This window comes from Agrobacterium tumefaciens (assembly GCF_005221385.1).
GTDB classification, from domain to species: Bacteria; Pseudomonadota; Alphaproteobacteria; order Rhizobiales; family Rhizobiaceae; genus Agrobacterium; species Agrobacterium tomkonis.
On the sequence record NZ_CP039904.1, the window covers coordinates 860,249 to 974,461 of the forward strand.

Annotated in this window: 110 protein-coding genes and 1 tRNA gene (2 of these 111 only partly in view); 40 read left to right on the plus strand and 71 right to left on the minus strand. The window is 59.7% G+C overall.

From position 1 onward, the window contains the following. The 3 genes in view from CFBP6623_RS19135 to CFBP6623_RS19145 are tightly spaced (each overlapping or abutting the next) and all read right to left on the minus strand, a layout consistent with a single transcriptional unit that may run on beyond the window. Positions 1-51 carry the beginning of an efflux RND transporter permease subunit gene (locus CFBP6623_RS19135; RefSeq protein ID WP_046799964.1) on the minus strand. 3,021 nt of this gene lie to the left of the window's left edge, so only the first 51 of its 3,072 coding nucleotides appear in the window; the start codon lies at positions 49-51; its stop codon lies beyond the left edge, outside the window. Then, positions 48-1,133, minus strand: coding sequence for an efflux RND transporter periplasmic adaptor subunit (locus tag CFBP6623_RS19140; protein ID WP_046799965.1), 1,086 nt, complete (start codon positions 1,131-1,133; stop codon positions 48-50). The genes CFBP6623_RS19135 and CFBP6623_RS19140 overlap by 4 nt, the downstream gene beginning before the upstream one ends. Further along, on the minus strand, positions 1,133-2,209 hold the full coding sequence (locus CFBP6623_RS19145) for an efflux RND transporter periplasmic adaptor subunit (protein WP_046799966.1): 1,077 nt from the start codon (positions 2,207-2,209) through the stop codon (positions 1,133-1,135). Before CFBP6623_RS19145 ends, CFBP6623_RS19140 begins: the two co-directional genes overlap by 1 nt. A 294-nt stretch (positions 2,210-2,503) precedes the next feature. Between CFBP6623_RS19145 and CFBP6623_RS19150 the strand changes: the two genes are divergently transcribed. Next, the gene (locus CFBP6623_RS19150) at positions 2,504-3,118 is read left to right on the plus strand and encodes a TetR/AcrR family transcriptional regulator (protein ID WP_046799967.1); all 615 of its coding nucleotides are present in this window, start codon (positions 2,504-2,506) and stop codon (positions 3,116-3,118) included. An 18-nt stretch (positions 3,119-3,136) separates the two neighbouring features. Here the strand turns inward: CFBP6623_RS19150 and CFBP6623_RS19155 are convergent, their stop codons facing one another. The 23 genes from CFBP6623_RS19155 to CFBP6623_RS19265 form a co-directional block, all read right to left on the minus strand. After that, on the minus strand, positions 3,137-4,591 hold the full coding sequence (locus CFBP6623_RS19155) for an NAD-dependent succinate-semialdehyde dehydrogenase (protein WP_046799968.1): 1,455 nt from the start codon (positions 4,589-4,591) through the stop codon (positions 3,137-3,139). An 11-nt stretch (positions 4,592-4,602) separates the two neighbouring features. Next, positions 4,603-5,685 carry an ABC transporter ATP-binding protein gene (locus CFBP6623_RS19160; protein WP_046799969.1) on the minus strand — a complete coding sequence of 361 codons (1,083 nt, stop codon included), beginning with the start codon at positions 5,683-5,685 and terminating at the stop codon, positions 4,603-4,605. After that, on the minus strand, positions 5,682-6,482 hold the full coding sequence (locus CFBP6623_RS19165; protein ID WP_046799970.1) for an ABC transporter permease: 801 nt from the start codon (positions 6,480-6,482) through the stop codon (positions 5,682-5,684). Before CFBP6623_RS19165 ends, CFBP6623_RS19160 begins: the two co-directional genes overlap by 4 nt. Position 6,483: 1 nt before the next feature. Then, the gene (locus CFBP6623_RS19170) at positions 6,484-7,311 is read right to left on the minus strand and encodes an ABC transporter permease (RefSeq protein ID WP_046800038.1); all 828 of its coding nucleotides are present in this window, start codon (positions 7,309-7,311) and stop codon (positions 6,484-6,486) included. A 108-nt stretch (positions 7,312-7,419) separates the two neighbouring features. Beyond that, positions 7,420-8,430 carry an ABC transporter substrate-binding protein gene (locus tag CFBP6623_RS19175; RefSeq protein ID WP_046799971.1) on the minus strand — a complete coding sequence of 337 codons (1,011 nt, stop codon included), beginning with the start codon at positions 8,428-8,430 and terminating at the stop codon, positions 7,420-7,422. A gap of 57 nt (positions 8,431-8,487) precedes the next feature. Next, positions 8,488-8,802 (minus strand): NIPSNAP family protein, encoded by a 315-nt coding sequence (locus tag CFBP6623_RS19180; RefSeq protein ID WP_046799972.1) that lies wholly within the window; start codon positions 8,800-8,802, stop codon positions 8,488-8,490. Positions 8,803-8,806: 4 nt separating this feature from the next. Then, a complete protein-coding gene (locus CFBP6623_RS19185; RefSeq protein WP_046800039.1) occupies positions 8,807-10,273 on the minus strand; it encodes an aldehyde dehydrogenase in 1,467 nt (488 codons plus the stop codon). Positions 10,274-10,277: 4 nt separating this feature from the next. Continuing rightward, the gene (locus CFBP6623_RS19190; RefSeq protein WP_046799973.1) at positions 10,278-11,318 is read right to left on the minus strand and encodes an LLM class flavin-dependent oxidoreductase; all 1,041 of its coding nucleotides are present in this window, start codon (positions 11,316-11,318) and stop codon (positions 10,278-10,280) included. Continuing rightward, the gene (locus CFBP6623_RS19195; protein WP_046799974.1) at positions 11,315-12,253 is read right to left on the minus strand and encodes a flavin reductase family protein; all 939 of its coding nucleotides are present in this window, start codon (positions 12,251-12,253) and stop codon (positions 11,315-11,317) included. Before CFBP6623_RS19195 ends, CFBP6623_RS19190 begins: the two co-directional genes overlap by 4 nt. After that, the gene (locus tag CFBP6623_RS19200) at positions 12,250-13,095 is read right to left on the minus strand and encodes an alpha/beta fold hydrolase (protein ID WP_080842856.1); all 846 of its coding nucleotides are present in this window, start codon (positions 13,093-13,095) and stop codon (positions 12,250-12,252) included. Before CFBP6623_RS19200 ends, CFBP6623_RS19195 begins: the two co-directional genes overlap by 4 nt. 10 nt (positions 13,096-13,105) lie before the next feature. Beyond that, complete coding sequence (locus CFBP6623_RS19205; protein WP_046799976.1) at positions 13,106-13,708, minus strand: amino acid synthesis family protein; 603 nt, start codon at positions 13,706-13,708, stop codon at positions 13,106-13,108. Positions 13,709-13,825: 117 nt separating this feature from the next. Beyond that, positions 13,826-15,004, minus strand: a complete 1,179-nt coding sequence (locus tag CFBP6623_RS19210; protein WP_046799977.1) for an iron-containing alcohol dehydrogenase — start codon at positions 15,002-15,004, stop codon at positions 13,826-13,828. Positions 15,005-15,102: 98 nt separating this feature from the next. Next, entirely contained in the window at positions 15,103-15,834 is a 732-nt protein-coding gene (locus tag CFBP6623_RS19215; RefSeq protein ID WP_080843233.1) for an amino acid ABC transporter ATP-binding protein, read from the minus strand. Between the two features lie 29 nt (positions 15,835-15,863). Then, positions 15,864-16,553 carry an amino acid ABC transporter permease gene (locus CFBP6623_RS19220; protein WP_046799979.1) on the minus strand — a complete coding sequence of 230 codons (690 nt, stop codon included), beginning with the start codon at positions 16,551-16,553 and terminating at the stop codon, positions 15,864-15,866. Positions 16,554-16,628: 75 nt separating this feature from the next. Beyond that, positions 16,629-17,489 (minus strand): transporter substrate-binding domain-containing protein, encoded by an 861-nt coding sequence (locus CFBP6623_RS19225; RefSeq protein ID WP_052760237.1) that lies wholly within the window; start codon positions 17,487-17,489, stop codon positions 16,629-16,631. 183 nt (positions 17,490-17,672) lie between these two features. Further along, entirely contained in the window at positions 17,673-18,368 is a 696-nt protein-coding gene (locus CFBP6623_RS19230; RefSeq protein ID WP_046799980.1) for a GntR family transcriptional regulator, read from the minus strand. A 157-nt stretch (positions 18,369-18,525) separates the two neighbouring features. Next, positions 18,526-19,410, minus strand: a complete 885-nt coding sequence (purU, locus tag CFBP6623_RS19235) for a formyltetrahydrofolate deformylase (protein ID WP_046799981.1) — start codon at positions 19,408-19,410, stop codon at positions 18,526-18,528. An 89-nt stretch (positions 19,411-19,499) separates the two neighbouring features. Next, positions 19,500-20,807, minus strand: coding sequence for a type III glutamate--ammonia ligase (glnT, locus tag CFBP6623_RS19240; RefSeq protein ID WP_046799982.1), 1,308 nt, complete (start codon positions 20,805-20,807; stop codon positions 19,500-19,502). A gap of 85 nt (positions 20,808-20,892) precedes the next feature. Beyond that, positions 20,893-22,221 (minus strand): FMN-binding glutamate synthase family protein, encoded by a 1,329-nt coding sequence (locus tag CFBP6623_RS19245; protein ID WP_046799983.1) that lies wholly within the window; start codon positions 22,219-22,221, stop codon positions 20,893-20,895. A 16-nt stretch (positions 22,222-22,237) separates the two neighbouring features. Further along, positions 22,238-22,924, minus strand: a complete 687-nt coding sequence (locus tag CFBP6623_RS19250; RefSeq protein ID WP_046799984.1) for a GXGXG domain-containing protein — start codon at positions 22,922-22,924, stop codon at positions 22,238-22,240. A 38-nt stretch (positions 22,925-22,962) separates the two neighbouring features. Further along, positions 22,963-23,868, minus strand: a complete 906-nt coding sequence (locus CFBP6623_RS19255) for a class II glutamine amidotransferase (protein ID WP_080842857.1) — start codon at positions 23,866-23,868, stop codon at positions 22,963-22,965. Between the two features lie 96 nt (positions 23,869-23,964). Further along, the gene (locus tag CFBP6623_RS19260) at positions 23,965-24,645 is read right to left on the minus strand and encodes a helix-turn-helix domain-containing protein (RefSeq protein ID WP_046799986.1); all 681 of its coding nucleotides are present in this window, start codon (positions 24,643-24,645) and stop codon (positions 23,965-23,967) included. A 29-nt stretch (positions 24,646-24,674) separates the two neighbouring features. Then, complete coding sequence (locus CFBP6623_RS19265; RefSeq protein ID WP_046799987.1) at positions 24,675-25,655, minus strand: GlxA family transcriptional regulator; 981 nt, start codon at positions 25,653-25,655, stop codon at positions 24,675-24,677. A gap of 90 nt (positions 25,656-25,745) precedes the next feature. Between CFBP6623_RS19265 and CFBP6623_RS19270 the strand changes: the two genes are divergently transcribed. The 4 genes from CFBP6623_RS19270 (at position 25,746) to soxG (ending at position 30,851) form a co-directional block, all read left to right on the plus strand. Continuing rightward, complete coding sequence (locus CFBP6623_RS19270) at positions 25,746-26,996, plus strand: sarcosine oxidase subunit beta family protein (RefSeq protein WP_046799988.1); 1,251 nt, start codon at positions 25,746-25,748, stop codon at positions 26,994-26,996. Between the two features lie 78 nt (positions 26,997-27,074). Next, positions 27,075-27,350, plus strand: coding sequence for a sarcosine oxidase subunit delta (locus CFBP6623_RS19275; RefSeq protein WP_046799989.1), 276 nt, complete (start codon positions 27,075-27,077; stop codon positions 27,348-27,350). Further along, a complete protein-coding gene (locus CFBP6623_RS19280) occupies positions 27,347-30,310 on the plus strand; it encodes a sarcosine oxidase subunit alpha (protein WP_062653034.1) in 2,964 nt (987 codons plus the stop codon). Before CFBP6623_RS19275 ends, CFBP6623_RS19280 begins: the two co-directional genes overlap by 4 nt. Beyond that, positions 30,303-30,851 carry a sarcosine oxidase subunit gamma family protein gene (gene soxG / locus CFBP6623_RS19285; RefSeq protein ID WP_046799991.1) on the plus strand — a complete coding sequence of 183 codons (549 nt, stop codon included), beginning with the start codon at positions 30,303-30,305 and terminating at the stop codon, positions 30,849-30,851. The genes CFBP6623_RS19280 and soxG overlap by 8 nt, the downstream gene beginning before the upstream one ends. Before the next feature lie 9 nt (positions 30,852-30,860). On the opposite strand, the gene CFBP6623_RS19290 is transcribed toward soxG, so the two are convergent. Continuing rightward, positions 30,861-31,901: a LacI family DNA-binding transcriptional regulator gene (locus CFBP6623_RS19290; RefSeq protein ID WP_046799992.1), complete on the minus strand. Its 1,041-nt coding sequence runs from the start codon at positions 31,899-31,901 to the stop codon at positions 30,861-30,863. Positions 31,902-32,049: 148 nt separating this feature from the next. Between CFBP6623_RS19290 and CFBP6623_RS19295 the strand changes: the two genes are divergently transcribed. The 8 genes from CFBP6623_RS19295 to CFBP6623_RS19330 all read left to right on the plus strand — a co-directional run bounded on the left by CFBP6623_RS19295 (position 32,050) and on the right by CFBP6623_RS19330 (position 40,519). Next, positions 32,050-33,015 (plus strand): substrate-binding domain-containing protein, encoded by a 966-nt coding sequence (locus CFBP6623_RS19295; RefSeq protein WP_046799993.1) that lies wholly within the window; start codon positions 32,050-32,052, stop codon positions 33,013-33,015. A 103-nt stretch (positions 33,016-33,118) separates the two neighbouring features. Continuing rightward, entirely contained in the window at positions 33,119-34,123 is a 1,005-nt protein-coding gene (locus CFBP6623_RS19300; protein WP_046800041.1) for an ABC transporter permease, read from the plus strand. A gap of 9 nt (positions 34,124-34,132) precedes the next feature. Then, positions 34,133-34,954: an ATP-binding cassette domain-containing protein gene (locus CFBP6623_RS19305; protein ID WP_052819391.1), complete on the plus strand. Its 822-nt coding sequence runs from the start codon at positions 34,133-34,135 to the stop codon at positions 34,952-34,954. Between the two features lie 24 nt (positions 34,955-34,978). Next, positions 34,979-35,881 carry a sugar phosphate isomerase/epimerase family protein gene (locus CFBP6623_RS19310; protein ID WP_046799995.1) on the plus strand — a complete coding sequence of 301 codons (903 nt, stop codon included), beginning with the start codon at positions 34,979-34,981 and terminating at the stop codon, positions 35,879-35,881. A gap of 82 nt (positions 35,882-35,963) precedes the next feature. Next, positions 35,964-37,136: a Gfo/Idh/MocA family protein gene (locus CFBP6623_RS19315; RefSeq protein ID WP_046799996.1), complete on the plus strand. Its 1,173-nt coding sequence runs from the start codon at positions 35,964-35,966 to the stop codon at positions 37,134-37,136. 83 nt (positions 37,137-37,219) lie between these two features. Then, positions 37,220-38,161, plus strand: a complete 942-nt coding sequence (locus tag CFBP6623_RS19320) for a sugar phosphate isomerase/epimerase family protein (RefSeq protein WP_046799997.1) — start codon at positions 37,220-37,222, stop codon at positions 38,159-38,161. A gap of 56 nt (positions 38,162-38,217) precedes the next feature. Then, positions 38,218-39,147 (plus strand): sugar phosphate isomerase/epimerase family protein, encoded by a 930-nt coding sequence (locus CFBP6623_RS19325; protein ID WP_046799998.1) that lies wholly within the window; start codon positions 38,218-38,220, stop codon positions 39,145-39,147. Between the two features lie 268 nt (positions 39,148-39,415). Then, positions 39,416-40,519: an agmatine deiminase family protein gene (locus CFBP6623_RS19330; protein WP_046800042.1), complete on the plus strand. Its 1,104-nt coding sequence runs from the start codon at positions 39,416-39,418 to the stop codon at positions 40,517-40,519. A 133-nt stretch (positions 40,520-40,652) separates the two neighbouring features. Here CFBP6623_RS19330 and CFBP6623_RS19335 read toward each other — a convergent pair whose 3' ends face one another. The 7 genes from CFBP6623_RS19335 to CFBP6623_RS19365 form a co-directional block, all read right to left on the minus strand. Next, positions 40,653-41,015, minus strand: coding sequence for a hypothetical protein (locus CFBP6623_RS19335; RefSeq protein WP_046799999.1), 363 nt, complete (start codon positions 41,013-41,015; stop codon positions 40,653-40,655). 345 nt (positions 41,016-41,360) lie between these two features. After that, positions 41,361-41,450, minus strand: a tRNA-Ser gene (locus CFBP6623_RS19340). A gap of 198 nt (positions 41,451-41,648) precedes the next feature. Next, entirely contained in the window at positions 41,649-42,530 is an 882-nt protein-coding gene (locus CFBP6623_RS19345) for a dihydrodipicolinate synthase family protein (protein ID WP_046800006.1), read from the minus strand. Beyond that, positions 42,527-44,170 carry an ABC transporter ATP-binding protein gene (locus CFBP6623_RS19350; RefSeq protein WP_046800007.1) on the minus strand — a complete coding sequence of 548 codons (1,644 nt, stop codon included), beginning with the start codon at positions 44,168-44,170 and terminating at the stop codon, positions 42,527-42,529. Before CFBP6623_RS19350 ends, CFBP6623_RS19345 begins: the two co-directional genes overlap by 4 nt. Further along, positions 44,163-45,086, minus strand: coding sequence for an ABC transporter permease (locus CFBP6623_RS19355; RefSeq protein WP_046800008.1), 924 nt, complete (start codon positions 45,084-45,086; stop codon positions 44,163-44,165). Before CFBP6623_RS19355 ends, CFBP6623_RS19350 begins: the two co-directional genes overlap by 8 nt. Positions 45,087-45,101: 15 nt before the next feature. Then, entirely contained in the window at positions 45,102-46,016 is a 915-nt protein-coding gene (locus CFBP6623_RS19360; protein ID WP_046800009.1) for an ABC transporter permease, read from the minus strand. Positions 46,017-46,089: 73 nt separating this feature from the next. Then, the gene (locus CFBP6623_RS19365) at positions 46,090-47,598 is read right to left on the minus strand and encodes an ABC transporter substrate-binding protein (protein ID WP_046800045.1); all 1,509 of its coding nucleotides are present in this window, start codon (positions 47,596-47,598) and stop codon (positions 46,090-46,092) included. Between the two features lie 322 nt (positions 47,599-47,920). Here CFBP6623_RS19365 and CFBP6623_RS19370 point away from each other — a divergent pair, with 322 nt between their 5' ends. The 3 genes from CFBP6623_RS19370 to CFBP6623_RS19380 are packed head-to-tail and all read left to right on the plus strand — an operon-like array spanning position 47,921 to position 51,194. Then, complete coding sequence (locus CFBP6623_RS19370) at positions 47,921-49,117, plus strand: sialidase family protein (protein ID WP_046798989.1); 1,197 nt, start codon at positions 47,921-47,923, stop codon at positions 49,115-49,117. Further along, a complete protein-coding gene (gene pdxA / locus CFBP6623_RS19375) occupies positions 49,114-50,070 on the plus strand; it encodes a 4-hydroxythreonine-4-phosphate dehydrogenase PdxA (RefSeq protein WP_046798990.1) in 957 nt (318 codons plus the stop codon). The genes CFBP6623_RS19370 and pdxA overlap by 4 nt, the downstream gene beginning before the upstream one ends. A gap of 5 nt (positions 50,071-50,075) precedes the next feature. Beyond that, complete coding sequence (locus tag CFBP6623_RS19380) at positions 50,076-51,194, plus strand: iron-containing alcohol dehydrogenase (protein ID WP_080842859.1); 1,119 nt, start codon at positions 50,076-50,078, stop codon at positions 51,192-51,194. Between the two features lie 34 nt (positions 51,195-51,228). Here CFBP6623_RS19380 and CFBP6623_RS19385 read toward each other — a convergent pair whose 3' ends face one another. The 4 genes from CFBP6623_RS19385 to CFBP6623_RS19400 form a co-directional block, all read right to left on the minus strand. Further along, a complete protein-coding gene (locus CFBP6623_RS19385) occupies positions 51,229-51,936 on the minus strand; it encodes a FadR/GntR family transcriptional regulator (protein WP_046798992.1) in 708 nt (235 codons plus the stop codon). 4 nt (positions 51,937-51,940) lie between these two features. Further along, positions 51,941-52,981: a four-carbon acid sugar kinase family protein gene (locus tag CFBP6623_RS19390; protein ID WP_046799407.1), complete on the minus strand. Its 1,041-nt coding sequence runs from the start codon at positions 52,979-52,981 to the stop codon at positions 51,941-51,943. A gap of 237 nt (positions 52,982-53,218) precedes the next feature. Next, positions 53,219-55,462 (minus strand): polysaccharide deacetylase family protein, encoded by a 2,244-nt coding sequence (locus CFBP6623_RS19395; RefSeq protein ID WP_046798993.1) that lies wholly within the window; start codon positions 55,460-55,462, stop codon positions 53,219-53,221. 171 nt (positions 55,463-55,633) lie between these two features. Then, positions 55,634-56,023 (minus strand): acyl-CoA thioesterase, encoded by a 390-nt coding sequence (locus tag CFBP6623_RS19400; protein WP_046798994.1) that lies wholly within the window; start codon positions 56,021-56,023, stop codon positions 55,634-55,636. 172 nt (positions 56,024-56,195) lie between these two features. Here CFBP6623_RS19400 and CFBP6623_RS19405 point away from each other — a divergent pair, with 172 nt between their 5' ends. Beyond that, positions 56,196-56,390, plus strand: a complete 195-nt coding sequence (locus CFBP6623_RS19405; RefSeq protein ID WP_046799408.1) for a hypothetical protein — start codon at positions 56,196-56,198, stop codon at positions 56,388-56,390. A 39-nt stretch (positions 56,391-56,429) separates the two neighbouring features. Here CFBP6623_RS19405 and CFBP6623_RS19410 read toward each other — a convergent pair whose 3' ends face one another. Both CFBP6623_RS19410 and CFBP6623_RS26910 read right to left on the minus strand, forming a co-directional pair. Beyond that, complete coding sequence (locus tag CFBP6623_RS19410) at positions 56,430-58,238, minus strand: ABC transporter ATP-binding protein/permease (protein WP_046798995.1); 1,809 nt, start codon at positions 58,236-58,238, stop codon at positions 56,430-56,432. After that, entirely contained in the window at positions 58,223-58,459 is a 237-nt protein-coding gene (locus tag CFBP6623_RS26910) for a hypothetical protein (protein ID WP_046798996.1), read from the minus strand. Before CFBP6623_RS26910 ends, CFBP6623_RS19410 begins: the two co-directional genes overlap by 16 nt. Before the next feature lie 72 nt (positions 58,460-58,531). Between CFBP6623_RS26910 and CFBP6623_RS19420 the strand changes: the two genes are divergently transcribed. The 6 genes from CFBP6623_RS19420 (at position 58,532) to CFBP6623_RS19445 (ending at position 69,413) form a co-directional block, all read left to right on the plus strand. Beyond that, a complete protein-coding gene (locus tag CFBP6623_RS19420; RefSeq protein ID WP_062653033.1) occupies positions 58,532-61,858 on the plus strand; it encodes a DUF2126 domain-containing protein in 3,327 nt (1,108 codons plus the stop codon). Position 61,859: 1 nt separating this feature from the next. Further along, positions 61,860-64,265, plus strand: coding sequence for a circularly permuted type 2 ATP-grasp protein (locus CFBP6623_RS19425; RefSeq protein ID WP_046798998.1), 2,406 nt, complete (start codon positions 61,860-61,862; stop codon positions 64,263-64,265). A 4-nt stretch (positions 64,266-64,269) separates the two neighbouring features. Beyond that, positions 64,270-65,151: a transglutaminase family protein gene (locus CFBP6623_RS19430; RefSeq protein WP_046798999.1), complete on the plus strand. Its 882-nt coding sequence runs from the start codon at positions 64,270-64,272 to the stop codon at positions 65,149-65,151. 166 nt (positions 65,152-65,317) lie between these two features. Beyond that, positions 65,318-66,556, plus strand: a complete 1,239-nt coding sequence (locus tag CFBP6623_RS19435; RefSeq protein ID WP_046799000.1) for a vWA domain-containing protein — start codon at positions 65,318-65,320, stop codon at positions 66,554-66,556. A gap of 160 nt (positions 66,557-66,716) precedes the next feature. After that, on the plus strand, positions 66,717-68,339 hold the full coding sequence (locus CFBP6623_RS19440) for an ABC-F family ATP-binding cassette domain-containing protein (protein ID WP_046799001.1): 1,623 nt from the start codon (positions 66,717-66,719) through the stop codon (positions 68,337-68,339). 63 nt (positions 68,340-68,402) lie between these two features. After that, the gene (locus tag CFBP6623_RS19445; RefSeq protein WP_046799002.1) at positions 68,403-69,413 is read left to right on the plus strand and encodes a 2-hydroxyacid dehydrogenase; all 1,011 of its coding nucleotides are present in this window, start codon (positions 68,403-68,405) and stop codon (positions 69,411-69,413) included. Between the two features lie 168 nt (positions 69,414-69,581). Here CFBP6623_RS19445 and CFBP6623_RS27025 read toward each other — a convergent pair whose 3' ends face one another. Beyond that, positions 69,582-69,728 (minus strand): hypothetical protein, encoded by a 147-nt coding sequence (locus tag CFBP6623_RS27025; protein ID WP_210238633.1) that lies wholly within the window; start codon positions 69,726-69,728, stop codon positions 69,582-69,584. Here CFBP6623_RS27025 and CFBP6623_RS19450 point away from each other — a divergent pair. Next, positions 69,699-70,847 carry an alpha-hydroxy acid oxidase gene (locus CFBP6623_RS19450; RefSeq protein WP_046799003.1) on the plus strand — a complete coding sequence of 383 codons (1,149 nt, stop codon included), beginning with the start codon at positions 69,699-69,701 and terminating at the stop codon, positions 70,845-70,847. The two genes, CFBP6623_RS27025 and CFBP6623_RS19450, sit on opposite strands and share 30 nt — an antisense overlap. Before the next feature lie 27 nt (positions 70,848-70,874). On the opposite strand, the gene CFBP6623_RS19455 is transcribed toward CFBP6623_RS19450, so the two are convergent. Then, positions 70,875-71,219, minus strand: coding sequence for a hypothetical protein (locus CFBP6623_RS19455; RefSeq protein WP_046799004.1), 345 nt, complete (start codon positions 71,217-71,219; stop codon positions 70,875-70,877). A 229-nt stretch (positions 71,220-71,448) separates the two neighbouring features. Between CFBP6623_RS19455 and CFBP6623_RS19460 the strand changes: the two genes are divergently transcribed. Beyond that, positions 71,449-72,390 (plus strand): MarR family winged helix-turn-helix transcriptional regulator, encoded by a 942-nt coding sequence (locus CFBP6623_RS19460; protein WP_080842861.1) that lies wholly within the window; start codon positions 71,449-71,451, stop codon positions 72,388-72,390. Positions 72,391-72,427: 37 nt separating this feature from the next. Here the strand turns inward: CFBP6623_RS19460 and CFBP6623_RS19465 are convergent, their stop codons facing one another. Beyond that, positions 72,428-72,865, minus strand: a complete 438-nt coding sequence (locus tag CFBP6623_RS19465) for an Lrp/AsnC family transcriptional regulator (RefSeq protein ID WP_046799006.1) — start codon at positions 72,863-72,865, stop codon at positions 72,428-72,430. 130 nt (positions 72,866-72,995) lie between these two features. Between CFBP6623_RS19465 and CFBP6623_RS19470 the strand changes: the two genes are divergently transcribed. The 6 genes from CFBP6623_RS19470 (at position 72,996) to CFBP6623_RS19495 (ending at position 78,328) form a co-directional block, all read left to right on the plus strand. After that, a complete protein-coding gene (locus CFBP6623_RS19470; RefSeq protein ID WP_046799409.1) occupies positions 72,996-74,045 on the plus strand; it encodes an ornithine cyclodeaminase in 1,050 nt (349 codons plus the stop codon). An 11-nt stretch (positions 74,046-74,056) separates the two neighbouring features. Then, positions 74,057-74,980, plus strand: coding sequence for a citrulline utilization hydrolase CtlX (gene ctlX, locus CFBP6623_RS19475; protein WP_046799410.1), 924 nt, complete (start codon positions 74,057-74,059; stop codon positions 74,978-74,980). A 405-nt stretch (positions 74,981-75,385) separates the two neighbouring features. Beyond that, positions 75,386-76,162, plus strand: coding sequence for an ABC transporter substrate-binding protein (locus CFBP6623_RS19480; protein WP_046799007.1), 777 nt, complete (start codon positions 75,386-75,388; stop codon positions 76,160-76,162). Between the two features lie 81 nt (positions 76,163-76,243). Then, positions 76,244-76,891, plus strand: a complete 648-nt coding sequence (locus CFBP6623_RS19485) for an amino acid ABC transporter permease (RefSeq protein ID WP_046799008.1) — start codon at positions 76,244-76,246, stop codon at positions 76,889-76,891. A gap of 10 nt (positions 76,892-76,901) precedes the next feature. Then, positions 76,902-77,555 carry an amino acid ABC transporter permease gene (locus CFBP6623_RS19490; protein WP_046799009.1) on the plus strand — a complete coding sequence of 218 codons (654 nt, stop codon included), beginning with the start codon at positions 76,902-76,904 and terminating at the stop codon, positions 77,553-77,555. Further along, the gene (locus CFBP6623_RS19495) at positions 77,552-78,328 is read left to right on the plus strand and encodes an amino acid ABC transporter ATP-binding protein (RefSeq protein WP_046799010.1); all 777 of its coding nucleotides are present in this window, start codon (positions 77,552-77,554) and stop codon (positions 78,326-78,328) included. Before CFBP6623_RS19490 ends, CFBP6623_RS19495 begins: the two co-directional genes overlap by 4 nt. 69 nt (positions 78,329-78,397) lie before the next feature. On the opposite strand, the gene CFBP6623_RS19500 is transcribed toward CFBP6623_RS19495, so the two are convergent. From CFBP6623_RS19500 to CFBP6623_RS19570, 15 genes are all read right to left on the minus strand, one after another. Beyond that, entirely contained in the window at positions 78,398-79,429 is a 1,032-nt protein-coding gene (locus CFBP6623_RS19500) for an L-idonate 5-dehydrogenase (protein ID WP_046799011.1), read from the minus strand. A gap of 65 nt (positions 79,430-79,494) precedes the next feature. After that, positions 79,495-80,169 (minus strand): 4-carboxy-4-hydroxy-2-oxoadipate aldolase/oxaloacetate decarboxylase, encoded by a 675-nt coding sequence (locus tag CFBP6623_RS19505; RefSeq protein ID WP_046799012.1) that lies wholly within the window; start codon positions 80,167-80,169, stop codon positions 79,495-79,497. A gap of 92 nt (positions 80,170-80,261) precedes the next feature. Further along, positions 80,262-81,098 carry an ABC transporter substrate-binding protein gene (locus tag CFBP6623_RS19510; RefSeq protein ID WP_046799013.1) on the minus strand — a complete coding sequence of 279 codons (837 nt, stop codon included), beginning with the start codon at positions 81,096-81,098 and terminating at the stop codon, positions 80,262-80,264. A gap of 95 nt (positions 81,099-81,193) precedes the next feature. Then, complete coding sequence (locus CFBP6623_RS19515) at positions 81,194-81,961, minus strand: amino acid ABC transporter ATP-binding protein (RefSeq protein WP_046799014.1); 768 nt, start codon at positions 81,959-81,961, stop codon at positions 81,194-81,196. Next, positions 81,958-82,719, minus strand: a complete 762-nt coding sequence (locus tag CFBP6623_RS19520; RefSeq protein WP_046799015.1) for an amino acid ABC transporter permease — start codon at positions 82,717-82,719, stop codon at positions 81,958-81,960. The genes CFBP6623_RS19515 and CFBP6623_RS19520 overlap by 4 nt, the downstream gene beginning before the upstream one ends. Continuing rightward, positions 82,716-83,423: an amino acid ABC transporter permease gene (locus CFBP6623_RS19525; protein ID WP_046799016.1), complete on the minus strand. Its 708-nt coding sequence runs from the start codon at positions 83,421-83,423 to the stop codon at positions 82,716-82,718. Before CFBP6623_RS19525 ends, CFBP6623_RS19520 begins: the two co-directional genes overlap by 4 nt. Next, a complete protein-coding gene (locus CFBP6623_RS19530) occupies positions 83,420-84,208 on the minus strand; it encodes an SDR family oxidoreductase (RefSeq protein WP_046799017.1) in 789 nt (262 codons plus the stop codon). Before CFBP6623_RS19530 ends, CFBP6623_RS19525 begins: the two co-directional genes overlap by 4 nt. A 173-nt stretch (positions 84,209-84,381) precedes the next feature. Next, positions 84,382-85,317: a 2-hydroxyacid dehydrogenase gene (locus CFBP6623_RS19535; RefSeq protein ID WP_046799018.1), complete on the minus strand. Its 936-nt coding sequence runs from the start codon at positions 85,315-85,317 to the stop codon at positions 84,382-84,384. A gap of 9 nt (positions 85,318-85,326) precedes the next feature. Next, on the minus strand, positions 85,327-86,082 hold the full coding sequence (locus CFBP6623_RS19540) for an SDR family oxidoreductase (protein WP_046799019.1): 756 nt from the start codon (positions 86,080-86,082) through the stop codon (positions 85,327-85,329). Then, positions 86,079-87,065: a D-erythronate dehydrogenase gene (gene denD / locus CFBP6623_RS19545; RefSeq protein WP_046799020.1), complete on the minus strand. Its 987-nt coding sequence runs from the start codon at positions 87,063-87,065 to the stop codon at positions 86,079-86,081. The genes CFBP6623_RS19540 and denD overlap by 4 nt, the downstream gene beginning before the upstream one ends. A 42-nt stretch (positions 87,066-87,107) precedes the next feature. Further along, positions 87,108-88,619, minus strand: coding sequence for a tripartite tricarboxylate transporter permease (locus tag CFBP6623_RS19550; protein ID WP_046799021.1), 1,512 nt, complete (start codon positions 88,617-88,619; stop codon positions 87,108-87,110). After that, positions 88,616-89,068, minus strand: a complete 453-nt coding sequence (locus CFBP6623_RS19555) for a tripartite tricarboxylate transporter TctB family protein (protein WP_046799022.1) — start codon at positions 89,066-89,068, stop codon at positions 88,616-88,618. Before CFBP6623_RS19555 ends, CFBP6623_RS19550 begins: the two co-directional genes overlap by 4 nt. Before the next feature lie 72 nt (positions 89,069-89,140). After that, positions 89,141-89,809, minus strand: a complete 669-nt coding sequence (locus CFBP6623_RS19560) for a 4-carboxy-4-hydroxy-2-oxoadipate aldolase/oxaloacetate decarboxylase (protein ID WP_046799023.1) — start codon at positions 89,807-89,809, stop codon at positions 89,141-89,143. A gap of 97 nt (positions 89,810-89,906) precedes the next feature. After that, positions 89,907-90,860: a tripartite tricarboxylate transporter substrate binding protein gene (locus CFBP6623_RS19565; RefSeq protein ID WP_046799024.1), complete on the minus strand. Its 954-nt coding sequence runs from the start codon at positions 90,858-90,860 to the stop codon at positions 89,907-89,909. Between the two features lie 94 nt (positions 90,861-90,954). Further along, a complete protein-coding gene (locus CFBP6623_RS19570; protein WP_080842862.1) occupies positions 90,955-91,842 on the minus strand; it encodes a LysR family transcriptional regulator in 888 nt (295 codons plus the stop codon). A 198-nt stretch (positions 91,843-92,040) separates the two neighbouring features. Between CFBP6623_RS19570 and CFBP6623_RS19575 the strand changes: the two genes are divergently transcribed. Then, positions 92,041-92,970 carry a DMT family transporter gene (locus tag CFBP6623_RS19575; RefSeq protein ID WP_062653031.1) on the plus strand — a complete coding sequence of 310 codons (930 nt, stop codon included), beginning with the start codon at positions 92,041-92,043 and terminating at the stop codon, positions 92,968-92,970. Here the strand turns inward: CFBP6623_RS19575 and CFBP6623_RS19580 are convergent. Beyond that, positions 92,939-93,865, minus strand: a complete 927-nt coding sequence (locus CFBP6623_RS19580; protein ID WP_062653029.1) for a DMT family transporter — start codon at positions 93,863-93,865, stop codon at positions 92,939-92,941. The two genes, CFBP6623_RS19575 and CFBP6623_RS19580, sit on opposite strands and share 32 nt — an antisense overlap. Positions 93,866-94,059: 194 nt before the next feature. Here CFBP6623_RS19580 and accB point away from each other — a divergent pair, with 194 nt between their 5' ends. From accB to CFBP6623_RS19610, 6 genes are read left to right on the plus strand one after another with little or no spacing between them, the layout of a single operon-like run. After that, on the plus strand, positions 94,060-94,524 hold the full coding sequence (accB, locus tag CFBP6623_RS19585; RefSeq protein WP_046799027.1) for an acetyl-CoA carboxylase biotin carboxyl carrier protein: 465 nt from the start codon (positions 94,060-94,062) through the stop codon (positions 94,522-94,524). Then, the gene (accC, locus tag CFBP6623_RS19590) at positions 94,521-95,912 is read left to right on the plus strand and encodes an acetyl-CoA carboxylase biotin carboxylase subunit (protein WP_046799028.1); all 1,392 of its coding nucleotides are present in this window, start codon (positions 94,521-94,523) and stop codon (positions 95,910-95,912) included. Before accB ends, accC begins: the two co-directional genes overlap by 4 nt. Beyond that, on the plus strand, positions 95,909-96,349 hold the full coding sequence (locus CFBP6623_RS19595; protein ID WP_046799029.1) for an acetyl-CoA carboxylase biotin carboxyl carrier protein: 441 nt from the start codon (positions 95,909-95,911) through the stop codon (positions 96,347-96,349). The genes accC and CFBP6623_RS19595 overlap by 4 nt, the downstream gene beginning before the upstream one ends. Then, positions 96,346-97,059: a 5-oxoprolinase subunit PxpB gene (gene pxpB, locus CFBP6623_RS19600; protein ID WP_046799030.1), complete on the plus strand. Its 714-nt coding sequence runs from the start codon at positions 96,346-96,348 to the stop codon at positions 97,057-97,059. The genes CFBP6623_RS19595 and pxpB overlap by 4 nt, the downstream gene beginning before the upstream one ends. Then, a complete protein-coding gene (locus CFBP6623_RS19605; RefSeq protein WP_046799031.1) occupies positions 97,056-98,054 on the plus strand; it encodes a biotin-dependent carboxyltransferase family protein in 999 nt (332 codons plus the stop codon). Before pxpB ends, CFBP6623_RS19605 begins: the two co-directional genes overlap by 4 nt. A 25-nt stretch (positions 98,055-98,079) precedes the next feature. Continuing rightward, positions 98,080-98,847 (plus strand): 5-oxoprolinase subunit PxpA, encoded by a 768-nt coding sequence (locus CFBP6623_RS19610; protein ID WP_046799032.1) that lies wholly within the window; start codon positions 98,080-98,082, stop codon positions 98,845-98,847. Between the two features lie 155 nt (positions 98,848-99,002). On the opposite strand, the gene CFBP6623_RS19615 is transcribed toward CFBP6623_RS19610, so the two are convergent. From CFBP6623_RS19615 to CFBP6623_RS19630, 4 genes are read right to left on the minus strand one after another with little or no spacing between them, the layout of a single operon-like run. Beyond that, complete coding sequence (locus CFBP6623_RS19615; protein ID WP_046799033.1) at positions 99,003-100,106, minus strand: ABC transporter ATP-binding protein; 1,104 nt, start codon at positions 100,104-100,106, stop codon at positions 99,003-99,005. Between the two features lie 9 nt (positions 100,107-100,115). Next, positions 100,116-101,192 carry an ABC transporter substrate-binding protein gene (locus CFBP6623_RS19620; RefSeq protein ID WP_046799034.1) on the minus strand — a complete coding sequence of 359 codons (1,077 nt, stop codon included), beginning with the start codon at positions 101,190-101,192 and terminating at the stop codon, positions 100,116-100,118. Positions 101,193-101,217: 25 nt separating this feature from the next. Then, positions 101,218-102,021, minus strand: coding sequence for an ABC transporter permease (locus CFBP6623_RS19625; protein ID WP_003519698.1), 804 nt, complete (start codon positions 102,019-102,021; stop codon positions 101,218-101,220). Next, positions 102,018-102,950, minus strand: a complete 933-nt coding sequence (locus tag CFBP6623_RS19630; RefSeq protein WP_046799035.1) for an ABC transporter permease — start codon at positions 102,948-102,950, stop codon at positions 102,018-102,020. Before CFBP6623_RS19630 ends, CFBP6623_RS19625 begins: the two co-directional genes overlap by 4 nt. Before the next feature lie 431 nt (positions 102,951-103,381). Here CFBP6623_RS19630 and CFBP6623_RS19635 point away from each other — a divergent pair, with 431 nt between their 5' ends. Together CFBP6623_RS19635 and CFBP6623_RS19640 are read left to right on the plus strand one after the other, a co-directional pair. Then, positions 103,382-104,584: a pyridoxal phosphate-dependent aminotransferase gene (locus tag CFBP6623_RS19635; RefSeq protein WP_046799036.1), complete on the plus strand. Its 1,203-nt coding sequence runs from the start codon at positions 103,382-103,384 to the stop codon at positions 104,582-104,584. Between the two features lie 10 nt (positions 104,585-104,594). Beyond that, positions 104,595-105,287: an SDR family NAD(P)-dependent oxidoreductase gene (locus tag CFBP6623_RS19640; RefSeq protein WP_046799037.1), complete on the plus strand. Its 693-nt coding sequence runs from the start codon at positions 104,595-104,597 to the stop codon at positions 105,285-105,287. A gap of 63 nt (positions 105,288-105,350) precedes the next feature. Here the strand turns inward: CFBP6623_RS19640 and CFBP6623_RS19645 are convergent, their stop codons facing one another. From CFBP6623_RS19645 to CFBP6623_RS19680, 8 genes are all read right to left on the minus strand, one after another. After that, positions 105,351-106,256, minus strand: coding sequence for a LysR substrate-binding domain-containing protein (locus CFBP6623_RS19645; RefSeq protein ID WP_046799038.1), 906 nt, complete (start codon positions 106,254-106,256; stop codon positions 105,351-105,353). Positions 106,257-106,529: 273 nt separating this feature from the next. Then, positions 106,530-108,029: an FGGY-family carbohydrate kinase gene (locus tag CFBP6623_RS19650; RefSeq protein WP_046799039.1), complete on the minus strand. Its 1,500-nt coding sequence runs from the start codon at positions 108,027-108,029 to the stop codon at positions 106,530-106,532. Beyond that, positions 108,022-108,864 (minus strand): class I fructose-bisphosphate aldolase, encoded by an 843-nt coding sequence (locus tag CFBP6623_RS19655; RefSeq protein WP_046799411.1) that lies wholly within the window; start codon positions 108,862-108,864, stop codon positions 108,022-108,024. Before CFBP6623_RS19655 ends, CFBP6623_RS19650 begins: the two co-directional genes overlap by 8 nt. Positions 108,865-108,866: 2 nt before the next feature. Next, complete coding sequence (locus CFBP6623_RS19660) at positions 108,867-110,591, minus strand: glycerol-3-phosphate dehydrogenase/oxidase (RefSeq protein ID WP_046799040.1); 1,725 nt, start codon at positions 110,589-110,591, stop codon at positions 108,867-108,869. Between the two features lie 121 nt (positions 110,592-110,712). Continuing rightward, positions 110,713-111,711: an aldo/keto reductase gene (locus tag CFBP6623_RS19665; RefSeq protein ID WP_046799041.1), complete on the minus strand. Its 999-nt coding sequence runs from the start codon at positions 111,709-111,711 to the stop codon at positions 110,713-110,715. After that, positions 111,708-112,682, minus strand: coding sequence for a sugar-binding transcriptional regulator (locus tag CFBP6623_RS19670; protein ID WP_046799042.1), 975 nt, complete (start codon positions 112,680-112,682; stop codon positions 111,708-111,710). Before CFBP6623_RS19670 ends, CFBP6623_RS19665 begins: the two co-directional genes overlap by 4 nt. Before the next feature lie 52 nt (positions 112,683-112,734). Beyond that, positions 112,735-113,736, minus strand: coding sequence for an ABC transporter permease (locus CFBP6623_RS19675; RefSeq protein ID WP_046799043.1), 1,002 nt, complete (start codon positions 113,734-113,736; stop codon positions 112,735-112,737). A 12-nt stretch (positions 113,737-113,748) separates the two neighbouring features. Then, positions 113,749-114,213 carry the 3' end of a sugar ABC transporter ATP-binding protein gene (locus tag CFBP6623_RS19680; protein ID WP_046799044.1) on the minus strand. Its footprint extends 1,056 nt past the window's final position, so 465 of the gene's 1,521 nt are visible here — the last part of the coding sequence; its start codon lies off the right edge, out of view — the gene reads right to left on this strand; its stop codon occupies positions 113,749-113,751.

Below are 114,213 nucleotides of genomic sequence, written 5' to 3' on the forward strand. Positions count from 1 at the left end.
GACGAGCGAACGGTGTTCGAGCGCCCAGTCGGAAAGATTGAATTTCTTCACTGACGGACCTCCTGATCGATCCTGATGGCCTGCCCATCCTTAAGCTTGTGAACGCCGGCGCTGGCAACACGCTCGCCGGGTTTGACGCCTCCGGTAATGCGCACGCTGCCGCCGTCAACCGGCTCGCCCGCTATCGTAACCGGGCGTAGCGTCACCGTTGCCGTATCGGCATTGACGATCCAGACGCCCCATCCATTATCTGTTTTCAGCAAGGCTGATGCCGGAAGCGCAATCTGCGGTTCTGATGCGGCAAGCACCGAGGCCGTGACGACGGAGCCCAGCCGGAAGGCAGCGGGCGCATCCTGCAGGCTGATTTTCGTGCGGCGCGTGCGCGTCGCCGTTTCGGCCTCAGGCGCGATTTCGCGCACCACACCGGTGGTGCGGATTTTCGGATCGAGCTGCAGGGCGATCTCGAAGGTCGAGCCGATTTCCAGCCGCTGCGCCGCAAATTGCGGAACATCCACCACCACATCGCGCACTTCCGGGCGGGCGATAGTCACAACTGTCTGACCGGCCGAAACGACCTGGCCGATTTCGCCCGAAGTGGCGGTTACCACCCCGTCAAATTCCGCGCGCAGCTGCGCATAACCCAGCTGCTCTTCGGCCTTGTCCAGATTTGCCCGAGCCTTGGCAACGGCGGCATTGGCGGTACGGGTGGCCTGCTCGGCCTCTTCAAGTGCTGCTTCCGTGCCGCTGCGGGCCTCGGCCAGCACGCGCTGGCGCTGTTCGGTCGTCACCGCATTGGCGAGCTGCGCTTCGGCATTGGAAAGATCGGACTGCGCGCTTTTCACCGACAGTTCGAGCGCCAGCGGATCGATCGAAGCAACCACATCACCCTTCTTGACCAAATCGGCCACATCGACGTTGCGGGCGATGATTCGGCCGAGAACGCGAAAACCGAGATCGGTCTGGATGCGCGATTCCACCGTGCCGGTGAGCCGCAGCGCATCGGCAGATTTTTCTTCCACCACAACGGAGAGTACCGGGCGCGGTGCCTCCGCTGCAGCTTCCTGCTTTTCCTGGCAGGACGAGACCGCGATTGCCGCAATGAGCAAAAACAAGCTTCTGTTTATCCTGAACATTATTGTGCCTGCCCCTTTTCATAGGCGACCTTTTCACCGGTTCGCAGAAATTTGGTCCCGACGGTGACGACGATATCGCCGGGGTTGAGCCCGTCCGCGACGACAAATTGGCCGGTCTCGTAGTCGGCGACCTCGATCCGTCGTATGGCGATTTCCGAAGATTGCGGATCGACAACCCAGACGGCGGGAAGACCGTTCTGCGACGTCATCGCCGACCATGGAAGTTCGATGGCATCGACCTGTTTGAAGCGGAAATGGCCGGATACGGGCGCGCCGAGCGGCATGGTCAGATCGCCGTTGAGGCCAACCTTGACCCTGATCGTCCCATTATCCGGATCGATCGTCGGGGAAATCTCCCGCACCGGCGCCGCAACCGTACGGGACGGATCCGACAGGAGGCTGACATTGACGAGATTGTCGATATCGCGCTCGAGGAACAGCGATTCGTAGACGTCGAAAACCGCATCGCGTGGCCCGTCATGCGCCAGCGTGAAGACGAGTTGAGCGGCCTGCGCCACCTGGCCAACCTCGACATTACGCGCCGTGATCACGCCATCCGCATCGGCTCTGAGTTCGGTATAGGAAAGCGCATCGCGGGCCGTATCGAGTTGCGCCTGCGCCGATCTCACCGCGCCCTGCGTGGTGAGCAGGGTTTCCTGGGCCTTGTCGACAACAGAGCGCGAGGTCACCTGTGTCTTGAAGAGGCTCTGCTGACGGTCGAACGTCAGTTGCGCCTGCGTCTGCTGCGCTTCGGCCGATTGCAGGTTGGCAAGCGCCACATCAATGTCGGCCTTCTGCTCTTCGGGATCGATGCGGGCGAGCAATTGCCCGGTCGTCACCCGCGCTCCCACATCCACCAGCCGCTCGGTGATCTTGCCGCTGACCCGGAAGGACAGGTCCGTCTGAACCCTTGCCCTCACTTCGCCGGTGATGACGCTGCCACGATCGACCGGCTTTTTCACCGCCGCGACCACGTCGACGGTCCGCAGCGGCTTTTCGGCCGGCCGCTCTTCATTGCTGCAGGACGACAGGGCAAAAACACTGCCAACCGCAAGCGCGATAAGAATGGTTTTCATGGTGACCTCTTGATCTTTGCCCCATCCTATAATATTTGACTGACTGAATAGTCAATGAAATTCTTATGCCGTCGATCCGGAAACCGTTCGGCGCCGGAATCCCGGATGGTGATCGAAGATTTGCCCGGAGCGTTCTTGGGAGACACCGGGAATAGGCTGACAGAATGAACCACGCACCACCTGCAAAAATCGATTCCGGTTTTCGTACCGGTGCGATAGGCAGGCCACCTATTACGTCCGCCGCTCACGACGGATAGAAGGGCACGCGCCGAAAATACCTGAGGAGCCGGGGTCATGACGAAAACAAAACTGACACGTGCAGAACAGAAGATACAACGTCCGTTGCAAATTCTCGATGCCGCATTTGAGGAATTCACCAAAAGGGGGTTTACGGCAACGCGGGTCGAAGACATTGCCGACCGGGTGGGGGTGACGAAGGGGACGGTCTATGTCTATTTCGAAACCAAGGAAGCCCTTTTTGCGGCAATGATCGAGCATGTCGGCAAGCCTTTTCAGGAGGCTTTCAAAGCCTATGCCCGTACCTCCGACGATCCCGTCGAGGAGCTTCGCCTGCTGCTCGAATTCCTGTTCGAAAACCTTGTCGATGACAGGCGGATGCGGGAACTGTTCCGCTTCGTCGTTGCGGAGGGCGCGAAGTTCCCTGATCTCATCGACCACCACCATGATGTCCTGATGGCGCCGGTGCTGGGGCGCATCAATATGATCCTCGATGAGGGCGTGGCGAAAAAAAGGTTCAGGGCCAATCCGCCCGAACTCGCCAAGGTCGTCATGTCACCCATGGTCGGAACATTGGTTTTCCGGCTGATTTTCGACGATCGGCGCAGTCTGGACAGGCAGGCCGTTCTGAAAGTTCATCTCGACCTGCTCATGCGCGGACTGCTGGCGTAACCCCCCGTCATCCTGCTTTCAGCCGATGCCACCAATGCAGACATATTTGAGTTCGGTATATTCTTCGATGCCATGGCGAGATCCTTCCCGCCCGAGCCCCGACATCTTGACCCCGCCGAACGGCGCCTCGGCCGTGGAAATCGCCCCCGTATTGACGCCAACCATGCCGTATTCCAGCGCCTCGGCAACCCGGAAGACTCGCGAGAGATCACACGCATAAAAATAGGAGGCAAGGCCGAAATCGGTATTGTTAGCCTGTGCGATCACATCCGCTTCATCCTCGAAACGGAAGAGCGGGGCAAGCGGCCCGAAGGTTTCCTCCCGCGCCACCTGCATGCTGGCATCGACGTTACGCAGGATCGTCGGCTCAAAAAAATTGCCGCCCAACACGTGTTTTTTGCCGCCTGTGGCGATCTCGGCGCCTTTCGAAAGCGCATCGGCAATATGTGCTTCCACCTTGGCAATGGCGTTGCCATCAATAAGTGGACCGAGAATGCTTGCCTCGTCCAGCCCGTTGCCAACGTTCAACTGCGCGACGGCTCGCGCGAATTTTTCAGCGAAGGCGTCATACACGCCGCCCTGCACATAAAGTCGGTTGGCGCAGACGCAGGTCTGGCCATTGTTGCGAAACTTGGCGATCAGTGCCCCTTCCACGGCTGCATCGAGATCCGCATCGTCAAAAACGATGAAGGGCGCATTGCCGCCGAGTTCCAGACCCAGCTTCTTGATCGTCGGCGCGCATTGCCGGTAGAGATGTTCTCCCGTGCGCGTCGAGCCGGTGAAGGTCAGAAGGCGGATATCCGGACTTGCCGTCATCACGCCGCCGATTTCCGCGGCAGGTCCTGTCAAGATACTGAAAAGTTCGAGCGGCAGGCCCGCGCGCTGGGCGAGGATGGCAAGAGCGATAGCTGAAAAAGGCGTCTGCGGCGCGGGTTTCAGCACCACCGCGCAACCCGCGGCCAAGGCCGGACCGACTTTACGGGTAATCATGGCATTGGGAAAATTCCACGGCGTGATGGCCGCGACCACGCCGACCGGCTGGCGCAGAACCAGAATGCGCTTATCCGGCTGATGGCCGGGCACGGTCTCGCCATTGATACGGCGTGCCTCTTCCGCGAACCATTCGATGAAGCTTGCACCATAGGCAATTTCGCCTTTGGCCTCAGTGAGTGGCTTTCCCTGTTCCAGCGTCAGGATCATGCCGAGATCGTCACGGTTTTCCATGACCAACCGGTGCCACGCCTTCAGGATGGTCGCACGCTCACCAGCCGTGCGGCGCGCCCATGCCTTCTGGGCAATCACGGCGGCAGCGATTGCTTCCTGTGTTTCCGTTGCCCCGAGTTCAGGAACCTGGCCGACGACCTCCCCCGTCGCGGGGTTGCGGATCGTCGCCGTTTCACGACCATCGCAGCCGATCCAGCGGCCGGCCACGGGCACTTTTTCACCCAGGAGTGTGGGATCATTCAGATGCATGAGCCAATCCCTCAACAGAAAACCTGAGCCGACGCCGGATCGAAGGCAAGATGCACGAGATCGCCTCGGTTGAGACCGGAAATCGCGTCGTGGCCAAAGGGCAGCCGCACGGCAAGCGGTTCACCCGAACCGGTATGGGCAACCACGTGGACGTTGTTGCCAAGGAAGGTGATGTCGCTGACCGTTGCCTGAAAACCTGTTGAGGAACCCGGCCGGTTGCGGCTGAGCTGCAGGCGCTCGGGGCGCAGCATCAGCGCCGCCTTCTTGCCCGGTGCGGCCTCGCCATGCATCGGAATATGATCGAAGACGATATCCCGGCCCAGCGACACCGTCGCCTTGCCACCCGATGCGCCAAGGAGATCGCAGGCGATAAAATCGCTGTCGCCGATGAATTCGGCCACGAAGCGGGTGGCAGGATGGGCATAAAGCTCCGGCCCCGTGCCAATCTGGTCGATCACCCCCTTTGAAAACACGGCGATCCGGTCGGAAAGGCGCAAGGCCTCTTCCTGATCGTGGGTGACGTAAAGGATCGTCACTTCCGTCTGCTGGTGGATGCGGCGGATCTCGAACTGGATTTCTTCGCGCAGCTTCTTGTCGAGCGCCGACAGAGGCTCGTCCATCAGAAGTACCGGCGGATCATAGGCTAGTGCCCGCGCAAGAGCCACGCGCTGCTGCTGGCCGCCCGACATTTGCGCGGGCTTCCTGTCCTCGAAACCTTCGAGGCGTACCAGCCGCAGCATTTCTTTCACCTTGGCATCAATTTCCGCCTTGCTCTTGCGGCGGACTTTCAGCGGAAAGGCGATGTTTTCCCCGACCGACAGATGCGGAAACAGGGTGTAGCGCTGGAAGACCATGCCGATATTGCGCTTGTGCGACGGCGTCGACAACAGGCTTTCACCGTTCAGCAGGATGTCGCCCGCGGTCGGCTGCTCGAAGCCGGCCAGAATATAAAGCGTCGTGCTCTTGCCCGAGCCGGATGGCCCGAGAAATGTCATGAACTCACCCGGCTGCACGTCGAGATTGACATCCTGAACGGCGACGACCGGTCCGTATTGTTTGCGGATACCGCGAATTTGCAAGAGCGGTTTGGTCATGTTTTCAGTCCTTTTCGCACAGCCGCGACAAGCAGCATGAGAATGATGGTCACCGCAATGAGAAGCGTGGAGGCGGCGGCGATGACAGGCGTCAGATCCTGACGCAGCGTCGCCCAGATTTTCACCGGCAGCGTCTGCAATGTCGGGCTTGCCATGAAGATTGCCAGCACCACCTCATCCCAGGAGGTCAGGAAGGAGAAGATCGCCGCCGAAAACAGGCCGTGGCTGATGGCGGGCAGCGTGATGCGAATTTTTGCCTGTAACGGAGTTGCGCCGCACAGCACCGCCGCATCCTCTATCGACTTGTCGAAACCCTCCAGCGCACCGGTCAGCGCCAGAATGGAGAAGGGCAGCGCCACGACGAGATGGGCGATGACGAAACCGGCCGTCGTGCCTGCAAGACCGAATTTCAGGAAAAAGGCGTAAAGCGCCACCGCCAGCACCACGACTGGCAGAATCATCGGCGTCATGAATAGCGCGCGCAGAGTGCCGCGCCCGATGAAACGGCCACGCACCAGCCCGAAGGAGGCGACAAGACCGATGAGCACGGACAGAACGGTTACCATCAGCGCGATGCGCAGGCTCGTCCAGGCGGCATCCAGCCATCTAGGGTCAGCGAAGAAATCCGCATACCATTTCAGCGTCCAGCCGGGCGGCGGAAAAATCAGCCATTGCGACGAACCGAAGGACAAAGCGGCGATAAAGATGATCGGGAGGATCAGAAATGCCGAGGTTAGCACGGTGATGAGCAGGAGCAGCCATTTCCAGAGGCCGAGGCTGTTATAGTTCAAAAGCATGTCAGCGCCCCCCTGCCCCGGCCGCGCCGAAGAATTTGAGCTGCACGGCGTAGAGAGTGAGCGTCACCACCAGAAGCACCAGCGCGGCAGCCCCGCCCATGCCCCAGTTGACGAGCGACTGCACGAATTGCGCGATGAGTTCGGCCAGCATCATGTTCGCCGTACCGCCGAGCAGCGCGGGAGTGACGAAGTAACCGAGCGACATGACGAAGACCATCAGCGCGCCGGAGATCATGCCCGGCGCGGCAAGCGGAATAAGAATGCGGATTAGCGCCTGCAAACGCGTTGCCCCACACAGCGCCGCGGCCTGCAGAATGGCCGGGTCGATCTTGCGGATGACGCCGTAAAGCGGAATGATGATGAAGGGCAGCATGATATAGGTCATGCCGATGGTAACCCCGGTGAGATTGTTGACCAGCGGCAAAGGCTGATCGATGATGCCAAGGCCCATCAGCGTCTTGTTCACCACACCCGTGCGCTGCAACAGCACCATCCAGGCATAGGTGCGCGCCAGCAGGTTGGTCCACATCGACAGCAGCAGAATAGCGAAAACGATGGAGGCAAGCCGCGCCGGCATGATGGCAAGCGCCCAGGCAACGGGAAAGCCGATCACCAGCGACACCACCGTTACCAGCGCCGATACCACGAAGGTATTGAAGAAAATCTTCAGATAGGTGGAGCTGCCCAGCAGTGCCGCATAGTTGCCAAAGCCGAAGACGGGTTCGGTAACGCTGCGCGACAAGAGGATCAGAACCGGAACGACGAAGAACAGGACAAGCAGAACCAGCGCCGGCAGGGTGGCGGCAAAATTGCCGGGCCGGAAGGGCATTCGCGCCCTTGCCTTCGTGCTGACTGTTTCATCGGTTAGCGAGACCATGCCCAAACCTCCCCGGACGTGGAAAATTGCGCGGGCGTTTTCGCTGCCCGCGCCGTTATCTTATTTCGCCTGCCAGGCGTACCAGCGCTCGCCGATTTCATCGCGATGCTGTGCCCAGTAGCTCATATCGGCGTCGACCTGGCTTGCGGTTTGCTGATCCGGCAGGGTTTTCGCCGTTTCCGGATCCATCAGCTTGGCGGATTCGATATTAACAGGGGCGTAACCCGTCGCGGTCGCCATATCCGCCTGCGCCTGCGCAGAGGTGGCGAGTGCGATGAATTTCATAGCCGCATCCCTGTTCTTCGTTCCCTTGGGCACGACGAGGGAATCCGCTGCGGTGATATTCTGTTCCCAGGAGGTCGCCACCTTCACGCCGCTTTTCTCAAGCGCCGTCATGCGGCCGTTCCAGACGCTGCCAAAGGGCGCTTCCGCCGATGCTATCAGCTGCTGCGACTGTGCGCCGCCCGACCACCAGATGATATCGGATTTGATCGTATCGAGTTTCTTGAAAGCGCGGTCGAGGTCAAGCGGATAAAGCTTGTCGGCGGCCACACCGTCGGCCAGAAGGGCAGCTTCGATCACGCCCGGTGCGGACCATTTGTAGAAGGTGCGCTTGCCGGGAAACTTTGCCGTGTCGAACAGATCGGCCCAGCTTTTGGGGCAGGCGGCAACGGCATCGACATTGCAGCCGATGACGAAGGAATAATAAAAGCTGCCGACGGAATAATCCGTCACGAAACGTGGGTCGAGTTTGGTCTTGTCGATGACGGAAAAGTCGAGCTTCTCCAGCAGACCTTTCGGTCCGGCCTGCGCGGCATAGTCGCCTTCGACATCGACCACATCCCATGTCACGCCGTTTGCCTCGACCATGGCCTTCAGCTTGCCATAGTCGGTCGGGCCATCCTGAAGCACATTGATGCCGCTCGACACCATGAATTTTTCGGCCCAGGCCGCCTTCTGGGCGTCCTGCGTGGTTCCTCCCCAGCTGGAAAAGACCAGATCATTCGCCTGTGCGGCTGTGCCGAGGGCGAAAAGTGCTGCGCATGTCGTCAATACCAGTTTCGATCTCATGTTCCCTTACTCCGTTTTAGAGCTTGTCGTTGGCATGCACGTCGCGGCCGGCAGCTTTCACCTCAGTGGTGAAAACCGCGCCGGCTTCATGATCTTGTTTTCGGCGACTTCAATGAGGTCACGGATTTTAGGCAGAAACGATAACCAGCGCGGATCGGCCATCAGCTTTGCGCGCCGCTCCTCGCGGTCATCCAGACTGGAAAATGCCCAAATATGGACGATCTCGTTGATTGGGCCGATCTCCGAAAAGAAGTAACCCACCAGTTCGCCGAGGTGGCTTTTCTGGATTTCGATGCCCTCTTCCTCCACGACCTTGAGATAGGCCGGAATGGCGCCGTTCTTCAGCCTGTAGGTTCGTATCTCGTAAAACATCGGCTCACCGCATCACGAAAGGGTCGGGAATCGGGTCGTCAGAGGTGCGCAGCCATATGGTCTTGGTGCGCGTGTAATCGAGCGCCGCCGCAAGCCCGCCTTCGCGTCCATCGCCCGAGAGGCCAAAGCCACCGAAAGGCGCGATCGGCGAGACGGCGCGATAGGTGTTTACCCAGACGATGCCCGCGCGGATCGCCTTCATCAGCCTGTGCGCGCGCGTCAGGTTCTGCGTGAAGACGCCGGAGGCAAGGCCATAGACCGTGTCATTGGCCAGCGCGATGGCTTCCGCTTCGGTTTCGAACGAAACAACCGAAAGAACGGGGCCGAAGAATTCCTTTTCCATGGAGGGCGAACGGATGCCGTCGCAATCAAGAATGGTCGGCCGATAGAAATAGCCGTCACCATCCAAAGGCTCACCACCGGTAACCACCTTCGCACCGGCATCCACCGAAGCAGAAACCAGTGAGACAATGTGCTGGCGCTGGCGCTCGGTCGCCAATGGCCCCACTTCCGTCGCCATATCCAGCGGCGAACCGATGCGGATCGCCTCGGCCTTCGCCGCCAGAATCTGGAGGAAACGGTCCTTGACGCTTCTTTCGATAATCAGCCGCGAGCCGGCGACGCAGCTCTGGCCGGTTGCGGCAAAAATGCCTGCCACCTGCGCATTGGCGGCGCTCTCGAGATCTGCATCAGCGAAAACGAGGATCGGCGACTTGCCGCCGAGTTCCAGCGATGTCGAGGCAAGGTTTTCAGCCGAATTGCGGACGATGTGACGCGCCGTTTCCGGCCCGCCGGTAAAGGCGATATGAGCCACCTTCGGATGGGTGGTGAGCGCGGTGCCGCAGGAGGCACCGAAACCGGTAACGATATTGACGACGCCAGCTGGAAAACCGGCCTCATGCACCAGCCGGGCAAATTCCAGCAGCGGTGCCGGACCATCTTCCGAGGCCTTGACGATGATGGTGCAGCCCGCGGCTAGCGCCGGACCGATCTTGACGGCGGCGAGAAACAGCTGGCTGTTCCAAGGCACGATGGCCGCCACCACGCCAACGGGTTCACGCCGCAGCCAGACATCCATATCCGGCTTATCGATCGGCAGATAAGCGCCCTCGATCTTGTCGGCAAGCCCGGCATAATAGCGATAATAGTCCGCAACATAGGCAATCTGCGCGGAGGTTTCGCGGATGATCTTGCCGGTATCGCGGGTTTCGAGTTCGGCAAGCGTCTTTGCATTTTCCGCAACCAGATCGGCCAACCGGTAGAGCAGCTTGCCGCGCTGTGTCGCCGTCAGTTTCGACCAGGCCACATCTTCGTAAAGTGCCCGGTGCGCGGCATCGACCGCACGGCCGATATCCGCTTCCCGGCTTTCCGGCATTTCCGCCCACGCCGTGCCGGTTGCCGGATCAAGGCTTGAAAAGCTGGCCTCGCCATCTTCGAAACGTCCGTCGATATAGCACTGAAAACGGCGCATCATCTTACTCCGCAAAAGCCGGCATGACATCGGAAAGGAAACGCTCCAGCGAGGCCTTCTTCCGCTCGAAGCTCATGCCAGTGTCGATCCAGAAGGAATATTCGTCGTAACCCATGGCCTCATAGGCTTTAAGCCGGGTAATGACTTCATCGGCATTGCCGACGACATTGTTCTTGCGCATGACGTCGCCGGAAAGCATGGCGTTTGCCGCGATATCCTCTGGCGCAATGCGCTCGATGAGGCCCTGATGAACAGGCTTTTCGTTTTTGAACCACGCGAAGAAATAATTGTAATAGACACTCATCTCATGCGCCGCCTGGGCGATATCGGCTTCATCGGAACCGACATAGGTGTGGCGAAGCAGCATGATTTTCGGCCGCTGTTTTTCCGGGTTCTTGGCGCAGGCATCGTTGAAGCGGCCCATCAGGGTTTCCACCTCGTCATCGCCCTGCCAGAGTGGCGTCACCTGCACGTTGCAATCATTGGCGACAGCGAATTCATGCGAATTCGGATCGCGCGCCGCTACCCAGATTGGCGGGAAGGGCTGCTGCAATGGCTTGGGAGCAGAGGTCGTGGCCGGAAATTTGTAGAACTCACCGTCATGCGCATAGTCCCCCGCCCACACACCTTTGACGGCCGGGATCAGCTCGCGCATGCGCTGGCCGGCGCCCCAGGCATCGAGGCCCGGAAGCAGCCGCTCATATTCAAACGAGTACGCGCCTCGGGCAATGCCGATATCGAGACGGCCGTCGCAGATGAGGTCGGTCATCGCCGCTTCGCCGGCAAGCTTGATCGGATGCCAGAAGGGCGCAATCACCGTGCCCGTCCCGAGACGCGCCGTCTTGGTGCGCCGCGCCAGATCGGCAATCGTCACGAAGGGGTTCGGGGCAATGGTGAAATCCATGCCGTGATGTTCGCCGGTCCAGATGGCATGCATGCCGCCACGATCGGCGATCTCGCAAAGGGTGACGAGCTCCTCATAGAGCGTCTTGTGATCCTGCGATGCGTCCAGCCGTTCCATATGGACGAAGAGCGAAAATTTCATGGGTTTGCCCCCTTCATGGAAATGGGATGCACCTTGCCGGCGGTCTCGTTGCCGACATAGACACCAAAATTGCCAATGGAACTTTCCAGCGCGAAACGATTGACGATATCCGCCGTCGCGGCGGAATCGAATTTTGTAGAGCCAAGCGCACTCGGCAACAGGAAGCGCCCCTGACGCGGCGCATCATCACCCTCGGCAAGTGCGTGGTAGACGATGTGCTGGCGTCCATCCGTCTTGTTTTCATAAACGGAGTAGAGAAAGCCGGTCCTGACGGAGAGGCCCGTCAGTTCCTCAAGGCGCGACGTCAACGCCGCAACGGGATCACCGCCTGCGACAACGCAGCCGGGCAGCGACAGCACATCATCGCCAACGAGGTAAATCTCTCCGCGCCGTTCCAGCACCGCGCCAACGGTAATTTCGCCCTCGGCTGCCGCCGAGACCGCCTTGGCGGCCAGCATAGGCGTGAAATAACCGCCCCGCGCATAACCGAGACCGTTCAGACCGCTATTGTCGAAAGCACCGATGCGCCCGAGCAGGATGACATGATCACCCGCCTCGATAACCTCCTGCATCGTGCATTCGAACCAGGCCGCGACATCGGCGAAGACAGGTGATCCCTGCGGTGCATCCGACCATTCCGCGGCAGCGAAACGATCCTCCACCGGGCGGGCGAAGGTGTTGGAGAGGTCCTTCTGGTTTTCCGACAGAATATTAACGGCAAAATTTTTCGCACCGGTCATCGTCGCGAAATTGCGCGAGGTGCGGGCAAGGCAGATCAAAAGCAGCGGCGGATCGAGCGAAACGGAAGTGAAGGAATTTGCGGTAAAGCCAACGGGCTTTCCCGCGTCATCCCGCGTGGTCACGATCGTTACTCCCGTCACGAAAGCGCCGAATGCGTCGCGCAAAGCGCGCGGGTCAAGGGTTGCAACAGTCATTGCGGCTCCTCCTCAATAGCCAGCCATTCGGCCATCAGTGCATTGACAGTTTCAGGGGCGGTCAGATTGACCATATGCCGGTGCGCCTCAACGATGCGAGCGTAACCGCGTGGCGTGATCGCCGCCATCTGCTCGGCCATCAGCGGCGTCGAATTCGGATCGTCGGAACCGGTCAGGAAGAGCGCGGGGCAAGCGACCGAAGGCCAGCGATCCGCATAGGTCTCATCCCCGCCCGCAAAGGCCGTGTAGGCAACTGCGTAACCTTCCGGGTCGACCATTTCCAGCCAGCCGCGTGTCAGTTCCCGCGCATGCTGACTCTTGGCGTCATCGCCGAACCAGCGCAGCAGTGGACCTTCCTTGTCCACGCCCTCGGTGCGAATTGCCGCCGCACGGGCAAGCACCGCTGCCTTTGCCACCGGATCACGGCGATAGACGCCGTTCAGGTAACCGACGCGCGCAATGCGATCTCCGAAGGTTGCTGCCGCTCCGCCGGAAATCAATGCGCCCATGGAATGGCCGGCAACATTGGCGCGTGCAATCCGCATATCGTCAAGAAAACGGCCGAACCAGCCGACAAAATCCGTAAGCGTGCTGCCTGCAGCCAAGCACGCGCTACCGCCATGGCCCGGCATATCGACCGCGATAACGCGGTGTGTTCTGGAAAAAACTTCGATCTGCGGTTCCCAAGCTTCAAGCCGCATGCCGACGCCGTGGATGAGGATCAGGTCCTCACCCGCACCGGCCTCGAAGTAAGCCGCCCCGCCCTCGGTCGTCTTGCGAGGGAGCGCGGCAGCACCTGCCTTTGCAACATTGACCCGTGAGGTGGTGGCGGCCTCCTGCATTACATCACCCTCAAACGCCGGCCGGGTTGGCAACATCCTGACCGAGATCCTGCAGATCCTGGTAACGGTCGCCAATGCGGTGGTGGGGCCGGCCGCCAACCGAAGCGCCGAGTGCGACGACGATCTCATCGGCGGCCGGGGCATCGGGAATGGCGGTCTGAATGGTCAGATAATGCGAACGGCGGCCTTCATCATTCTTGTCCATCAGCGGGATCATGATCGGTGCATTGCCCGGACCACGGGTGTTGCAGAAGGCCAGGTAAGATTTCGCGCCAACCGCCTGGCGATAGTGATTGCCGAACCGCAGCGTGTGAATGAGCGCGGACGCATGCTCGATCTCACCGTCGAGACCGACAACCGCTGCCTTGCCATAGGCCTCCACCGCCTCGCCCGAGCCGACGGCATCGAGGATCATCTTCGTCAGCAACTCACCGAGCACCGGCGCGCCCGCATGGATTTCCGGCTTCAGGTTTTCCACGAAGCCTTTGCCTGCCCAGGGGTTTTTCACGACCGCAATCGCGCTGAACAGCTTCAAGGGCGTAGCGGCAGTCTTGCCTCCCTCAATCAACGTCGTTTCGACCTGCAGCAAGGTCTTGCGGATCTGGATGGACATGGGCGTTTTCTCCGTAAATATGATGTCTTATGGTATGCCATAATACATTGCTGTCAAGGGCCGGGTGATTTTCGTTTGAAAAATCGAAAATCTTGAAATTTAACAACGTGTTACGACTTAAAATTCCGCGATGCGTCCGTCATAGGCAAGCTCATACAGACGCGTCATTTCGGCAACTGTGGGCACCCGGGGGTTATTTGCCGGCGTGCCGGAAGCGAGGCCCTGGCGCACCATTTCAGGCAACAGTTCGAGATAGCGGCTCCTGTCGATGCCGAACTCTTGCGGGGTCGGCACCTTCAGCCGCCTGTTCAGGCCGATGAAGGCCTCCACCAGCTTCGTGCCGGCAATCTGGTCGCTATCCGCCGCGCTGGCACAACCCAGCGCGCGGGCGGCGGCGGCATAATGCGGCAAAGCGGAATTCAGCGAAAACTGCGTGACCAGTGGCAGCACCATCGCATTCGACATGCCATGTGGCACATGGAAAAAAGCACCGACCGGCCGGCTGAGACCATGGATCAGCGCAGTCGATGTATTGGAGACGGCAAGCCCGGCATGGGTTGCGCCCAGCATCATCGCTTCACGCGCATCCCGGTCATCAGGATTATTAGCCACCTTCTCAAGATTTGCCCCAATCAGCTTCAGCGCGGAAAGCGCCAGCGCTTCGGAATGGGCATTGCCGTTGCGGTTGACCAGCGCCTCCAGCGCATGGGTCAGCGCATCGATGCCAGTATCGACGGTGACGCGGTAAGGGCAGCTCAGCGTCAGCTCGTAATCGATGATGGCGGCGACCGGCAAAGCTGCGGTACCGAGGATCAGCATTTTTTCGCTCGCGACCGTATCGGTGACGACGGCGGCGCGTGTCACTTCCGATCCGGTGCCAGCGGTGGTGGGGATAGCAATCACCGGCATGACGGCGAAATCCACGATCCGCGGCACCTTCAGTGCACGCAAGTCTTCACCGCTGGTCGCGACGATGGCGCCTGCCTTTGCGGTATCCATGGCGCTACCACCGCCGAGGGCGACAAGACCATCATGACGACCTTGGGAAATGCGCTTCACCAAAGCAGTGATCGATATGTCCGTGGGGTCCTCAACGACCTCGGAGAAAATGGCGCCGTCTATGCCTTCGCCTGGAAGCGCCTGCAAAAGCGCATCGGCATGGCCGAGCTTCTGCATCACGGGGTCACAGACGAGCAGAGGACGATTAACCCCGAGCGATTTCAGCATGGCAGGCAATCGGAAGCGGCTGCCGCCGCCGATCAACATTTCGCGGGGCATCAGGACACGGTTTATCATTGCAGTTCTCCGCCACTCTCATTCTGCGTTGTTCGGAACGGCCGAAGGCCATGTGGCCTGAAGCGGAATATGGTTATCCCGCTCAGGCAGACATGAGCCTAGTGCGCCAGGATTTTCGACAGGAACGAGCGGGCGCGCTCCGTCTTCGGATGGGTGAAGAAGCTGTCGCCCTCACCGATCTCAACGATCTCGCCGCCATCCATGAAGACGATGCGGTCCGCCACCTTGCGGGCAAAACCCATCTCGTGGGTTACCACCATCATCGTCATGCCCTCCTGCGCCAGCGAAACCATGACGTCGAGCACCTCGTTGATCATTTCCGGATCGAGCGCCGATGTCGGCTCATCGAACAGCATGGCGACCGGGTCCATCGCCAGCGCGCGGGCAATGGCAACGCGCTGCTGCTGGCCACCCGACAATTGGCCGGGATATTTCTTGGCATGCGCCGTCAACCCCACCCGTTCGAGAAGGGCATTTGCCTTGGCAAGCGCTTCCGCCGGTGAACGGCCCAGAACCTTCTCCTGCCCGATGCAGAGATTTTCAAGGATCGTCATATGCGGGAAAAGTTCGAAATGCTGAAACACCATGCCCACCTTGGAGCGCAGTTTCGGCATATCGGTCTTCGGATCTGTCACCTCCACGCCGTTGACCGTGATGACGCCGTTGCCGATCGTCTCCAGCGCATTGACGCATTTGATCAGCGTCGATTTGCCGGAACCGGAAGGCCCGCAGATCACGACAACTTCGCCCTTGGCGACATTCAGGCTGCAATTGGTCAGAACCTGAAAATTCGGGCCGTACCATTTGTTGACGGATTGTAGTTCGATCATGCTGATTGCTTGCGACATCGGACCGTTCCTTAATGCACGTCAGTTGACATGGGGCCATAGGCCTTGCCGAACCGCTTTTCGATCCGGCGCTGGATAAGTTCCCAGGCGGTCGTCATGGCGAGGTAATAAAGGGCTGCGACCATAAAGAGCTCAAGAACCAGGAACTTTTCCTGAATGAGTACCTGCGTGCGGCGCAGAAGCTCTTCCATGGAAATGATCGAGGCGATCGACGTCGTTTTGAGCACGCCGTTGACGGAGTTGCCAAGCGGCGGAATGATGATGCGGAAGGCCTGAGGCGCAACGATGTAACGCATCACCTGCGCCTCAGTCATCCCGATGGCACGGGCCGCGTTGATCTGGCCCTTTGGAACGGCGGCGATGCCTGCCCGGACGATTTCCGACAGATAGGCTGCTTCGCAGAGCGACAGGCCGATCAGCGTTGATTGCAGAACCGTCAGCTTGATGCCGATCTGCGGCAGACCGGTATAGATGATGATGAGCTGCACCAGAAGCGGCGTGCCGCGAAAGATCCAGGTGTAGAAATAGGCCGGCCCGGACAGGAACCGGTATTTCGACATGCGCATCACCGCGATGACAAAGCCCAGTGCAAGACCCGCCGTCATGGCAAAAACCGTGAGGCCGAGCGTCACCAGCGCGCCCTCGAACAGATAATAATTCGTCAGATATTCGAAGAAACCTTCCCAGTTCCAACCCTTCACGTCTTTCTCCAATTCATGCGGGAACGGTCGCGGCGAGAGCTTTCCCGCCGCGATGACTGTTCAGATGGATGGAATTCAGCCTTCCGGGCCGAGAACGGCGAGATCGCCCGGCGCAATGCTGACGCCATAACCGCCCATCAGCTTCTCCAGCGCGCCATCGGCCTTCATCTCCTTCAGAGCGGCTGAAACGGCGTCGGCGACGTCCTTGTTGCCGAAGGAAAGCGAGCCGGGTGTAGGATACATGCCGGAAAGCGCATGGGTGAATTCGCCGCGGTCCTGATATTGTTTGGCAACCGGATCGATCGATACCGCCGCCTGCACCTGGCCGGCGCGCAACGCCTGATAAACCGTCGCGTAGTTGTCGAACAGGTTGATGGTCATTGGCGCCAGACCGCGCTTCTTGAAGTCTTCGTTCAGTTCTTTGATCTTGCGCTCGGCATAACCGCCAATATCGGTGCTGACGGCCTTGCCGGCGAGATCATCGACCTTGGTGATAGGCTGGGACGCGCCGACCGCCGTGGAAATGCTGATGGCGAGGTTTTCATAGGGGATCATGAACAGGATCTTGCGCCGCTCTGCCGTCACGAACAGGCCGGCATTGATCATGTCCCAGCGGCCACCCTGCAGGCCCGGCACCATGGTCGCATATTCGGTGCTGATATATTCCGGCTTCAGGCAAAGCCGTTTGGCGATCTCATAGCCCAGTTCGATGCGCAGTCCCTTCAATACGCCCTGCTGATCGGCATAGGCCATGGGCGGCAGGGTCGGGCTGGTGGCCATCACCAGGTGGCCGGGCTTGATGAGATGATCGTCGGATATTTTCGGCGTGCAGTCCTGAGCGACGGCGGCACCGGCAAAAAGAGTGATGGCAACGCCCGCCGTAAAGGTTTTGGCGCGCACGGCTGTGCATTTCCGGGAAATCGGATTCCAGTTCATATTAAGCTCCGCTCTTTATATTATTTATTATGGCATACCATCACACCAAACGGTTTGCCCTGTCAAGAAGCGGTCGAGGATTTTTCTAAAATATTGAAAAATAACGATAAAATCAAAAAAGCATAAGCTTGCGGCTCCCGGCAGGGCAACCGCAAGAATAAGACGATAGAGTGCCGAAAACCGTCAGTCGGCGGCTTTCTGCGCCGTGAGAACAGCTTCGGCGATGGCGCAAGCACTCGTGACGTGATCGAGCGCGGCTTTGTAGGCGGCATCCCCGTCACCCTTTCGGATCGCCTCAACAATCTTTTCCATCTGCGCCGGACCGTCGGTGTCCCGGCTTTTCGTCTTGATGGTCATGGAGCGCAGGTGGTTGATCCGAACCGTCAGCAGATTGACGACGCCCCAGGCGACATGCCGGTCGATCTTGCTGAACAGCGTCTGGTAAAAGGACGAAGTATGCGCCAGCACGCCTGGCATATCCTTCGCAACATAACTTTCGCGGATGTGCTTCAGCGAAACTTCCAGCGCCTCGACGATGGCGGGATCGCGACGTTCGGCGCAAAGGCGCGCCGCCATTCCCTCCAGCGCACCGCGAATTTCGTAGATTTGCTTCGCCTCATCGAGATCGAGCAGCGCGACCATCGGACCCTTGTTCGGCAGGTTCGCCACCAGCCCTTCGGATTCCAGATGCCGCAGAACCTCGCGCACGATGGTGCGGGAAACACCGAGCTGGGCACAGAGATCACGCTCCACGAGACGGTCTCCCGGACGGAAGTACCCGTTCACGATGGCGTCCCGCACCTTGTCGAGCGCGAGTTCCCTCAGCGTCTTCGTCGGACGTTCAACGCGAATGGCAGTTCCCTGCAAAGCACCGGTCATGGTATCACCTCGTCTGGCACATCCCGCCTGCGCTCGCCGCACGCAGAAGCGGGTTCTGGCTCTTGATATTATGGCGTACCAACTTATTTAGCCGCGCATCATGTTTATGGCAACAGCAGACGTGCGGCAGGACCGCCTGCCGTAGCGCCAGAAAACCTTATCCCATTCTTTCCGAGGCATAGGAGCCGGGACCGGGAGGAAACACCACGGTTCGACTGCCGTTGATGAAGGTGCGATGGTGGATATGCGCGTGAATGGCGCGCGCCAGCACCTGCGCTTCCACATCGCGGCCAAGCGACACGTAGTCTTCCGCACTCTGGGCGTGGGTGATGCGCACGATATCCTGCTCGATGATCGGGCCTTCGTCCAGATCCGCAGTCACATAGTGCGCAGTCGCACCGATCAGCTTCACGCCGCGCTGATAAGCCTGCTTGTAGGGGTTGGCGCCCTTGAAGGATGGCAGGAAGGAGTGGTGGATATTGATGATCTTTCCCGACATCGCCTCGCACATTCTATCCGAAAGCACCTGCATGTAACGGGCGAGCACGATGAGTTCCGTTCCGGTGCTTTCGGCGATATCCATGATCCGGGCTTCGGCCTGCGGCTTGTTTTCCTTGGTCACCGGAATGTGGTGGAAGGGAATGTCGTGGTTGACGACGACCTTCTGGTAATCGAAGTGATTGGAGACGACGCCAACAATATCGATCGGCAGAGCCCCGATGCGCCAGCGGTACAGCAGGTCATTCAGGCAGTGGCCGAAGCGCGAGACCATCAGCAGAACCTTCATCCGCTCGGACTGGTCGTGCAACGCCACCTCCATGCCGAATTTTTCGGAGATCGGCGCAAGCCCGGCCATGAGCGCATCGCGCTTTGCCCCCTCTTCGGAGATAAATCCCACACGCATGAAGAAGCGGCCCGTACCCAGATCGTCGAACTGCGAGCTGTCGACGATGTTGCAGCCTTTGTCGGCCAGAAAGCCGGAAAGGGCGGCGACGATGCCACGGGTGGACTTGCATGTTACGGTCAGGACGAAATTCGTCATCTGGCGTTCTCTCTGTCATCAATAAGGGAAAAACCCGCGCTGTTTGACGAGCGCGGGAAGGGCCGCAAGGGCGGCGGGGAAAACCGAACTCAGACGTCGAGCGTGGTCTGATGCTCCCAGGCGGTGAACTGCGCGCAATAGCTGTTCCACTCACCCTGCTTGAGCTTGAGATAGGCTTTGGAGAATTCGACGCCCAGCGCCTGCTGCAATTCCGCATCCTTCTCATATTCGCGCAGCGCATCGAGAAGATTGAGCGGCAGCTTCGGGGCATCCGTGACCTTGTGACCCTCGCGATACATGTCGATATCGTAGTGCGGACCGGGATCGGCCTTGGAGCGGACACCGGAGAGGCCGGCGGCGATGATGATGGCCTGCAGCAGATAGGGGTTCACCGCGCCATCCGGCAGGCGCAGTTCGAACCGCCCCGGCCCCGGTACGCGCACCATATGGGTGCGGTTATTCCCGGTCCATGTCACCGTATTCGGCGCCCAGGTAGCGCCCGAAATGGTGCGCGGTGCGTTGATGCGCTTGTAGGAATTGACCGTCGGATTGGTAACCGCTGCAAGAGCCGACGCATGTTTCATGATACCGCCAAGAAACGTCTTGCCTTTGGCGGAAAGCCCAAAAGGCATTGCCTTGTCGGCAAAGGCGTTGACCTTGCCTTCAAGGTCCCAGACTGAAATATGGGCATGGCAGCCATTGCCGGTCAGCCCCTTGAACGGTTTCGGCATGAAGGTGGCGCGCAGCCCATGCTTTTCAGCAACCGATTTGACCATGAACTTGAAGAAGGAATGTTTGTCGGCGGTCTGCAGCGCATCGTCATATTCCCAGTTCATCTCGAACTGGCCATTCGCATCCTCATGGTCGTTCTGGTAGGGTTTCCAGCCCAGCTCCAACATGTAATCGCAAATCTCGGCGATCACATCGTAACGGCGCATCACCGCCTGCTGGTCGTAGCACGGCTTTTCCGCCGTGTCGTATTCGTCGGAGATTTTCGCGCCATCCGGCGAGATCAGGAAAAATTCCGGCTCGACACCGGTCTTGACCCTTAACCCCTCGCCCGCTGCTTCCGCGATGAGTTTTTTCAGGACCACACGCGGCGCCTGTTCCACCGGCTGGTCTTCCATGACGCAATCGGCGGCGACCCAGGCGACATCCTTTTTCCAGGGCAGCTGGATGACCGACGAAGCATCGGGTACGGCGAAAAGATCAGGATGGGCCGGCGTCAGATCGAACCAGGTGGCGAAACCGGCAAAACCTGCGCCGCCCTTCTGCATATCGGCGATCGCTTCTGCCGGAACCAGCTTGGCGCGCTGGCCGCCGAAGAGATCGGTATAGCTGATCATGAAATATTTGATGCCCTTTTCGGCAGCAAATTTGGAGAGGTCCAGTGTCACGTCATTCCCCTTTTTTTGGTATCAGACACTTCATCGAAAAAAGACGGACACATCCTCCCAAATGCGTCCGTCCGATCTTTTTGTTTTAAAAGCTGCCTTTCCCCGGGAACCAGTTTGTTCCCGCCAGCGGAACCTGCGCCATTGCCGCAGCCTCCATCGTCAGCGCCACCAGATCTTCCGGCTCCAGATTGTGGAGATGGTTCTTGCCGCAGGCGCGCGCGATGGTCTGCGCCTCCAGCGTCATGACCTTCAGATAATTGGCAAGGCGGCGGCCGGCGGCGACGGGATCGAGACGCGCGGCAAGCTCCGGGTCCTGCGTGGTGATGCCGGCGGGGTCTTTGCCCTCATGCCAGTCATCATAAGCGCCTGCTGTTGTGCCGAGCTTCTGATATTCTGCTTCCCAATGCGGATCATTATCGCCGAGCGCCACCAGCGCCGCCGTTCCAATCGCAACCGCATCGGCGCCGAGCGCCAGCGCCTTGGCGACGTCAGCACCCGAACGAATGCCGCCGGAGACGATCAGCTGCACCTTGCGATGCATGCCGAGATCCTGAAGCGCCTGCACGGCGGGGCGAATGCAGGCAAGCGTGGGCATGCCAACATTTTCGATGAAGACATCCTGCGTGGCGGCCGTGCCGCCCTGCATGCCATCAAGCACCACCACATCGGCACCGGCCTTCACCGCCAGCGCCGTGTCGTAATAGGGCCGCGCGCCGCCGACCTTGATATAGATCGGCTTTTCCCAGTCGGTGATTTCGCGCAGTTCGAGGATCTTGATTTCCAGATCGTCCGGACCGGTCCAATCAGGATGACGGCAGGCGGAACGCTGGTCGATGCCTTTCGGCAGATTGCGCATATTGGCGACGCGATCGGAAATCTTCTGGCCAAGCAACATGCCGCCGCCGCCCGGTTTCGCACCCTGGCCGACCACGACCTCGATGGCGTCCGCACGGCGCAGGTCTTTCGGGTTCATGCCATAACGCGAGGGCAGATACTGGTAAACCAGCGTCTGGCTGTGACCGCGCTCCTCATCCGTCATGCCGCCATCGCCCGTCGTGGTGGAGGTGCCGGCGATGGTCGCGCCACGGCCGAGCGCCTCCTTGGCGTTGCCGGAAAGCGCACCGAAGCTCATGCCGGCAATGGTGATCGGCGTTTTCAGCGTGATCGGCTTTTTGGCAAAGCGCGTGCCGAGTGTCACGGTCGTATCGCATTTCTCGCGATAGCCTTCGAGCGGATAACGCGAGATGGACGCGCCGAGAAACAGGAGGTCGTCGAAATGCGGCACCTTGCGCTTGGTGCCCGCACCGCGAATATCGTAGATGCCGGTCGCAGCCGCGCGGCGGATTTCCGCCAGCGTATGGTCGTCGAATGTTGCGGATTTGCGCGGCGGGGTGAAAGGGTTGTGATAGCTCATCGGAAAATCCCTCGCCTCAATACGCGTCGGCGTTGTCGATGTTGAAATTGTAGAGCGTGCGGGCCGAGCCGTAGCGCTTGAATTCACTGGGACTGACATCGGTGACGCCGGCCTTTTCCAGAAGTTCGGCAAGCTTCTCCAGATGTTCAGGCCGCATTTCCTTCTCGATGCAATCGGCACCCAGGCTCTTCACGGAACCGCGCACGAAAAGCTTCGCTTCATAAAGGGAATCGCCCAGCGCATCGCCCGCATCGCCGCAGACGACGAGATGGCCGGACTGGCCCATGAAGGCGGACATGTGGCCGATATTGCCCTTCACGACGATATCGATGCCCTTCATGGAAATGCCGCAGCGGGAAGCGGCATTGCCCCTGATGACCAGAAGCCCGCCGCGACCGGTCGCGCCGGCATATTGCGAGGCGTCGCCCTCGATGACGACCGTGCCGGACATCATGTTCTCAGCGACACCCGGCCCGGCCGAGCCGTGCACGGTGACGGTGCCGCCATCATTCATGCCGGCGCAATAATAACCAACCGAACCGTGGACATCGACCGTCACAGGACTGTCGATACCCACCGCGACGGCATGGTGGCCGCGCGGATTGATGACTTCGAATTCGGTGTCGTTCGCGCCCGAGGAAAGGCCGTGGAGCGCCTTGTTGAGTTCACGCAATGGCGTGTGAGAGAGATCGAAAACTGGCATGGATTATGACTTTCGCAATATACGCCGATGAACGGGTCTCAGACGGCCTTTTCATGGTCCCAGAAATAGACGGTCGCCGGTTCAGGCTCCCAGACACGGGCATTTTCGATGCCGGGCAGATTGACCAGCGCGCGATATTCGGAGCCGAAAGCGACATATTGATCGGTCTCGGCCATGACAGCCGGCTTGCAGGCGATGGGATCACGCACCACGCCGAAACCGGATTTGGTACCGACGACGAAGGTGAAGAAACCGTCGAGATCATCCAGCGCACCCTCGAGCGCCTCGCCTAAATCCTTGCCCTTGGCCATCTCAGCCGTGAGATAGGCAGCGGCGACTTCCGAGTCGTTCTGGGTCTCGAACGTCATGCCCTCGCGCACCAGTTCGCGGCGCAGATTATTGTGGTTGGAGAGCGAGCCATTATGCACCAGGCACTGGTCGGCGCCGGTGGAGAAGGGATGCGCACCAAGCGTCGTCACCGCCGATTCCGTCGCCATGCGGGTATGGCCGATGCCGTGGGTGCCCGCCATGGAGCGCACGTCGAAACGGGTGACGACATCCTTCGGAAGACCGGTTTCCTTGTAGATTTCGACGCTGTCGCCGGAACCCATCACGCGCACATTCGGACGAATTGCGGAAAGAGCCGGACGTATACCATCCAGCTTCTCGGCGGGAATATCGAGAACAGCATGAGTGCTTTTCACCGTGATCACGGCATCGACGCCGCTTTCCTTCAGCGCTTCGGCGAGGCCGGAAAAATCGGCAGCCGGATCGGCCGACTGTATGGTCACTTTCGCCCGGCCATCGACAACACTTCCGTAGATCGCGATGCCGGCGGAATCCGGGCCGCGATCGGTCATCGTGACCAGCATATCCGAAAGCAGCTGACCCAGCTGCGGTTCAAGGCTTTTATCTTTCAGGAATAGTCCAACAATGCCGCACATCGACAGGCACCTCCATTCGTTTCTGAATGAAGGGCTAACATATGGAATTCCATTTCGTCAACTATCAGGAATATTTTTTTCTTCTAAGGCAAACTATCAATCATTGCCCAGCCGCCTTTGCGGGTAGGAAATGATCGACAGATAACGGGCGGGAAGCTTCACCAATTCCTCCGGCCCGTGCGGCGCATCGGCGTCAAAAAACAGGCTGTCGCCCGCCTGCATGGTGAAAAGCTGCTCGCCGTGGCGATAAACCACCTCGCCTTCCAGCATGTAGAGAAACTCCATGCCCTCATGCTGGAAGGTCGGAAATACATCGGAGTCTTTGGTAAGCGTGATGAGATAGGGTTCGACGGTAACGCCGCTGGTATTGTTGTCGATATGGCCGAGCAGGCTGTATTGATGACCGGCGCGAGTGCCTCTGCGGTCAATGTTCACGCCCTGCCCTGCCTTGACGAAGGTGGCGCTGCGCGGTTCCTCGAAACCGCGGAAGAAGGCCGTGATCGGCACCCCCAGCGCCTTGGAGAGCGTCTGCAACGTGGTGAGCGACGGGGAGATATTGCCGTTTTCGATCTTGGAGAGCATGCCCACGGAAACGCCGGTGGCCGATGCGAGATCGGTGACCGTGATGCCGAGTTTCTTGCGATAGGCGCGCACCTCATGGCCGATCGCCATTTCCAGATTGTTGACCCTCGGCTCACGAACGGCATGCGGATCCTGCGACAGGAACTGCGCTTGTTCGGTCTTGGGGGTGTCCTTCGCCATGGGGTTCTCCGGCATTATCGTATTTTCTCTTCCTTACAGGAAAACTATTTTAATTCGGAGGAAATCTTTATCCGCAGTGCATTCGGTGTGTGACCAAAGCGAGCCTTGAAGCTTCCTGAAAAATGCCCCGCACTGGAGAAGCCTGTCGCGAAGGCAACTTCCGCGATGGAAAGAGGACTTTGCTCCAGAAGTCGCCGGGCGTGATCGAGGCGGATCGCGCGATATGTTTCCAGAAACGTCGTTTTCAGATGGGTTGCGAAAAGCCGGTCGAGGTGACGCGCGCTGGTTCCTGCCAGCTTCGCCACGGTTTGCCGGTCGAGCGGGCTTTCAATGGTGGTTTCCATTTTTTCCAGCACGGTCAGTAGAGCCGGATGGTTGGTGCCATGGCGTTCCGCCGAGGAGCCACGCTGCGGCGCGCCGGGTTCGGCCACCGCCGTGTGCAGATACCAGTCACTGACGCGCCTTGCGAAATGAGCACCCATTCTCTGCGAGATCATCGCATGCATCATGTCGAGGGGGGCAACGCCGCCGGCGCAGGTGATGCGGTCTCCATCGAAAACAAACCGCGCCTGTCGAGGCGTGAGATGGCCAAAGGCCTCTTTCAGCACCGGCGCATGCTCCCAGTGAATCGTGAAATCGCGGTTTTCCAGCAATCCCGCCGCTGCCAGCACATAGGCGCCGCTGGAAATGCCCCCGATCCTGACACCCTGCCGCGCCAGCCGCCGTAACGTCCCGTAGGAATTTTCCGCAACGGTCCAGTCCTGCGGTCCGCCGCCCGCGCAGACGAAAATCGTGTGGCATCGATCCCCTCCGGCGGCAAGTGCCTCGCAGCCAACAATGATGCCGGACGAACTCCTGACGGCTTCCCCGTCGAAAGACAGGGGAACCACGTCGTAAAGATCGGTTCCGGCGATCAGATTGGCGGCCCGTAGCGGCTCCGCCGCCGAGGCGTAGGACATCAACGCAAAATTCGGAACCAGGATGAAACCAATGCGCTGGGCGTTCTTCTGCTCGATTGTCGTCATGTCTCTTTTTTAAATCATAATGTCCCTAATCTGCAATGATCTTTCGAACGACGTCGATAAGCTTGCACGATATCGTTCGAGGTACGCCAGATGCGCTATTCCGCCTTTTCCATTTTCAAGAACGGCCTTTTTGGCAACAAAGCGTGGAAGCCCGCATGGCGGGATGTGTCACCGAAACCGCATTATGACGTCATCATCGTTGGCGGCGGCGGGCATGGGCTGGCGACGGCCTATTACCTTGCCAATGAATTTGGCGTCACCAATATCGCAGTGCTGGAAAAAAACTACATCGGCTCCGGCAATGTCGGCCGCAACACCACAATCATCCGCTCCAATTACCTGCTGCCGGGCAACAACCCATTCTACGAGCTCTCGATGAAGCTGTGGGAAGGGCTGGAGCAGGATTTCAATTTCAACGCCATGGTTTCCCAGCGCGGCGTGCTGAACCTCTTCCATTCGGATGCGCAGCGCGATGCCTATACAAGGCGCGGCAATGCCATGCGGCTGCACGGTGTCGATGCTGAACTTCTGGATCGCGGCTCGGTCAAGGCAATGCTGCCGTTTCTCGATTTCGACAATGCCCGCTTTCCAGTTCAGGGCGGGTTGCTGCAAAGGCGCGGCGGCACCGTGCGGCATGATGCCGTGGCCTGGGGTTATGCACGCGGTGCAGACAGCCGAGGCGTCGATATTATCCAGGGCTGCGAAGTGACGGGCATTCGCCGCGAAAACGGCAGTGTCGTGGGTGTCGAGACCAACAGGGGTTTCATCGGCTGCGGCAAGCTGGCGCTGGCGGCAGCGGGCAACTCATCGCAGGTGGCCGCCATGGCCGGGTTGAAACTGCCGATCGAAAGCCATGTGCTGCAGGCTTTCGTCTCGGAAGGCCTGAAACCCTTCATCGATGGCGTCGTCACCTTTGGCGCAGGCCATTTTTACGTTTCGCAATCGGACAAGGGCGGCCTCGTCTTCGGTGGCGATATAGACGGCTACAATTCCTATGCCCAGCGCGGCAATCTGGCGACGGTCGAACATGTGGCGGAAGCTGGCAAGGCGATGATACCGGCACTCTCCCGCGTCCGGGTTCTGCGCTCCTGGGGCGGCATCATGGATATGTCGATGGACGGTTCGCCGATCATCGACCAGACCCCGATCGACAATCTCTACCTGAATGCCGGCTGGTGTTACGGCGGCTTCAAGGCGACGCCCGCTTCCGGTTTCTGCTTCGCCCATCTTCTCGCACGCGGCACACCGCAGGAAACGGCGACCGCATTTCGGCTGGATCGTTTCCGGCGTGGATACCTCATCGATGAAAAGGGCCAGGGCGCCCAGCCCAACCTTCACTAAATCTGTAGCGGGATTTCAGGCGAAAAACCGCTCACACTTTTCGCCATCCCGCTATCTGGCGGATCAAGGACATCTGAAATGGCAAGTCTCGTGCCCTGCCCGCATTGCGGGCCAAGACCCAAGGAAGAATTCACCATCAAGGGCGCAGCCCTTCAAAGGCCCGCCGCCGATGCCGGCGCGGAGGAATGGTTCGATTATGTCTATCTGCGCGACAATCCGCGCGGCGCCTATGAGGAATATTGGCACCACACATCCGGCTGTCGCCGCTGGCTGGTCGTCGCCCGCGATACCGCCACCCATGAGATATCCGCCTGCCGCGACGCCGCCGACAAGACGAAAGTGACAAACGCATGAGCGCTAACCGCCTGAAGACCGGCGGTCTGATCGACCGTTCCAAACCGCTTTCCTTCACCTTCGACGGCAAGCCGATGTCAGGCTTTGAGGGCGACAGCCTCGCCTCTGCCCTGCTCGCCAATGGTCAGCAACTCGTCGGGCGCAGTTTCAAATATCACCGCCCGCGCGGCATATTGACGGCGGGTGCCGCCGAGCCGAACGCCCTGATGACCATCGGCAGCGGTGGCCGTACCGAACCGAACACGCGCGCCACCATGCAGGAGCTTTATGCCGGGCTGGAAGCGAGAAGCCAGAACCGCTGGCCCTCACTCGATTTCGATATCGGCGCATTGACCGGCCTTCTTTCGCCCTTCCTCGGCGCGGGTTTCTATTACAAGACCTTCATGTGGCCCGCCGCCTTCTGGGAAAAAATCTACGAGCCCTTCATCCGCAAAGCCGCCGGTCTCGGCAAGGCGAGTTACGAGGCGGATCCGGATACCTATGACAAATGCTGGGCGCATTGCGATCTGCTGGTGATCGGTTCCGGCGCGGCGGGGCTGGCCGCTGCCCTTGCCGCAGGACGTCATGGTGCGCGCGTCATCATTGTCGATGAACATTCCATGGCAGGCGGCGGGCTCCTTTCCGAAACCGCGATCATCGGCGGCAAGAGCGCTGCCGATTTCGCGGCGCAATGTGTCGCCGAACTCGAAGCCTTGCCGAATGTGACGGTGCTGACGCGCACCACTGCCTTCGGCTGGTACGACGGCAATGTCTTCGGCGCGCTTGAGCGTGTGCAAAAACATGTGACCCACCCGCAAGCGCATGTGCCGGTGGAGCGCCTGTGGCGCATCGTCGCCAAGCGTGCGCTGCTCGCCGCCGGCACGGAAGAACGGCCGCTGGTCTTCGGGGGCAATGATATTCCCGGTGTGATGATGGCCGGCGCCATGCGCAGTTATCTCAACCGTTATGCCGTAAGCCCCGGCACGGCGACGGCGATTTTCACCACCAACGACAGCGGTTATGCGCTCGCCCGCGATCTGGAAGCACAGGGTGTCACCCTCGCCGCCATCATCGATAGTCGCGAGCAGGGTAATCCGGGCTACGAAGGCAAGGCGCGTGTTATCAAAGGTGGAGTCGTCTCGAATGCAAAAGGCGGCAAGGCGCTGTCCGCCATAGAGATTTATGCCAATGGCCGCACGGAGAGCATGAATATCGATGCGCTGGCCATGTCGGGCGGTTTCAGCCCCATCATCCATCTTGCCTGCCATCGCGGTGGAAAACCGGTCTGGTCAGAAGACAATGTTGCCTTCCTTGCACCCGCCAGTCTCAAGGGGCTCGAACTCGCCGGAGCGGTGTCCGCGATAAACGGCATCGCCGCCTGCCTTGAGGATGGCGCGCGAAAGGGCGCGGCGCTTGCGCAGGATCTCGGTTTTGCAGCGACCACACCGACATTCGGCGTCGTGGAAAACGATGTCGTCGCCCGGCCCGCAAAGGCGCTCTGGTCCATCCCCGGCATCAAGGCCAAAGCCTTTGTCGATTACCAGAATGATGTCCATCGCAAGGATCTTGGCCTTGCCGTCAACGAAGGTTACGGCCATGTCGAACTGGCCAAGCGTTATACGACAAACGGCATGGCGACCGATCAAGGCAAGCTTTCCAACGTCAATGCCATCGGGCTGCTGGCCGAGGCGCGCGGCGTTTCCCCGGCAGATGTCGGCACCACCACCTTCCGGCCGTTCTACACACCCGTCTCCTTTGGCGCACTGACGGGAGCCTATCACGGTCAGCATTTCCAGCCTGTGCGCAAATCGCCGCTGCATGGCTGGGCCGAAAAGAATGGGGCCATCTTCGTTGAAACCGGGCTCTGGTATCGCTCCTCCTGGTTTCCCCGCAGCGGCGAAAACGGCTGGCGGGAAAGCGTTGACCGCGAAGTTCTGAATGTGCGGAAAAATGCCGGCCTCTGCGATGTATCGATGCTCGGCAAAATCGAGATTTGCGGCAAGGACGCCGCCGAATTCCTCAACCGGGTTTATTGCAACGCTTTCCTGAAACTGCCGGTCGGCAAGGCGCGATATGGCCTGATGCTGCGTGAAGATGGCATGATCTATGATGACGGCACCACCAGCCGGCTGGAGGAAAACCGTTTCTTCATGACGACCACCACGGCCTATGCGGCAGGTGTCATGAACCATCTGGAATTCTGCGCCCAGGCACTCTGGCCGGATCTCGACGTGCGGCTTGCCTCCGTCACCGACCAATGGGCGCAGATGGCGATTGCCGGGCCGAAGGCGCGTACCATTCTGCAAAGAATCCTCGATGAGGATATTTCCGATGAGGCCTTCCCCTTTCTTGCGGCCAAAGAAATCTCGCTGTTTGGCGGGCAATTGCACGGGCGCCTGTTCCGGATTTCCTTCTCCGGCGAACTGGCCTACGAGCTCGCCGTCCCCGCCGGTTACGGTGAAAGCGTTGCCGATGCGCTGATGGAGGCGGGCAAGTCCGAGAACATCATGCCTTATGGCGTTGAGGCGCTCGGTGTGCTGCGCATCGAAAAGGGCCACGTCACCCATAACGAGATCAATGGCACGGTGGTGCCCGCCGATCTCGGCTTTGCCAAAATGGTCTCTGCCACCAAGGCCGATTTCATTGGCCGGCGGATGCTGGAGCGCGAGGGGCTTTCCGCCGCCGACCGTCCGAGCCTCGTCGGCGTCGTGCCGCTTGATAAAAACCAGTCCTTCCGCACCGGCTCGCATATTCTTGCGAAGGATGCAGCGGCAACGCTGGAGAACGATCAGGGCTATGTGACCTCAAGCGCGTTCTCACCCCATCTCGGTTCCACCATCGGCCTCGCCCTCGTCAAGAATGGCCCCGCGCGGCATGGCGAGGAAGTCGTGGTCTGGAACGGTCTGCGCAATGAATTCACCGCCGCGCGCCTGTGCAATCCGGTTTTCTTCGACCCTGAGAACGAGAAGCTCCATGTCTGATTTCAAGCCTGATTTCAAATCTGGTTTCCGGCCGACCCTGCGCCCGGTGCTGGGCAAAAAGGGAGCAATTGCTTCCACCACCATCAAGCTCTCTCCCCTGGCGGAAGGCGCAATCATCCATGTGCTGGCCGCGCCCGGTGCAGCGGATATGGAAGTCCGCCTGTCCAGTCTCGCAAAAGGCGATGTGCGGGCGGTCTCTCCCGGCCAGTGGTTCATCGTCGGCGAACAGCCGCTGTCTCACGCGGACATGAAGACGTTTCTTGCGGCGCTTGAACCGCAGGCAACGGGTGTGGACCAGAGCCAGGGGCGCGTACGAATCCGAGTCGAAGGCAGAATGGCCGAGCGGGTGCTGGCAAAAGGAACGGCGGTCGATCTTTCCATCGCCGCTTTTCCGGTGGGACGCTCCGCCACGACGCTGATCGGCCATATCGCCGCCCATCTCACCCGGCTTGACGGGCAGGTGTTCGAAGTCATCGTTTTGCGCGGTTTTGCCGAAAGCCTGTGGGACGATCTTGCCCGGATGAGCCTCGAATTCCAGTGATCCTATCGGCTATGTCCAGATGCTCTCGGGCGTCAGGATTTCAAACGGAACGATCCGCTGTTCGACGGAGGATGTGTCCCCATTCTCGACGCGCCGTAACATCACATCGATCAATTGCTGCGGCATCCTGTCGAGGGGAAGCGGCAGCGAGGCGGTAATCAGCCCTTCGTTCAGGCCCTTGCGCGTTTCCGGGCCGATATCGTTGCAGACGATCTTTATGCTGCGCTGCCTTTCCACCGGCAGTTCCCGAAGCGCCCTAAGAACGCCGGATATGCCACCGCCATTGACATAGATCCCCCGGAGGCCGGGTTCAGCAGCGATCATGTCGCGGATGATCACATAGGCATTTTCAGGCTCTTCGAAAGTTAGCAGCGTTTCCGCCACCTGCAATTCAGGCGTGTTCTCGCGCATGTAGGAGCGGAAGCTGGCATCCGAAACATCCTGACACTGATAACGGTTGCTGCCGATCAGCGGCACGACCACACCCTCGCCCTTCACCGTCTGGCTGAGGAACCATGCCGCCGTGCGGCCCCGTTTCCAGCTGTCGGTGCCGACGAAACCCGCGCGGCTCGCCGCCGATAGATCGGACACGTAGGTTACCACGGGAACGCCCCTGCCCCGCAACTCGTCGATTGCCTGGCTGACGAGCGGATGATCGGCCGTCACCACCGCAATGGCGCTGCAGGTTTTGCCCATCTTCAGGAGATTGGCGGAAACGGCCTCGGGCGAAAGATCGTCCTCGAAAACCACATCCGGCTCGATAACGCTGTCCGGCCTCTGACGTGCCGCCGCGACGATCCCTTCCGCCCACAACCGGTAGAGCGGCCGATGGGATTGCTGCAGCAGGAAACCAAGCCTGTAGTGGGGCATGGCCTCACGACGCCGGTCCTTGATGGTGCCGAGACCATAAAAACCGATCTCCTCTGCAGCCTTGAGAATCTGGTCGATCGTATCCTGACGCACGGCGGTCGAACCGTGCAGCAGCCGGTTGACCGTGGAGATGCTGACGCCGGCGGCTTTCGCAAGATCGGTAATGGTGGGTCGGTTCATGGCGCCTCACAATTGTATCATCGATGAATGACACGGAATGATATGAAATGCAACATTAAATGAAATATAAATTCCATTCTCAGGAAAATGAAAGATATAAATCATCTTGTCATTTTGGCCCATCGGGAGAATGGGCAGGGAGGAAACAATGGCATATTTCAAGAAATTTCTTATAGCGGGCGCGGCATCGCTGGTGATGGCATGCGGCGCGTCTGCGGCCAACATCGCCGTTGTCGGCGGTAAAAACGATGATGCGTTCTGGAACCTCATCAAAAAGGGCGTGGATGACGCGCGCCTCGTGGTCGAGGCGAATGGCGGCAAGGTCAATTACCTGCGTCTGCAGACCTATGACAATTTCGCGCCTGATGTCGTGCAGCTCATCCAGACCGCCGTCAGCCAGAAGGTCGATGGTCTCGTCATTCCGAACTGGGTGCCGGAAGGCGAGGACCCGGCGATCCGCGAAGCCATCAAGTCCGGCATCAAGGTCATTCTCATGAATGCCGGCGGCCATGAAAAGGCGAAGGAACTCGGTGCGATCAACTATGTCGGCTCCGATGAATATCTGGCGGGCGTCGCCGGTGGCGAATATTTCGCCAAGCAGGGCAAGAAGAACGTCATCTGCGTCAACACCGTCCCGGGCGCCGCCAATCTCGAAGCCAGATGCAAGGGTGTTCTGGACGGCATCACCAAGGCCGGCGGCAGCGGCAAGCAGCTGCCGCTGCCCGCCACCAGCTTTGGCGATGCCACCGCTGTCGCCGAGGCGATCAAGGCGACGCTGCTTCAGGACAGCAAGATTGACGGCGTCCTCACCATTTCGGCGGGTGACGCGGATTCAGCCGCCATTGGCGTGATGCAGGCCGGCAAAACCGAAACGGCCCTGCTCGGGACCTTCGACCTCAACCAGTCCGGCCTCGACCGCATCAAGGACGGGACACAGGGTTTTGCAATCGACCAGCAGCCCTATCTGCAATCGCTGCTGGCGGTGACGCTTCTGGCCTCAGCCATCGATTTCGGAACCGATCTGCCGACCGCGCCGGTGCTGACCGGCCCCAACATCGTCGACAAATCCAACATCCAGGCCACGCTTGCCGGCGTCGCCAAGGGTGCGCGCTGAGCGATGATCCGCGCCCGATCCCGACACCCGGCAATGCCGGCGTTCGGGATCGGCAGGCAAGGGCATCCCCGCAAAACCCAGGGTCAATAGTGGAGTGAACGACGTGAAAAATCTCTCTTTGGGCGACCTTCTGCGTCGCCCGGAATCAGGTGCCTTTCTTGGCCTTGTTTTCGTTCTTGCCTTCTTTGTTGTCTTCGGCAGCATCGAATTCCTGAAACCGGCCGGCGCCGCAAGCTGGCTGAATGTCGCCGCCAATCTCGGCATCGTCGCAATTCCCGTCGGGTTGCTGATGATTTCCGGCGAGCTGGATATTTCCATCGGCGCGATGATCCCGGCCGGTGCGCTGACGGTCGCCATCATCACCGGTTATTATGGCATGCCGATCTGGCTTGGCATCATCGGCGCGCTTGGCCTTGGAGTGCTCGTCGGGCTGATCAACGGCTTTCTGGTCATAAGAACCGTGGTGCCATCCTTAATCGTCACACTCGGCACGCTCTTTGCGGTGCAGGGGCTGATCCTCGGCTTTTCCGTGCTGCTGACCGGAACGACCAGCGTGGCGCTCAGCCCCGCCCAATCCGGCCCCATCGCCAAATTCCTGTTCGGACAGTTTATCGGCGGCAGTTTTCAGGTGAGTATCATCTGGTGGCTGCTGCTGACGGCGATCTATATCTTCTACGTCCATTATTCACCCTTCGGAAACTGGATTTTCGCCATGGGCGGCGACCGCGTGAGCGCCCGCAACGCCGGTATTCCCACTGACAAGCTGACGGTGACGCTTTTTGTCCTTTCCTCCGTCAGCGCCTCCTTCGTCGGTGTCTGTCAGGCGATCCTCTTCAATGTCGCCCAGGTTTCGGCCGGCATGACCTTCATCTTCAACTCCATCATCGCGGTCGTCGTGGGCGGGGTGCTGCTGACCGGCGGCTTCGGTTCGGTGATCGGCATATTTCTCGGCACCATCACCTTCGCCATCGTCAATCAGGGCATTTATTTCACCGCCTTTGACCGCAACTGGTCGAGCCTCATCATCGGCGTCATGCTGCTTCTGGCAGTGCTGATGAACAACACCTTCCGTGTCATGGCGCTCACCTATTCGCCGAAGAAGAAGTGAGGCAAGACGATGTCGACACCCATTCTCGAACTCAGAAACGTCAACAAATCCTTCGGCCCCATCGATGTTCTTCACGATATCTCGCTGAAGGTGCGCGCCGGCGAGGTGCTCTGCCTGCTGGGAGACAATGGCGCTGGAAAATCCACGCTGATCAAGACGCTGGCCGGCGTCTACCAGCCCAGTTCCGGCGAAGTGCTGATGGATGGAAAGCCGGTCGATTTCGACGGGCCGCGCGATGCGCAGCGCATGGGCATTTCCACAGTACACCAGTTCGGCGGGACCTTTCCGCTGATGAGCATTGGTCGCTCTTTCTTCATCGGCGCGGAACCGACCAAGGGTTTCTGGCCTTTCCGGATCTACGACCGCAAGAGAGCAAACGAAATCGCCGTCAAGGCGGTGCAGGAGTTCGGCATCACCCGCATCGATGACGGCGACCGCCTGATCGGCGGGCTCTCCGGCGGTGAGCGGCAATCGCTCGCCATCGCTCGCGCGGTGCATTTTGGTGCACGTGTTCTGATCCTCGATGAGCCGACGGCAGCGCTGGGCGTGAAACAGGCGTCCCATGTCCTGCGCATCGTGCTGGAAGCGCGCAAGCGGGGCATCGCAGTGATCTTCATCACCCATCAGGTCACCCATGCGATTGCCGTCGGCGACCATTTCGCCGTGCTCATTCGCGGCGCGGTCGCCGCAAACTTCCGCAAGGGTGAAAAATCCCGCGAGGAAATCACCGATCTGATGGCCGGCGGTGAAGCGCTCGCCGACCTCGGCGCGGAGGTGGAAAATTACATGGCCAGCCATGACGGCCATCCGCCGCAGCCACCCTCGAATTAAGACATAAAGCAAGGATCAAGACCGATGAAGATCGCCATCGACCCCCACATGCATCGTTTCACCAGCCTCGATGAGCTTCCGGCCAAAGTGAAGGAACTCGGCTACGACTGGATCGAACTCAGCCCGCGCGCGGATTTCCTCGAATGGTTCAAGGCGCCGCGCGTCTTTCCCGAGCGGATCAGGTCTTTCAAGAAGGCGCTGAAGGACGCCGATGTCGGCATCGCCTCTTTGCTGCCCATGTATCGCTGGGCTTCCAATGATGAGACCGAACGGCAGGCGGCAGTGAAACACTGGAAGCGCGCCATTGAGATCGCCATCGAACTGGAGGTCGACACGATGAACTCCGAGTTCGGCCGTGGTCCGCATCCCGACAAGGGGTCATGTTATTGCTGCCATACCGGCTCGATGATCGAGGCCTGCGAGGACGCCTGGTGGCGCTCGATGGACGAGCTGGTGCCGATATTCGAGCGCGAGAACATCAACCTGCATGTCGAGCCGCATCCCGAGGACTGGTGCGAGACATTGCAGCCGGCGCTGGACATCATCCGCACGGTCAATTCGAAGAATGTGAAGTTCCTCTATTGCGCACCGCACACCTTCTATTTCGGCGACGACACCAAGGCGATGCTGCGCGAAGCGAAGGATGTGCTGGCGCATGTGCATGTGGGCGACACCTTCAACCACAAGGCCAGCTCCGGGCTTCGCTATATCCTCAATCCGCCGGGCACACAGGCGCGGGTGCACCAGCACCTGAATATTGGCCAGGGCGAGGTGCCGTGGGACGATTTCTTCGGCACGCTCGCTGAAATCGGCTTCGACGGCATCATGACCTCCTGCGTCTTTGCCTGGGAGGACAGGGCCGATGAATCGAGCCGGTTCATGCGCGCCAAAATGCAGGACTATATCGACCTCTATTTCAAGAAATGACGCGGCAAACCGGCGCTGAGCCCGAGGCGGACCCCGCCTCCCGCCGCGGCCATTCGCAACATCAAATGGAAAGACGACTGACATGATCAACGGAGAAAAACTGATTTCGCGCCCGCTGCGCTGGGCCATGGTGGGCGGCGGACGCACGGGACAGGTGGGCTACAAGCACCGCACCGGCGCCCTGCGCGACGGCAACTACCAGCTCGTCGCGGGCGCCTTCGACCTCGATGCCGAACGAGGCAGAGACTTCGGCGTCAATCTCGGCGTGGCGGCGGAACGCTGCTATGCGGACTACAAGGCGCTGATTGCCGGCGAGACGACGCGCGAAGACGGTGTGGACGTCGTCTCCATCGCCACCCCCAATTTCACCCATTACGAGATCACCAAGGCCTGCCTTGAAGCCGGGCTGCATGTCATCTGCGAAAAACCGCTGTTCTTCACCGTGGCGGAATGCGAGGAAGTGGCGCGGCTGGCCGAACAGAAGGGCCTCATCGTCGGCGTCACCTATGGCTTTACCGGGCATCCGCTCGTCCATCAGATGGCTGCCATGGTCAAAAAGGGAATGCTGGGCGACATCCGTATCGTCGACCTGCAATATACCCATGGTTTCAATGCCGGCGACGATGTGGGCGCGGGCGAGGCCGTCAAATGGCGCACCAACCCACGCACTGCCGGCCCGACCTTCGTGCTGGGCGATATCGGCACGCATCTCTATTATCTCTCGGAAGTCGTGCTGCCGCATATGAAGGTGGAACGGCTGCTCTGCGACCGCAAGGCCTTCATCCCCACGCGCGCGCCGCTGGAAGATCACGCCACCGTCCTGATGCATTATGACAATGGCGCGCGCGGCCGCCTCTGGGTCTCCTCCGTCAATGCCGGCAATATGGGGTCGCAGCGTTACCGTTTCGTCGGCTCCAAGGCGTCGCTCGAATGGTCCGATTCCCATCCCGACCAGCTGATCTACGAAGTTCAGGGCGAACCCGGCCGCATTATGCACCATGGCATGCCCTATCTGGAACAGGAAAGCCTCGCCATCGACCGCATGGGCGCGCTGCATACTGAAGGTCTCGGGGACAGCTGGTCGAACATCTATCTCTGGATCGCCCAGGCGATCGACGCGGCAAATCGCAACGATCAGGCTTTTCTGAAAACCCACCATTATCCCGGCATCACGGCTGGCACGGAAGGCGTCCGCTGGCTGGAAAACTGCGTCCGTTCGGCCGATGCCGGCGCCGCCTGGGTCGACTTCGCATAACCAGTTTGGGGGCGCGCCGGACCACTCTCCCGTCCTCCTCCTCCTCAAGCGCGTCCCCATGCCTTTTTTAGAAAGACGACACGATGAAACTCGCAATTTGTACCGACGTCATGGCAAACCTGCCCTTCACCGAAATGCTCGACAAATGTGTCGCGCTCGGCGTCGAGGGCATCGAGATGACTGGCGGCGGCTGGTCCAGCGGCCCACATTTCCGGGCGGACGAACTTCTGGCGGACAAGGGGCTGCTCAAGTCCAAACTAAAGGAAATCGAGGCCCGCGGCCTCGAGATCGCCGCGCTGAATTGCTCTGCCAATCCGCTAGATCCCGGCGATATGGGCAAGCGCCACCTGAGGGAAATGCAGGATACGGTTCGGTTGGCGGGCGAAATCGGCGTAACGAAGATCGTCACCATGTCCGGTCTGCCGGAGGCTGCACCCGGCGACACGGTGCCGAACTGGCTCGTCTACACCAAGAGCTGGCCGAACGAGATGCCGGAGCGCGACCGTTACCAGTGGGAAGACCGCGCCTTCCCACTCTGGCACGGGCTCGTGAAGCTCGCCAAGGAAGCGGGCGTTGAAAAATATGCGCTCGAGAATTTCTCGGCCATGCTCGTCTGGAACCCGGAAACCCTGTTTCGCCTGCGCAACGAGGTTGGCCCGACGGTCGGCATGAATCTCGATCCGTCACACCTGATGTGGATGGGGGCCGACCCCATCGCGTCTGCCCGAGCCCTCGGCGACGGGATCCACCATTGCCATGGCAAGGACACCCGCATCGAACGCGGGCTGGCCGATGTGAACGGCCTGCTGGAGCTGAAAGAGGTGACTGACGTTGCCAACCGCAGCTGGAACTATGTGGCTGTCGGCGCCGGCCATGACCTGCAATGGTGGAAGGAGTTTTTCTCCGTGGTACGCATGGCCGGTTACAATGGCTGGGTGAGTCTCGAAATGGAGGATTTCACTATGTCCACCGAGGCAGGCATCCAGTCCTCCATCGATGCCCTGCAAGCCACCATCAGCCGCTGAAGCTAAGCCCCGGGCCGCAGAACGCGGCCCGGCACCAATCGCGCCACGAGGATGCCATGACCAACCCGATCACCATTACCACCGCTCCCTGCTGCTGGGGCGTCGATGACGTCAAAAATCCCCATCTGCCCCATTGGGAAAAGGTGCTGGATGAGGCGAATGCCGCCGGTTTCGGCGGGCTGGAACTTGGCCCCTATGGCTATCTGCCGCTCGATCTCAGCCGCGTTTCGCAGGCGCTGGACGAGCGCGGCCTTAAGATCGTTGCCGGCACGATCTTCGACGACCTGGTCTCACCTGACAACCGCGACAACCTGCTGCGCCAGACCGACGAAATCTGCGCGCTGATCACTCGCCTGCCAAAACCGGAAACCCATGCCGGCCAGCGTTTTCCCGCCCCCTATCTGACGGTCATGGACTGGGGCCATGACGAACGCGACTACGCCGCCGGCCATTCCGATCGCGCACCGCGCCTCGATAAAGCCGCATGGCGGGGGATGGTCGAAAACATCCGTGCCATCGCAACGCTCGCCCGCGACACATACGGCGTGCGTGCCACCATTCATCCGCATGCCGGCGGCTACATCGAATTTGCCGATGAGTTGCAGCAGATCGTTGAGGACATTCCCGCCGATCTCGCGGGCCTGTGCCTCGATACCGGCCATATGGCCTATTCCGGCATGGACCCCGTCACCGCGCTTCGCCGCTATTGGGACCGTGTCGACTATATTCATTTCAAGGATATCGACGCTGCGGTTTTCGAGGAGGTGATGGCAGAACGCATCCGCTTCTTCGACGCCTGCGCCAAGGGCGTCATGTGCCCGATCGGCCGCGGCTCTATCGATTACCCAGCCATTCGCAGCCTTCTGACGGAACTCGGTTACGGCGGTTACATCACCATCGAGCAGGAACGCGACCCGCGCAACGCCGGCAGCATTCTGGATGACCTTGCAGCCAGCAGGGTGTTTCTTGCCAAAAGCGGTTTCTGAACCGAACGGAGTAAAACCGTGACGCCTCGCGAGAAGTCGAGCCAACACACTACGGCAATCGAAATAATGGTCGTTTCCGGCACATAAGATGCCCTCAGCCTAAAAAGACATGCATTTATCCGTCACATCCATGTAAAAGCCACATTGGAATATGAGCTGAAGTTGCAAGACAATTTAGCCTTGGTTGGCAGTACCTCTGGGCAAACCCAAGGTGCGCACCCATAAGCTGAAGCGATCGTTTTCTTTGTATTTTCATGGTGATACGATGATGACCCGCCGCCAGACACTGCTTTTTGCCGCGGCTGCCACCGCCGGCCTTTCGTCCTCGGCCCCACAGGGCCGGACAGCAGGCCCGTCAGCCCGTGCCGCCGGTTTTTGGTATCCTGAGGAAACCGAACCGCATGAACGCACTTTCATGCAGTGGCCGGTGAACCCTGCCGTGCATGACGATCCCGATTTTCTTGACGATCTTCAGAAAACCATCGCGAAAATCGCCAACACCATAGCCGAATTTGAGCCGGTCGTGATGCTGGCCGCAGCGCAGCACCATGGTGCAATCCGTAAACAGGTGTCGCGCAACGTCGACTTATGGGACATTCCGACGGATGATCTGTGGTGTCGCGATTCCGGGCCGTCCTTTGTTGTGGATGGCAAGGGTGGGCTCGCCATCACGCAGTTCAACTTCAACGGCTGGGGCAACAAGCAAACCCACAATGCCGACGGAAAGATTGCCGCGCGGATAGCCGAACGTATGGGCCTTCCGATTTTTGACGCAGGGCTGGTGGGCGAGGCTGGAGGAGTGGAAACCGACGGCCACGGCACCTTGATCGCCCATGAAAGCAGCTTCATCAATATCAATCGCAACCGGGGCGACAAGGCCGAAATCGAACGGCTGCTGCTCGACACGATGGGCGCGCGCAAGATGTTGTGGGCACCCGGAATCATCGGTGCCGATATCACCGATTACCACATCGATGCACTCGCCCGTTTCGTCAAGCCTGGCCAATTGCTGATCCAGATGGGAGACAAGATCGACCACGATGATCCGTGGTCGATCGCCGCCTTCGAAACCCATGACATTCTGGCCGCGGCCACCGATGCCGAGGGCCGAAAGCTGGACATGGTCATTTTGCCGGAACCCTACAACATTCGTGCTGACGGCGCCGATTTCGTATCTTCCTATGTCAATTATTATGTCTGCAACGGTGCGGTCATCGCCGCTGAATTCGGCGACCGGGAAGCCGACGAACGAGCCGCAGCCATTCTTGGCAAGCTTTATCCCGGCCGTGAGATCATCACGTTAAATATCGACCCGGTGGGCGAGGTAGGCGGCGGCATCCATTGCGCCACCCATGAGCAACCTAAAGTCTGATCACGCGCGGCTCATGTGCCTTTGACGGCCAGATGTGCGGGAAGATCGAAGGCGGCAGGAAAATGGCGCCGAAGACTAAAATGACCTCGACGCCACTCGACCAATCCACTGGCAAGAACCGGCACTTAGACCTTCAGGCTTCGACAGGCTCGTGAACATCATCCAGAAGAAAATGCACGATCACATAACGAGTCGTGTATTTCTGACCGCTATCGGACACGCCCTCGACGCTACCGCCATCGGAGGGGTGCCATTTCTGGTAATGAGGGTTGTTGGCAATCAGCGTAATCGCCTTGCCCGAAAGCCGGCCGTTCAACCGATAGCGAGCTTCTGCCAGGGACCAAATCTTCTCAAAATCCTGTTGGCTGATACGGGCTTTCAAGGCCCTTCTGGATATCGTTTCCCCGGGCGAACCATCTTTGTGCTCCATCGGTGGAATATGCAGGTCAACCTCTTCCGCGCCGTCCAGCAGAAAGGCAAATTCATCTGGCCACATCCGTCTCACGTATCGCTCCTCCCAAAGCTCGCCGTCCTTTACGACACAATTATGATAGCGCCTCCACCGCGAGAGGCAATGGCGGATATGAACCTGCGCGTGCCTGCGTCCCCCTGTTCTTCCAGATCGATGCCGCGTGATCTCCAATTGTTATCGAAGATCACGCATCGGATGCCCTTGCATGGCATCGATCTTCACTAGGGGACGACGCATCCTCCCATCAACGGCTTCATATAGTCCGGAGGCATGGAAGTGCTGAGTATGGAAATAGCAATTTCCAGCAGCATCAAAGATAGCATAAGTTCAAAAAATCGCGGGAAAACCTTGCTTGCCCAAGGCAAATTTTGGCGGAGAGGGTGGGATTCGAACCCACGATACCCTTGCAGGTATGCCGCATTTCGAGTGCGGTGCATTCGACCACTCTGCCACCTCTCCGCATGCGCGAACGCTTGCGTTGCGCGCTCCTCATAAACATCAATAGCCGGGCTGACAAGGGAAATTTCGTGTTTGTGTCACAAATTATTCGTCATGGACGATGGTGGAGAAACGCTTCGGCTTTTGGCGGTTTTCGTGAATATTTTTAATGTGACGCGTCGCGGCCTGCAACCGTGCACATCATGTCCGACCGAGTTGTTAGAGCCGTTGATAGCGCCGTAGGATTTCCATAATTCGGTCGTCCTGGTCCGGATCGGGCAACAGAGCCGGCTGGCGACTGGCGCCGACGGAGGGGTCTTGAAGATAGAGCGAGCGCTTGACCATGGCGGGCGCAAAACCGAGCGCGTAGAGGTCAGTGCGGAAGGCTGTGTAGATCGCCTGCTGGCGTTCAGCCTCAGTGATATTGCCGGCGTTGAATGCATTGAGAATGCAGGCAAGCACATCCGGCATGGCGTTGCCAAGGCCGGAAATACAGCCTGCCGCGCCGTTCTGCAACGACCACAGAACAAGGTGATCGGGGCCGGAATAGACCTCGAAACCGGATATTTCCTTCGCCACCTGGAGATAGGCCTCCAGCGTCTGCTGCGCGCCACCGGAATCCTTGATGCCGGCGATATTGCCATGGGTTGCAAGTTTGCGCGCGGTTTCCGGCTCTATGTGATTCTGGGTGCGGGCGGGGATATCGTAGAGATAGGTCGGGGTCTCAACGGCATCGGCCACCGTCGAGAAATGGCGGATCAGGCCATCTTGCGTGCATGCGATGAAAAAGGGCGTGATAACGGCGATACCATCGACGCCGATACGGTCGAAGGCTTTGGCAAGCTGTATGGTCTCGAATGTGGCGGGCATGCCGGCATTGACGATGACTTTGGCGCGACCGGCCACTTCGTCCACCACTTCTTCGGTCAGGCGGATTTTTTCTTCATGGGTCAGCGCGGTAAAATCGCCGTTGGTGCCGGCGCACATGATGTTGTTGCCAGCCGCCACCTGGCGGCGCACCTGCGCGCGCGTGGCTTCATAATTGATCGTTTCGTCCTCGTTGAAACAGGTGACGAGCGCGACGAAGGCTTGTTTGGTCATGAAAGAACTCCACTTGAATTTCCGATGACATGGCCGGCATCCGCCGGGCCGCGCGCGGAATGCATATCGGGGTCGGGATCGAGGCTCGCCGAAAGCAGCGCGCGGGTATACTCCTCGCGCGGCGCCTCGAAAACCTGCCGGACGCTGCCGAATTCCACTACCTCGCCGCGCTGCATGACCATGACGTGATCGGCGAAATCGCGAACCACCGGCAGGTCATGCGCGATAAAGATGAAGGAGAGGCCCATTTCGCGGCGCAGCTTGTCCAGAAGCGCGATGACCTGCGCCTGAACCGAAACGTCAAGCGCCGAGACCGCCTCATCGCAGATGATGAGCTTCGGCTCAAGCGCCAAGGCACGGGCAATCGCGATCCGCTGCCGCTGGCCACCGGAGAACTGGTGGGGATAACGGCGCATATGTTCCGGAGACAGGCCGACCTGATGCAGCAATTCGGCGACCCGCTCGCGCCATCTTGCCTTGGGCAATATCTCCGGATGGATAACCCAGGCCTCGGAAATCAATTGGAACACCGTCATGCGGGGATTAAGCGACTGGGTGGGGTCCTGAAACACCATTTGCAGATCACGCCGGAGCGCAAAGAGTTCCGCAGGCGGAAGCTTGAAGAGATCGCGGCCCTTCCACAAGGCGCTGCCCGAATCCGGCTCATCGAGCCGCAGCAGAATGCGCGCCAGCGTTGACTTGCCGGAACCACTTTCCCCAACGACAGCAATAGTCTCACCAGCCATCAGATCAAAGGAAACCCCCTTCAGCGCTTCGAATGCGCCGTACCGCTTGCGCACGTCACGCACGCTGAGCAGCGCTTCGCCCACCGCCTGCGGCTCGTGCATTTCGCCCCGGCCGGGGGCGGCGCTGATAAGCTTGCGGGTATAGGGGTGCTGCGGATTGCGATAGACCTCGCGAACCGTGCCGGCTTCCACCAGCACGCCCTTTTCCATCACCACTACCCGGTCGGCGATTTCGGCGACGACGCCGAGATCATGGGTGATGATGAGTACGGCCATACCGGTTTCCCGCTGCAGCTCCTTGAGCAGGGACAGCACCTCCGCCTGCACCGTCACGTCAAGCGCGGTGGTCGGTTCGTCGGCGATCAGCAGGTCGGGCTGCAGCGCCAGCGCCATGGCGATCATGACGCGCTGGCGTTGGCCGCCGGAAAATTCATGCGGATATTTCCTCAAGGCGCCATCCGGATCGGGAATGCCGACACGCGCGACAAGCCGCCTTGCCTCCGCCTCAGCTTCCGCCTTGCCCATGCCATGGGTGGTCATCGCCTCACGGATCTGCCAGCCGACAGTATAGACGGGATTGAGATGGCTGAGCGGATCCTGAAAGATCATGGCGATGCGCCGGCCGTTGACCTCGCGGCGCGCTTCTGCCGGCATGGTCAGAAGGTCTTTGCCGTCAAGCAATATCTGGCCGCTGCTGATATGTCCGGGCGGCATGTCGATGAGGTTCATAATGGCTGAGGACGATACCGATTTGCCGGAGCCGCTTTCACCGAGGATCGCCAGCGTTTCGCCACGGTCGATATGGTAGGAAACATCCTTGACCGCATGGACGACACCGCTTGCGGTGTGAAACTCCACGGAAAGATTGCGCACGTCGAGAAGATGGTCAGCCATGCTTGCGGCCTTTCATTTCCAGCCGCCAGCGTTGCACGGGGTCTAGCGCGATGCGCAGCCAGTTGGAAAGCAGGTTGAGCGACAGGGTGGTGAGGATGATGGCAAGGCCCGGCCAGAAGGACAGCCACCAGGCATTGGTGAGATATTGCCGCCCCTGCGAAATCATCAGGCCCCAGGTGATTTCCGGCGGCTGAATGCCGATGCCAAGGAAGGACAATGCGCTTTCCGCCAGCATTACATAAGCGAAATCGAGCGTCGCAAGCGTCGTCAGCGTTGGCAGCACCACGGGCAAGATGTGGCGGAACAGAATGCGTTTGCCCGATGCGCCCATCACCCTTGCCGCCTGCACGAACATGCGCTCGCGCACCTCCAGCACCTCGGCCCTTGTGGTGCGGATGTAAACGGGAATGCGGGTGATCGCCAGAACAAGCATCAGGTTGAGGATGGAGGAACCGAGCAGATAAAGCACGATGACCGCGATCAGCAGCGACGGAAACGACATGATCACATCGGCAAGCCGCATGATGATCTGGCCGACGCGGTTTGAGGAAAAACCGGCGATGAGGCCAAGCACTGTCCCGGTGACAGCGGAGAGAAGCACGGCGCCGGCGGCGATCATCAGCGTGTTTTGCGTGGCGGCGACGATGCGCGCCAGAAGCGAGCGGCCGAGCGCATCCGCTCCCAGCCAGAAGTACCATTCACGCTGCCAGTCGAACGGCGCGAGATTACGTCCGCGCAGGTTCTGTTTCGTCGCGAGATCGCCAAGCCAGGCCGGGCCGACAAAGGCGAGTATGACGATGACGACGAGGAAGATCGCGGCACAGAGTGCGAATTTATCCGCCCACAACATGCGCAGCATGCGCATTGCAAAGGACGGCTCATCGATGATCTCGGTATCGGCGTTCAAAAGGCTCATGGCTGAATGGCCTCCTCAGTGCCGGATACGCGGATCGAGCAGCGCATAGGCGATATCGATCAGTACGTTCATCAGGAAGATCGCCAGCGCCGTCACGAGAATGGCGGCCAGAACGACGTTGAAATCGCGCTGAAGAATGGAATCGATCATCAGCTTGCCGACACCCGGAAACCCGAAGATGGTTTCAACGATGACGGCGCCATTGAGAAGGCTTGCGGCCTGATCGCCGATGACGGTGATGACGGGAAGCATGGCGTTGCGCAGGGCATGGATGAAGATGATCGGCCCGGATTTCACACCCTTGGCGCGCGCCGTTTTCACGTAAGCCGACGACAAAGCCCCGATCATCGAGCCGCGCACCACCTGCACAATGATACCGAAGGGGCGCACGAACAACACCGAGATCGGCAATATCCAGTGCAGCACCGAGCCCGTGCCTGATGTGGGCAGCCATGCGAGATTGACGGAAAAAACGACGATCGCCACGATTGCCAGCCAGAAATCCGGAACCGAAGCGCCGACGAGCGAAATGGTCGAGGCCATGCGGTCGAAAAAGCCACCGGACCGGAAAGCCGCAAGCGAGCCGACAACGATGGCCGCAGTGGTAACCAGCGACATGGTGATGACCGCGAGCCAGAGCGTCCAGTTGAAAGCCTCCAGCACCACATCCAGCGCCGGGCGGGCTTTTCGGAGCGATTCACCCAGATCACCCGTCATCACATCACCCGCATAACGCAGGAATTGCACCATCAGCGGATCGTTCAGCCCATGCAGCGCGCGAAACTGCTGCTTCAATTCCTCCGAGGCCTCCACCGGCAAAAACAGCGCGGCCGGATCACCCGTCAGGCGGGACAGGAAGAAAACCATCACGATGAGGCCGATCAGGGAGATCAGGCTCGCAACGGAACGTTTTCGGATGAAGCTCAGCATGGTTGCCTCCGGGGTTCAACGCGGCGGCAAGGCTTTCGCCCTGCCGCCGCTCATTGGCTTAAGGTTCGGGGCTTTATTTGATGCCGATTTCCGAAAGCTGCAGCATCGAGTTGGTGGCGATGGTGGGCTTGAAGTCCAGACGTTCGGAAACGCGGGAGAAACCGACCATATGGAACAGCAGCACATCGGCCACGACATCATCATGCAAATAGGCGATGAGTTCGGACCAGAGCTTGGCGCGCTCGTCACCGACGGCTGCGGAGGCGCGTTCGATCAGGTCATCCACCTTGGGATCCGAGAAGCCGGACTGCGTGCCCTTGGTGGCATATTTGAAGAACATGGTGAAAGACGGATCGCCCTTGGAATTGTCGTGCATGGCAGCGACGATCTGCGGTCCACGACCTTCCTTGAAAGGCTTGGAATAATAGCTCTCGTGTTCGGCCACTTCCACGAATTTCAGGTCGATCTTGAAGCCGACGTCCTGCAATTGCTGCTGGATCGCCTCCATGATTTCGGTGACATTCGGGAAATTCGCCGTGCGTGCGATGATGGTGATCGGCGTATCCACCTTCACACCGGCAGCTTTCGCTTCTTCCAGAAGCTTCTTTGCGCCGTCAGGGTCGTAAGGGAAAACCTTGACGTCGGGGTTCCAGCCAAGCGTCGTCGGCGGAACCAGCGCGGTCGCCAGCACTGCACCTTCCGGAACCAGCGTGCCGAGGAAGGCCTGACGGTCGATGGCGAGGTTGAGCGCGCGGCGCACCCGCACATCGTTTAGCGGCGCGATGTTGTGGTCGAGGCGCATATAAACCGTCTCGCTATCAAGATAGGAAAAATCGGTCTTCGAATTGGTCGCGTCGAGCTGGGAAATGGAGGGCGAAAGATCGGCCTCGCCGGTCTGCACCATGGCAGCGCGAACCGAAGGATCGGCACGGAAAAGATATGTCGCTTCCGTCACCTGCGGCTTCTTGCCCCAATAATCGTCACGTGCAGTCAGAACGATCTGCTGGCCCGGCGTCCAGTTGGTCAGCTTGTAAGGTCCGGTACCGACAGGCTCGCGGATGAATTCCATCTTGGTTTCTTCAGGAACGATGGTGACCAGCGACATCAGCAACGGCAGAATGGGCTGGGCCGGGTCTGTCTTGAAGTCGATCGTGTGGTCGTCAACAATCGAAGGCGTCACCGTCATGCCACCAAAATAACGGCGGGATTCGCAGGCGTTCTTGTCGCTCATGATACGCTCGAAGCTGTGCTTCACGTCCTTGGCGTCGAAGGTGGTGCCGTCAGAGAACTTCACGCCTTCACGCAGATGGAAGCGCCAGCTTCCATCGGCATTCTGCTCCCATTTTTCGGCAAGCCGCGGCTGAACGCCGTTCTTGCCGCGCACATCGAGCTCGGTCAGCGTCTCGCTGACATTTTCCATGATGATGCGGCCAATGTTGGAGCGGGTCGCCATGCAGGGCTCCAGCAGGTCAGCCTCTTCCGCCAGCACGATCTTGATCGGCCCCGATGCCGCAAGCGCCGGCGAAACCGCAGCGCTGAGGGAACCCAAAACAAGGGCGCCCGCAATCAATGACTTCTTCATTCCGTTCTCCTCCCAGATCAGAAATTCAGCAACATGGCGGCGTGCCGCAAGGGGTTTTAAAAAAAGCCCCGCCTCCTGCATCGAGGAGCATGGCGTGCGGATGATCGTCTCCTCCACCCGTGAACAGAGCATCGGCGCTATCACATTTTTTGTCAATTTATTTTTCGTAAGCATTTTTTATTCGCGCCATAATAACAATTATTATTATTTTAAAACAGATAATTAGATGTAATAATCAAAACCTATAAGACCCGGTTTTTGTTTAAATAAACTTGACAACTTTTCGAATATGCCATTTTCATCAGGCCAAGAGGAGACCACGATGACCCCTGATGACATCGCTCACGCCATGACCGGAGCCATCCGCGCCACGTCAGAAAAACGGCAGGAAGCGCTTCTGCCGTCGCCGATGATCCAGAACCACGCAAGCTTTCTGCACTTGGCTGATGACGGCGCTTTGCTGTGCGCGTGGTTCGGCGGCACGCTGGAAGGAAAATCGGATATTTCGATCTTCGCTTCCGTGCTGATGCCCGGCGCTACCAGCTGGGGCGCACCACAGCGCCTGAGCCACGATCCTGCCCATTCCGAACAGAACCCGGTTCTTTTCACCGCGCCGGATGGCGCCCTCTGGCTGTTTCACACCGCCCAGCCCTCCGGCAATCAAGACGAATGCCGCATCCGCATGGCGCGTGTCACCCGTGATGCGACGGCACCGGAAAAGCTCATCTCCGAAGAGGGGCGTTTTCTCGATCTCCCGAAGGGCTGCTTCATCCGCGCGCCGCTGCGCATTCGTGATGACGGCGCCTGGCTGCTGCCGATCTTCCGCTGCATCCAGCGCCCCGGCCAGAAATGGAACGGCAGCCACGATACGGCAGCGCTTGGCATATCCAAGGACAATGGCCTGACGTGGCACTTGCAAGACCTAGGAGATTCGACCGGCTGCGTGCATATGAGTCCTGTTGTGGGCAGTAATACGCGCTATTCCGCCTTCTTCCGTCGCCGGCAGGCCGATTTCGTTTACCGCACGGAAAGCGCCGATGGCGGCCGCTCCTGGTCAAAGCCGCAGCCGACCGACGTGCCGAACAACAATTCCTCCATCGCCGCAATCAAGCTCGGTGACGGCCGGCTGGCGATGATCTGCAATCCCGTCAGCGCCGCGCAATCGAGCGACCGGCGCGCCTCGCTTTATGACGAGCTTGGAGAGGATGACGGCAGGCCGGAGGCCGATCCGACAGGCGGATGCGTGCCCGTCTGGGGCGTGTCGCGCGCGCCGGTTTCCATCTGCATCTCCGATGACGATGGGCGCAGCTTCCCCATCCGTATCCTGATCGAAGATGGTCCAGGCACCTGCCTGTCGAACGATTCGACTGACGGCCGCAATCTGGAAATGTCCTATCCATGGCTTCTGGAAGCGCCGGACGGTACGCTGCACGCAAGCTACACCTATCATCGCCGCGCAATCAAATATGTCCGGCTGGCGCCCGGCTGGGCCGAGGCCAAGGACGAGGAAAAAAGATGAGCAATATTATTGGCATCACCATGGGCGACCCCTGCGGCGTAGGCCCTGAGGTCACCGTCAGGGCGCTGGCTGAAATGTCCGCGCCTGACCGGGCCGCGACGCGGATTTACGGCAACCTCGCCACGCTTCTGGCGGCGCGGGATGCGCTTGGCGTTGACATTGATCTCTCGCAGCATGTGGTTGATCTGCCCATCGAGGGCGCGCCGCTGCCCTGGGGTACGCTGTCGCCGGTGGCTGGTGACGCCGCTTTCCGTTTCATCGAAAAGGCCGTGCGCGATGCCGAAGCGGGCGCAATCGGCTGTATCGTCACCGCACCGATCAACAAGGAGGCGCTTAACCTTGCCGGTCACCATTATGACGGCCACACCGGCATGCTGCGCAGCCTCACCGGCTCTTCGGCCGCCTATATGCTGCTTGCCTCCGAACGGCTGAAGGTCATCCACGTATCGACCCATGTCTCCCTGCAAGACGCCATTCGCCGGGCGACGACGGAGCGGGTGCTGGCGACCATCCGCGCCGGCAATGCCCACCTGAAGCGCATCGGTTACGAGCGGCCGCGCATCGCGGTTGCCGGCATCAATCCGCATTGCGGTGAAAACGGTCTGTTCGGCACCGAAGATGACGATCAGATCGCCCCGGCGGTCGCCGCCGCACGCGCCGAAGGCATCGAGGTGCAGGGGCCGATTTCCGCCGATACCGTGTTTCACCGGGCCTATTCCGGCGCTTTCGATCTCGTCGTGGCGCAATATCACGATCAGGGCCATATCCCGATCAAGCTCGTGGCCTTCGATACCGCCGTCAACGTTTCGGTCGATCTGCCGATAGATCGCACCTCCGTCGATCACGGCACGGCCTTCGACATTGCCGGCAAGGGCATCGCCAATCACGGCAACATGAATGAGGCCATCGCCTATGCCCGCAAGCTCGTGGCGGGCAAGAGCGCGAAAGGATAAACACCATGTCCATAGCTCCCATTCTCCTCCATCAGCCACGCAGGCTCGCCGTTGGCGCAGGCACCATCGCGCAGGTCGGCGCCTTCGCCGGCAAAACCGCATCGACCCTGGTGATCGCCACGCCACTGACGGCGAAATTCGTCGACCGTCTGCAATTGCAGGGCCCATTCACCGTCTTCGATGCCATTCCCGGCGAGCCGGACACGGCGACACTCAATGCAGCATTGACGGCAGCACGCGCCGCCAAACCCGATCTCGTCATCGGCCTCGGCGGCGGTTCCGTGATGGATGTGGCAAAGCTGGTCTCCGCATTGTGGAATTCCAGCCAGACGCTCGAACAGGTGGCCGGACCGAACAGGGTCACAGGGTGCGATACACGGTTGGTGCAAATCGCCACCACTGCGGGCACCGGCTCGGAGGCCGGCATCCGCTCGCTGATCACCGATCCCGTCAAGGGCAACAAGATCGCGGTCGAAAGCCCTTACCTCATCGCGGATTTCGCGGTTCTCGATCCGGAGCTGACCTATTCCGTGCCATCAGCCGTGACGGCAGCGACGGGCGTGGATGCCATGGCCCATTGTGTCGAAGCCTTCACCAACCGCAAGGCTCACCCGATGATCGACGGGTTTGCCCGCATGGGCTTCGCGCTGGTCGGCAAATATCTGGCGCGCGCCGTTCGCGATGGCGCGGATACTGAAGCCCGTGAGGGAATGATGCTTGCCTCCTATTATGGCGGCATCTGCCTCGGCCCGGTCAATACGGCGGCCGGCCACGCCATCGCCTATCCGCTCGGCACGCTTCTCAACCTGCCACACGGACTGGCGAATGCCATCGTTTTTCCGCATGTTCTGGCCTTCAACCAGCCTGCGGTTTCAGCAAAAACAGCGGAAGTGGCAGATGCGCTGGGGCTTCGCAAGCATCTTTCGCCTGATGATCTGCGCAAGGCGGCAACGGATTTCTGCGCCGGGCTCGGCATCGAAATGTCGCTGGCAAGGCATGGAGCGACAGAGACCGATCTTCCCCGTTATGCCGAGGACGCACACGCCATCCGCCGGCTGATGGACAATAATCCGGTCGATATGAGCCTTGAAGATGTACTCGGCATTTACCGCCGCGCCTTTTGAAAGAATGGCCGGCGCGCCTCCGGGCGCATCGGCCTCAATCCGAATGCGAAGACTCGAACAGACGGTCGCGCGATCCCGTTAGATGCTGGAGCATCAACTGACGCGCCGCCTCGGCATCTCCATCGGCGATAGCCTTCGCAATGGCCTCATGCTCGGCAAAAACGCGCGTCAGGCCGGAGGCCTCGCGCTTTACCGACATGCCGTGGAACTTCATTCCCATCGCGATATGATCTTTCAGAGCCTCCATCGCGGTGGAGAAATAACTGTTCCTGGCCGCCCGCGCGATGGCGAGGTGGAACTGGTAGTCGGCATCCTCGCGGTGGGACTGGCGATTGGTGGCGTCCCGCATCAATTCGAGCGCCTTTTTGATCGCCGCAAGCCTCTCGCCATCATGCCGTAATGCCGCCGCAGCGGCCGCGGCCGGCTCCAGCGTCAGCCGGAATTCGTAACAATTCAGAAGGTCGGCGACATTTTCCAGCTGGCCGAAGCCGAGCGGCTCGCGCAGGCCGAAAGCCCGCACATAGCTGCCGGACCCTCTTCGGGAATAGATAAATCCCTGCTCGCGCAGCCGCCGCAGCGCCTCACGCACCACCGGCCTTGAGACCTCGAATTCCATCGCGAGTTCGTGTTCTGTCGGCAGCCGTTCGTCCGGCTTGTAAGCACCGGATTTGATCGCCCTGTGCATTCTCTCGAAAATAATGTCCGGAAGTGCCTTGCGCGCCGTTTCTTTCATCAACCCCATCTGGTCAGCTCTCTCCAGCGTCGTTTACGCCAAGCATCATTTTCGCAATGTGTTTCAACGTGTCAGCTTGCCCAAAACCGCCGGACTTCGCAATGATGCATTGGTCGCCACACCAGCCGACGCCCAGGCCCGGCAGACATTCGCCGGCAAGACGCAGACGAGAAATGCCCATGGCGCGCAGCACAGCTTCGGCCGTCGCCCCACCCGACAGAAGCAGCCTGCTGGCACCTGCCGTGAAGCGCGGCACAACGCCCTCCGCCAGCCGATCGGAAACGATAAGCGGTGAAAGATCTTCTGCCCCTTGCGCTGCACGAACAAGTGTCAGGCCGGAACCATCATATGCATGGGAAGGCACGGCACCATTGGGCGCATCGATAATCGACGCAAGCCCGGCACGCTCAAGCGCTTCCATTTGCTCTACCGTAATCGGATCACGCGAACCAACGACGAAAAGTCCCTTGCCGGTCGGAATGATCGCCGTCTCGGGAACAGTCCGCCCCGTCATTGCCTCGGCCAGCGCCTCGGCAAGCCCGCGCGCGCCGACCAGAAGATCGACGCCTTCAGCCTGTGCGGCGGTGAGAGCTTCCCGCATGTCGCCCTGCGATCGCGTGTCGGGTATCGTGCAGCGACCAGCATGTCCGCCGAGCTTCTCATGAACGGGAATGACGACATCAATGCCAAAGCCGGATACAGACCCGCCAACAACGATACGTCCAAAATCAGGGATGGCGGGCGCGACAAGCGCGTGCCGATAGGACATCGCATCCATTTCAACCGCAATATGCCCCTTCAGCCGGGAATCGACCTTCTTGAACAAGATGGTATCCGCTGGAACCAGCGCCAATAGTGACCGCGTGCGGTGCCCGGCTTCATCCGCATCACCGTCACGACAACCCAGATTGACGCCGAGAACAGCAGGCGCATCCGCCAGTGCTGCGGGTACACCGTCAAGCCCGATCGCAACCTCAGTCGCCAGCCCGCGCCCGGCAAAGGGTGCGGCGGCGTCGAGAGCGCCTGTCAAATCATCGGCGAAAATCAGCAGCACGGGCGGAGCCTTCAAAAAAGTTGTAATGTTTTACCTCAATAAATTTATTTATAATCAATAGATAAACAGATGTGAATAACAAAAATTATTATGCAGGCTCTCGGATTGGCTTGCTGGCCATGAAGAGGCCCGCCGGACCATCGCCGAATTCAGAAACGATGGAGACAAACGGCAAATGCGGCCCGCCGGCATGCAGATCCGCAGGCAAGGCGAAAGACGACAAACAGGATGTCGCCGCTAGATGAACCGGAAAGGCAGCCCTGAGATAAGCGCTTTGACAAAACGCTTCTTTTGAAAGCGCCCGTTCAGCGAAACACGCGGCAACTGCGTTGGCTTTTCGAGGCTATGAGGGCCAAGAACACCAGCCTGCGTGGTGACCGCCACGGAAAACCCCGCGTCAAGCACCGCCTGCGCCTCACGCTCTGCCACGGCCTTTGTCCAGCCATAGGGATAAGAAAAGGATTGTGGCCGACGGCCGACATAAGCCTCTAACCGGCGGGTCGATTCCCTGATCTCTTGCGCCAGACGCGCGGCATCTATCTTGCGCATATTCACATGCGTCATGGTGTGTGCGCCGAAATGCACCAGAGGATCGTCCGACAGCGCCCTGAGTTCGTCCGCATCCATGACAAGCTCATCCACGATCGCTATGGGATCGATGCCGTGCTGCCTCGCGACGCGGTCGATCCTTTCCACTGCCTCATCCTCTGAAAAGTTCTGCACGAAATTCTCCAGGCGCGTGAATGCTTCCGCCTTCTGCTGAGGCGTGGCGGATATCACAGGCTCTGACCCAGAGCCGAAATCGAAGTCAAACGATGCGGCTTTTTGCGTCAGCGCAGCCGCGGTTTCCCACCACAGGCTGCGCATCCGCTCAACAAAACCCGGTGTGATGAAAATCGTGTAGGGAATGCCATATTTGCGGAAGACCGGCGCGGCATGATCGGCATTATTGCGATAACCGTCATCAAGCGTGAAGGCGCAAAAAGACCGGCCTTCGCGATTGTCGGCAAGCAGCGCCGGTAAATCGTGCAGGTGGACGGGAACGAGACCACATTCGAGTGCGGCCTGTATCGCCTCTTCCAGAAACTGCGGCGTGACGGACAATTGCACATTGGGCGCAAAAGGCGAGATGGCCGCCCCCGGGCGCACATGATGAAGCGTAAAGATCACGCCACGCCCGGCAAGGGACGGAAATGCGGCGCGGACCACGGGCAGAGAACTCGCCTCCAGCCCGGCCCTTATGGCTCCGTATTTCAAGAGGCGCTTTACCGGCTGCCAGGAAACCGTTGCGGATTGTTTTGACTTCAGGCCGGGTAGAACCCGTTTTTTGACGACTCTCCACGCGGTGAGCGGCAGATCGATAAGACCCGGCAAGGGATCATTCAGTGCAAAAGCGGCCCAGCTGCGGACCTTGTCCAGAGACGCAACGTAGTCACCGATATCTGCCTTGCCGCGCCGGCTTAATGTAAAGGCGGCAACCGCATCACGGACAAGATAGGACCACGACACACCTTGTCGCACAGTCTGGGACTGGCCGGCGGGTACGCCATTGGCAACCTGCCACAATAGCGCGCCAAGATCGACGCCCGCCGCCGAACTGAGCCCGAACCACGACCATGGGCGCGGATTGACATCGAGAAGCTTCAGCGAACCATCCCTACCGTCGAATTTGAATTCCACCTCGACCAGACCGCTGTGGCAGGCCGATTTTAATATCGTCCGGGCCGCCTCGGTCGCCTGTTGGTTGTCGACAACCTCGACGCGGGTGCTGGTATATCCGAAATCAACGGGATATTGACGCGTGCGCCGGGCGGTGAATTCGGCAACCGGTTCTCCGTCGCGCCATAGCGCCGCATAGGAAAACTGGCTTTCTCCACCGCCAGGAATGAGTTCCTGCACCACGACATTGCCTGCACCTATCTCCGCGCTCGCATCGGCAAAGGCAGTTTTCAACGCCTGCCGGTCATCGGCGCGAACGACCTTCGCCCGGGAGATCACGGTATCGCCGCCACCCATATTCGGCTTGAGAATGACGGGAAACGTCGCGTCCAGCGCATCGATGTCAGCGGTCGATGTCAGCGCATAGGTTCGGGGAAAGCTGACGCCAAGCGCCGCCGCGCGTTTGTAGAGCAGCGGCTTCTCACACAACCATTGCAGGGATTGCCAATCCGGCAGGATGATTTTGTAAAGGGCGGAGAGTTCTTCGCGATGTTGTGAAACGAGCTGTACCTCGCCATCCCCGGATGGCACGAGCAGACAGCCCTTCAGATGATGCTTTTCGGCCATTTCCCGCAAAAACGGCAACGCCCCGGCATCGTGCGGGCCGGCCCAGCGGATCGTCTCCCGCACGAAACGCGACCAGCCCGGCAGGGGTGAATCATGGGTGAGATAATAAACAGGCACATTCAGGGCGCCAAGGCTGCGGGCAAGAGCAAGCGTGCCGTGAGCGCCGCCGACAATAACAACACCTGGAATGGTCAAAGCCTGATCCCCGTCCTATTCCGTACCTTGATCGCAAAAATTGATAAATAAATTGGATATTTCTAAAGTATTGAGCGGTCGACGATCGAACTGCCGGAGCCGAAGCGCTTCTTACTCTCCTGAGCTTCTTTCAGCGCTTCGGAATTTGCTTCGAACTGAACGGGAACCGCCTCACGCGTCTTTGCGGACGGGGCGCGGCTCGCCATTGTCGTCCACCGCGACCATGATGAAGACCGCTTCCGTGACCTTTTCGCGCGAATCCTGATAATGCCTGCGGGTCCAGGCCTCGATCTTGAGCGTGACGGAGGTACGCCCAACCTTCTCTATCCGGGTATAGACGCACAATGTATCGCCGATCTTGACCGGCTTCTTGAAGACGATTTCATTAACAGCCACGGTCACGGTGCGGCCGCCGGCCACATCGTTGGCGCGGACGAAAGCGGCAAGGTCCATTTGCGACATCACCCAGCCGCCGAAAATATCGCCGGCCGGATTGGCGTCGGCGGGCATCGCAAGCGTTCTGAGGGTGAGTTCCATATCGGCGGGCGGTTGCTGGTCCATATGTCAAATTCCTTTCACAAACCTCCGCTGCCGGACTTAGACAACCGCGCTTCATCAGCCAATAGCTGATTTATCGCGGCAGCCCTTCCAAAACAGCAAGGAATCACAAAGCCATCGTAAGCTTCGGTTAACCATGATGGGGCACGATTCCAAAAAACGCGAGGGCGTGCGAATGGCCTATGACTGGAGTGGGAACAACACGATACAACAACGTTACGACCGCATCATCGTGGTGGTCGCAAGCGTTATCGCCGTTAGTCTGGCGACCGGAACCATTGCCCTGCGTTCGCAGGCGGGACCGGAGACCACCATAAATCTCGCCAAACAACAGCGGCTCGACCTGGAAAAATGGCATTTGCGGCTGTGATCCGCCGCGATCAACGCAAAGGGTAACATAGCGAGACGACTATTGCGGATTGCCATCGCGCTTGGCGATATTTTCCTTCGGTACGGCGTGGTCCAGATGGGCGACAGCCGGGGAAAGAACCGACAGAAACGTCTCAGAGCGACCGATATAGATGATCGCCGCGCCGTCGATGCCGTTCAAAACCTCGGCCAGCGTATCCTGCGTCTGTTTCTCCAGCCCTTCCAGCAAATCGTCGATGACAACGAATTTCGGCTTCAGCAACAGGGCGTTGGCGACGCGGATGCTGGCCTGTTCGTCCGGATCCAGTTTCTTGTCCCAGCGGATGTTTTCATCGAGACGGGGCGCCATATCGCCAAGCCCGCACGCGATGAGCGCCGCGACATAATCCTCCTCGGCAAACCGCTGCGGCGCACGTGGGTAGGCCAGAATTTCGCGCAGCGAACCCGTCGGCAAATAGCCATGTTGGGCAATGAACAGCGTGTCGGATTGTTCGGGCATTTCTATTCTGCCCTGCCCCCAGGGCCACAATCCCGCCATGGCGGCAAATAACAGCCGCCGGTTCACGCCCTGCTCGCCATTGATCATCAGCCGCTCGCCCGGCCCGATCTCCACATTCGCCTCACGCAGTCTGAAACCGCGCTCCACATCCTGCCCGCCTGCATCACGGCAGATCGTGACCGACCGAAGGCGGATCTTTTCATTCTCCGCACTCCGTTGCAGATCAATCGCCAGCCCGTGCTGTTCGACGCTGTCCATCTGGATCAAGGCGTTGCGAAACACCGAGACGCGCTGCAATGTCGCCTTCCAGCTTGCAATCGGGCCGAAATTGTCGATGTACCAGCGAAGCGCGGTATTGACCTGGTTGAAGGCGCCGACAGCCATCATCAGCCCGCCAAAGGTAAGGTTGCCGGAAAAATAGACCGGGGCAGCGATCAGGATCGGCGCAACAACCGCCAGCCAACCATAGCCCGACGAAACCCAGGTCAGATGCGTCAGCGCCATGGCCAGCCCCCGGATCACACCGAGCACGGCATCAATATCGACACCGATCCGCCGCCGTTCATTCTTTTCACCGCGGGCCAGCGCAATCGCGGCCAGATTTTCGCTGGCGCGCATCAGGGAAAAGCGCAGTTCAGCCTCTTTCGAATAACGTTCGGCGTTCAGCCCAACCAGACGATAACCGACAAGGTTGCTCAGCAAAGACGCAGAACCGGCATAAAGGATTGCGGCCCAGACCATATACCCGGGAATAGGGACAAGATCGCCATTGATGGTGATGGAGAAACCCGCCGACAGGCCCCAGAGAACACCGATAAAGCTAATAAGCAGGATCGTTGCGTTCACGAGACCGATGGACAGCGCCGTGCTGCTTTCGGCAAGGTTGCGGACATCGTCATGCAAACGCTGGTCCGGATTGATGGCGATCGTGCCGAAACCGGCAAGACGGGCGGCGCGGCCCGGCTTCAGCCATTGATCCACCATATCCTTGGCAAGACCCTCGCGCATGTTCAGCGCCGTCATCTGGTTGAGCCAGGTCTGGATGACATTGAGGAGAAGCAGCAGCCCGGCGATGATCGCGAAGACCTCGAGCTGGTGAATGAAGGCATCAAGATCGCGCCGCTCCAGCGCATTGTAGAACGGCGCATTCCACTCGTTGAGGCGGATCTGCCCGTAGGCCGTCAGCAATATTACCGTAAGCAGAGCAAACGACAGCAATATCAGCCGGTTACGCACCGGCGATGTCCAGAAGGCATTGCCCATCATGCGCAATTGCGCAGGAAAATCGAGATCGAAACCCGAAGGGTTAGCCGCGCTCTTGCGCTGATCGTCGGTCACGGTTGTTGCCATTCATTCCATTCCGAAACGTCAGTCGGCAAAGAAAGCGGGTCGCGATTCTGCGCCTTGCGATGCCAAGCAATAACACGCTGTTCGACCTTGTCCACAATCCCGGCGAAATCCCGGCGGCGGCGATTGAAAAGCGCGGATAGATCTTCGCGCGGGCAAACCTCGCGGCCCGTAGCAACAATGCGGATGTCCCCGGAAATGATCCTTGCTTTCTTTTCCTGCATTGCACAAAATCCGAATAATTTCAGAGGGGCGGATAAACCGCATAGACCGGAAAAACCGGGCAAGGCAGATTAATGGCGATCAAAGCGAGCATCTATCATCTGACGCATTATAAATATGACAATCCGGTTCGCCTTGGACCACAAATCATCAGATTAAAGCCCGCATCGCACTCCAGAACCCGTGTTATCAGCCATTCGCTCAAGGTTTCGCCATCCAATCATTTCGTAAACCTGCAGCAGGATCCTTACGGCAATTACCTTGCCCGCTTTGTCTTTCCCGAGCCGGCAACGGAATTTAAGATCGAGGTCGATCTTGTCGCCGATATGACGGTCTATAATCCGTTCGATTTCTTCGTCGAGGAAGAAGCGACCAAATGGCCGTTCGATTATCCGCAGGAATTGCGGGACGACTTATCCATCTACATGAAACCGGAGCCGACCGGCCCGTTGCTCGCCGCCTTCATGGCGACCGTCGACCACACGCCCGGCCAGCCGACGGTCGATATGGTCGTGGGCCTCAACGCCCGTCTGCAACAGGAAATCGGTTATGTCATTCGCATGGAACCGGGCGTCCAGACGCCGGAGGAAACACTGGCCTCCGGCAAGGGATCGTGTCGCGACACCAGCTGGCTGCTCGTGCAAGTTCTGAGGCATCTTGGTCTCGCCACGCGGTTCGTATCCGGATACCTCATCCAGTTGACACCCGATCTGAAGGCGCTGGACGGCCCTTCGGGCACCGAGGTAGATTTCACCGATCTGCATGCCTGGGCCGAAGTCTATATGCCCGGCGCCGGCTGGATCGGTCTTGACCCCACATCGGGGCTTTTGACGGGTGAAAGCCATATTCCACTGGCGGCAACACCGCATTATCGCAACGCCGCACCGATTTCGGGCGGCTATTTCGGCCATGCCAATACGGAATTCGCTTTCGACATGCAGGTCCGGCGCGTTGCCGAAACCCCACGCATCACCAAGCCCTTTTCCGACGACAGCTGGGAAGACCTCAATACGCTTGGCGAAGCGGTCGATGACGTTCTGAACGCCCATGACGTCCGGCTTACCATGGGCGGCGAGCCGACCTTCGTTTCCATCGACGATTTCGAATCCGACGAATGGAACACTGGCGCGGTTGGACCCACAAAACGCGAAAAGGCAGACGCCCTGATACGCCGCCTGCGTGAGCGTTTCGCGCCGGGCGGCTTTCTGCATTATGGGCAGGGGAAATGGTATCCGGGCGAAAGCCTGCCGCGCTGGACCTTTTCGCTCTACTGGCGAAAGGACGGGCTGCCGATCTGGCAGAACCCGGCGCTGATAGCCGAAGAAGGCGCAGATGCCGGCGTCGAGGCCGAGGATGCGCAGAAGCTGCTCAGCGGCATCGCCACCCACCTCGGCATCGAGAAGGAACTGGTACTGCCTGCCTATGAGGATCCGGCCGAATGGATCATCAAGGAAGGCAGCCTTCCCGATAATGTCGACCCGTCCAACTCCAAATTGAAAGATCCCGAAGAGCGAAACCGCATAGCCCGCGTGTTCGAACGCGGGCTTACGACACCGACGGGCTATATTCTTCCCGTGCAGGCGTGGAACGCCAGAGCCGAAGGCAAACGCTGGGTCAGCGAAAAATGGAAGACGCGGCGCGGCAAGATTTTCCTTGTTCCGGGTGACAGCCCGGTCGGTTACCGCCTGCCGCTCGGTACCCTGCCATATGTGCCACCTTCTGCTTACCCCTATATCCACGAGGCCGATCCATCGATCCCCCGCGGGGCCCTTCCCGATCTCGCTTCGCCGTCGGGCCGCGCCCTGCCGGCAGCGTCCTTCCATGTGGATGAGGCTGCCGCCCAAGCGCGTGTCGAACAGACGCTTGGAGAAATCGGCGGTGCGGTGCGCACCGCTCTCTCCGTAGAGCCGCGCGACGGCCGTCTTTGTGTTTTCATGCCGCCGGTCGAACGCATTGAAGACTACCTCGAGCTAGTCGCAGCGGCGGAAGCCGCGGCGGCAGAACTTGGGCTGCCCGTTCATATCGAGGGTTATGCGCCGCCGCATGACGAGCGCATCAATGTCATCCGCGTCGCGCCCGATCCCGGTGTCATCGAGGTCAACATCCATCCCGCCGCAAGCTGGAAGGAATGCGTCGATATCACCTCGGCGGTTTATGAGGAAGCACGCCAGACACGTCTCGGTGCTGACAAGTTCATGATCGACGGTCGCCACACCGGCACCGGCGGCGGCAATCATGTGGTCGTGGGCGGCGCCAACCCCAATGACAGCCCCTTTCTGCGCCGACCCGACCTTCTGAAAAGCCTCGTTCTGCACTGGCAGCGGCACCCGTCGCTTTCCTACCTCTTCTCCGGGCTGTTCATTGGCCCGACCAGTCAGGCGCCCCGCATTGACGAGGCCCGCCACGACAGTCTCTACGAGTTGGAAATCGCACTGGCACAGGTGCCTGCTCCCGGTGAGGGCGCGCCGCCGCTGCCATGGCTGGTCGACCGTCTGTTCCGCAACCTGCTGACGGATGTAACGGGCAACACCCACCGCGCCGAAATCTGCATCGACAAGCTGTTTTCGCCTGACGGACCGACCGGTCGCCTCGGCCTTGTGGAATTCCGCGGCTTCGAAATGCCGCCGAATGCCCGCATGTCGCTGGCCCAGCAATTGCTGGTGCGCGCGCTTATCGCCCGCTTCTGGAAAAACCCCGCCGGCGGCAAATTCGTGCGCTGGGGCACGGCGCTCGCCGACCGCTTCATGCTGCCGCATTATATCTGGGCGGATTTTCTGGATGTGCTCGCCGATCTCAGGGAAAACGGCTTCGATCTGAAACCCGAGTGGTTTACCGCCCAGCAGGAGTTCCGTTTCCCCTTCTTCGGCGAAGTGGAATATGAAGGCTCGAAACTGGAGTTGCGTCAGGCGCTGGAACCCTGGCATGTGATGGGCGAACAGGGCGCCATCGGCGGAACCGTGCGTTTTGTCGATTCCTCGGTCGAACGTTTGCAGGTGCGGCTGGAGACCTCCAACCCTGCCCGTTACGCCGTGGCATGCAACGGCCGCGCCGTTCCGCTGACCCCGACGGAGAACCGCAGCGTCGCGGTTGCCGGCGTGCGCTTCAAGGCATGGCAGCCCGCTTCCGGCCTGCATCCCGTTCTGCCCGTCAATTCACCCTTGACCTTTGACATTTATGATACATGGTCGAGGCGATCGATCGGCGGATGCATCTATCATGTTGCTCATCCGGGCGGGCGCAATTACGAGACGTTTCCCGTCAACGGCAACGAGGCCGAGGCACGCCGCCTTGCCCGTTTCGAACCATGGGGACATACGGCAGGGCAATATCCGCTTCATGCGGAAACCGTGTCGCCAGAATTTCCGCTGACGCTCGATCTGCGTCGGCCATACGGAGTGTAAATTGTCCAAAGCCCCGGCAACGGAACGCAAGACGGAAACCGGCGCGCCGCTGCGCGGGCTTGGTTATTCCACTTTGCCGGGCGTGGCCGACGAAATGCTCGATACCAACGGCAAGGTCAGGCCGGTCTGGAAGCACCTCCTCGGTGCGCTCTCGCGCATGTCGGAACGCGAATTGCACGAGCGCTTTGCCCGCACCGACCGCTATCTGCGCGACGCGGGTGTGTTCTACCGCGATTACAGCAAGGGTAGCAGCGAACGAAACTGGCCGATCTCGCATATTCCAGTGCTGATCGACGACAGGGAATGGACGGTTCTCTCTGAAGGGCTGAAACAGCGCGCCGATCTTCTGGAGGCCATGGTCGCCGATTTTTACGGCGAAAACCGATTGGTGAACGAAGGTTACGTGCCGCCGGCGCTGATCGCCTCCAATCCGGAATATCTGCGTCCAATGGTCGGTGTCAAACCGGCAAGCGGCCATTACCTGCATTTCTGCTCATTCGAAATCGGACGCGGACCTGACGGAAACTGGTGGGTGCTGGCGGACCGGACGCAGGCACCTTCCGGCGCGGGCTTTGCCCTGGAAAACCGGGTGGCGACCACCCGCGCGCTTTCCGATATCTATGCCGAAACCCACGTTCACCGTCTCGCCTCATTTTTTGGCGCTTTCCGCGACACGCTGCAGGCGCACAGAAAACATCCTGACGATCGCATCGCAGTGCTGACGCCCGGCCCCGCCAACGAAACCTATTTCGAACACGCCTATATCGCCCGTTATCTCGGCTTCATGCTGCTGGAGGGCGAGGACCTGACTGTCGTCAACGGCCGCGTCATGGTTCGAACCGTGGCGGGGTTGAAGCCGATCGGTGTGCTCTGGCGGCGTCTCGACGCCTCCTATTCCGATCCGCTGGAACTCAACCAGCAATCCCATATCGGCACGCCCGGCATGGTGCAGGCGCTGCGCAACGAAGCGCTCACCATCGTCAACGCCCTCGGCAGCGGTATTCTCGAAACGCGGGCGCTGCTTGCCTTCATGCCGCGCATCTGCCGCCACCTTCTGGGCGAGGAGCTGAAGCTGCCGTCGATCGCCACCTGGTGGTGCGGACAGGAATCGGAACGCCGCCACGTTGCCGGCAATATCGAGGGCATGGTCATCGGCCCGGCCTATTCCCGCCTGCCCTTTTTCGACGACAACGGTCAATCCGTGCTCGGCTCTTCCCTGCGCGAGACGGCGAAGGAATCGATCAGCGACTGGCTGGCCTCCGATGGTCACAAGCTGGTGGGCCAGGAAGTCGTGAAGCTTTCAACCACGCCGGCCTATATCGACAACAAGCTGGTGCCGCGTCCGATGAGCCTTCGTGTGTTTGCCGCCCGCACGCAGAATGGCTGGCAGATCATGCCGGGTGGCTTTGCACGAATTGGAAGCGGCGATGACGTTTCCGCCATTGCCATGCAATCGGGTGGCAGCGCGGCGGATGTCTGGATCGTCAGCGAAAAACCGGTGGAACGCACGACCCTCCTGCCGGCGGAAGAGAGCTTTACCCGCAATATGCCGGGCAGCCTGCCAAGCAGGGCTGCCGATAACCTCTTCTGGCTCGGCCGTTATATCGAACGTTCTGAAGGCGCATTGCGCATCCTGCGTGCCTGGCACGGGCGTTATGCCGAGTCGGCCGATCCGCGCCAACCCCTGCTCGCCCATGTGACGCGGTATCTCGAAGCGCTTGACGTGGAGATGAACGATGCCGTGCCGGAAAGCCTGCTGAACAACATCAACAGCGCGCTTTATTCCGCCAGCAATATCCGTGACCGCTTTTCGCCCGATGGCTGGCTGGCGCTGAACGACCTTGCCAAGACAGCCCGCCGTTTCCACGCGAAAGTGGCGCCAGGCGACGATGCTACCCACGCCATGACAATCCTTTTGCGCAAGCTTGCCGGCTTTGCCGGTCTCGTGCATGAAAACATGTACCGCTTCACCGGATGGCGTTTCCTGTCGATCGGCCGTTATCTCGAGCGCGGCCTGCATATGACGCGACTTCTCGGCCACATGACCGGGCCGGACGCGCCTGACGGTTCCTATGACATGTTGCTCGAAATCGGCGACAGCGTCATGACCCATCGCCGCCGTTACAATGTCGCTACGGCAGGTCTGACCGTCACCGATCTTCTGGCGCTTGATCCGCTCAATCCGCGCTCGATCCTGTTTCAGCTGAACGAAATCCGCACCGAGGTGGAACAGCTTCCAAATGCCTTCGTGAACGGCCAGATGTCTCCTTTTTACCGCGAAACGATGCGTCTGCATTCCGGACTCGCCGTCATGACTCCGGAAAACATGAACGGTGCGGTCTATCGCCAGCTCGAAACCGACATGGAACATCTGTCCGATGTTCTGGCCCGCACCTATCTCGGATAGCCTTATGCTTTACGATCTTTCCCTGCACATGGGTTACACCTACGACACGCCGGCCCATGGCGCACGCCACATTATCCGCGTGCTGCCGCTGTCGATCCCGGGTCGGCAGAGATTGGTCGCAGGTTCCATCGACGTTTCGCCCGTGCCGGAAGAACGTGCCGTCTTTGACGATTTCTTTCATCAATCGTCTACCTCGGTGCATCTGCGCGCGCCGCATGAAAAGCTGGATATCCGCATGCAGGCGCGGGTGATGGTGGAAGCGCCGGCCATGACGGCTGATTTTTCACCCGAGCTTTCCCGCCTGCCGCAAGACCTTGCCGATGTCTGGTCCATCGATTTCCAGTCACCGCATCATTTCATCGGCACAAGCCCGAGAATAGGGATGGATGCGGCGATCTCGGCCTATGCGCGGGAATTGCTGAAACCGGGAATGACCATCCGCGAAATCGCGCTGGCCATGTGCAAACGCATCCACAAAGACTTCACCTATGATGGCGAGGCAACCACCGTGGATACGACACCATCCGAAGCCTTTAAATTGAAGCGCGGCGTGTGCCAGGATTTTTCGCATATCATGATCACGGCGCTGCGCAGCCTCGGCATTCCCGCCGGTTATGTCAGCGGTTTCCTGCGCACCATTCCTCCGCCGGGCAAGGAACGGCTGGAAGGCGCCGATGCGATGCATGCCTGGGTCCGCATCTGGTGCGGAGAAGCGGCCGGTTATCTGGAACTGGACCCTACCAATGATATCGTGGCCGGCAGCGACCACATCGTCGTCGGTTATGGCCGCGACTATTCGGATGTTGCACCGGTGATCGGGGTCCTGAAGAGCTACGGCAACCAGCAGATAAAACAGGCCGTGGATGTGGTTCCCGTCCAGCAATGACACACTGTGTGTTATTTCAATCTTCCAACCCATTAATTCTTGAAAATACTTCGAAAACTGCGCCAATTTGAACGGTTTATAAAATTATAATCTTCGTGTTAGCGGATTTTACATCCTTTGCGGGTTTCCTGCGCTTAATCGAATATTCTAATCGGTGAGCCCCATCATGACCGCCTCCACAGACAAAAAACTGAAGCGCCGTTTCCTTGCCGATACCAGCGGTAATTTCGGCATCATGACGGCAATATTGCTGCCGGTGTTGTTGGGCGTGGCCGGAGCCGGTTTGGAACTGGCAAATGTGATGCAGGTGAAAGCCGACCTGCAGAACACGGCCGATTCTGCGGCGCTCGCTGCAGCAACCGAGGCGCGCCTGAAAGAAGGCGATGCCACCGACGAGCAAATCAAGGAAATCGCCAAGGCTTTCATCGCTGCGCAGATGGAAAAGAACCTGACCGAGGAAGAGAAAAAGGAGCTGGAGAAGAACTCCTCAGTCGCTATTTCTGCAAAGGAAGATGCACGCGGCAAGACCTACACCATCGAGACCACATTATACCGTCAAGTGCAGCTCAACCCGCTGCTGGGGTTCGTCGGTGTGAAGACGCTCGATATCGCGGCAACCGGTACCGCGAAGAGTACCGTCAACAAGGGCGCACCGATCTCCATGTATCTGGTGCTCGACCGCTCCGGTTCGATGTCCTTCAAGACGGACAGTGTCGACAGCACTAAAACGTCCTGCCAGAACTACACATCCGATAACTGGGGCAAGTATCCCAATCTCGGAAAGACATCGCCCTGCTATGTCAACAAGGCCGCATCGTTGAAGACCGCCGTCGGTTTTCTCGTTGCTACATTGAACAAGGCCGATCCGACCTACACCGCGAGCGGCGGCTCCCAGCTCGTTCGGACCGGCGCCTCGGTATATACACATGAGACCTATGCGGCTCAGGCCATCAGCTGGGGTACGAGCAGCGTTGTCAGCTACGTCAATAAACAGATCCCGGAATTTCCCACTGGCGGCACGGATGCCCGCAGCAGCCTGAACGCCGCATATAACGCCCTTAAAAAAACGAATCCGGACGAAGCGACGGCACATAAGACACAGGAAAACGAATCCTTCGAGCGCTATATCGTCTTGATGACCGATGGTGAAATGACTGGAAACAGCGCCTCGTGGAGTTCCAGCATCGACCAGTCGGTGCGCACCACCTGCGAGACCGCCAAGAAAGACGGGATCAAGATTTTCAGCGTCGCCTTCATGGCGCCGGACAAGGGCAAGTCGCTGCTGCAATATTGCGCTTCCAGCCTGGACAATTATTACGCGCCCGAAAACATGGAGCAGATTGTCACCGCTTTTGGCGAAATCGCCCGCAAGGCAGCCGGCAGCATAGCCACGCTGACCAACTAACGAAAATTCGGCAGACGAAGACGCAAACATATCGCTTCCGGGGTATTTGCCCCGGAGGCCAGTGTTATCAGGCTCTGCATGGCTGACAAGACATGAGCGGCAGGTGACAGCGGCGGCGACCCGTGGCATAGGAGGGCCGCTCCCATTCATAGGCCCCGTCATGATCCGCATCGAAAATATCAGCAAGTCGAACAGTCACCGCATTCTTTACATCGAGGCCTCCGCCGCGCTCAATCGTGGTGAGAAGATCGGCCTTGTCGGGCCGAACGGTTCCGGCAAGACCACGCTGTTTCGGATGATGACCGGCGAGGAGCAGCCGGATGAGGGACAGGTCGTCGTCGAAAAGGGTATGACGGTCGGTTATTTCGATCAGGATGTCGGTGAAATGTCCGGACGCTCCGCGGTCGCCGAAGTCATGGAAGGCGCAGGCCCGGTCAGCGAAGTGGCGGCGGAACTGCGGGAGCTGGAAGCCGCCATGTCCGATCCCGACCGGATGGACGAAATGGACGCTATCATAGAACGTTACGGTGAAGTGCAGGCGCGTTACGAAGAGCTTGATGGCTACGCACTGGAGGGCCGCGCCCGTGAGGTTCTGGATGGCTTGAGCTTCAGCCAGGAAATGATGGACGGTGATGTTTCAAAACTGTCCGGCGGCTGGAAGATGCGTGTGGCGCTCGCCCGCATCCTTTTGATGCGCCCGGACGTGATGCTGCTTGACGAACCGTCGAACCATCTCGATCTCGAAAGCCTGATCTGGCTTGAGGATTTTCTGAAGAACTATGACGGCGCATTGTTGATGACCTCGCATGACCGCGAATTCATGAACCGCATCGTCACCAAGATCATCGAGATTGATGCTGGCAGCCTCACCACCTATTCCGGCGATTATGGATTTTACGAACAGCAGCGGGCACAGAACGAAAAGCAGCAGCAGGCGCAATTCGAGCGTCAGCAGGCCATGCTCGCCAAGGAAATCAAGTTCATCGAACGCTTCAAGGCGCGTGCCTCGCATGCCTCGCAGGTGCAGAGCCGCGTCAAGAAACTTGAAAAGATCGACCGCGTCGAACCGCCAAAACGGCGCCAGACGGTCGCTTTCGAATTCGCACCGGCCCCAAGATCGGGTGAGGATGTCGTGGCGCTGAAGAAGGTCAACAAGGCCTATGGCAGCCGCACGATCTATGGCGAGCTGGACTTCATGGTGCGGCGCAAGGAGCGCTGGTGCATCATGGGCGTCAATGGTGCTGGAAAATCGACCTTGCTGAAGCTGGTGACCGGCACGACCGAGCCGGATTCCGGCAATGTCACGCTCGGCGCCAGCGTCAAGCTCGGTTATTTCGCCCAGCACGCCATGGATGCTCTGGATGGCGACAGCACCATTCTGGAATGGCTGGAGGAGCGTTTTCCAAAAGCCGGGCAGGCGCCTCTGCGTGCGCTTTCCGGCTGTTTCGGCTTCTCCGGCGACGATGTTGAAAAACGCTGTCGTGTTCTTTCCGGCGGCGAAAAAGCCCGTCTCGTTATGGCGGCCATGCTATTCGATCCACCGAATTTCCTCGTACTGGATGAGCCGACGAACCATCTAGATCTCGACACCAAGGAGATGCTGATCAGGGCTCTGTCGGATTATGAGGGCACGATGCTGTTCGTTTCCCACGACCGCCATTTCCTCGCCGCCCTTTCAAACCGGGTACTTGAACTGACCCCGGATGGTATTCACCAATTTGGCGGCGGCTACACGGAATATGTCGAAAGCACCGGGCAGGAAGCACCGGGCCTTCGCAGCTGAGGAGACTTACCAGACGCATGGTCTCCGCAACGGTAACTTTCGTACTCGATACTGGAGAAGCAGATGCGGATCGTGGTTTACAGCGCCAAGCCCTATGACAGGCAGTTCCTTGACGCCGCCGCCGGGCCGGGCATGCGGATACAATATTGCGAAGCGCGCCTGTCGCTTGAAACGGTGGCCCTGGCGGAGGGAACCGATGCGATCTGCGCCTTCGTGAATGACGACCTGTCGCGGCCCGTGCTCGAAAGGCTGGCGGAAATGGGTGTGCGGCTCGTCGCCCTGCGCTGCGCCGGCTTCAACCAGGTCGATCTTGCGGCCGCCGAGAAGCTGGGCCTCACCATCGCTCGCGTCCCCGCCTATTCACCCTATGCGGTTGCCGAACATACAATGGCACTCATCCTGTCGCTCAACCGCAAGATCCACCGCGCCTATAACCGCGTCCGCGAAGGCAACTTCGCCCTTGATGGCCTGCTTGGTTTCGATCTCCACGGCAAGACCATCGGCATCGTCGGCACGGGAAAGATCGGCGCGATTTTTGCGCGTATTGCAGCCGGCTTCGGCTGCCGTCTCATCGGTCACGATCTTCATGCGAATCCTGATTGCGAGGCGTTGGGCATGGCCTATGTTACGCGGGAGGAATTGTTTCGGACATCGGACATTCTTACGCTGATGTGCCCCCTCACACCGGAAACCAGGCACCTGATCCGCAAGGAGACGCTGCCCCTCCTCAAGAAAGGCGTGATGCTCATCAATACCAGCCGCGGCGCGATCATCGACACGCGGGCCGCGATCACGGGTCTGAAAGATGGCAGGATCGGTTCTCTCGGCATCGATGTCTATGAGGAGGAGGGCGATCTCTTTTTCGAAGATCTTTCCAATGACGTGCTGCGCGACGATGTCTTTGCGCGGTTGCTGACCTTCCCCAATGTTTTGGTAACCGGTCATCAGGGGTTTTTCACGGAGGAAGCCCTCAAAAACATTGCGGACACCACGATCGGCAATATCGAGAGCTTCATCAGCACTGGCAAAGCGCTGCATGCGGTTTCCACCGGGCAGCTTGCAAGCCCCGTTTAGCGCTGCCGCCGGTGACAGGACATTCGTAACCCCGGTCGCACGTAACCTTTGGATGAAACATGTATTTTCATCCTTCCCGACTGTGGGCACGGAAATGTGGACGTCGGTTCTCCGGCTTTCGGCGAAGCACCTCGCTCCAGGAGCTGCCGCCGCCGCCCCGACCCTGAATTATTCATGCTTCGAGCCTGCGGAAATCGTCGGCAGGCCGATTGCCCGCCCCAAATCGCCGGTATAGGTTTCGAGCAATCTTTTCAGAGCTTTCAAACCGGACCGGTCGAGCGACAGATGCAACTCAAAGACTGCTATAATTTCCACGATTTTCGCCGCATGGCCAAACAGCGTCTTCCCGGGCCGATCTTCAACTACATAGACGGCGCCGCCGATGACGAGGTAACGTATCGGCGGAACACGGCTGCGTTCGAAAATTGCGATCTTGTTCCGGATGTGCTGCGCGGCGTGTCCGACGTGGACATGTCGGTCACCGTCATGGGGCAAAAGCTCTCCATGCCGGTCTATTGTTCCCCGACGGCGCTGCAGCGCCTCTTCCACCATCAGGGAGAGCGAGCGGTCGCGGCCGCGGCGGGAAAATTCGGCACCATGTTCGGCGTCTCCTCGCTCGGCACCACCAGTCTTGAGGAAGCGCGCCGGATCAGCGGCGGGCCGCAGGTCTATCAGTTCTATTTCCACAAGGATCGTGGCCTCAACCGCGATATGATGGCACGCGCCAAAAGCGCCGGCGTCGAGACAATGATGCTGACCGTGGACAGCATTACCGGCGGAAACCGCGAGCGCGACAAGCGCACCGGTTTTGCCATCCCCTTCAAGCTCAATCTCTCCGGCATCGCGCAATTCGCCATCAAGCCGGCCTGGGGCATCAATTATCTGACACATGAGCGCTTCAGCCTGCCACAGCTCGACGGCCACATCAAAATGGATGGCGGGGCTCTGTCCATCAGCCGCTATTTCACCGAGATGCTGGACCCTTCCATGAACTGGGATGACGTGGCGCAGATGGTACGAGAATGGGATGGGCCTTTCTGCCTCAAAGGCGTCATGTCGGTTGACGACGCGCGGCGGGCCGTCGAAATCGGCTGCAGCGGCATCGTGCTCTCCAATCATGGCGGTCGCCAGCTCGATGGTTCCCGCAGCGCCTTCGACCAGCTGGCAGAGATCGTCGATGCGGTTGGCGACCGGATCGATGTGATGATGGATGGCGGCGTACAGCGCGGAACCCATGTCCTGAAAGCCCTGTCTCTGGGCGCAAAGGCTGTGGGGCTCGGCCGCTATTATCTTTTCCCTCTCGCTGCCGCCGGCCAGCCCGGGGTGGAAAGGGCGCTGGAAATGATGCGTATCGAAATCGAACGCGGCATGAAGCTGATGGGCTGCACCACTGTCGAGCAGCTGACGCGACGAAATCTACGGTTTCACGGCTAGAGCCGTATTCCGTATTTCCAAGCATGCTCACAGCTTCCCGCTGTAGTCACAGGCCATTTCCACCGCGTTTCGCCGATATTCCAGGAGCGCTGCACCGATATTCCAGATAAGCGCCAAGGATACCAGCACGCAAATGCTACCGGAAATCAAGGAGCGGTGGCGTTTGGCACCCGACAGAAACAGCCAGCCGATGATGGCATAGGCTGCAAGTGCTGGTACGGCAGGCATCAGAACCGATATAGGCCCGTCGCAATCTGCCGCCTCGATGCCGATGGCGCGATACTCAGCCGGCGTTGTCACGACACCGAGGACGGCGACGGGCAACATCGCAGCGAGAACCGCATAACGGAAGAAACGAGGCGTATCGGGCATATCGGCTCCATAGCCGGATAATTAAATTTAGCGACTTGCCCGCAAACTTCCATACGGACTGCTTTAATGGTGTTTTCTCGAAAGCCGCCGTTCAGCAACGTCATGTTGGCGTTCCTGAACGGGAGCTTGCCCTATTTTACAGAGAAATCCAGCATTTTACGGAATCCAAACTTGGCAGACAGCGCAGAATGTGATTATAGTTGCATGATGCAACCATAATGGATTTAGCATGCCCGAACAGTCCCTTCCCATAAATGACATCCGCTTCACCTCGCGTCGGCTTGTCCGTGAACTCGGCTTCATGGGCGGGGATTTCGCCGGCACCGATCTGCCGCCCTCTGCCGTGCATGCCCTGATCGAGATCGAGACATGCCCGGGCATCACGGCGCGCGATCTGGGGAAGCTTCTGCGGCTCGAAAAATCGAGTGTCAGCCGCATGCTTCGCAAACTCATTCTGTCCGGGGATGTTCTGGAGGCGGCGGACAGTGAAGATAACCGCATCAAGCGGCTCTATCTGGCCGGACGAGGGCGGGATCGGGTCGGTGCCATTCACGCCTTCGCAAACCGGCAGGTATCGAACGCCCTTTCACGGCTTGCCCTGGCGGATGGCCGCACCATTCTGGAAGGGCTTCGTCTTTACGCCGACGCGCTGGAAGACCGGAGCGATGCCGCGGTGCCCACCGTGGAGATCGTAGAGGGTTACAGGCCCGGTCTCATCGCCCGCATCACGCAGATGCATGCGCTTTATTACGCCCGGACATCCGGTTTCGGCCAGCCTTTCGAATCCGTTGTGGCTGAGGGTCTCGCCTCCTTTTGCAACCGGCTCGAAAAACCACAAAACGCAGTATGGGCCGCAATGCGCGGGCAAGAGATTATCGGCTCCGTCGCCATCGACGGCGAAGACTTGGGATCGGACATCGCGCACCTACGCTGGTTCATTGTTGATGACGGCGTGCGCGGTGGCGGTGTAGGGCGCAGGCTGCTCGCCGCGGCACTCGCCTTTGCCGACAGAAAGGCTTTCGCCGAAACGCATCTATGGACATTTAACGGTCTTTCGGCCGCACGGCACCTTTACGAGACCCATGGTTTCGCCTGTGTCGAGGAACGTCCCGGCAGCCAATGGGGAAGCGAGGTTCTGGAGCAGCGTTTCGTCAGGCCACGAGAGCTTTGATCTCACAGACACCCTGCAGCCAAACCGATGGCCGCACTTAAACACTGCTGAGCAGGAGGCTGGTTTCGCTGTTCGAGACGCCGTCTATCATACGGACCTCCCGCAGCACCCGGTCGAAATCCGAGAGGCTGCCGGCGCGGATATTCGCCACCAGATCCCAATTGCCATTGGTGGTATGGAGCGAGGAAATCTCGGCAATGCCACGAAGCTTGCGGATAACCTGCGTGGTCGATTTTCCCATGACCTCGATCATCATCACCGCATGGACCGCCCGGTCATCATAGTCCTCGCGCACCCGCACGGTAAATCCAAGCAGTGTGCCGGTTTCCGTCAGCCGGTCCAGCCTGTTCTGCACCGTGCCGCGCGCGACACCCAGCGCATCGGAAAGTTTGGCTAGCGACGCCCGGCCATCGACCCTGAGATGGGCGATGATTTGCCGGTCGAGTTCATCGGGTATGTATTTTGCAATACTCATGGAATCTGACCGATTTGACAATTGGATTGAACATATTGTTCAAACTGGCTTCAGAAACAACAAGCTTCTGCGATTTCGGTTGAACAGGCCCGGCAGCTATCTTCGTTCCAGCAAGCGAGGAGTTGCCCATATGCCCCTGTCCCCGTCGCCAAAAGCCCTTATTCCTTTCGTCAGCGTCGAGAACATGATGCGCCTGGTGCATCATATCGGCATAGAGCAGATGCTGGTTGAGCTTACAGATGCCATCGAGGCGGATTTTCGCCGGTGGCCATGCTTTGACAAGACGCCGCGCATCGCCTCGCATTCGCGCGAAGGTGTCATCGAACTGATGCCGACCTCCGACGGGGAGATTTACGGCTTCAAATATGTGAACGGCCATCCGAAAAACATGGCGGAAGGGCTTCAGACGGTCACCGCCTTCGGCCTGCTCGCATCCGTCTCCACCGGTTATCCGGTGCTCTTGACGGAGATGACCCTTTTGACGGCGCTGCGCACTGCCGCCACCTCGGCAATGGCCGCCCGGCATCTCGCGCCGAAGGGTGTGAAAGCCATGGCGATGATCGGTAACGGAGCTCAGGCGGAGTTTCAGGCGCTGGCGATGAAGGCGGTGCTCGGCATTGAGGAGGTACGCCTCTACGATATCGATCCCCGCGCTACCGAAAAGACCGCCGCAAACCTGAAGGAAAGCGGCCTGACGGTGATCCCATGCAAATCGGCACAGGCTGCAATCGAAGGGGCCGGCATCATCACCACCTGCACCGCCGACAAGCAATATGCGACCATCCTGACCGACAATATGGTCGGCGCCGGCGTGCACATCAACGCCATCGGCGGCGATTGCCCCGGCAAGACGGAATTGCACAGGGATATTCTGCTGCGCGCCGACACCTTTGTCGAATATCCGCCGCAGACACGCATCGAAGGTGAAATCCAGCAGATGGACGCGGATTATCCGGTGACCGAGCTTTGGAAAGTGGTTCTCGGCGAGGCCGAAGGCCGTCAGGACACACGCCAGATCACCCTGTTCGACAGCGTCGGTTTCGCCATAGAGGATTTTTCCGCCCTGCGTTACGTGCGTGGCAAACTCGAAGGCTCGAGCTTCTATCAGGAAATCGACATCATCGCCGATCCCGATGATCCGCGTGATCTCTTCGGCATGTTGCAACGCGCCCGGACCTGAGGAGCAGAATGATGAAAAAAAACTATTCCATTCAGGCGCCGGCCGCCGTCGTCATGGTGCGTCCGCATCATTTCACGGTCAATACAGAGACCGCCGCTGACAACCGGTTTCAGGCAACACCCGACAGCGGCGAGGACTTCAGCGCCATCGCCCATGCGGAAATCACCCGAGCGGCACAGACACTGGAAAGCCATGGCGTGACGGTGCATCTATTTGAAGACGAAGGCACACAAACACCCGATTCCGTCTTTCCCAACAACTGGTTTTCCACCCATGCCGGCGGCCATGTCGCAATTTATCCGATGAAGGCCGAAAGCCGCAGGCGCGAGCGTCGGCACGATGTCATCGAGATGTTGAAGAGCCGCTATCGCGTTCAGGACATCATCGATTATTCCGGCCTGGAACCGGACGGTCTTTTTCTGGAAGGCACGGGCGCCATGGTTCTCGATCATATCGACCGTGTCGCTTATGCCGTGCGGTCCGACCGCACCGACCCGATCGCGCTCGAGCGCTTCTCGACGCATTTCAACTTCGAGCCGATGGTGTTCGATGCCCGTGATGAGGCGGGCGTGCCGGTCTACCACACCAATGTCCTGATGTGCATCGGCACGGATTACGCAATGATCGGCCTCGACATGATCGCCGACGAAGGCCGGCGCGCGGAAATCGTCGCCCGCCTCGAACGATCGGGACGACGGGTCATCGCGCTCACCAATGCCCAGATCCGCGGCTTCGCCGGCAACGCGCTGGAGTTGCAGGGGCGGGACGGGCGCATCCTCGCCCTTTCCAACACCGCTTACGCTTCGCTCACCGCGGCGCAGAGGGACACGATCCGCGAAAGCGCCGTTCCAGTCGCGCTTGACATACCGACCGTCGAGAAAGCCGGCGGTTCAGTTCGCTGCACGCTTGCCGGCATTCACCTGACACCACGATGATGGGATCTCAGGCCGGGATTTTGAGCGAATGTCGATTTCACCAATGCGACTATACAAATCGCTCAAAATGCCTGCAGAAAATGCGCTGAAATGCCATTTTTTATAGCCGTTCAACTTCGCTAGACTGTTTTTTATCGATGCAGCGGCGGTCCTTTCATCTGGGCCGCCAGCGCATCTCTCGTCATCCAAAGGCTTGGGAGGGCCTTCCTCATGAAGATAAAAATAAAGAAATCACTGCTCATGTTCTGACGTTCGTCGCCAGAAGAAGCCCCGTGCCGTCTCTATGATCCGCGACAGCAAAAGGGCGTTTCCTCAACATATATTCCCCGTTGTTTTTCACCTTCGTGCAGCGCGTTCCGCTGTCCGCAGCCAGATGGCTGCACGCTTTTTATACGGAGTTTTCCCATGTCGATCCTCAAGAAAATAGCTCTTGCCGGGCTGGCCGTCGCGGCGCTGGCATCGGCCTTGCCGGCCTCCGCCGACGATCTGGCCAAGGTCAGGGAACGCGGCACTTTCAGCTTCGCCATGAGCGGCAGCTTTCCACCCTTCAGCTTCGTCAACGACAAGAACGAAGTCGTCGGCTTCGATGTCGATATCGGCAATGAACTGGCAAAGCGCCTTGGCGTGAAGCCGGTTGTGGTGACGACGGCATGGGACGGCATCATCGCCGGCCTGATTTCCGGCAAATACGAAGCAGTCGTGGGATCCATGACCATCACGCCGGAACGCGAAAAGGCCGTCGCCTTCGCCGGCCCCTATTACCATAGCGGCAGGGCCGTCTTCGTCCCCGAGACATCCCCGGCAAAATCCCTCGATGACCTGAAGGACAAGAGCGTCGGCGTCACCCTCGGTGAAGTCAGTGACAAGTGGGCGCGCCAGCGCGGCGACTGGACCGTGCGGACATACAAAGCTCTGTCGGAAGCGCTGCTCGACCTCCAGGCCGGCCGCATCGACGCCATCGCCGCCGATTCCATTCCCGTTCTCGTGGCCTCGAAAAGCAGCGGGCAGAATGTACGGGAAATCGCCATTCCCGATGCCGGAAACGGCGACAGTATCGGCATTGCGTTGCGCAAGAACAGCGGCGAACTCAAGGAGGTGATCCAGAAGGCGCTGGAAGACATGCGCGCCGACGGCACCTACGAAAAGATTTCGATGAAATGGGTCGGCCGCGACATTCGCTGACAGCCGCCCCGATGCAAACCGTGGAAGGAAGGTTCCCTCCGTGGACCTTCCCTTTCCTTTCTCAGTTCGAGAGGAGGCACAATGGGCTTCTCCTTAATGACGCAGGTGTTTCCATTTTTTCTGGAAGCCGCGCTCGTCACGCTTGAAATCACCATACTCGCTCTGGCGCTCGGCCTCGTCCTCGCCACGCTCGCAACAGCGGCGCGCCTTGCCCGGTCGAAGCTTCTGCGCTTTGTCGGGAGCGCCTATGTCAGCGTTTTTCGCGGGACGCCCTGCCTGCTGCAGCTTTTCATCCTCTATTACGGTGGCCCGCAGATCGGTATCGATCTCGACCCCTTCACTGCCGGCGCGATCGGCCTCGGCATCAATGTCGGTGCCTATCTTGCCGAAGCCATGCGCGGTGCGATCCTGACCGTCGACAAGGGGCAAACGGAAGCGGCCCGGTCGATCGGTTTCGCCCGCGGGCAAACAATGCGGCTCGTGGTGTTGCCGCAAGCCGGCCGCTTGATGATCCGTTCCATCGGCGTCAATACGATCATGCTGCTCAAGGGCTCTTCGCTGGTCTCCGCCATCTCGGTCGTGGAACTGACCTATACCGCCCAACGCTTCATCGGCTCGACCTATCGTCCCTTTGAAATCTTCGCCGTCTCGGCAGCCATATACATGGTGCTGGTCTATCTGCTTGCCCGTCTGATCGACGCGCTCGATGCCCGTTTTGCGCTGAAATAGGAGGTATTCCATGCTGGATTTCACCATCGTTCCGCCCTTTGCCGCTGCGATCCTCACCGGCGCGCTGTGGACGGTCATCATCGCCGCAAGCGCCGCCGTCATCAGCTTTGCCGGCGGCGTGCTCATCGCGCTCGCCACGCTTTATGCACCGCGTATCGCCCAATATCCCGTACGTTTCGTCAGTTGGGTGCTCATGGGAACGCCGCTGCTACTGCAGCTCTATTTCATCTACTACGGCCTTTCCCAGATTGGGGTGAACATTCCGGCAATATGGACCGGCATCATCGGCCTCGGACTGCATTTCGCCATCTACAATGCCGATATCATCCGTGTCTGCATCCTCGGCATCGATAACGGCCAGACGGAGGGCGCCCGCAGCATCGGTTTCAGCAAGGTGCAGACGCTGCGTTACATCATCGTGCCGCAGGCCGTGGTCCGCGCGCTGCCGCAAATCGGCAACAACATGATCGCCATGCTGAAGGACACCGCCGTGGTTTCGGTTCTCGGCGTTTCCGAACTGGTTCTCGCCTCCCAGCAGGCAATCAGCGAAACCTATCGCCCCTTCGAATTCTATCTCGTCGCCGCCGCGATCTACTACGCGATCAATCTGACGCTGGAATTCGCATTGCGCAGGACCGACAAGAAAATGGAGTTTATCCGATGAGCAATTCCCAGCCGATGGTCCAGCCCACCGTGGACGTGCGCAATGTCGCAAAGTCCTATGGCGACCTCGAAGTTCTCAAGAACATCAATCTTTCGGTAGCAAAGGGCCAGATCGTCGCGATCATCGGGCCGAGCGGCTCCGGCAAGAGCACGCTACTGCGCTCCATCAACCATCTGGAAACGGTCAACTCGGGAGAAATCTACCTCGAAGGCCTGCAGGTCAATCAGCCGCTCACGGGCCGCGCTTTTGAACGCCACATCAATGCCGTGCGGCAGGACATGGGCATGGTCTTCCAACACTTCAACCTGTTCCCGCATCTCAGCGTGCTGGAAAACATCACACTGGGGCCGATCACGCTCAAGAACATGACCAAAAGCGCGGCGACAGAGCTTGCCCTTTCGCTGCTGGCCAAGGTGGGGCTGGATGCCAAGGCGGCCGCTTATCCTTCCATGCTCTCCGGCGGCCAGAAACAGCGGGTTGCGATTGCCCGCGCGCTCGCCATGCGGCCGAAAGTCATGTTGTTTGACGAGGCAACCTCCGCTCTCGACCCGGAACTGGTGGAAGAGGTCAACCAGGTCATGAAACAATTGGCGCGCGAGCATATGACCATGCTGATCGTGACCCATGAAATGCGCTTCGCCGCGGAAGTCGCCGACCGCGTAGTGTTCATGGACAAGGGGCTGGTGGTGGAGGAAGGCCCACCATCCGAAATCTTCGTCCGGCCGCAGCAGGAGAGGACGCGCAGCTTCCTCAAGACCTATTTGAACAATTGAGCGTCCGAGCAAAACCACAGGCGCAAGCTATTGCGCCTGTGTTCTCAAGGCCTGGCCACGCCGACAAAATTAAAAGGCGAGCTGAACCTTCATGGATTTGCTCCTGTCACCGGCGGTTTCAAATGCCGTGACTGCCTCTTCCAATGGGAAAGTTCCGGTCAGCAGAGGTGTCAGATCGACACGGCGTTGGTTGATGAAATCGACGGCAAGTCCGAATTCCTCATGGAAACGGAAGGTGCCTTTCATCTCGATTTCCTTGGCAACCACCATATTCTGTGGAATGGAAACATCGCCGCCAAGGCCGAGTTGAACCACGGTGGAGCGGGGTTTCAGCGCTTCGAGACCTGACCGGACAGCCCTTTCATTGCCGGACGCCTCGAACTGCACATCGAAATAACCCTTGTTCACCGAATAAGCGGAGAGCGCATCCGGGTCGCTCGCGACATTGATGACGCGGTCGGCCCCAATGGCGAGCGCCTTTTGCAGAACCGCATCCATGACATCGGTCGCGACGATTTCCCGGGCGCCATGGGCGCGGGCGGCGATGATGGCAAGCGCCCCGATCGGCCCACAGCCGGTGACCAGAACACGTTTGTCCGTTAGTGCGCCGGCGCGGTTGACGCCATGCAGCGTTACCGCGAAAGGTTCCGCCATGGCCGCTTCATGAATGGAGATACCGTCCCGCACCTTGTGGCACTGATACGCCTCGGCGACGAGACGCTGACGAAACGCGCCCTGAATATGCGGCATGGGCATGGCGGAGCCATAAAAGCGCATGTTCAGGCACTGGTTCTGCTGGCCCTTCAGGCAAAATTCGCAATGGTTGCAGGGCCGGCTCGGCGATACGGCAACCCGGTCGCCAACGGCGAGACCGGAGACACCCTCTCCCAGAGCCTTGATGGTACCGGCCACCTCATGGCCGAGGATCATCGGCTCCCGCACGCGCACCGTGCCGAAGCCGCCGTGATTGTAATAATGCAGGTCGGAGCCGCAGATGCCACCCGCTTCGATAGCAACCTCGACCTGCCCCGGGCCGGGCTGCTCGGTCTCCCGTTCCTCGATCCGCAGATCCTTGGCCGCGTGGATGACAACCGCTTTCATAGTCTCTCCTCCCATGAGGGTTTTGCTCGGCGGCTGTTGCCGCCAGGCCTTTCCTCGGATTTTTCTCAGATATCGACAACGAGGCCCTTGGCTTTCAGAACCGGCTCGAGCTTGCTGACCTCGATCACCGACTTGCCCTGCTTGTAGGCTTCGATGTAACCGGCCTCGGCATCTTCGCGGGCCTGCGAAAGCTTGGCCGCTTCCTGCGCTTCCTCGCGCCTGACGACGACAAGACCATCGGCATCACCGACGATGATATCGCCTGGATTGATAATTTCGCCGCCGACGATCACCTGGTCGTTGACCGCGGCAATGGTCTCCTTGACCGTGCCCTTGATGCAGACGCTGAGCGAAAAGACCGGGAAGCCGAGGTCCCGCAGTTGCAGCGTGTCGCGCACGCCGGTATCCGTCACCAGACCACCGATACCCTTTGCGAGGCAGGCATTGGCGAGAACGTCGCCGAACGAGCCGGCTTCCTCATATTCGCCGGCGGAAACGACGATGATGTCGCCCGGCTTGGCATAGTTGATGGCAAGTTGCAGCATGATGTTGTCGCGCGGCGCGCATTTGACCGTGAAGGCCGGGCCGCAGAGCTTCATGCGATAATCGACCGGCTTCAGCCGCGAAGACAATGCGCCGCGACGCCCCTGCGCCTCATGGATGGTCGCAGGAGAGAATTTGGCAAGGGCTTCGACATCGGCCTTGGCCGGACGCTGCGCTATATCTTTAATGTGGATCATGAAAACCTCCCACGTTGAAGCTGTCGGCGAGAGCGTCTCGCCGACCGATAGTGTTGAAGAGTTGGAAAATTTGACCGAGGCTGAGCCGAAGCTCAGGGGATCGGGTCGAACTTCAGTTCGGACAGAGGCACGACCTTGTCGGTGCGTGTCATCTTGTATTCGGTGTTCGGGCCAAGCCACTTGTCCCAGATGCGGTTGATCTCGCCATCCGCATCGAGCTTGCGCAGGATTTCGTTGATCTTGGCGGTCAGCGCCGGGTTGTCCTTGGCCATGCCGATGCCGATGGGCTGGAAGAGCATCGGCTCTTCGATCATGCGCATCTGCTTGCCCTTGGTCTTGGATTCATTGACGAACTTGGTCATCGTCATGGTGTTGCCAACGATGCCGCGCGCCTTGCCCTGCTGGACGGCGAGATAGGCCGACGCCGTATCCTGGAATGTCAGCGGCTCGGACTTGTTGAGCTTGACCGAGAGTTCCGACGTCGAGCCCTTGCTGGACGCGATGCGCTGACCGACGAAGTCAGACTTCTTGGTGCCGGGGTCATCGACCGGAACGATCAGCATTTCCTTAGCCAAATAATAAGGATCGCTGAACTGGATCTGCTCGGCACGGCTCTGGGTATAGGCGAGGTTGGCGACCGAGAGATCGACGCGGCCGAGCTTGACTTCCGGAACGCGCGCTTCGACGGAAACCGGCTTGACCTCGGCCTTGACGCCGAGTTCCTTGGCGATGGCGCCGCACAGATCAACATCGAAGCCGGCCATTTCACGTGTCTTCGGATCCGGCGAGGCAAAAGGCGGTACGTCGGCGAATGTCGCGCAGCGCAGCGTCTTGTTCGCAATGATCGTGTCGAGCTGGTCGGCCTTGGCCGGCATGATGGCAGCCGAGGTCGTCAAAGCGACGGTAAGAGTAATGCACTTCCAGTTCATTTCAGTTCTCCCTGTTATTATAGAGGTTTGGGTTGATAGTTCGGTCCTGAGCGGGATTTCAGGCGAAAACCGCTCACACTTTTCGCCATCCCGCCCTAGTGCCTGAGATCAGCGAGAAAACGCTGGGCACGGGGATGTTGCGGATTTTTGAAAAACTCGTCCGGCTTAGCCGTCTCGAGAATGCGCCCGGCGTCGATGAACCAGATGCGGTCGGCCACTTCACGGGCAAAGCCCATTTCATGGGTGACGCAGAGCATGGTCATGCCTTCGGCTGCGAGGCTCTTCATGACGGCGAGCACCTCACCCACCATTTCCGGATCGAGCGCTGAGGTCGGCTCATCGAACAGCATGACCGGCGGCTCCATGGCGAGCGCCCGCGCGATCGCGACGCGCTGCTGCTGGCCGCCGGAAAGCTGTGCGGGATAGGAATTGGCCTTGTCGGCAAGGCCGACGCGATCGAGAAGCTTCAGCGCCTTGTCATGGGCGACGGCCGGAGAAACACCCTTCACCCGGATCGGCGACATGGAGACGTTCTCCACCACCGAAAGATGCGGGAAGAGGTTGAAGCTCTGGAAGACGAAACCCACCCGGCTGCGCAGCGCATTCAGCTCCTTTGCGCGCATCTGGGCATGGATGTTCCTGCCATCGAGCATGATCGAGCCGCTGCTGATCTCCTCCAGACGGTTGATCGTGCGGATGAGGGTGGACTTGCCGGAACCCGATGGCCCGCAGATGACAACGACTTCGCCACGGGTGACGTTTTCGTTGACATCCTTGAGCACCTGATAATCGCCATAGCTTTTGCAGACCTGCGAGAGCGTGATGGTGTAGGGATCTTGAGTGGCGGAAACTGGCGCGGTCATAGCTGCTCCGTAACGATATTGGCGGGGGCCGGGGCCGTGTCTGCGGCAAGCTTGCCACGCGGGCCAGCCCGCCGGCGGGCGATACGCCGCTCGAGAAGATTGGCGACATGGGTCAGCGACCAGCAGATGATGTAATAAACCAGCGCCAGAATGAGGAAGACCTGGAAAGGCTGGGTCAAAAGCTGGTTGTTCACCTGGTTCGCCGCAAAGGTCAGATCAGGCACATTGATGACGTAGCCGAGCGTCGTATCCTTGATGGTGGACACGAATGTCGAGATCAGGCTCGGGATCATGTTGTAGAGCGCCTGCGGGAGGATGATATAGCGCATCGCGCTGAAATATCCGTGCCCCAGCGCACGCGCCGCATCCATCTGCCCCGCTCCAAGCGACACGATGCCGGCGCGGACAACCTCGCTCATGAAAGCACCCTGATAAATGACGAGCGTCGCCAGCATGGTAACGAAGCTCGGCACATCCGCCCCGGTCCACAACGGAACGAGAAAATAGCTCCAGAGAATGAGCAGCAGCAGCGGCACGCCACGGGTGAAATACACCACGGCGGTGACCGGCCAGCGCAAGAGCCGCCATTTCGACAGCCGCGCCAGCGCCATCAGAATGCTGACGGGAAAGGCTAGCGCGATGCTGAGCGCTGAGAGGATGAGCGTGTTGGCAAGGCCACCGAGCGGCCCGTTGGGATATTGGCCGATCAGGAGAAGCAGCCAGTAATCCTTGATGATTGCGATCATGTCGTGGATCATGCCCGTGCCCTCCGCAGTGGATCGGCACGCATGGAGATATAGGCTCCGAGACCCATGATCAGCAGCGAGAAGAACAGATAAAGCACGGTGGCGACCAGATAGACCTCAAACGTCCGGAAACTCAGATTCTCGACTTCCTTGACCGCATGGGTGAGTTCGGGCGCGCCGATCAGAACGCCGAGACTGCTGTTCTTGAACAGCGAAGTGCTGTGATTGATCAGCGGCGGCAGCGCGTTGCGAACGCCCTGTGGCATGATGACGAAACGCATGGCCGAGACATAGCTATGCCCGAGCGCACGCGCCGCTTCCATCTGGCCGGGATTGATGGAGCGAACGCCGGAACGCAGATCTTCGCTGAAATAGGCGGCCTGACAGAGGCCGAGGCCGATAATGGCGAAGATCGCTTCCGCATTATGGCTGGAAAGCCAGCTGGCCAGCCCGCTCGGCAACAGCGTGAAGACGCCGAAATACCAGAGCATCAGCTGCACCAGCGTCGGAACGTTCCGGTGATAGGAAACATAGGCCGCCACCAGCGGATCGCCGAAGCGGAAGGGCGACAGGCGGACGGCGAGAAGCACGATGGCCAGCGACATAGCGAGAAGCCACGAGCCGGCATAGATGATGAACGTCATCTGGATGCCATGCAAAAGCATCGAGACGTAATCTGTATTGCTCAGAATTGCCCAGAGGTCAAAACCGCTCACGCGAGTTTTCCTCCGGAACCGCCCGCAGCTGCCTGATATTCGGCGGTTTGGGGCTTGGCCGTCTGCAGCCCGCCCATGACCTGAAGCGTCGGGGTGATTTCCATGTGGCCGATATTCATGGCCACGGGTGCGGCGATGGCAAACGCAATCGCATCGGCGATATCGGACGCCTGCGGCAACTCGAAACCATCGATGAAACGTTCGCGAATGCTCGGATCATCGCCATGCACATGATTGAAAATATCAGTCGCGACGCGACCGGGGCAGATTTCCGTCACCCGCACGCGCTTGCCGAAAGCATCGATGCGCAGCTGGTTGGACAGCATCGCCACGCCGGCCTTGCTGGCGTGATAGGTGGAATTACCGCCGAAATTGTAATTGCCGGCAATGGAGGAGATGTTGATGACATGACCGCGATCACGCGCCACCATGCCCGGCACCACCATGCGGCACAGATGCAGCACGGCACGCAGGTTCACGTCGATCAGGAGATCGATATCGCTCTCATCCGCTTCCAGAAATTTCTTCGGGCGGTCGACGCCGGCATTGTTCACGAGGACATCGAACGCAACTTCGCTCGTCAGCTTTGCAAGCGCCGGCCGGTCCGTCACATCGATGGCATGGGCAAAGCAGCCCGTGCGCTTCGCCAGCTTGTTGAGAGCGTCCGCGCTTCTGGCAACCGCATGCACTTCCAGCCCTTCGCGGCAAAGGCGCTCAACGACGGCGGCGCCAATTCCGGAAGATGCGCCGGTTACGAGTGCGGTCTTGTAGTCTGAGAATGGCATGTTTGTCCCCTATCGTTGAGCAAACATTAGTGAAGCTTTCATCGCTTGCCTAAGACCGATTTTTTTTGGAGTAATAAGCAACTTGTATGGATGACGGATGCGAACGCTACTTTCGGCACTGCGTCAGTCCGGCTGGCGAAAGGGCACACCTGCCCCGTCACCACCCGAACCGCCTAGACGACCGGCGTCGGCAAATCTTTCCCCGCAAAATGCGCATCCAGATTGGCGAGAACCAGAGCGCCCATTTCCAGCCGCGTCTCATGGGTCGCAGCGCCGATATGCGGGGCGAGAACCACATTGCGCATGCCGAAGAGTGCCTCGGGAACATGCGGTTCGTTCTCGAAGACATCGAGCGCCGCACCTTTCAACCCACCCGCCACGAGAATATCGACCAGCGCCTTTTCATCCACCAGCGACCCCCTGGCGACATTGACTAGAACCCCATCCGGCCCCAGCGCCTCCAGCACCTGGCGGTTGATGGCATGTTTCGTCTCCGGCGTCGCCGCAGCCGCGACAATCAAGACGTCACAGGCACGCGCGAGCGACACCGCCGTCGGATGATATTCATGGGCCACATCCTGTTTTTGCCGACTGAAATAGGAAATTTCCGCATTAAAGGCTTCCAGCCGCGCCGCGATGGCACGGCCTATGCGGCCGAGCCCGTAAATGCCGTAACGCCGGCGCGACGCCTTGTTGCCGAGCGGCATCTCGTCTCTTTTCCATGCGCCAGAGCGGACATGGTGATCCGCATTGACGAGTTGGCGCAGCAGCATGATGGAAAGTCCAATGGCGAGATCGGCGACGTCCTCGGTCAGCACGTCCGGCGTGTTCGTCACCCTGAAGCCGCGCGCGCGGGCCTGATCGAGATCGACCTTGTCGAAACCGACGCCGTTGATGGCGACGATTTCGAGAGCCGGCAGGCAGGCGGCGAGATCAGGGGCGACACCGATATGGCCGCCGGTGACGACAGCCTTTATCGACGCCGCCTCCGCCTGCAAAAACGCCTGCTTGTCGGATATTTCGTGCCAGCGATGGACCCGGAAGCGCTTTTGCAGTTCGGCTTCTATCTGTGGCTGAAGCGGGTAGGTTTGCAGAAGATCTGGCTTCATGCGCGCTCCTTAGCCGCGACCGACGAAAGGCATGCCGCTCGCCATCACCGTCATGGTGAGTACATTCGCTTCCAGCGGCAGCGAGGCCATATGCACCACGGCCCTGGCGACGATACTCGCATCGATGGTGGGTTCGATGGCGGTGCTGCCATCCGCCTGCAGCACGCCGGTGGCCATGGCGCGCGTCATTTCGGTGCTGGCATTGCCGATATCGATCTGCCCGCAGGCAATGTTGAATGCCCGGCCATCCAGCGCGGCCGACTTGGTAAGGCCGGTAATCGCGTGTTTGGTCGCGGTATAAGGCGCCGAACGCGGCCGCGGCGTGGTGGCCGAAATCGAGCCATTATTGATGATGCGCCCACCCTGCGGCGACTGCGCCTTCATCTGGCGAAATGCCGCCTGTGTACAGAGGAAGGCGCCCGTAAGATTGGCCCCGACCACCGCGTTCCAGGTTTCGAACGGCACGTCTTCGATATGGACAGCCGGCGCCGACATGCCGGCATTGTTGACCAGAAGGTCGAGACGGCCGAAACGGCCGGTGACCTCCGCAAACAGCCGTTCGACATCGGCCGGAACGGAAATATCGGCCGCGACGGCCAGAACGCGGTCTCGATGTTCGCGCCATTCGCCGACAGCGGCGTCCAGAACCTCCCCCCGTCGCCCGGTGATCGCGACGCTGTAACCATCGTCCAGGAGCGCTTTGGCAATCGCCTTGCCGACTCCTGTTCCTCCGCCCGTGACGAGCGCGATCTTTCCATCACTCATGCTGCTTTCCCCTCCAGCTCATCTTCCACATGCGCCTGAATGATTTCGGCAAAGGACGTTTCCGCCCTGAAGCCGAGCGACAGCGCCAGTTGCGGATCGTAATCCTCGGCCCAGCCATCGACGATCCGGATGATCCGCTCGTCGGGAACGCGTTTGATAAGCGCCACAGCCTTTTCCCCGGCAAAGGCGCGCAGGGCCTCGATTTCATCGGCCACCGTGGCAGAAAGCCCCGGCATGATGAGATTGCGGCGAACGCCAAGCCCGGAGAGATCGACACTCGCGGCGCGCAGCAGGAAGGCGACAGCCGAGCGCGGGCTGGCGAACCAGTGGCGCACGGTATCTGCAACGGGCAGCACCGCTTCCTGGCCCACCAGCGGTTCGCGCAGGATATTGGAGAAGAAGCCGGAGGCGGCCGCATTCGGCTTGCCGGGGCGGATGCAGATGGTGGGCAGGCGGATGCTGACGCCATCGAAGAAACCGCGACGGCTATAATCCGCAAGCAACAGCTCCACGATCGCCTTCTGCGTGCCGTAGCTGGTCAGCGGTGCCGGCAGGAACTCGTCGCCGATCACCTTGGGGAATGGCGAGCCGAACACGGCGAGCGACGAGCAGAACACTACGCGCGGCCGGTATCCATCCTTTTGATGCTCCAGACGGATGGCTTCGAACAACGAACGTCCGCCATCGAGATTAATGCGATAGCCTTTCTCGAAATCGGCCTCCGCCTCGCCCGAAACCACGGCGGCGAGGTTGAAGATCACATCCGGTCGCCTGGCGATCAGCTTTTCGGCGACGCCGGCATTCGACAGATCGCTACGCTCGACGGTCAGTGTGCCGCCAAAGCCTTTCGGCGCAACCGGCTCGAAAACATCCGTCAGCGTCATTTCGGTGATCTTCACACCGCCAAGCGCTCCGTCAGAAGCGAGACGTTGCATCAATTTGCGGCCGATCATTCCCGCCGCGCCGATTATCAGAATATGCATATTTCACCTTTGTTTGGCCGGCCGCGCCGGCTCGATTGAATGTCAGTCGTCGTCACCCTGAAACACCACCTCGCGACGGCGCATGATCGCCGGCATCGCCATCATGATGACGACCATGCCGGACAAAGCGAGCAGGGTGGCGCTGATTGGGTGAGAGACGAATGTCGAAAAATCGCCCTGCGAAATCAGCAGCCCGAGGCGCATGTTCTGTTCCAGAAGCGGACCGAGGACGAAGCCCAAAACCAGAGGCGCGGGTTCGCAGCCGATCTTGCGCAGGAAGAAGCCGACAATGCCAAAGACTGCGCAGAACAGAACATCGACGATGCTGTAAGACAGGCCATAGGCGCCGATGGCGCAGAACATCAGAATGGCGGGGCACAAGAAGCGGTAGGGAATGCCGAGAAGGCGAACCCAGATGCCGATGAGCGGCAGGTTCAGCACCAGGAGCAGAAGATTGCCCACCCACATGCTGGCGATCAGCCCCCAGAAGAGATCGGGCCGCGACTGCATGACTTCCGGTCCCGGTGTAATACCCTGGATCATCATTGCACCGACCATCAGCGCCATCAGGCCGTTGGCGGGAATACCGAGCGTCAGAAGCGGGATGAAGGAGGTCTGCGCGCCGGCATTGTTGGCGCTTTCCGGCCCGGCCAACCCTTCGATCGCACCCTTGCCGAACCGGGATGGATCTTTGGCGATCTTGCGCTCCAGCGCATAGCTCGCAAACGAACTCATGATCGCACCACCACCGGGGAGCACGCCGAGGAAGGAGCCGAGTGCGGTGCCGCGCAACACAGCGGGGAAAGCCTGTTTGAAATCCTCCCGCGTCGGCATCAGCGATCCGGTCTTTGCCGCACCTGCATCCCGCTCCACGCCCTGCTGCAGATTGAAGAGAATTTCGCTGACGCCGAGCAGCCCGATGGCCAGCACCACGAAATCGATACCGTCGAACAGTTCCGCCATGCCGAAGGTGAAACGCTGCTCACCGGATGTCGGATCAATGCCGACGAGGCTGAGCGCGATACCGAAGGCGACCATGCCGACCGCCTTGACCGGCGATCCGCTGGACAGAAACACGGCAAACAGCAGCCCGAAGATCACCAGACTGAAATAATCAGCCGGCCCGAAGGCAAGCGCGACGGCGGAAAGCGGCTTTGCGACAACAACGATCAGCACGGTCGCCACAGTGCCTGCAAAAAATGACCCGAGCGCCGCCGTGGCCAATGCCACACCCGCCCTTCCCTGACGAGCCATGGCATAACCATCGATGCAGGTGACAACGGATGAGGATTCGCCAGGCAGATTGACGAGGATCGCCGTGGTCGAACCGCCATATTGCGCACCGTAGAAAATGCCCGCAAGCATGATCAGCGCCGCCGTATCGGGCATCGTATAGGTGATGGGCAGAAGCAGTGCGACGGTGGCGGAAGGGCCAATGCCCGGCAGGATGCCGATCATCGTGCCGAGCGTGACACCCAGCAGGCAATAGAAAAGATTGACGGGCGTGACTGCCACGCCGAAACCGAGGACGATATTGGAGAGAAGATCGGTCATGGCAGCAACGGTATCCTCTGTCCGAGGCCCACAACGAAAATGAGGATGCAGGCGAGGATGAGCACGGCGGAAAGCAGCAGAACCTCAATCGGCCGGATCCTGCCATAAGCGATGCAGGCGAGCACGATCAGCACGAAGGCGGCGGCGATGAAGCCTAGTGGCTCGATCAGCAGCGCAAAGCCGGCAATGCCGGCCACCGCCAGAAACGGACGCATTTTCGGCGTCACCCAGGCTTCGGACGGTGTCTTTCCCAGCAAATCCTGCAAAAGCAGCGCGATACCCAGTGCAAACATCAAGGCCGCGATGACCGTCGGCATATAGCCGGGCCCGGGCTGGAAATTGGTGCCCATGCTCAGCGGCCGCGCGCCGTAATAAAGCCCGGCGGCAGCCGCCAGAAAGAAGGCCCCCGACAGAATATTCGCCGTCAGTTTCGAGCCGTGTTCGGCCATGATTATCTCCCCTCCTCATTGAGGAATACGCCGTGCCTCCCGACACGGCGTATCCAACGTTTAATCACTGGCTCAATCGGCCCAGACACATCCCTTTGAGCGCATCATGTCGTAACGATCCTCGATATCCATCTTGCCCTGCCGGTGCAGTTCCATCATGTGGTTCTCGTGGTCGTCACGCTCCTGGCAGGCCTTGACGAGTTTCGGGATATCCTTCTCGCGAACGACGACGACGCCATCATCATCGCCGCAGACGATATCGCCGGGGCTGATCAATTCGCCGCCCACCACGACCGGATGGTTGATGGTACCGAGCGTGTCCTTGGAGGTGCCCTTCATGCAAAGCCCGAGCGAGAACACCGGGAAACCGATCTCGCGCAGACCCTTGCCATCACGCACGGCGGCGCTGACCACAAAGCCGACAATGCCCTTGCCGATGCAGGCGGCGGCCAGCACATCGCCAAAGCCGCCCTGATTGGGATTGTCGCCGCCATCTATGACCAGCACATCACCGGGCTTTGCCAGATTGATGGCTTCAAAAATCATCAGATTGTCGCCGATATGGCATTTCGCGGTGATCGCAGGACCACAGATTTTCAGGCCCGGCTTGATCGGCTTGATGCGATAATCGAGAGCACCGAGCTTGCCCTGCGCCTCGTGAATTGTCGCGGGGCTGAACTTGCTGATCGCCTCGACATCGGCCTTTGAAGGACGCTGGAAATTGCGGATGACATGGGCCATTGGCCGGATTCCTTTCAATAGTGGGTCATGCCCGGGCCAAACGCAGGCCCAAGCGTCATTTTGGTTTAGGTGAGAGAAAGCGGTCGTTGCCGGCCGCTTATTTTGTCCAGGGCTTGCTTTTCCAGAGCTCGGCCAGATTGGCGTTGCCCTTCTTGAGAGCCTCGGCAAATTCGGCCTGGGTCAGCGGCAGCGTCGTCAGTTCGCGCTTCTTGGCGTCGGCAAGATAATCCGGGTCCTTCAGCGCCTTCTGGAAGGCATCGACCAACTTTGCCTCCACATCCGCTGGCAGGCCTTTAGGCGCACCGAAACCGGCAAGCAGACTGAACTGAACATTGTAGCCGGCTTCCTTGAAGGTCGGCGCATCAGGCGAGAGCGGCGAACGCTCTGCACCGGAGGTCGCGAGCACACGCAGCGCGCCCGAACGGTTGTCGGCAAAGACCTCGTTGAGGTTCATGAAACCGAGCGTAACGTGGTTGCCAAGCATGGCGAGCCTTGCCGGTCCGCCACCGTTGAAGGGCACAAAATTGAGCTTCACGCCCGCTGCGTCTTCAAACAGCAGGGCGGTGATCTGGCTCGGATGGCCGATGCCCGTCACGCCGACGACGACCGGGTTCGCCTTGGCCGCCTCGGCAAATTCCTTGGCGGTCTTGATCGGCGACGCCTTATTGACGGTCAGCGCCAGATCGCCGCCGATCTGGTTGGCGAGCGGCGTGAAGGCATCTTCCTTGTAGCTGGCATTGCCCTGCACGATCGGCGAATACATGGACGGGAAATTCAGCGCGCCGATGGTGTAACCGTCAGGCTTGGCATTGGCGATATAGGTCGCGCCTATCAACCCGCCGGCACCTTCGCGGTTTTCCACCACGACCGATGTGCCGAGATATTTTTCGAGGTACGGCACCAGCGCCCGCGACTGGATATCGGTGCCACCGCCGGCCGGATAACCGATGACCAATGTGACCGGCCGCTCCGGATATTCCGCCGCTGCCCCTCCTGCAGCCAGCATTCCCGCAGCCGCCAGCACAAAAAACAGAGATGTCTTCAAACGCATATCTTTTCCTCCCCGATACGCTTTCACCGGGGAGGCTAGGAAGAAGCCATCAACAACACAAATACCGAGTTTTCAAATTACCCATACAAATCTTTTATGGGTTGAGCGAAGGCTCACGCCTTGCGACCGACCGCAACAGGTCTCGAAACAGCCTGAAGGTGCGCTCGTCCACCTCCCTGCCCTTCAGCAGATGGATGGAGCGATAGATAACCGGATCGGTTATATGCGCGGCCTGAAGCTGGCCAGCCTCCTGCTCCTGCTGCACCGAATTCCATGACAGGATCGTCGCACCGATACCAGCGCTGACGGCGCGTTTGATCGTATCCTGCCCGTCAATTTCCATAGTGACGTTCAGTGTAATGCCGGCACGGGCGGCAGCCTCGTCTATCGATACGCGCAGCGGATTGTCCTTTGGCGGCAGAATAAGGTCGAGCTTTGCGGCCCCCTCAAGCGGCATCGCCCTGCCGAGTGGCCTTGATGACACGGCAAACAGGCTCTCCTTGACGATAAGATCGTCTGCCTTTTCCTCCGCACCGACAAGCGCAACGGCCATATCCACCTTGCCGAGACGGATGAGCCGCAGGGATTCGTCATTGCGCGCCTCTATCAGCCGCAACGAAACCTTGGGCATCGAAGCGGCAACCTCGCTGATGATGCTTGGCGCAAAGGCGGTCGCCCAGGAGGGAATGAGGCTCAGCCTGATCACCCGCTCATCCAGATAGGCCATGGCCCGGATTTCCGCCTCCGCCTGCCTGACCTTCTCGGTAATCTCCCGCGCATGGGAAAGCAGGATTTCACCCTTTTCCGTCGCCTTCACCCCGCGCGCCAGCCGGTGCAGCACGGGAAACCCCACCAGCCTTTCCAGTTCCGTGATGTGGTGGCTGAGCGCCGGCTGGACGATGCCCAATTGCCGCGCCGCCGCCGACATGGAGCCGCAATCGGCAATCGCGACCAGATATCGCAGCCTGCGCAAATCCAACATCCCCGCTTAAACCTCCCGCCAGTTCGAGAGGTGATCATGACACCAAATCGCCGCCATGACCTAGGGCAAAAAGCCCTTTTCCGCGAAAGGTGGGCAATGGGCCAAGTGATGGGGTAAGACAAGATTCTTATGACAGCCAGCCAAGGCTTTTCTCCGCTTCTTCCCCATGACACGGTCTCGGCTGCGATGGGGAGCGGGATGGATCCTAAGACCGGAATTTTGCTCAAGCTGACGGCCATGCTGGCATTCACAGTCATGTCCGCCTGTGTGAAGGGTTTGGACGGGGCGATCCCGGTCGGCGAAGTCGTCTTCTGCCGGGGATTTTTTGCGCTCGTTCCCCTCTGTCTCTGGTTCGTCGCCTCGTCCGAGCGGATAACCGTGCCCGCCACGAAGAATATAGGCCGCCTGCTTGCCGGAAGCTCGGCCGGGCTTGGCGGCATGTTCTTCGGCTTTCTGGCGCTCGCCTATCTGCCGCTGGTGAATGTCACGGTGCTGAGCTACACGACACCGCTTTTCACCATCATGCTGGCAGCGCTGCTACTTGGCGAAAAAGTGAGGATATACCGCTGGTCCGCCGTGCTGACCGGTTTCATCGGTGTCTTCATCACGCTCTCGCCGAAACTGATCTTCGATGCCGCCTCAGGCCCCGCCCAAATCGACAGGGTCGCAATGATCGGAACCGCACTGGCGTTGACCGGTGCGCTTTGCGCGGCCTTTTCCTCCATCGCCGTCCGCCATCTGAACAGCATCGAAAAGCCGTCGCGCATCGTGCTCATCTATACGCTGACGGGTGTGGTGGCCGGCCTCGCCACGCTCGGATTTGGATGGAAGATGCCGGATTTTCACCAGTTCCTGCTGCTTGCCGGCGGGGGCCTCGCCGGCGGCATCGGCCAGATCACCATGACGCTCAGCCTGCGCCACGCCCAGGCATCGCTGCTGGCGCCCTTCGATTACACGACGATGATCTGGGCGATCGCCCTCGGTTATCTCTTCATGGCCGAGGTGCCGACGGGTGCGACCATCGTCGGCGCGCTGACGGTCATCGCCGCCGGACTGTTCGCCATGTGGCGCGAAAACCGGCTGGCAAAACGGTCCATCAGGGAGCCGACAGCGTCAACTGTTCCGTGACGCGCCTTTTGTGCAGCCGCCTTTCCCGCCACAACGTGAACAAGCCGGCGGCAACCACGATAGAAGCCCCCAGAATGGTCGTCAGGGCCGGAAGCTGATCCATGAAGGCATAGCCAATCAACAGCGCCCAGACCATCGTCGTATAATCGAACGGCGCCAGCAGCGAGGCCTCCGCATAACGCAGGCTGAGCGTTACCAATATCTGCGCGGTTCCGCCAATGAGACCGGTGCCGATCAGCAGGGTCCATTGCCACGCGGTCGGCATTTTCCAGCCCATGCCGATGCTCGCGAAACCAATGACGGTTGTGAGCAGGGTAAAATAGAAGATGATTGCGCCGGTATTTTCCGTCTGCGTCAGATGCCGGATCTGGATCATCGATATGGCAGAGAAAAAAGCCGCGGCCAGACCAAACAGGCCGCCGAGCATGGCGACGCCGGAACCGGAAGTGACATCCGAAACATCGAAGGAAAAATGCGGCGACAGGATAAGCACGATTCCGCAGAGCCCGACGACCACCGCCGTCCAGCGGTAAATCCTCACGACTTCCTTGAGAAGCAGCACCGCCAGAATGACGGTGAAGAGTGGTGTCGCGTAGCTGATGGCCGTTGCGTCGGCCAGCGGAATGTAGGCGAGCGCCAGATAGCTGAAGACCATGCCGCCGGTACCGGAAAAACTCCGCACCAGATGGCCGCCAATGTGACTGGTCGCAACCTGTTGCCGAAATCCTCCCTGCACGGCCATCCACAGGCAGAGCGGCAGCATGGCCACCGCCGACCTGAAGAAGACCACTTGCCCGATGGGTATCTCGCCCTTCAAGCCGCTGATGCAGGCGCCCATCAGCACCAGAGCGAGCGCTGCGGATATTTTGAGGAGAATGCCTTTGCGGGAATCCATGGTTCGTTCCTTCGGACGTCTTCGAACCGTTTCACCACGCCGCGGCGGGATATCAAACCTCAAACCCGTGTCCATAGGAACTTCGTCTGACCCCATCAATCCCGCCTCCATGGTAGCTATTGCTGATGGACAGGGTGCGGATTCCGCTCCGCCTGCCCGCCACCGTGGGAACAAAAAAGACGTTGGAAACCAATATGGATCTGGAAAAGATCAAGAAACTGATCGAGTTCGTCGGCTCTTCGCGAGTATCCGAATTGACCGTGAGCCAGGAGGGAACCACGGTCCGGATCATCCGCGAAAACAATGCCGTTTCGCCGCACGCACCATCATCGCAGGCCCGGCCCGTTCCGGTGACGGAAACGGCATCCGAGACACCCCGCGCCAGAGAGCAGGCACCGGCATCCGTCGCAGCCGCACCGGCACTATCCGGCGTCGTTGCAGCACCGTCATTCGGTCTTTTCCATCGCGCCCCGAGCCCGGGTGCGGCGCCTTTCGCCGAAGCCGGCGACGAGGTCAGGCAAGGACAGGAACTCTTCATCATCGAGGCGATGAAAGTGTTCAACACCGTGAGGGCCGAACGAAGCGGCAGGATCGCCAGATTTATCGCCAATGACGGCGAAGACGTCGAACTCGGACAGCCGGTGCTGGAGTTCGAATGATGGATGCGACACTCCCAAAGGTGGCTGAGCCAAGAGCATTCGACAGCGTGCTGATCGCCAATCGCGGCGAGATTGCCTTGCGGGTGCAGCGCGCCTGCCGTGAACTCGGCCTGAAGACGGTCATGATCTATTCGGAAGCCGATAGGGATGCCGACTATCTGAAGGCTGCCGATACCGCCATCTGCATCGGCCCGGCATCGCCCGGCCAGAGCTATCTCAACGCGCCGGCCATACTGCTTGCGATGGAGCTGACCGGCGCTGGCGCGGTTCACCCCGGTTATGGATTTCTGTCCGAAAGAGCATCTTTTTCGGAAGCCGTGGAGGCGGCAGGGGCGGTCTTCATCGGCCCGCACGCCGACGCCATCCGCACCATGGGTGACAAGATCGCGGCGAAGCGGGCGATGATGGAGGCCGGTGTGCCCTGCGTTCCCGGACCCGATTCCGCCCTGCCGGATGATATGGCGGAGGTTTCGAAAATCGCCGCCGAAATCGGTTATCCCGTCATCGTCAAGGCGGCCGGCGGCGGCGGCGGGCGCGGCATGCGTGTCGTGCGCGAAGCCTCCGCCCTTCAGGATGCCGTTCTCGTCACGCGTGAAGAAGCGAGCCGGGCCTTCGGGACACCGGAACTCTATATCGAGAAATTTCTCGAACATCCGCGCCATGTCGAAATTCAGGTTCTCTGCGATGGTCAGGGCGGCGGGGTCTGGGTGGGGCTGCGCGACTGCTCCATGCAGCGCCGCCACCAGAAGGTCGTCGAAGAGGGCCCGGCCATCGGCATCCCGCCTGATGTCGCGGCTTTCGTCGGCAATCGCTGCGTCGAAGCCTGCCGCCAGATCGGTTATCGCGGCGTCGGCACCTTTGAGTTTCTCTACGAGAATGGCGAATTCTATTTCATCGAGATGAACACCCGCCTGCAGGTCGAACATCCGGTCACGGAAATGACCTCGGGCGTGGATCTGGTGCGCCAGCAGCTTCTCGTCGCTCTCGGCCATCCGCTGGAAATTTCGCAGGAGGATATCGTCTGCGAGGGACATTCAATCGAATGCCGCATCAATGCCGAAGACCCTTACAACTTCATTCCCTGCCCCGGCCTGATCACGGCCCTTCACCTGCCGGGTGGCCCCGGCGTTCGCGTCGATACGCATGTGACGGCGGGTTATCGGGTTTCGGCTCATTACGATTCGCTGATCGCCAAGCTCATCGTCCATGCGCCGACCCGCGAGCAGGCGATCCTGCGCATGCGGCGTGCACTTGGCGAAATGCGCATCGAAGGCGTTTCCACCAACCTGCCGCTGCATCGGGAAATATTGCAGGATCCGGCCTTTTCCGAAGGCGGCACGGATATTCATTACCTCGAGCATTGGCTTGCAGCGCGGAGTGCAAAGTGAAGCGACAGCCTGTTTCCATATCCCGCTACAGCGAGCCCGGCACGATTGCCGATCTTGCCGCTCACCTCGAACGCAACAACGTCTCCGCCATTGAAATAGAGACGCCGGATGGATCGTTGAAGATCGTCGCCATGGCAGGCGGTCAGGCCCCTGTCGCACAGCGGCCCATTGAAGCGGCCAAAGCACCGGTAAAGGCGGGGGATATTCTTGCCCGTGCACCGATGGCCGGCATCTTCACACCCGCACATCCGCAGCGCCCCGACCGGGTAGTTCAGGCCGGACAATCCGTGGTGAAAGGCGAGATCGTCGCATTTATCGCGGCCGGAAACGTGCTTGTTCCGGTCATCGCCGAAAAAGCCGGCACCGTCAGCGAAATCGTGACGGAAGCCGGTGCGCTTGTCGGCTATGGCTCCACCCTTCTCAAGACCGAAACATGATGGTGACGTCGATGAGCAACCTCCCGCTGAAAACGCCCCACCTCACCCCCGCCCATCTGGGCCTGCCGAAAATCTCGATGATCGGCAACAAGACGTTTCTGATCGAAGCGCCCGGCGAACTGGACCTGCCCGCCCAGCGGCGCATCTGGGCGCTGACACGCGCATTGAAGGACCGCCCCGAGGTGCTGGAACTCATACCCGGCATGACCAACCTGCTGATCGTGCTGCGCAGCACGCCTGAAGACGCCGGGCGTTTGCAGGATGAGCTTCTCGACATCTGGCAAACGACTGCGGAACTCGATCTTCTGGGCAAGACCATCGAGGTGCCGACGACCTATGGCGGTGAACACGCCATCGACCTTGCGGCGATCTGCGATTATTCCGGCCTGCCGGACAAGGAAGTCGTGCGCCTGCATTTCGAGCGGACCTATACGGTTTTCGCCGTCGGTAGTGCGCCGGGCTTTGGTTATCTCGGCGGCCTTGATCCGCGCATTTTCATGCCGCGCAAGAAAGTCCCGTCGCTTCGCATGTTGAAGGGCATGGTGACGATCGGCGGCATGCAGTCCGGCATCTCGGTTCTGACCGGGCCGAATGGCTGGAATTCGCTGGGCTTCACCGAAATCACCATGTTCGACGCCACAGCCGAGCAACCGGCTGTGCTGGCGCCCGGCGACCGGGTTCGCTTCCTTCCCGAAAGGATCGAACTATGATCCATATTCTTGCCTGCGGACCGCTGAACACCGTGCAGGATCTCGGCCGCGCCGGTTATCGCAATATCGGCATCACCGCCACGGGCGCGATGGACCCGATTGCGCTCAGGGTCGGCAATATTCTCGCCGGTAACGGCGAGGATGCCGCTGCGATTGAAATCCAGACCTTTCCGTTCCGCATCGAATTCGAAGAAGCGCTGACCTTCGCCGTAACCGGTGCGGATTGCGCCGCACGGCTCAATGGTACTGATCTGCCGCCTTACTGGTGCGCGCGGGCAGAAAAGGGTCAGATCCTCGAATTTTCGACGCCGCTTAAGAATGCGCGCGCCTATCTCTGCCTTCAGGGCGGCGTCGATGTTCCTGTGGTGATGGGATCACGCAGCACCTCGCTTCGCGGCTCCTTCGGTGGCCATGAGGGACGCCACCTCACCACCGGCGACAGGCTGTCCGTTCTGCCATCCGAGCCGCCGGCGCCGCCGGCAAGCGGCCTCGGCGTCATGCCGCTTGCCGAGGCGATGCCGGACATGTTTCCAGTGTCCGACAATGGCGAATTGCTGCTGCGCGCCATTCCCGCCGCCGAACATGATCTTTTCGGCGAAGGTGCGGAACGTTTCTGGTCCGAAGCCTGGAAAATCACCTCGCAGAGCGACCGCACCGGCTACCGGCTTGCCGGCACGCCACTTATGCTTTCGGCTCCCGTGGAACTGCGCTCCTATGGCGTCATACCGGGTGTGGTTCAGGTACCGCCGGGCGGCGAGCCGATCATCCAGATGAGCGACGCCAACACCGCCGGCGGTTATCCCAAGATGGCTGGTATCATCGACAGCGATCTTTGGCGGCTCGGACAGGCGCGCATCGGCAGCCGCATCCGTTTCGTGCAGGCAACAGTGCGCGAGGCGCTGGAGGTCGAGCAGGCAATCGACGCCTATTTCGCAGATATCCGCAAGACCCTGCCACTGGTCACCGCCGCACTCGGCACGCTCGCAAAACGATAGTCCTGAAAAACACGGAGAGGGAACCATGAAGATCGATGTTAATTCCGACATGGGCGAAGGTTTCGGCGTCTATAAGGTCTGCGACGACGAGAAGCTTATGGAGGTCGTCTCTTCGGCGAATATCGCCTGCGGCTTCCATGCCGGCGATCCGGAAATGATGGCGCGCATGGTGCGTCTCGCCAAACAGAACGGCGTCGGCGTCGGCGCACATCCGGGCCTCGCAGATCGTCTCGGCTTCGGCCGCCGCGAAATTCCCGTCGATGCGGAAGAAATGGAACAGCAGGTTCTCTACCAGCTTGGCGCGCTTTCGGCAATTGCGAGAGCGCAGGATGTCTCCCTCTCCCATATCAGCTTCCATGCCGCCATGGGCAACATGATCAACCGCGATGCGGCGCTTGCCGAACGGATCATGAAAAAGATCAGGGCGGTCGATCCCAATCTCATTGTCTTTTCGATGCCTGATATGCTGATCGAAAAGGCGGCGCTGGATTGCGGGCTGAAGGTGCTCAACCTCTTTCTCGCCGACCGGGCCTATGATGTGAAGGGCCAGCTCGTGCCACGCAAGCTGCCAAATTCCGTCATCAAGGAAGAGGGAAAAGTTCGCGCGCGGGTACGCCAGTTTCTGGAAAAAGGCACGGTCACGACCATTGAGGGCGAGACCATCCCCGTTCGCGCCAGATCGATCCTCGTCCACAGCGATACGCCCGGCTCACTGGAGCTTGCGCGCACGGTGCGCAGCGAAGTGGAAGCCTGTGGCGGCAGCGTCGTGCCGGCTCGCGAAGTGGTTGCCTGAAGCGGGAGCCGCCCTCATATCCTGAAGCACAAAAAATTACGGCACCGCATTCCAGGTCAGGAGCGCGGTGCCGTAATTTTTGCCGGCTATGGAATACGGCACGGATTTCGATCCGTCGCCAGCCGGGCCGCCTGAGCGACCCGGCCGCGAAATCGTCAATTCAGCTGGATCACGTGATTGCTGTCGCTCGTCCAGCTCAGTCTCACCCGGTCGCCAGCGGCGCTGACGGCATTGGTGAAGCCTTCCGTCTGGGTCTGCCGGTAGGCGATCATCGGCTCGCCATTGTCCAGCCGCAGGTAATAATGCAGCATGAAACCGCGATAAACGACCTGCTCCACCCGCGCCGTGGTGGAATTGCTGGCGCTTTCACCCGCATCGACCGCAAGCGGTGAGACCGAGATTGCTTCGGGGCGAACGGTCACGACGACCTTGTCGCCCTGAACCGCCCCCATATCCTCGACATCGAGCCAAACGCCGGAACCAGTGACCAACCGTGCGGAACGGCCACTGCGCTCCGCCACGCTCGCCTCGAAGAAGTTCGAGGCGCCGATGAAACCGGCGACGAAGCGGGTCAGCGGCTTCTGGTAGATTTCGCCGGCCGGGGCGATCTGCTCGAGATTGCCGTCCCGCATCACAGCGATCTGGTCCGCCATGGTCAGGGCCTCGTCCTGATCATGCGTCACCATGATGGTGGTGAGGCCAAGCCGCTGCTGCAGGCTGCGGATTTCAACCTGCATGCTTTCCCTCAGGCCCTTGTCGAGCGCGCCGAGCGGTTCGTCCAGGAGCAGCATCGAAGGTTCGATCACCAGCGCACGCGCCAGCGCCACACGCTGCTGCTGGCCGCCGGAAAGCTGCGCCGGCAGCCGGTCGCCGAAGGTGTGCAGCTGAACGAGATCGAGCGCCTGCTTTACGCGCCCTTCCCGATCTGCCTTCGAGATACCCCGCATTTCGAGACCGAAGGCGACGTTTTCGGCAACGGTCATATGGGGAAACAGGGCATAGTTCTGGAAGAGCATGCCGACATTGCGGCGGTGAACCGGGGTGCGCGTGGTCGGCTTGCCGCCGACCACGATTTCACCCGAGGTGGGATCGACAAGCCCCGCAATCATGCGAAGGCAGGTCGTTTTCCCGCAGCCGCTCGGGCCGAGAAGCGCCAGGATTTCCCCTGCCTTGACGGTAAGCGAAACATCATCGACGGCAACGACCTGACCGCTGTAATGCTTGGTCAGTCTTTCCAGGCGGACTTCTACGGATTTCATCAGCGTTCCTCAGCCGTTAAAGGTCTGGTTGTATTTTTCGAGCCATTGGGCGCGGCGCGGAATGATGTATTTCCAGTCCGGCGTGAAGAGGTTGAGCGTTTCCATCTTCGCTTCCGGGTAGGCAAGGAACTTCGCCGTATCCGCGCCGAACTCGATGCCCTTGACGGAGGGGGCGCTCAGCGTCGCTTCCGAGAGCATCTTCTGCACGCCCGGATCGAGGATGCGGTTGATATAGGCAAGCGCGAGATCGCGGTGCGGCCCGCCCTTGACGAGCGCGATGGAATTGATGCCGGTGAATGCACCTTCCTTCGGGAAGGTCATGTCCAGCGGCACGCCCTTCTTGGTGTGCGGATAAACCGCCTTGGAATATTCGATGCCGCCGAAATCCGCCTGGCCCTGCGCCACCATCATCGTCTGCGCTTCCGCATCATAGATCGACAGCACGTTAGGCTTCAGCTCGGCGAGTTTCGCCCAGCCGGCATCCGTATCATATTGCGCTTCTTTCAGCGGCTTGCCCGTCGCAAGGGCGGCCGCCACCATCAGCATCAGAACGCTCTGGGTATTCTTCGGTGTGTTGAGAAGCATGCGGCGGGCATATTTCTTGTCGAACATCTGTTCGTAGCTTTCGAACGGCTTGCCCGTCGTCGGATTATAGAACAGGCCGGCAATCGAAATCGCGAAACCGACCCCGAAATTGTCTTCGAAGAGATAACGCGAATAGACATTCTTGAGGTTGGGGATTTCATCCGCCGGCAATTGCTCGATCAGGCCTTCCTCCTTGGCCTGCGGAACACCGACATCGTCCATCGACATCACGCTATATTGCGGATTTTCGCGGGTGGCGCGCAGCGTCGCGATATTGGCGAGCGTCGCGCCTTCGGTCGTCAGGACCCGGCACTTATATTCCTTTTCGAAAGCCGGGATCACTTCCTTCTTGATCAGCCCGCCCTGCGCCGAATTATAGACGCCGACATACATGGTGCGGTCCTGTGCGGAAGCCGCGGTGTAGAAATAGGGTGTGGCGAGCGCGCCTGCGGTGACTGTCAGGAAACTGCGCCGTTTCATGATGATGGTCTTGTCTGTCATTTCCGGTACCCCTCTTGTTGTTGATTTACATAGCCATTGCCCGGCGCAGACCCACCAGCCTGTCGAGGACGAGCACGACGGTCACCGCCAGAAGGATGATGATGGTGGACATGGTCGCGACCGAAGGATCGAAGACCGTGCCGATCTGGCGATAGAGAACGATGGGCACGGGCAGGTTCGCAGAATCGGCCAGCCACATCGAAACGGGATAATTGTCGAAAGAAACCATGAAGCAGAAGATCGAGCCGGAGGCGACGCCGGGCGCGATCTGCGGAAAGATCACCCGAGTGAAGGTTTTCCAGCGGGTGGCGCCGAGCGTGCGCGCCGCTTCCTCAAGGCTGACATTGACGAGCTGAAGACTGGTCAGCACCGTGCGGATCACATAGGGCGACGTCACCACGGTGTGGGCGATCAGAAGCTTCAGCTTGGTATCCATCCAGCCATAGCCGGAGAAAAGCTGCAGCAATGCCAGGCCGGTCACCAGCACGGGAAAGATCAGCGGCGAAAGCAGCAGCCCCTTCATCAGCGAGCGGCCGATGAATTTTCCACGGGAGAGCGCGAAGGCGGCGGGAACACCGAGCGCCAGCGAAAGAATGGTGGTCGCAACCGCCAGCGCCGCGCTGAAAGTGAGGCCGGCGGTGAATTCCTCGTTCTGCATCACCGCCGCATACCAGCGGAAGGTGAAGCCCTGCGGCGGAAAGGTGACGAAATAACTGTCGGAGAACGAGATGGCGACGACGAGGACGATCGGGGCCAGGATGAAGACCATCATGGCGGCGGTGATCGCGTAAAGGACGATGGCGGACGTGCCGGTCAGCTTGTTGTTCATGACGCGCTTGCCTTGATACGACGCCCGCCGAGCAGCCGCATCGAGACGGCGTTGATCAGAATGACGATGAAAACGAGGATGGTGGCGATGGTGGCGCCGAACGGCCAGTCATAGACCGCGAGAACCTGCTGTTCGACCATGTTGCCGAGCATCTGCGAACCGGGGCCGCCGATCAAAGCGGGAATGACGTAGGATGCCGAGGCCAGAGAAAACACCAGCGTGAAACCTGCGACCAGACCAGGAAGGCTGAGCGGGAAGGTGATCCGCAGGAACACCTTCCATGCCGGTGCGCCGAGCGTGCGCGCGGCCTGCTGCAGATTGGGATCGATCTTGCCGAGAGCTGAGGACAGCGGCAGCACCATCATCGGGAAGAAAATGTGCAGGGAGCCGATGATGACGGCGGCATCCGAAAACAGCAGCGTCAGCGGGCTGTCTATGATGCCCAGATTCATCAGCACATAATTCAGAAGGCCGGTCGGGCCGTTGCCGAGAATGAGCTGCCAGCCATAGGCGCGAACCACGACGCTGACAGCGAGCGGCGCGATGACAATCAGCGTGATGATGCGGGTGGTGGCGATATTGCCGCGCACAAGCACGGTCGCGACCGGATAGGCCAGTATCGCCGCGATGATGGAGGTGACGAGGCTGATGCGGATCGTCGCCCAGAGCACCTTCTGGTAAAGGTCGACCTCGAAAAACCTGACATAATGGGCAAGCGTGAAGGGGGAGCCGATCAACCCTTGCGAATTCTGCGTCATGACGCTGAAGGTCATCAGGCGGATGGCCGGCCAGAAAAAGAAGATCGTGAGGAAGATCAACAGCGGCAATATGAGTATGCCCGGTGAAAACAGCCGGCGCTCGATGGCTTTCCAGCCGGAAATTCCACGGCGTGGCAGGGCATGGGGTTTCATGATCGCAATATCCGACATCTATACTCCCGTCGCGTTGAATACGGCACGAGGCATCGCGTTGACCCGAACGACGTGATCGTCCAAGCCTATGACTAGAATTTGCTGGGTGTGCTCCCTGTCGAGGTATCCGGTCTTTCGCCGGCACCTGTCGCATGTTTCTGCTTGCTCGCGTCGGTTACCTCTTTGGGCAATATTGCCCGACGCGTCGTTCCCTTGTTGTTGTCAGGAGCTTAGGGGCTAAGCCGACGCCCTGCATAATAGTTTATTGCTCTTAGGTCATCGCATACGAGTATGGACCGAAGCAGCCGTTTGAAGCCGATGCATCAAAATCCCGTATGACCTCACATCGAAGTCGTATTGGGGAAACGGCGGAAAATTCCCGTAACCTCTTTGTCATGCACTGGCGTCGCGACGATGCCTGCCTTCACCGTCACAATCGGAAATAATCCATGCCCACCATCGCCCAACGCCTTAACAACGTCACCGTGTCGGCTTCGCTCGCCATGACCCAGAAAGCCCGCGATCTCGCCGCTCAGGGCATCAAGGTCATCAGCCTGTCTTCCGGCGAGCCGGATTTCCCGACCCCTGCCCACGCGGTCGAGGCGGCGCATGCGGCGGCCCTTGCCGGTGACACGAAATATCCGCCAGCCGACGGAACGCCGGCGCTACGGGCCGCAATCCAGCGGAAGTTCAAGCGCGACAATAATCTCGATTACGATCCAAGCCAGATTCTGGTGGCGGGCGGCGGCAAGCAGATCATCTTCAACGCCATCATGGCCACCTGCGATCCGGGCGATGAGGTCGTCATTCCCGCGCCGTCGTGGATCAGCTATGCCGATATCGTGAAGTTCGCGGGCGCCGTGCCGGTGCCGGTGATTTGCCCGGAGAATAACGGTTTCCGCCTGCGGGCCGAAGATCTCGAAGCCGCCATTACCCCGAAGACCAAATGGCTGCTTTTCAACTTCCCCAATAATCCCACGGGCGCCGCCTGCTCGCGCGCGGAAATGAAGGAAATCGCCGAGGTCATGCTGCGGCATCCGCATGTCTGGATCATGACCGACGACATGTATGAGCACCTGATCTATGACGACTTCGAATTCTGCACCATCGCCGAAGTCGAACCCCGGCTTTATGACCGTGTTCTGACCGTCAACGGCGCATCGAAGGCCTATGCCATGACCGGCTGGCGCCTTGGTTTCTGCGGCGGCCCGAAGGATCTCATCAAGGCCATCAGCAACGTCAACACCCAAAACAGCGGCGGCGTCGCGACCATCGTGCAGGCCGCCGCCGTCGCGGTTCTCGACGGCCCGCAGGATCTGCTGAAGGAGCGCGCCGATATCTACAAGACGCGCCGCGATTTCGTACTCGGCAAGCTGGCCGAGATTGACGGCCCTCGCTGCCACAAGCCCGAGGGCGCCTTCTACATCTTCCCGAATATTGCCGCGCTGATCGGCAAGACGACGAAGGGCGGCACGAAGATCGAAAACGATACCGATTTCGTCATGGCGCTGCTCGCCGAACATCACGTTGCCACGGTGCAGGGCGCGGCCTATGGCCTCAGCCCCTTCTTCCGGCTTTCCTATGCCACCAGCATGGAAAACCTTGCCGAAGGCTGCGCCCGCATCGCCGAATTCTGCAATGGAATGAAATAGGGAGAACAGCATGTTGGGAGGAAGTGGCCGTGTCATCATGGTTTCCGGCGCATCGCGGGGCCTTGGCCTTGCGATCGCCAAAAGGCTTCACGAAGCCGGTTTCACCGTCGCGGCGGGAGCGCGAAATCCGGCCGCCGTTGCGGTGAAGGACCGGCTTTCGGCTGATCGCTACGATGCGGAAGAGGCGGGCTCGGCGGAGGCCTGGGTTGACGCGGTTGCGGCCAGGTATGGCCGGATCGATGGTCTGGTGAATTGCGCCGGCATCAACCCGAAGGTCCGGGTGATGGATACGGGTGAAGAAAGCCTCGACCAGATGTGGCGCATCAACGTCAAGGGTCCGCTGAGGGTCACCCGCGCCGCCATTCCTCATCTCGTAAAAACCGGACAGGGTAGGGTCATCAATGTCGCCTCGCTGGCGGGACGCCGCGTTGGGTCGAATGTCGGTTATGCGATGACGAAATTCGCCGTCGTCGCCCTCACCCATGGTATCCGCCAGGAATTATGGGACAGCGGCGTGCGCGCCACCGCCCTCTGCCCCGGCTATATCGCAACCGATATGACATCAGGCGAAACGGAAGTCAGCCGCGAGGACATGACCCAGCCGGAAGATCTTGCCGAAATGGTGGAAACCCTGCTTCGCCTGCCGAACAATCTTTCGGTGGCCGAATTGCTGGTGAACTGCCGCAAGGAAGCCATGCTTTGATCTTTTCCACGCGCGGCACCGAGAAACGGTGCTGCGCTTGGCTTTAAAACCGGCCTGACCCTTTTATTTCAAGGTCTCCGCCAGTTGCAGTAATATTTCCTTCACGGCAAGCGCCGGCTCGGAGAGCGGTGTATTGTCCGATACGCAGAAGGACAGCGTTTCCTCGATCATTGGGCTCGCGATCTGCCTGACGACGATTTCCTCATTGGATTCCGCCACGATGCGGTCGGCGATGGCTTTGGGCGTTATGGTCGCGCCAAGCCCGGCATCCACGCCGCGCGCGATGGTCCTTACCGATTCCAACTCCGCCATCACGATCAGATCCTTGCGGCTGCGGGTGAAGGCAAGATTGATGGCGCGGCGCACGAAATTATAGGTCGGTGGCAGAAGAAAGGGCAGATATGCCAGATCAGCGACTGTGATCGGCGCATCGCCGGGCTCCACGCCGAAGCTGCGATGCACGACCAGCACGAATTCCTCACGCAATAACGGCGTGAACTTGACACCCCGGATCGGCCCGGTGCCGTGAATCAGGCCCATTTCCAGACGGCCGTTCATGATCATCTGACTATAGGGCTGGCTGACGCTTTCCGTGATATGCAGGAGAATGCCGGGATGAAGCCGCTTGGTTTCCTCCATCAGACGCAGCGCCAATGTGGCCGCGCTGCTGAAGGGCGCAAGCCCGACTGATACCTTGCCGGAGAGGACCGCACCTGCCTCCAGCGCCTCCGCCTGTGCCTGCTCCATCTGTCGCAAAATCACCTGGGCATGCCTGTAGACGACCTTGCCGGCATCGGTCATGACCACGCCCTGCTGGCTTCGGGTCAGCAACTTCTGACGGAAATGTTCCTCGATGCTCGCCAGCTGCTGGCTCAGCGCCGGCTGGGCGATATGCAACACATCCGCCGCTCTTGTTATGCTACCCATGTCGACAATCGTGATAAACGATTTCAGGCGCCTGATATCCATCTGCTGCTGCTTATCCCATTACTGCTTGCAGGGATAAGATGCGCAATTTGCCGATAATGTCCATCTTGCATTTCCCCGCCTGGCCCCGTCCGCATTGCGGCGCGGCGGCACTGACCATCCTGTGCGATCTGAGCGGTCTCACCGATAATGTTCGTGATGCGGCCGATGAACCGCCGGGCAATAAACCAGCCGGCCAAGGCCAAAAGCACCGCTGCCGTCATGATCTATGCGGTGCGCATGATGCGCACCGCTCAATCGGAAAGCCCGGAACCTTTATTCCTGCAGGCGAAGAGCATTCCAGAAGCCCCGCAACTGGCCGGTCAATTGTGTGTAGATACCATAACGCCGCCGGTAATGCCGGACTTGGCCTTCATTCGGTTCGTAGGCACTCGCCACGCGCGTCATCGCCGCAACCGCTTCCTCATAACCGGGATGGAGACCGACCGCCACGGCCGCACCGATCGCCGCACCAAGCGCGCCCGTCTCGCGGGCTTCGGCGACACGTAGGGGAATTTCCAGCACATCCGCCATGATCTGCGGCCAATGCTGGCTGCGGGAACCGCCGCCGGACATCACGGCACTTTCGACCGGCAGGCCGGCTTCACGCAGGACGCCGATATGACGACGATGTTCGAAACAGACGCCTTCGAACAGGGCACGCAACATATGGCCTTCGCCATGCCACCCCGCCAGACCGTAGAAGCCGCCCCGGAATTCCGCGCCCAGCCGTGAACCGAAGATGAAGGGGTGAAAGAACGGATCGTCGGCGCGCGGTGTAACCGAGCCGACCAGTTCGTTGCACCGGTCGAAGGCCTGATCGCCATGGTCGCCGCGAATGCGATGCACGTACCATTCGAGATTGGCGGCGGATGTGGCACTGGATTCGATATTGACATAGCGGTCCCGGCCGAATGTCGTCACCATGAAGACGTCGGGACTGATGACCGGTTTGTCGGCGAAAACCTGGTTGATGCTCCAGGTGCCGGCAATGATGGAAGCCTCTCCCGCATTGATGACGCCCGACCCCATGGCGCTGGAGACGACATCGAAATACCCGCCAATGACGGGCGTGCCTTCGGAGAGCCCGGTCGCTCCTGAAGCCTCGCTTGTGACGCGGCCGACGATGTCAGCCGATTCCACGAGGCGCGGGAAAAAGGCAACGGCATCATCAAGCCCATAAAGCGACAGAAGTTCCCGGTCGAGCTTCGCTTCAGGCAAGGCAAGCAATCCCGCACCGCTGAGGTCGGAAATGTCATTGGCAAGGCAGCCGGTCAGACGGAAATTGACGAAATCCTTGCAGAACAGCACCGTGCCGGTCTGTGCATATATGTCAGGCTCATGCCGTTTTACCCAGGCAAGCAGGCTGGGCGTTTGCGCAGGCCATGGCCGTTGCAGGCAGCGGGCCTGCAATAAATCTCCGCTTTTCCGGTCAAGCTCGGCCGCAATATCGGCGGCACGACTATCAAGCGACTGGATGCCGAGCAGTGGCTGTTGCCCCTTGTCCAGCAGGTAAAGACCATTGCCATGACCGGCGCAGCCCACCGCCACAATGCTGCGGGGATCGACCGAGGATTTTGCCAGAAGCTGGCGGATCGCCGCGCAACCATTGCGCCATAATTCCTCAAGATCACGCTCGACATAACCGGGCTGCGGAAATGTCGAATGGCCGTCGATGGCATGTTGTGCGACCTGCCGGCCCGCCGTGTCGAACAGCACGGCCTTGATGACCGTGTTGCCGACATCCAAACCCAATATATGATTTTTCTCAGCCACGATTATAGATGTCCCATGCTTCCTCACCGCTCGCACCCTCATGGATGATGCCCATCAGGGCCGCAACAACGGCCTTCGGATTGTCATGCTGATAGATGTTGCGACCATAAACCAGCCCGTTCGCCCCTTGAGCCATCAAGGCCGCCGATTTTGCCAGCACGTTGCGCAAGTCCTCTCGCCCCCCTCCCCGCACCAGCACCGGGCAGCGCGCCGCTTCGATCACCCGGTGAAAATCCTGCGGATCACTGGTGGGATCGGCCTTGATGATATCGGCACCCATTTCCGAGGCAAGACGCACCAGCGTGACGATCTTTTCGGCGTCGCCATCCACTTGATAACCGCCCCTGATATCATTCGGCAGCATCACCAGCGGCTCGATCATCAGCGGCATGCCGAACCGGTGGCAATCGGCGCGCACACGGCTGATATTTTCGACACATTGGCGAAACAGTTCCGGCTCATCCGGCAGCATGAACAGGTTCACGACAACGCAGGCGGCATCCATTTCCAGCGCGCCGATGATTGGATCGTGATAATTCTGAAGCTGCGACCACATGGTTCTGTGGCGCGTGGAATTGTAGGGGTTACCCATATCGATGCGCATGACGAGGGCCGGCTTGTCCCGCTCCGGCCTTTGCTGCAACAGATCTGCCTGCCCGTAGACCATCTGGATTGCGTCGGGACCTGCCTCCACCAGCTTTTCGACGGTCTGCGGCATATCCTCAAGCCCGATGAGAAAACTCGGCTCGTTGCAAACCCCGTGATCGATGGCCACATCAAGGCATCCGCCATTGCGGAACAACCGGTTCATGCGCGCCTTTTTCGAAATCCGCATCATCATGCATTCTCCTTGCATCTGTGTTGAAGCATTGCCGGACTGACCCCATAAAAGGTCTCCAGCTCATGAATAAGCCGCTGCCGCTCGCCCGCCGCATGGCTCGATGACCAACCCAGTTCGCGTGCCGTGACGCCGAGGACTGCGTCGATCAGATCGGCGTTGATGCGACCGGTTATGGCAAGCGTGGTTCGCCGCAGAATGAGATCGGTCAGGTGCCGGACATGTTCGGAACGGATCAGCCAGATAACCTCCGCAGCTGTGACGGGCAGTTTTTCGCAAAGCGGCGTGTCATCCGGGCGGCCCCGGCAAAAGCCCATCACTTCAAGCGCGCGTGAACCATAGGCCGACGCCAGATGTTCGGCCCGGTCCCCGCCGATCGAAAACTCCTCCGATAGTAAGGCGGGCAGGCGTCCGGCACCGGTCGGAAAATTCCTGCCACCGCCGATTGGGCGACCCATCGTGCCGGTCAGCCGCTTGCGTCCGAGAAAGGCCAGAACCTCGTCGGTCACCTGTTCGCCAAAAGCCCTGAAGGTTGTCCACTTGCCACCGATCATGCAAAGCTGCGGCGGATCGCCGGCGACGCGGTGAATGAAATGGCTGCGGGAGATTCTCCCGGTAAAGGCGGCATCGCTGCGCGGCAGCGGGCGTATGCCGCTGAAACTGAAGACGATGTCGGAATGGTCGATGGCGATATCCGGAAAAACCTGTCGGATCGCATCGAGAATATAGTCGCGCTCCTCCGGCTCGCATCGCACCCTCTCAGGACGATCCACCTTGATATCGGTCGAACCCGCGAGAACACGGCCAAGATAGGGAAAGAGGATACAGACGCGGTTATCGGCATTCTCGAAAAAAATCATATGCCCGTTCAGGGCTTTGAGAAGCGCCTCATTCGCCAGGATCAAATGTGATCCCTTGGTGCCGGAAACGGTAGGCTTTGCTTTTTCCGCAGTCGGAGCCTCCGTCAACGCACCGATCGTCTCGTCGATCCAAGCTCCCGTAGCATTGACGATGATCCGGGGCCGGACAGGCAGGGTTTCCTCTGTTTCCTCCACCCGAAGACGATAGTCATCCCCGGTGCGAACCAGCTCCACATAGTTGAGCGCAAGGCTTTGCGGTGCATCGGTCGAGGTATCGATGAGGAGTTCCAGCGCAAGCCGTTCAGGCTGGCTTATCCATGCATCGTAATAGGTCGCTGAATATCTGATATCAGGTGTCAGGCCCGGCCAATGCTGCAGCGTCTTGCCGGCGCTGCGAAACTCATGGCGGGGGAGAATGCGGTTTTTACGGGTTACAAAGTCATAAAGCGTGAGACCCGCCTTGATGGCTAGCGCCCCCCGGCTTGCGGGTTTGCCGCCGGAGCCGAAAAATGTCGCCGCTGCATTGAACAGCCCGCTGAAAGTCGAGAAGATCGGAATCGTCGTTGGCAGCGGATGAACCATGTGCGGCGCGAGCGTCAGCAGCGCATCACGCTCCCGCAGCGATTCCGCCACGAGGCCGAATTCGCCGTTTTCGAGATAACGAAGGCCGCCATGGATCATGCGTGAGGGCGCGGCGCTGCAGCCGGAGGAAAAATCATTGCGCTCTACCAGCAGTACCCGCAACCCCTGCAATGCGAGATCGCGATAGGCGGCGATGCCGTTGATGCCGCCGCCGATGACGACGGCATCGAAATCACCATCTTGCCGGATGCGGCGCAGAGCGTCCTCGCGAAAACTGGGCATAGAAATACCGTTCGCTGGCTGATGACCAGCGTCCCAATGTTGTTGACCGTTTAAAGCGACAGGAAAGACGGGCGCCGAAAATTATGTGTTATTCGCCGGAAGACCCGTCCCGACTACGTGTTCAGCTATCAAGCCCCACAAGATGTTCGGCGACGCCGGCGCTGATGAGGGCCACTTCACTGTCCGTGAGGCGCAGGCGGGCTGCCGCGGCATTTTCAACCGCCTGAGCCGGGTCACGTGCACCGCACAGCGAAAATGTGATACCTGGCTGAGCAATCGTCCAGGCAATCACCACCTGTGCCACCGAGGCACCGTGCCCAGCCGCCACCGGCTCCAGCACACCCATCAACTGCGCGATCTTCTGACGGTTCGACTGGCTGAAACGGGGATTGCCATGGCGTTGATCATCCTCTGCAAATACCCGCTCAGGTCCGACCTTGCCCGATAACAGACCGAGCGCCAGCGACGAATAGCTGAGCACGGAAACGGCGTTCTTTCGGCAAAGCGGCAGGAGCGTCGTCTCGATATCCCGCTTCACCATGGAATATTCTTCCTGAATGGCATCGAGCGCACCGGTGGCGATATAGGCCTCCAGATCGTCGGGCGAGACATTGCTTGCTCCGATCGAGCGTATCTTCCCCTCCTCCTTAAGCCGCACCAGGGCATCAACCGTCTCGGCAATTGGGGTCGTGGCGTCCTGCCAATGGGTGACGTAGTGGTCGATATAATCGGTTCCGAGCCGCTTCAGGCTCTCTTCAACCTCATGCCGGATCGACGCCGCGCCGAGATAACGGTGAACAGGCTTGCCATCCTGATGGAAGAAATAAGCGCCCTCATTCACATGCCAGACGAGCCCGCATTTGGTGACAAGCACCACCTTGTCGCGCCGACCGGCAATCGCCTTGCCGACGATGGTTTCCGCAAGCCCCATGCCATAGGCCGGTGCGGTATCGATGAGGGAAATGCCGGCATCGATGGACGCTTGAATGGCGGCGATGGATTGCCGCTCATCAGTACCGCCCCACATCCAGCCGCCGATGGCCCAGGTGCCGAGCCCCACAACTGAAGCGTTGATGCTGCTGCCGCCAATCGTCCGGGTCAATATGGAATTGTCCGTCACGAAATTTCCCCTTCTTCCTGATCCAGTAAATAGCCGGCGATAGCCTCGTCCACGACGAGCGAGGTCAGATATCGGCCGGCAAGCGTGGCTGCCACCGGTCCTGCCTTGATGGCGCCTGCCGCCACACCAATGATGTTCGGGCACCGGGCAAGCTGCCCGGGGTCCAGCGCCACCACGCGCGAGTTGAGATCGATGCGCGCCAGCTGCCCGTCCGCCATGGTGAGGTGGGCGAGGAATTCCCCGGCAATGCCCGCATCCACCAGCGCCTGTCCGCCACGGGCCACATCCGGCAGAAGATCGTAATAACCGGAACCCGGCGCCTCCACCGAACCGATGCCGACCAGCGCCACCTGCGCCTGCCGTGCCAGATCAAACACTTCGCGGATTGATGCGACGTTCATCAGGAGATCGCGCTGTTCCTCGTCCTCGGCAAACAACGGCGCATGCAGAAGCGACGCGCTGCCGCCAAGCTTTTCCGCCAGCTGCGTGGCGAGATGATTGACATCCGTATAATGCTTGCCCTGCACACCGCCGGTCAGCGGCACGACCCGCACATCGAAACGGCGCTCCGCCTCCAGATTGTCGACAACCGCGCTTACCGCCTTGCCACCGGTAATCGCGATCACGTCGCCATCCCGGATCGTCTCCAGCAAGTGATTGGCGGCCACCCGCCCGACCATCTGCAGCGCGGTTTCGGGATTGTCGGAAACGGTCGGCGTCACCACCGATTGCCTGAGACCGAAACGGCGGGTGATCTCGTTTTCAAGGTCCACCAACCGCTGATAGGGGCTGGCGATGGTGATCTTCACCATGCCGGCCTTGCGGCCCGCAGCAATCATGCGGTTTACCTTGGTATGGGAAAGATTGAGCCGCTCGGCGATCTCCGACTGTTTTACACCCTCGATGAAATGCAGCACCAGGACGGAATATACCTGTCTCTGTTGATCGAAGTCGTCCTTGATATCCAGCATGATCGTCTTTCTCCAGTTACCTTCGGGCGTTCAATGCGCGCTCGATGGGCGCTCAGCGGCGACGCCTGACCAGATAGTGGTCGAACAGAACCGCCGTCAGCAATATGCTGCCCCTGATGATGTCCTGCCAGTAGACAGACACATTGAGCAAGGCAAGCGAGCTTGAAACGACCGACAAAAGGATCGCCCCGAGGATTGCGCCAAGAATGGTGCCCGAGCCGCCCGAAAGGCTGGCGCCGCCGATGACCGCCGCGGCAATCACGTTGAGTTCCATGCCGATGCCGAAGCTCGGCTGGGCGGACCCGAAGCGAGCCATGTAGATCACACCTGCAACGCCGGCCAGCATCGAACACAATGTGGTGGTGGCGAATACCACCCGGCCGACGCGGATGCCGGAATAGGCCGCCGCCTTGGGATTGCTGCCCGTATAGAACACCTTGCGGAAGGCGGTCGTGCGTCGCAGCAATAGATCGAACGAAACGACCACCACCGCGAAGATGATCAGCACCAGCGGAATGCCGCCGAGCGCACCCTGGCCGATGAACTTAAACTCCGGCGGCAGGGAAAAGAGGCCGAGCGGACGACCGCCCGTTGCCAGCAGGCAGACGCCGCGAGCAATCACCATGACGCCCAGCGACACGATGAAATGATGCAGGCCGATCACCGTCGTCAGGAAGCCCATGGCCATGCCGACCAATGTCGTCAGGCAGATCGCCAGCCCGGCGGCCACCCAGGGATCGACACCGTTGAGGAATAGCCAGCCGGCCGCAACCATGGCAAGTGCCGTGACGGAACCGACCGAGAGATCGATGCCACCAGAGATCAACAGGATCGTCATGCCAACCACGACGATGCTTTCGATGGCGAAAACCATGGCCATGGCCCGCAGATTGTCCACGGTCAAAAAATACGGCGATATGAACGACATCACCGCAAAAAGCGCGAGGATGATGACGATCAGCCCGGTTTCCCGCGCTTTCAGCGCCGGCTCCCACCATGCAGTACGGCGAACCGCCGCCTCGGCAAGGCTTGAAGGTGTTTCCGATGTTGCCATTTTCCCGCTCCCTCAGGCCCCGGCCGGGCTATGCACAATATTGATCGATGCAAGCTGCATGATCTTCTCCTCCGTCATGTCCTCTCCCTCCACCTCACCGGCAATGCGCCCTTCGCGCACGACCAGCACGCGATCACTGACGCCGATGAGTTCCGGCAGCTCTGAGGATATGACCACCACTCCGACGCCTTCGCGCGCCAGTTCCCGTATCTGGCGGTGGATTTCAGCCTTTGCGCCCACATCCACCCCCCGCGTCGGCTCATCCAGAAAGATGACCTCGGGTTCCACCGACAGCATCTTCGCCAGAGCCACCTTCTGCTGGTTGCCGCCGCTCAAGGTCGAGACCGCGTCGCCGACGCTGTTCGCCCGCAATTTCAGCCGCTTGCCCAGCTCATCTGCGCGCTTCATTTCCCTGCGCCGCTCGATGAAGCCCATGCCGTTCGATATCCTGCCGACATCGAGCGCCGAGACATTTTC

Excerpts from the sequence above, each read along its gene's own strand:
- CFBP6623_RS19405 (WP_046799408.1), top strand. The coding sequence starts at position 56,196 with ATGGCCTATGACTGGAGTGGGAACAACACGATACAACAACGTTACGAC.
- CFBP6623_RS19150 (WP_046799967.1), top strand. The coding sequence starts at position 2,504 with ATGACGAAAACAAAACTGACACGTGCAGAACAGAAGATACAACGTCCG.
- CFBP6623_RS19385 (WP_046798992.1), bottom strand. The coding sequence starts at position 51,936 with ATGGGGTTGATGAAAGAAACGGCGCGCAAGGCACTTCCGGACATTATT.
- CFBP6623_RS19180 (WP_046799972.1), bottom strand. The coding sequence starts at position 8,802 with ATGTTTTACGAGATACGAACCTACAGGCTGAAGAACGGCGCCATTCCG.
- CFBP6623_RS26910 (WP_046798996.1), bottom strand. The coding sequence starts at position 58,459 with ATGCAGGAAAAGAAAGCAAGGATCATTTCCGGGGACATCCGCATTGTT.
- CFBP6623_RS19200 (WP_080842856.1), bottom strand. The coding sequence starts at position 13,095 with ATGCAGGAGGCCGCCACCACCTCACGGGTCAATGTTGCAAAGGCAGGT.
- CFBP6623_RS19330 (WP_046800042.1), top strand. The coding sequence starts at position 39,416 with ATGACCCGCCGCCAGACACTGCTTTTTGCCGCGGCTGCCACCGCCGGC.
- CFBP6623_RS19335 (WP_046799999.1), bottom strand. The coding sequence starts at position 41,015 with ATGTGGCCAGATGAATTTGCCTTTCTGCTGGACGGCGCGGAAGAGGTT.
- CFBP6623_RS19530 (WP_046799017.1), bottom strand. The coding sequence starts at position 84,208 with ATGCCATTCTCAGACTACAAGACCGCACTCGTAACCGGCGCATCTTCC.
- CFBP6623_RS19615 (WP_046799033.1), bottom strand. The coding sequence starts at position 100,106 with ATGAAATCCGTAGAAGTCCGCCTGGAAAGACTGACCAAGCATTACAGC.
- CFBP6623_RS19165 (WP_046799970.1), bottom strand. The coding sequence starts at position 6,482 with ATGCTTTTGAACTATAACAGCCTCGGCCTCTGGAAATGGCTGCTCCTG.
- CFBP6623_RS19565 (WP_046799024.1), bottom strand. The coding sequence starts at position 90,860 with ATGCGTTTGAAGACATCTCTGTTTTTTGTGCTGGCGGCTGCGGGAATG.
- CFBP6623_RS19370 (WP_046798989.1), top strand. The coding sequence starts at position 47,921 with ATGACCCCTGATGACATCGCTCACGCCATGACCGGAGCCATCCGCGCC.
- CFBP6623_RS19455 (WP_046799004.1), bottom strand. The coding sequence starts at position 71,219 with ATGCCCGATACGCCTCGTTTCTTCCGTTATGCGGTTCTCGCTGCGATG.
- CFBP6623_RS19230 (WP_046799980.1), bottom strand. The coding sequence starts at position 18,368 with ATGACCGGTGCTTTGCAGGGAACTGCCATTCGCGTTGAACGTCCGACG.
- purU (WP_046799981.1), bottom strand. The coding sequence starts at position 19,410 with ATGACGAATTTCGTCCTGACCGTAACATGCAAGTCCACCCGTGGCATC.
- CFBP6623_RS19465 (WP_046799006.1), bottom strand. The coding sequence starts at position 72,865 with ATGAGTATTGCAAAATACATACCCGATGAACTCGACCGGCAAATCATC.
- CFBP6623_RS19620 (WP_046799034.1), bottom strand. The coding sequence starts at position 101,192 with ATGACAGACAAGACCATCATCATGAAACGGCGCAGTTTCCTGACAGTC.
- CFBP6623_RS19155 (WP_046799968.1), bottom strand. The coding sequence starts at position 4,591 with ATGCATCTGAATGATCCCACACTCCTGGGTGAAAAAGTGCCCGTGGCC.
- CFBP6623_RS19670 (WP_046799042.1), bottom strand. The coding sequence starts at position 112,682 with ATGCTGGATATCAAGGACGACTTCGATCAACAGAGACAGGTATATTCC.
- CFBP6623_RS19450 (WP_046799003.1), top strand. The coding sequence starts at position 69,699 with ATGCAACTCAAAGACTGCTATAATTTCCACGATTTTCGCCGCATGGCC.
- CFBP6623_RS19440 (WP_046799001.1), top strand. The coding sequence starts at position 66,717 with ATGATCCGCATCGAAAATATCAGCAAGTCGAACAGTCACCGCATTCTT.
- CFBP6623_RS19160 (WP_046799969.1), bottom strand. The coding sequence starts at position 5,685 with ATGACCAAACCGCTCTTGCAAATTCGCGGTATCCGCAAACAATACGGA.
- CFBP6623_RS19610 (WP_046799032.1), top strand. The coding sequence starts at position 98,080 with ATGAAGATCGATGTTAATTCCGACATGGGCGAAGGTTTCGGCGTCTAT.
- CFBP6623_RS19190 (WP_046799973.1), bottom strand. The coding sequence starts at position 11,318 with ATGAAATTTTCGCTCTTCGTCCATATGGAACGGCTGGACGCATCGCAG.
- CFBP6623_RS19175 (WP_046799971.1), bottom strand. The coding sequence starts at position 8,430 with ATGAGATCGAAACTGGTATTGACGACATGCGCAGCACTTTTCGCCCTC.
- CFBP6623_RS19360 (WP_046800009.1), bottom strand. The coding sequence starts at position 46,016 with ATGCTGAGCTTCATCCGAAAACGTTCCGTTGCGAGCCTGATCTCCCTG.
- CFBP6623_RS19185 (WP_046800039.1), bottom strand. The coding sequence starts at position 10,273 with ATGCGCCGTTTTCAGTGCTATATCGACGGACGTTTCGAAGATGGCGAG.
- denD (WP_046799020.1), bottom strand. The coding sequence starts at position 87,065 with ATGCATATTCTGATAATCGGCGCGGCGGGAATGATCGGCCGCAAATTG.
- CFBP6623_RS19555 (WP_046799022.1), bottom strand. The coding sequence starts at position 89,068 with ATGGCCGAACACGGCTCGAAACTGACGGCGAATATTCTGTCGGGGGCC.
- CFBP6623_RS19205 (WP_046799976.1), bottom strand. The coding sequence starts at position 13,708 with ATGTCCATCCAGATCCGCAAGACCTTGCTGCAGGTCGAAACGACGTTG.
- CFBP6623_RS19520 (WP_046799015.1), bottom strand. The coding sequence starts at position 82,719 with ATGATCCACGACATGATCGCAATCATCAAGGATTACTGGCTGCTTCTC.
- CFBP6623_RS19290 (WP_046799992.1), bottom strand. The coding sequence starts at position 31,901 with ATGAACCGACCCACCATTACCGATCTTGCGAAAGCCGCCGGCGTCAGC.
- ctlX (WP_046799410.1), top strand. The coding sequence starts at position 74,057 with ATGAAAAAAAACTATTCCATTCAGGCGCCGGCCGCCGTCGTCATGGTG.
- CFBP6623_RS19675 (WP_046799043.1), bottom strand. The coding sequence starts at position 113,736 with ATGGCAACATCGGAAACACCTTCAAGCCTTGCCGAGGCGGCGGTTCGC.
- CFBP6623_RS19550 (WP_046799021.1), bottom strand. The coding sequence starts at position 88,619 with ATGACCGATCTTCTCTCCAATATCGTCCTCGGTTTCGGCGTGGCAGTC.
- CFBP6623_RS19435 (WP_046799000.1), top strand. The coding sequence starts at position 65,318 with ATGACCGCCTCCACAGACAAAAAACTGAAGCGCCGTTTCCTTGCCGAT.
- CFBP6623_RS19495 (WP_046799010.1), top strand. The coding sequence starts at position 77,552 with ATGAGCAATTCCCAGCCGATGGTCCAGCCCACCGTGGACGTGCGCAAT.
- CFBP6623_RS19245 (WP_046799983.1), bottom strand. The coding sequence starts at position 22,221 with ATGAGCTATCACAACCCTTTCACCCCGCCGCGCAAATCCGCAACATTC.
- CFBP6623_RS19400 (WP_046798994.1), bottom strand. The coding sequence starts at position 56,023 with ATGGACCAGCAACCGCCCGCCGATATGGAACTCACCCTCAGAACGCTT.
- CFBP6623_RS19605 (WP_046799031.1), top strand. The coding sequence starts at position 97,056 with ATGATCCATATTCTTGCCTGCGGACCGCTGAACACCGTGCAGGATCTC.
- CFBP6623_RS19315 (WP_046799996.1), top strand. The coding sequence starts at position 35,964 with ATGATCAACGGAGAAAAACTGATTTCGCGCCCGCTGCGCTGGGCCATG.
- CFBP6623_RS19445 (WP_046799002.1), top strand. The coding sequence starts at position 68,403 with ATGCGGATCGTGGTTTACAGCGCCAAGCCCTATGACAGGCAGTTCCTT.
- CFBP6623_RS19575 (WP_062653031.1), top strand. The coding sequence starts at position 92,041 with ATGGATCCTAAGACCGGAATTTTGCTCAAGCTGACGGCCATGCTGGCA.
- CFBP6623_RS19490 (WP_046799009.1), top strand. The coding sequence starts at position 76,902 with ATGCTGGATTTCACCATCGTTCCGCCCTTTGCCGCTGCGATCCTCACC.
- CFBP6623_RS19505 (WP_046799012.1), bottom strand. The coding sequence starts at position 80,169 with ATGATCCACATTAAAGATATAGCGCAGCGTCCGGCCAAGGCCGATGTC.
- CFBP6623_RS19320 (WP_046799997.1), top strand. The coding sequence starts at position 37,220 with ATGAAACTCGCAATTTGTACCGACGTCATGGCAAACCTGCCCTTCACC.
- CFBP6623_RS19305 (WP_052819391.1), top strand. The coding sequence starts at position 34,133 with ATGTCGACACCCATTCTCGAACTCAGAAACGTCAACAAATCCTTCGGC.
- CFBP6623_RS19580 (WP_062653029.1), bottom strand. The coding sequence starts at position 93,865 with ATGGATTCCCGCAAAGGCATTCTCCTCAAAATATCCGCAGCGCTCGCT.
- CFBP6623_RS19325 (WP_046799998.1), top strand. The coding sequence starts at position 38,218 with ATGACCAACCCGATCACCATTACCACCGCTCCCTGCTGCTGGGGCGTC.
- CFBP6623_RS19410 (WP_046798995.1), bottom strand. The coding sequence starts at position 58,238 with ATGGCAACAACCGTGACCGACGATCAGCGCAAGAGCGCGGCTAACCCT.
- CFBP6623_RS19345 (WP_046800006.1), bottom strand. The coding sequence starts at position 42,530 with ATGACCAAACAAGCCTTCGTCGCGCTCGTCACCTGTTTCAACGAGGAC.
- CFBP6623_RS19195 (WP_046799974.1), bottom strand. The coding sequence starts at position 12,253 with ATGACTGTTGCAACCCTTGACCCGCGCGCTTTGCGCGACGCATTCGGC.
- CFBP6623_RS19645 (WP_046799038.1), bottom strand. The coding sequence starts at position 106,256 with ATGGATATCAGGCGCCTGAAATCGTTTATCACGATTGTCGACATGGGT.
- CFBP6623_RS19280 (WP_062653034.1), top strand. The coding sequence starts at position 27,347 with ATGAGCGCTAACCGCCTGAAGACCGGCGGTCTGATCGACCGTTCCAAA.
- CFBP6623_RS19560 (WP_046799023.1), bottom strand. The coding sequence starts at position 89,809 with ATGGCCCATGTCATCCGCAATTTCCAGCGTCCTTCAAAGGCCGATGTC.
- CFBP6623_RS19265 (WP_046799987.1), bottom strand. The coding sequence starts at position 25,655 with ATGACGACAATCGAGCAGAAGAACGCCCAGCGCATTGGTTTCATCCTG.
- CFBP6623_RS19270 (WP_046799988.1), top strand. The coding sequence starts at position 25,746 with ATGCGCTATTCCGCCTTTTCCATTTTCAAGAACGGCCTTTTTGGCAAC.
- CFBP6623_RS19210 (WP_046799977.1), bottom strand. The coding sequence starts at position 15,004 with ATGATAAACCGTGTCCTGATGCCCCGCGAAATGTTGATCGGCGGCGGC.
- pxpB (WP_046799030.1), top strand. The coding sequence starts at position 96,346 with ATGATGGTGACGTCGATGAGCAACCTCCCGCTGAAAACGCCCCACCTC.
- CFBP6623_RS19535 (WP_046799018.1), bottom strand. The coding sequence starts at position 85,317 with ATGAAGCCAGATCTTCTGCAAACCTACCCGCTTCAGCCACAGATAGAA.
- CFBP6623_RS19140 (WP_046799965.1), bottom strand. The coding sequence starts at position 1,133 with ATGTTCAGGATAAACAGAAGCTTGTTTTTGCTCATTGCGGCAATCGCG.
- CFBP6623_RS19625 (WP_003519698.1), bottom strand. The coding sequence starts at position 102,021 with ATGAACAACAAGCTGACCGGCACGTCCGCCATCGTCCTTTACGCGATC.
- CFBP6623_RS19355 (WP_046800008.1), bottom strand. The coding sequence starts at position 45,086 with ATGAGCCTTTTGAACGCCGATACCGAGATCATCGATGAGCCGTCCTTT.
- CFBP6623_RS19500 (WP_046799011.1), bottom strand. The coding sequence starts at position 79,429 with ATGAAAGCGGTTGTCATCCACGCGGCCAAGGATCTGCGGATCGAGGAA.
- CFBP6623_RS19470 (WP_046799409.1), top strand. The coding sequence starts at position 72,996 with ATGCCCCTGTCCCCGTCGCCAAAAGCCCTTATTCCTTTCGTCAGCGTC.
- CFBP6623_RS19635 (WP_046799036.1), top strand. The coding sequence starts at position 103,382 with ATGCCCACCATCGCCCAACGCCTTAACAACGTCACCGTGTCGGCTTCG.
- CFBP6623_RS19510 (WP_046799013.1), bottom strand. The coding sequence starts at position 81,098 with ATGAACTGGAAGTGCATTACTCTTACCGTCGCTTTGACGACCTCGGCT.
- CFBP6623_RS19225 (WP_052760237.1), bottom strand. The coding sequence starts at position 17,489 with ATGAACTGGAATCCGATTTCCCGGAAATGCACAGCCGTGCGCGCCAAA.
- CFBP6623_RS19215 (WP_080843233.1), bottom strand. The coding sequence starts at position 15,834 with ATGATCGAACTACAATCCGTCAACAAATGGTACGGCCCGAATTTTCAG.
- CFBP6623_RS19420 (WP_062653033.1), top strand. The coding sequence starts at position 58,532 with ATGGCGATCAAAGCGAGCATCTATCATCTGACGCATTATAAATATGAC.
- CFBP6623_RS19145 (WP_046799966.1), bottom strand. The coding sequence starts at position 2,209 with ATGAAAACCATTCTTATCGCGCTTGCGGTTGGCAGTGTTTTTGCCCTG.
- CFBP6623_RS19255 (WP_080842857.1), bottom strand. The coding sequence starts at position 23,868 with ATGTGCGGCATTGTTGGACTATTCCTGAAAGATAAAAGCCTTGAACCG.
- CFBP6623_RS19430 (WP_046798999.1), top strand. The coding sequence starts at position 64,270 with ATGCTTTACGATCTTTCCCTGCACATGGGTTACACCTACGACACGCCG.
- CFBP6623_RS19380 (WP_080842859.1), top strand. The coding sequence starts at position 50,076 with ATGTCCATAGCTCCCATTCTCCTCCATCAGCCACGCAGGCTCGCCGTT.
- soxG (WP_046799991.1), top strand. The coding sequence starts at position 30,303 with ATGTCTGATTTCAAGCCTGATTTCAAATCTGGTTTCCGGCCGACCCTG.
- accB (WP_046799027.1), top strand. The coding sequence starts at position 94,060 with ATGGATCTGGAAAAGATCAAGAAACTGATCGAGTTCGTCGGCTCTTCG.
- CFBP6623_RS19515 (WP_046799014.1), bottom strand. The coding sequence starts at position 81,961 with ATGACCGCGCCAGTTTCCGCCACTCAAGATCCCTACACCATCACGCTC.
- CFBP6623_RS19260 (WP_046799986.1), bottom strand. The coding sequence starts at position 24,645 with ATGCCGGAGAACCCCATGGCGAAGGACACCCCCAAGACCGAACAAGCG.
- CFBP6623_RS19480 (WP_046799007.1), top strand. The coding sequence starts at position 75,386 with ATGTCGATCCTCAAGAAAATAGCTCTTGCCGGGCTGGCCGTCGCGGCG.
- CFBP6623_RS19350 (WP_046800007.1), bottom strand. The coding sequence starts at position 44,170 with ATGGCTGACCATCTTCTCGACGTGCGCAATCTTTCCGTGGAGTTTCAC.
- CFBP6623_RS19310 (WP_046799995.1), top strand. The coding sequence starts at position 34,979 with ATGAAGATCGCCATCGACCCCCACATGCATCGTTTCACCAGCCTCGAT.
- CFBP6623_RS19540 (WP_046799019.1), bottom strand. The coding sequence starts at position 86,082 with ATGAGTGATGGAAAGATCGCGCTCGTCACGGGCGGAGGAACAGGAGTC.
- CFBP6623_RS19250 (WP_046799984.1), bottom strand. The coding sequence starts at position 22,924 with ATGCCAGTTTTCGATCTCTCTCACACGCCATTGCGTGAACTCAACAAG.
- CFBP6623_RS19660 (WP_046799040.1), bottom strand. The coding sequence starts at position 110,591 with ATGCCCAGTTTTCGCGAGGACGCTCTGCGCCGCATCCGGCAAGATGGT.
- CFBP6623_RS19170 (WP_046800038.1), bottom strand. The coding sequence starts at position 7,311 with ATGCCCTTCCGGCCCGGCAATTTTGCCGCCACCCTGCCGGCGCTGGTT.
- CFBP6623_RS19275 (WP_046799989.1), top strand. The coding sequence starts at position 27,075 with ATGGCAAGTCTCGTGCCCTGCCCGCATTGCGGGCCAAGACCCAAGGAA.
- pdxA (WP_046798990.1), top strand. The coding sequence starts at position 49,114 with ATGAGCAATATTATTGGCATCACCATGGGCGACCCCTGCGGCGTAGGC.
- CFBP6623_RS19570 (WP_080842862.1), bottom strand. The coding sequence starts at position 91,842 with ATGTTGGATTTGCGCAGGCTGCGATATCTGGTCGCGATTGCCGATTGC.
- CFBP6623_RS19485 (WP_046799008.1), top strand. The coding sequence starts at position 76,244 with ATGGGCTTCTCCTTAATGACGCAGGTGTTTCCATTTTTTCTGGAAGCC.
- CFBP6623_RS19295 (WP_046799993.1), top strand. The coding sequence starts at position 32,050 with ATGGCATATTTCAAGAAATTTCTTATAGCGGGCGCGGCATCGCTGGTG.
- CFBP6623_RS19655 (WP_046799411.1), bottom strand. The coding sequence starts at position 108,864 with ATGCGGATTTCGAAAAAGGCGCGCATGAACCGGTTGTTCCGCAATGGC.
- CFBP6623_RS19460 (WP_080842861.1), top strand. The coding sequence starts at position 71,449 with ATGCCCGAACAGTCCCTTCCCATAAATGACATCCGCTTCACCTCGCGT.
- CFBP6623_RS19365 (WP_046800045.1), bottom strand. The coding sequence starts at position 47,598 with ATGAAGAAGTCATTGATTGCGGGCGCCCTTGTTTTGGGTTCCCTCAGC.
- accC (WP_046799028.1), top strand. The coding sequence starts at position 94,521 with ATGATGGATGCGACACTCCCAAAGGTGGCTGAGCCAAGAGCATTCGAC.
- CFBP6623_RS19640 (WP_046799037.1), top strand. The coding sequence starts at position 104,595 with ATGTTGGGAGGAAGTGGCCGTGTCATCATGGTTTCCGGCGCATCGCGG.
- CFBP6623_RS19630 (WP_046799035.1), bottom strand. The coding sequence starts at position 102,950 with ATGTCGGATATTGCGATCATGAAACCCCATGCCCTGCCACGCCGTGGA.